The following is a 115,343-nucleotide window of genomic DNA, read 5'->3' on the forward strand; positions in this document are numbered from 1 at the left end:
TTCGAGGTTCGAGGTTCGAGGTTCGAGGTTCGAGGTTCGAGGTTCGAGGTTCGAGAAAGTAGTAAAAATCACATGCGCGGATTACGCAACACAATTTACCGACCCCCACGAAAAGTTCCGAGGCGGCTCAAAAGTGCCCAGATGCAAGGCGCCTCGCGCCTGGAGGAGTGAGGCGTAGCGGCAGCTACGTCGCAGCGACGAAAGGAGCGAGCAACGCAGCAGATGCGTGCTTTTCAGCCGCCCCCCACGAAAAGTTCCGAGGCGGTCGAGACGTGCGTAGATGCAAGGCGTCTCACACCTGAAGGAGTGAGGCGTAGCGGCAGCTACGTCGCAGCGACGAAAGGGGCGAGCAACGCAGCAGATGCGTGCGTATCGGCCGCCCTCGCAGTACACCGTCAGGGTTTGTAGCCGAGCTCCCGCAAAAACTCCAGCACCTGCTGCAGGGCCCGGCCCTCCTGGTCTTCAATGCGGCTGACTTCGTCAGCAGCCCGTATCGCCTGTTTGCGGGCCTCGTCGGCCGCGGCCCTGGCCTCGGCGTTGATTGTCCGGCTCTTCTTCTCCAATTTCGCAACGGCCTTTTCCGCCCGGTCGGCAGCGGCTTCGGCACGGTCGGTCGCCTGTTTCATCCGCTGCGACATTTTTTCCATCCGCCGCTCCAACTCCTCCATACGCAGCACCAGGGCCCAGGCCTTCTCCTCGGAGCGCTCCGCCTGTTCCCCGGCCTTGATCGCCTCCCGCATCTGTTTCTGGGATGCCGGCAGAAACTGTTCACATCCGCTCAGCAGCAACAACAGGCAGAGCAGCAACCCGGCCCGCAAAAGGGGGTATCGCATTCGTTTGTCTTCCATCCTGCCAACTGGTTTCAGAGGCTGTCGATCAGGGCTCGTAATGCCTGTCCCCGGTGACTGATACGATTTTTGATGTCGAGGGGCAGTTCAGCCAGTGTCGCTTCCTGCTCATCGACCCAGAACAGGGGGTCATAACCGAATCCGCCATGGCCTCGCGGTTCTTCAAGAATCCTTCCTTCGAGTCTACCATCAAAACAGCGACAGTCACCCGTCGGCGAACAAAGGACCATGGCGCAGACAAAGGCAGCCTGACGCCGGTCGCCCGCAACACCCTGTAATTCATTCAGCAGCTTCCGGTTATTGTCGACGTCACCGGCATTATCTCCGGCGAAACGCGCCGAACGCACTCCGGGAGCCCCGTTCAGGGCAGCCACGGTCAACCCGGAATCATCCGCCAGGGTCAGCAGACCGGTGGCCTCGGCGATGACACGGGCTTTTTTCTCGGCATTCGCGGCGAAGGTTTCACCGTCTTCAACAATCTCGGGCAGATTGTCGAAATCGGCCAGGCTCAAAACCTCGATCGCCCGATCGGCGAGCAACCGGCGGATTTCCTTCAGCTTACCGGCATTCCCGGTCGCGACCACCAATTTCACAATCGATCCCCCAGGGCCTCGGCCTGCAATTCACCCAGGCGGCGGCAACCGGCTAGGGCCAATTCCTGCAGCTGCCGCAACTGGTCGACACTGAAAGGCTCCGTCTCGGCAGTCCCCTGAACTTCGACAAACTTCCCGTTGCCGGTCACAACGAAGTTCATGTCAACATCGGCCCGGGCATCTTCCTCATAGCAGAGATCAAGCATCGGCACACCGGCAACGATGCCGACACTGACCGCGGCAACACTGTCACGCAGGGGATCTTCGCTGAGCAACCCTTCACGCTGCAGCTTGCGCAGCGCGGTCACCAGCGCGACATAGGCCCCGGTAATCGAGGCGGTGCGGGTACCTCCATCCGCCTGCAGGACATCGCAGTCGATCTGGATGGTCCTCTCCCCGAGCAGGTTGAGGTCAACCACGGCCCGCAGTGAACGACCGATAAGACGTTGAATTTCATGGGTCCGTCCGCCGATTCTACCGCGCACCGATTCACGCGCCGAGCGGCTGTGGGTGGCACGCGGCAACATGGCATATTCCGCCGTCACCCAACCACGTCCCTCACCGCGCATGAACGGTGGAACTTTTTCTTCGACAGTGGCATTGCACAGCACCTGGGTGGCACCGAAACTGACCAGCACCGAACCTTCGGCATAACGATTGAAACCAAGCTCGAAATCGACCTCGCGAAGCTGGTCAACGTCACGTTTATCACAGCGCGTTATTCCATCCGTCACTTCTTACTCCTCGTATCATCATCGTATTTTTTCAACCCGTCGAAGATGGCCTCCGCCAGCATCTGCCGCGCTTCGCCATCCCTGAGAAGGGCCAGGTCATCGGTATTGGTCAGGTATCCGAGTTCAATCATTACGGTCGGCAGATCTCCCCGGCCGAGGGGCAGCAGGTTGGCCGAATGAACCTCCGCCACGGTAAAACCTTCATCGAGCAGCGCCTGGCGGGCATCGAGCGCCAGACGGGTGCTGTCATCCACATCCCCGGCCCGCAACCTGTCGTCAGCCGTCGCCGCGACCGGACGCACATAAAGCTCAACACCGTGGGCGGCGGGAGTGAAATGCCCCTGGGCATGAAGAATCAGGTAGGCATCGACATCTGGCTTGGAAACCGCCTGCAACCGATGTTTCCGGTCCAGGGTATAATCACCATCCCGGCTCAGGTAAACCGGAATGCCGAGACGCATCTTGATCAGCCTCTCAAGCTGCCCGGCGAACTCAAGGACCACATCCTTTTCCTTGACGCCGGTAAGCCCGATCACGCCGCTATCGCTTCCACCGTGCCCGACATCGATGGCGATTGCACGCAGATGACTGACTTCCTGCCGGTTTTTCTTGCGCAGCAAAAAAGCGAACAACTGGTCAAGGGCACTTTCGTCACCTGGCGACTTGACTTCACCGACCGGATTGAGATTGCGATAATAAACAGAATTTCCGGTCAGGGCGGGAAGCTGGACAAGGACAAAATCTTCGGGAACACGCAACCGGCCGTCGATGAAACGAGGCGGATGATCCAGCGGAATAAACTGGTCACCGACCCGCAGATAGGTTCCCCCCGGAAAAAGAGAGGCCCTGCCCATCGGTGTCCGGAAACGGTAGCGGTGATCGACAGAATACCAGCGACCCTTCAGCCGCAGCGCCCGCATGACATCGTCGATGGCCAGATAGGCGACACCGTCACGATTGTAGACCTCGCTGATCAGTTTCGGCTTTTGCCCGCTCCAGGCAATCTCAACCGCGGCATAGCCGGGACTGGACAGACAGAGGAACAGGATTGAAAGGATAAGGAGCTGAATCCGGCTTGACATGCTTTGCCCACAACTGGAAGGGTGTATTTACGGGTCTGAATCCTGGAGCTGGACCGGTTGGTTATACCTTGGCCCGCACGGGACTGTCAACGCCGCTGCCGCCCGACGTTCCTACGACTGGATCAGAGGCCTGCCCCTGCCCGGCTTCCGTCCCAGGTACTCAAGCAGCCTCCGGGTCAGGCTGTTTTCCAGCTCCCGCTGCACCGCCTGTTTGCCGACCATCGGCTTGATCTGACCGCCGGCTGTGGTGTGGTGTCCGCCGGCGGTTCCAAGCCCGTTCAAAACCACCCGAATCGCCTCACCGGCAATGATCTCCGGCTGACTGGTACGCAGGGAAACGACTTCCTCCCCCTGGTACTGCCCCATGCCGAGAACCACCTCGACGCCTTCCATGCGCAACAGAAAGTCGGCCATTTCGGCGACAATATCCGGGTTGTCAATGGCATAAAGGTTGAAAACCAGCACATCGTCGAAAAGGCGTGAGTTTTCAATCGCCCGGTTGTAGGAAAAAAAATACTGACGAGGCACCTTGGGATGGGTGATGTGGTAGAGGATGCGGTTATTGGCCAGGGGAAGCAGGTAGAGATAGGCCTCCCGGTCAGCCTTGACCCAGTCACGACCGAGGTCCTGGGTCTCGGACTTGATGGCATAGAAAAGAATGGTCGCCAGCTTGGTGCCGAAACTGATGTCGTTGGCCAGCAGGTATTCAAGCAGGATAGTCGCGGAGGCTCCGAAGTTTTCACGGATATCGACCCAGCGGCAGGTTGAGCAGACATCACGGATCGGATGATGATCGATCACCAGGTGAACGGTGCGGTCTTCCGGGAAGGAATTGTTGCCGGTACCCGGCTGGGTATCGACCAGACAGATGACCTGGAAGGAATCAAGGTCGATATGGTCGAAATGAACCGTGTCGATTTCCAGCAGTTCGGCCATGGTGCGGTTCTCACCCCGGCCGATGATACCGCCGTAGGTGATGGTGGCATCCTGACCGGTGGTCTTGAGCAGCAGGTGCTTCAGGGCCATGGCCCCTGCCAGGGAATCGGGATCGGGATTGTCATGGGCGACAATCAGCACATTCCCCTTGCCCCGCACCCAGTCAAGAAACTGGCCGGAAAATTCTTTCGAACGTGTCAGATCCAGCGTTCTTCCCTTCAACCTGATGCTTCAGGTTCATCCACATCATGAACCTGATCAGGACAGGTTCAAATCAGCCGGCCGCGATTCAACGGCCAGACGCAGAGCCAGCTCGACAGCTTCAGCGGCGGTCTCGACCCGGTGGACCCCCGTCAGGTCGGCCCAACGGCCGAAGACGACAACCGGTTTTCCCAACTTCAGCCCGATGGCTATCTCGGAAAGGGTACCATACTCCCCTTCAACGGCAATCAGAACCCGACTCACCTGGGCGATCATCACGTTGCGCGCGTGTCCCAGTCCGGTCGGCAGGGCGATTGAAACGTCGTTGTTGGCACTGTCGGCATCACTGCCGGGCAGCAACCCGATGGTCTCCCCACCGGCCCCGGCGGCGCCGCGACAGGCGGCGGCCATGACTCCGCCGAGCCCGCCACAGACCAGCACCGCCCCGGATTCAGCCAGACGACGGCCGATCTCCTCGGCCAGTGCCGCGCCGGCGACATCGATGCTGCCGGCGCCGATGACTCCGACCAGCAGGCGGCGACTCAAGAGTCATTCTCCAGGCGGCGGGCATAACGTTTCAGCAACAGGCTGTTGCTGACCACCGAAACACTGGAAAAGGCCATCGCCAGGCCGGCGAACTCCGGACGCAGCAGCCAGCCGAAGAGTGGATAGAAGACCCCGGCCGCAAGGGGGATGCCGACCAGGTTGTAGAAAAAGGCCCAGAACAGGTTCTGGCGGATTTTGTTCAGCGTCTTCCGCCCCAGACGGATGGCGCGTTCGACATCCCGGACCGCGCCGCGCACCAGCACCAGGTCGCCGGTTTCCTTGGCGACGTCGGTGCCGCCGCCGACGGCGATGCCAACATCGGCCGCCGCCAGCGCCGGAGCGTCGTTGATGCCATCCCCGACCATACCGACCTGCGCGCCCTGCTGCTGGTAACGACGAACGACATCCAGTTTCTGATCAGGGCGAACCTCAGCCTCGACAGCGTCGACCCCGACCTGTTCGGCAACCGTTTCGGCCACCTCGCGACGGTCGCCGGTCAGCAGGACAGTCTTCAGCCCGAGGCGGCGAAGCGCGCTGACAGCGGCCACCGAATCAGTCTTGAGACTGTCGGCCAACCCCAGCAGCCCGAGCAGACGGCCGTCACGGGCAACGTAGATCAGTGACCTGCCGGCAGAGGACCACTCTTCCCCCAGGGTTGACCAAGTTTCGACCGCGACCTCCTGCTGCCGCATCAGTTGCGCGTTTCCGGCGGCGACCGATCGTCCCTCAATCCGCCCAACCAGGCCGTGCCCGCCGCGTTCCATGACCTCGGTCACCGCGGAGAGGGACAGACCCGCCTCTTCGGCCCGCCGCACCACCGCTGCGGCCAGGGGATGATTGCTGGCGGACTCAAGACTGGCAGCAATCCGCAGCAGTTCGTTTTCATCACTTTCCGCCGCGGCACGAACCTCGGCGACAGCGAAATCCCCGCTGGTGAGAGTGCCGGTCTTGTCAAGCAGAATGACCTCCAGCCGGGAGATATTTTCCAGCACCGAAGCCTTTTTGAACAGGATCCCGGCCTTCAGACCGACCGCGCTGCCAACCATGATAGCCGTCGGGGTCGCCAGGCCGAGGGCACAGGGACAGGCAATGACCAGCACCGCGACGGAAGTCTGGAAGGCGAACAGAAAACCGGCGTCGAAAACAAAATACCAGCCCAGAAAAGTCAGCACCGACAGAGCGACCACCGTCGGTACGAAGATATTGGAGACCCGGTCAGCCAGCCGCTGAATCGGCGCCTTGTCCGCCTGGGCGGCGGACACCAGGGCGACAATCTGGGCCAGAGCGGTCTCAGCACCGACCCGTTTCGCTTCCACCAGCAGCCTGCCGTTGCGACTGATCGTGCCGCCGGTCACGACATCACCCGGCCCCTTGGCGGCCGGCACCGATTCACCGGTCAGCAACGACTCGTCAACCGCCGCCTCCCCTTCCACCACGACGCCATCAACCGGGATCTTTTCCCCGGCCTTGACCACCAGCAGGTCCCCGACTTCAACCAGCGCCGCCGGGATTTCCTTCTCACGTTCCTTGACCAGCAGGCGCGCCTGCTGCGGCTGAAGGTCGAGCAGCTCGCGCAGAGCCCTGCCGGCCTTGCCCTTGGCCCGGGATTCGAGCCATTTGCCGAAACGGATAAAAGTGATCAGCATGGCGCTGGTTTCGAAAAAGACCGGGCTGTCCGCTCCCAGCAGGCCGAACAGGGAAAGCAGTGAATAACCGTAGGCGGCACTGATGCCGAGAGCAACCAGGACATCCATGTTGCTTGACCGATTGCGCAACGAATGCCAGGCACCGCGATAAAAGGTCAGGCCGGCACTGAACTGCACCAGGCTGGAAAGCAGGGCGATCAGGTAAAGGGTACCGGCCCCGAACGGCGGGAACCACATCAGCGGCATGATCGGCAGCGACAGGGCGGCGGAAAACAGCAGCCACTGCAACTGACGGCGATCCTCCCCAGCCTGACGTTCGTCGCTGTCATCAACGACCGGTGTATAACCGGCCTGGCGTACCGCTTCGAGAATCTCCTCTGCGGACAGCTGCCGCGGATCAAAATCGACACGGGCCGAATCATCCGCCAGGTTGACCCGGACCCGGCGCATGCCGGAAAGCGTGGAGAGTTTATCCTCAATGGTACGGGCGCAACTGGCACAGTGCATGCCGCTGACAGCGAAGCTGAGCTCACCGGGACGGGTCATGGTGGCCGGCTGTCCGGCCCGGAATCCCAGCTCACGAATGACCGCGCGGATATCGGCGACATCAACCTCCGCCGGATTCCACTCTACGGACAGGCTTTCAAGAGCAAAATTGACCTCGGCTGAAAGGACCCCGGCAATCCGACTGACCCCTTTTTCGATTGAGCCGGCGCAGTTGCTGCAGCTCATACCGTAGAGGGGCAACTGAATCGATTCGGTCGCGGGCCCGTCCGGGGGCCCGCTTTCCCGGTCGGGCTCAGCCGCCGGAGATTCTTCGGATGGCGCCTCTTCAACCCGGAAACCGGCCTCCACAACCACCGCCGCCAGGCGTTCCGGATCGGTCTGCCGCGGGTCGTACTGGAGGCGGGCGCAGGCGGCGGCGAGATCAACATCGACCTGTTCAACTCCCGGCTGCTGCTGAAGGATATCGGTCAGACGGGCAACGCACTTACCGCAACGCATACCCTGCACCGGCAATCTCACGGATGAATTCACGGGGCCTCGTATCTCCTGATCAGGCGGGCAAAGGAAGGCACCTGACGGATACCGTCGAAATCGGGATCGTCCAGGGCATCTTCGAGGAAATGGGCATCCTGCTCCACGGCCTGGCCGAGCATCTTTACCGCCTCGCGGACCTTGCCCTTCAGAGCCATGACGCAGGCACGGTTGTAGAGAGCGAGCGGGTAACGATCGGTGCGTTCCAGGATTGAATCAAAGCACTCCAGGGCTTCATCCAGGCGTCCCATATCCATCAACAGGTTCCCCTTGTTGTTGAGGATGAAGAGAGATTCAGGATCAAGCCGCAAACTTTCTTCGAGTGCCGCCAGGGCGCCGGACACATCTCCCCGGCGTTCCAAAACCATCGCCCGGTAAAAACTCGGGTCGGGGCTGTCAGGGTCGATGCGTTCCGCCGCCGCCAGATCCTCCAGGGCCTTCGTCAACTCTCCCCTGGCAGCCAGCAGATGAGCTCGTTCGACATAGGCCTCGAAGAATCCGCCATCCAGCTCCAGTACCCGGGAAAAGGCCTGCAGCGCCTCATCCTGACGCTGCAACCGCACCAGGGAAAGCCCACGATTGTAATGATAGGAAGCGATTTCCGGATCACGGGCGATCGCCTCGTCATAGCAGACAAGAGCCTCCTCATCCCGCCCCAGTCCGGCCAGGGCATAACCGCGACCATTGTGGCAGGCGTGATCGTCAGGAGCCAACCGCAGGGCCCGGTCGAAATAGTCACCGGCTTCCCCATGCCGTTGCAGGCGGTTCAGGGCATAACCGATGTTGTAGAGGATATCGGGTGATTCGGGCAGGCGGTGCAAGGCCCGCAGATACATCTGCAGGGCCTCCTCGGTACGATCCAGTTCATCCAGCACATTGCCGAGATTGATATAGGCTTCGGGAAAATCGGGCTGCAGCTCCAGAGACCGCCACAGGTGTTCATAGGCCTCACGGTAACGACCCAGCTGTTCGGCCAGGACACCATAGTTGTGATGAATGGCCCCGTTGCGCGGATCAAGCTGGAGGGCCTTGCGGTAGAGCGCCAGGGCTTTGCGATGATCTCCGAGGTTGGCGGCGGCAACAGCGCAATGATTCATCGCCTCGACACAGAGGGGCTGATCTTCCAGGTACGCCTCGGCCAGGTCAAGGGCTACGGCATTGTCGCCGCGATCAAGAGCCTCCTGAACCAGGTAGAGGGTTTCCTCCGGTTCCTCAGCAAAAAAATCTTCGAAATGCTCACTCATGAGAAACGTTTTCCTGCACATGCTGACGGTCGACTGCAATCAGTTCCCTGAGGCGACGTGGCCATCACCGGTTCGGGAACCAGTTCCAATCTAGCAGAATTCTGCACTCTATGCACCTTCCCATGTCCGCCTCATATCCGCCACCGGGGTTGCAGACCGTGAGGACCCTGTGAGTTGAAGCTGCTGGAACCGGACCGCCCTGTCGGCACCGATCCGGGTAAAGAAAATCACTCCGCCGGTCGAAATGTTGATCAGAGTCATATGAATTCCAGGAGATCCATCACTCATGAATCAGGCCCCTGTTCTTTCCACCCATGAAGCGATCGTCGACCCGCAACCGGGCGACCTGTTGCCCGGTGTGGACCTGTCCGGCAGGGACTTTTCCGGTCGCAACCTGGCCGGCATCGACCTCAGCGGGGCCAACCTCGCCGGAACACGTTTCTTCAGGACCAACCTCAGCGGCGCCAACCTTGCCGAAGCGAACCTGGAAGGGGCCGAATTTGCCGGGGCCGACCTGAGCGGAGCCAATCTCGAAGGTTGCCGGGCGAGACGAGCCGGGTTCGGACTGGCCCGGCTCGAAAAAGCCAGCCTGTTCCGCGCCGACCTGCACGAAGCAAGTTTCAGCCGCGCCAATCTTAGCGGCGCCAACCTGCATTGCGTTGATCTGCGCCAGGCCCGTATCCGCGAAGCGACCCTGACCCACTGCGACCTGAGCGAAGCCGACATGCAGCAGGCGGATCTTTCACTGACCTGCGTCCGCGGCGCAAACTTCAGCAATGCCGACCTGCGGGGGGCCCGGCTGCGGCGGTTGCAGGGATTCAAACGCGCCAACTGGGTCGGCGTCGATATCCGCGACATCAACTTCGCCGGAGCCTACCTGATGCGGCGCGAAATCATCGACCAGAACTATATCCGTGAATTCCGCAGCTACAACCGGCTGACAGCCCTGCTCTACTATCCCTGGTGGCTGACCTGCGACTGCGGACGCAGCATGCTCCGCTGGTGTTTCTGGATCGGCGTGCAGGCCTTCTTCTTCGCCTGGCTGTTCACCCTGACCGATGTCAACTACGGCGATCACGCCACCTGGCTGTCCCCCCTCTATTTCAGCGTTGTCACCCTGACCACCCTCGGCTACGGAGATGTCACCCCGGCGGGACTCTCGGCGCAGATCGTCGCCATGGCCGAAGTGACCATCGGTTACATCATGCTCGGGGGACTGCTCTCCATTTTCAGCAACAAACTGGCACGACGAGGAGACTGACCGGATGTTGAAACTGCTGCGCCGCCGCAAAAACAATCGTGATATTGACCGGATCCTCGACGGCTATGAACTGCCGAGTTTTCCGGGACCGGTGATCACCGTATTGTCCAAACTGCGCAATCCGGAAGCACCGATCCAGGATATTGCCGACGACCTGGAGGTCGATCCCGGACTGCACGTCAAGGTGCTGCGCACCGTCAACTCGGTCGCCTTCGGCCTCTCCCACAAGATCAGCAGCCTGCGACACGCGGTCTCACTGCTCGGGCGCTCACGGCTCGAGTCACTGGTTCTCAGCGTCGGCGTCAAGGAAAGTCTCGACCGGGGGCTGGTTCCCGGCTGGTTCGACATGCAGAGTTTCTGGCTTTCCGCCGCCAGAAGAGCCGCCCTGGCGCGCGGTCTCGCCCAGATCCTGCATCCCCAGACCCAGGCTGAAGCCTTTACCGCCGGGCTACTGCAGGATATGGGCGTCCCGGTCATGGCCAGCCTCAAGGGAGACCCCTACCGCAAACTTTACCAATTGTGGCAGCAGTCGAATGAAACCGACCTGGCCGGGCTGGAAAAGGATCATTTCGATCTCGCCCATCCGCAACTCGGCGCCGGCATCGCCGAACGCTGGGATTTCCCCGACATGCTGATCGAAAATGTCGGTCGTCATCACCTCGCGCTGGAAAACGGCCTGGACCTCGCTATCCATATCGCCTCGCTGATCACGGACGCACCCGGCCCGATCGACAAGTCCGCCCTGGCCACCCGCATCAATCAGACAACGGGACTGGACCGGGCAATGCTGGAGAAGCTGTTGTGCCGGATCGACGATGAAGCGGTGGAACTGGCCGGAGCGCTGGCCTGAATCAGCTGCCGGAAACGCCAGGTTCCTTTCGCTGCCGCAACCGGGCGACACTCTCACCACGTATCCCCCAGTTTTCCGGGTCGATCTCCTCGATGACAACATGTGTCGAGGCGGGATTCTTGTTCAGCACCCGCACCAGCAGATCGGTAACGCCGGCGATCAATTCCTGCTTCTGTTCCGTACTGACCCCCGTGGTCAGCTTGATATTGACAAAGGGCATTTTTCTATTCCTCCCATCAGGGATTCAGGGGCCCACCCGCCAGGGCCTGGTCGAGATCGGCAATAATATCATCAGGGTGCTCACCACCGACATTGAGACGGACCAGATTGGGGACAATCCCGGCCAGATCACGTCCCTGCTCACCCTGCTGCTGGTGGGTGGAGATCGCCGGAATGGTGGCAATGCTCTTGATGCGTCCAAGGTCGGTTGCCCTCCAGATCAGACGCAGGCGATCGAACATGTTTCTTGCGCTGCCAACACCACCGCGCACGGTGAAAGCCAGCAGGTGGCCGTAACGGTTGACGGGTTCACCGTAATCATCTTCACCATCGGCCAGCCACATATAGCGTGAGGCCAGGGCGTGTCCCGGATCCCCGGCCAGGCCCGGATAGCTGACCCGTTCTACCTGCGGGTGATCCTGCAGGAAACACGCGACCCGCAAGGCGTTGCGGCTCAGGCGATCCATCTTGGCACGCAGGGTACGCAGATCATTGAGAATCATCAGGGCGTTGAAGGGGCTGAGCGCCGGACCGAAATCCCGTCCCGGCAGCAGTTTCAGGTAACCGGCATAGTTGGCCCGCAATTCAGGCGGCCCGACCTTGGCGGGGATCTGATGGCGGGCGATAACGGCGCCGGCGATGGCCAGTCCTCCGGTGTTGAGGCTCTTGCTGACCGACTGCACGACGATATCCGCCCCCAGGCAGAGAGGCCTGAGAAGCGCCGGCGTGGCAACCGTCGAATCGACGATCAACGGTGCGTCCACGGCATGGGCCAGTTCGGCCAACGCCTCGATATCACAGACCGCCAGCCCGGGGTTGCTGGGCATCTCGGCAAAAACGAAGCGGGTCCGATCATCGATCAGGGAACGCCATTCGTCCAGATCAAGGGGGTTTCTGACCCAGCGGACATCGATGCCGCGCTCGGCGGCATAACGCTCACTGAAGAGCATGAAGGTGCCACCGTAGCATTTGCTGCCGGCAACCAGGTTGATTTTTTCTCCCCGCCGCCGGTCGGCAAGCAGGGGATTGGTGGCGAGAAAAATCGCGGCCATGCCCGAAGCGACGGCACAGGCGGAAACGTCTCCGGGAAACCCGTAGCCTTCAAGCAGGGCAAGGGTCTCTTCCAGGTATCCCAGGGTCGGGTTGGCAATACGGGAATAGGTCCAGGACGGCATCAGGTAGGCCAGAGCCGCTTCCATGTGGTCACTGTTTTCAAAATGCTGCGCGGAACTGAGATAGAGCGGTTCGTTGATGCTCCCCCGGTTTTCCCGGGCGGCATCCATGCCGTAGCAGCCGTGAACCGCCAGGGTGTCGAACTTCATTCCCCGCAGCCTCCGCCGTCCGGCGGCCGCGGCCGCAAGCTGCTGCCGCCCTTGTTCAACATACCGACGGACACCCGGCGAATAATCGTTGTCAGCCATGCTGCCTCCGCAGGTCTCTGTTTCACAACCCGCCCGGCACCAGAGACGGCACCCGGGGTCTTTTGCCAGGGAGCCGGATGTGTTATCGTTCCGACCCACGGAATCATTACGCCTGATTCAGACAAAGAGGTTGCGACGTGCTGTTCTTCCTGTTTTTTTCCATTCCCATCGCCGCCGTCTCGGGGGTTGTCGCCTGGATGAGCTGGCGTGCCCGCCACAAGGGAGTGGCCTTCACCATGGCCGGAATCTGCGCGGTATTTTCCGGCATTTCCCTGACCATTATCGTTGTCAGCCTGTTCTTCTACCAGGCCTGGCAGACAGGCTGACCCAAAACGCCCATCTGCGGTGTTGCCCTTCCCCCCGCGTCAACGACGTACCTTCCGGTACGCCTTATGCCGCGGGGTTGCGGGCGCCTTGCATCTGGACATTTTGGGTCAGCCTGTCCCTCTGTCAGAGCCGGCCGCGGGGCGGCGGCGGATCAGAAAGACTTGCGGAATACCGTCTTGTGACACTTGGGACAGGGCGGAATCCGTCCCGTGGCCTTGAGATTCATCTCGGCGCCGCAATCCTTGCAGACCAGCTTCCCGGCACTGGTCACCTCGCCGGTCTTGAACTCAAGATTCTTCTCGGCCTTCTCCGCCAGATCAGAAAGAGCGTCGGCGGCACTGGTCAGGATCCGGGCGAAAACACTCTGCACCCCGACCGTGACCCGCTGGGGATCAACCGCTTTTCTGACCGCTTCGGTCGCTTTGGCGGCATTGTCATTGATGTCTCGACGCACGAACTCGGCTATCTTTTCCAGCTTGTCGGCGGAAAATTCTCCGGCCTTGTTCAACTCGTCCTTGGCTTTTTTCAACGCCTCATCGAGACTTCTCCTGCCCTCTTCCAGCAACTCTGCGGTGCGGGCTGCCAGCTTCTCGTACAATCCAACATCCTGCTCATCATGCTGCTTCTTGTCATTCATGCCAGGTGTTCCTTTCGTCGATGGTGTCGTTTGTGATTCATGTCACAGAAATCTTACCATGGTTACCATGGATGTAACTGATTCAGCATAATCTGCTCTGTGGGTAAAAAGTCTGTCATTCCTCAGCGGGGCAACACCCCCCTGCTGCGCTACGCTTGCTTCCCCCCTATTTCATAGGGGGGATTCCGATCAAGGTGGAAAACGACCGCTCCCCACCCCAACCGTTCCAGGAGCGAGGAGTTTTTCGTCAGATCAAGGCGGAGGGTCAATGCCCGCGGAGGCGTAGCGGCAGCTACGTCGCACAAGGGGATTGATCCTCCAACGCCGAGCTGGCGGAAAAGAACCGCTCCCCTACCCCAAAGCAACGTCGAGGACCATCATCACCGTAAACCCCAACATCGCCCCCAGCGTGGCGATATCGGTATTGTCCCCCTGCTGCGATTCGGGGATGACCTCCTCGACGACAACAAAAATCATCGCTCCGGCCGCGAAAGCCAGGGCAAACGGCAGCAAGGGTTCGGCATAAACAACCGTCGCCGCCCCGATAACACCGGCAACAATTTCAACCATGCCGGAAAGCTGCCCGGCCATGAAACTGCGATGAACCGAAATCCCCTCCCGGCGCAGGGGCACGGCAACCGCCAGCCCTTCAGGAAAATTCTGGATGCCGATGCCCAGTGCCAGGGCGATCGCCGAAGGCAGGCTGGCCGAATCGAACCCGGCTCCCACGGCACCGAAGGCCACCCCGACCGCCAGCCCTTCGGGAATATTATGCAGGGTGATGGCCAAGACCAGCAGAGTCACCCGGTGCAGCCGGGTGGGAACCCCCTCGGCCCGGCTGAGCGGGAAATTCATATGCAGGTGCGGCATGAAACGATCAACCAGGCGCAGGAACCCGCCTCCGGCCAGAAACCCGACCGCCGGCGGCAACCAGGGCGGCCATCCCTGTTGCTCAGACATCTCGATGGCCGGCGCCAGCAGCGACCAGTAGCTGGCGGCGATCATCACCCCGGCGGCAAAACCGAGCATGCTGTCAAGCATTTTGCGTGTGGGCGCCCGATGAACATAGACCACCCCGGCGCCGAGGGCCGTCATCGCCCAGGTAAACAGGGTGGCCAGAAAGGCCTGGGTGACGGGATGAAATCCGGCAATAAATTCAAGCATCGGCAGCTATGGTTCTTTCCGTGTTATTTTGGGTGTTTACTTGACTTAATTGAGTCCAGTTTCTATAGTCCCCGGCATGAAAGACCTGTTTCTCGCCGATGCCCACCTGCTCGAACCGAGCGACGCCAACTACCAGCGGTTGCTGAGTTTTCTCCAGACGCAACTGGGACAGGTGCGGACCTTGGTCCTGCTCGGCGATATCTTCGAATTCTGGGTCGGCTACCGACACGTGGTCTTTTCCCGCTACCTGCCGCTGCTGGAACTGCTGCACCGCTTTCATCAGTCCGGCACCGACATTATCTTTGTCGAGGGAAACCACGACTTCCATCTCGGCGCCTTTTTCCGCGACACCCTCGGTTGCCGAATTCTCCCCGATGGAGGGGACATCGAACTGGACGGCGTGCGCTTCCACCTCGCCCACGGGGACCTGATCAACCCGGAGGATAAAGGCTATCGCCGGCTGCGGGCCTTCTTCCGCAGCGGGCTGGTGCAGTTCCTGATCAGGGTGATACCGCCGGATCTGACCTGGGCCATCGGCCGCGCCCTGGGACGCCAGAGTGAAAAGAGCCACGACCGCAAACGCGCCTTTGATCCGACCGCGCTGCTCACGGCCTATGCCGAAAAGCAGCTGACCGGGCCGACCCGCTATGTTGTCACCGGCCATTTTCATGTCCCGTTCCAGAAAGAGCTTGAACAAGGGACACTGGTCGCCCTCGGCGACTGGATCAGCCAGAACTCCTACGCCGTCTGGGAAAACGGCTCCTTAAGCCTTCATCAGGTTGACTCAGACACCGTTTCCTGCTGATAACGTCCAACCAGGTCGGCCAGGGTCAGACCGTCCAGCGCCTCGCTGCCGACCCGATAGAGGCGGTCGGCGATCTCGCCGACGATCCGCTCGTCATGACTCTCACGTGCCTGCTTGACCGGTGCGCCATTTCCTTCGATGGTTTTAAGCAGTTCGAAAACCGGCAGCGCACTGAGCGCGCGGGCCGGCTGATACCCGCTCACATCCTCGCCGATACTCACCTCAGAGAGCAGTCGCAGACGGACCAGGTCATTGACGATGCTGCGGGTCAGACGCGGCGCCAGCGACAGTTGCCCCGCGATCTCACCCAGGTCCGGGGGCGCTTCCCCCTTCTGGAAACGGTCACCGACAATCAGCATGATCCGCAGGGCAAGCAACTCGCGGTTGGCGAAACTTTCCTCTCCTCCGGCCTGCTCCTGGCGCAGATAACGCAGGTTCTGCCAGGCATAGCTGACCTCAAGTCCAAGCAACACGATCAGCCAGGAAATATAGAGCCAGACCATGAAGATCGGCAGGGCCGCCATGGTGCCGTAGATGGCATTGTAACGCGCCACACCGACCTGGAAATTGACATACCCCCACTGGGTCAATTGCCACAGGGTGCCGCCGACCAGTCCGCCGACCATGGCCGCCCGCAGCGAAACCTTGATATTCGGCATGAAAATGTAGAGGAAGGCGAAGGCGGCCCACATGGCAAAATAGGGAAGCACGTTGAAGAGAAAGATCACCAGGGTGCCGACATAGGCCATCTGCTTGAGCTGCAGAACAAACCCCTGGGCTTCGAGGGTGGCGGTCATGGTGATCGCCAGCACCAGAAAGATCGGGCCGAGAATAACAACCGAGAAATAATCGGAAAAACGGCGCATCAGCGAACGGGTCTCGCGCACGTACCAGATCGAGTTGAAACTGTCCTCGATATTCGACAGCAGGGTCAGCACGGTCAACACCAGGAAAACCAGGCCGAAGGTGCCGAGTCGACCGACATTGGTATTGTTGATGTACTCGATGATCTTGGAAAGAGCCTGTTCCGAACCGACCGCAATATGTTCAAGCAGAACCGGCTCCAGCCGATTCTGCACCCCCAGGCCCTTGAGAACGGCAAACATCAGCGCCAGCATGGGAATGAAAGAAAGCAGGCTGGTATAGGTCAGCGCCGAGGCACGCAGCAGGCAGCGGTCGGCGATGAAATCATGGCCGACCCGCGCCGCGACCTGGCCGAGACGAAGCAGAAACCGTTGCCCGAAACTCAATTCTTCAGGCTTGATCCGCCAGATCCCGGTTTTGAAAAAATCCCGGATGGTTTCAATCAAGAAAGGAACCCTCCCCTGTCAACAACGATAGCCTCTGCATCATTAGAACATATCCAACGAAAAATGCAATGTAAGGTCGGGGGGTTAGGACAGAGGATCGGGAAAAGTCAACTCCCCGGGCTGAGCAAAAATGTCCAGATGCTAGGCGTCCGCGCCCTCGCGGAATAAGGCGTACCGGAAGGTACGTCGTTGACGCGGGGGAAGGACAACAACGCAGATGGGCGTTTTGGCTCGGCCGTGTCCCTAGAAGATGGCGGCCAGGCGGCCGGCCATATGCCGCATCCGGGTTGACATGATGAGCATCATGCTCTTGAGCAGTTTCATGCCGAGGATCGGTTGTTCTTCAAGCAGGCGGTCGAAATCATCGGCCGCGATGCAGAGCAGAGCGGAATCCTGCATCGCCAGGACAGTGGCTCCGACCGGGCGACGATCCAGGATGGCGGCATCACCGACGATGGAACCATCACTGATCACGCCGATAATGACCTGTTTGCCCTTGAACTCGGTTTCCTTGCGCGCTTCGAGTTTTCCGGAAACGACAAAAGCAATAAACTCACTCGGCTCTCCTTCCCGCCACAAGATCTCTCCTTTGGGCAGATGCCGAAACCGGAAATAACTCATCAGCTGCGCCATGTCATCTTCGGCGAGATAGTAGAAGAGATCAGAAATGCGGTCAGCGGGTGAGGTCATCATCCCTCCGGGAGATTGTCCTGCAAGTTGCCGGATTGTTCCACGACCGAGCTCGACAACTCGCCGTCGGCAGGGGCCTCCTCAGGGTGGGCTTTTTCAAGATATCGGAGGAGCGGACGCATAAAGACCATCAGCAGAACAAACAGCAGAACTGAAAACAAGGCATCGAAACCGGTGGACATGAACCCCTCCTTTCAACAATCTGACGAACCCGGGCGTCACGGGTGAAAAACATTCATCTCCTTGTTACGCTTATCGGTTCAAAGTGCTGAATTCTTAAGCTGAAAACCTGAATCCGTTTCAACTGAGCTTATGCGCCAACGTGACCATCAGCTGGTCGATCGGCCGAATCCCGGCCTGCAGGACCTGTTCGAAGTCGGTCAGAGCAATGTCAGAGCAGCTCAGACCGACCATTTTCCCGGATTCACCGGCCAACAGCGATTCCACCGCGGCAAGTCCGAAACGGGCCGCCAGCAGGCGGTCGAAAGCCGACGGCGATCCACCGCGCTGGTAATGCCCGAGCACCATGACCCGGGTTTCAAAACCTATCCGTCCCCGGATCTGCGCGGCAATATCGTGGGCGGTGCCGGCTCCTTCAGCGACCATGATGATGGCATTGATGCGTCCCTCCTGATAGCGTTGCCGCAAATTGCCGCAGATCGCTTCAAGGTCATAGGGCCGCTCCGGAATAATGGCGAATTCGGCACCGACCGCCACCGCCGAAACCAGGGCCAGGTAGCCGCTGTCGCGCCCCATGCACTCGACCACAAAGGTCCGATCATGACTTGAGGCGGTATCCTTCAGACAGTCGACGGCGTAGAGGATATTGTTCAGCGCGGTATCGACACCGAGGGACATATCGGTGAACGACAGGTCGTTGTCGATGGAAGCCGGGATACCGATCACCTGCGTTCCCCGCTCCGCCAGGGCCTGCGCCCCGCGCAACGATCCGCCGCCACCGATCACCACCAGCCCCTCAACACCGAGCCCGGTCAGGGTGTCGGCCGCCAGAGTCTGTCCGGCCGCGGTCAGCATCTCCTTGCAGCGGGCACTCTGCAGGATGGTCCCACCCCGCTGCAGGATGTTGCTGACCGAACGATTCTGCATGATCTCGTACTGACGATCGATCAGTCCCCTGAACCCGCGATGAATGCCGACCACCTCGATCCCCTCGTTCATGGCGGTGCGTACCACGGCCCGCAGAGCCGCGTTCATTCCGGAGCAATCTCCGCCGCTGGTCAATACCGCAATTCGTTTCATGGCCAAGTCTCTTCCCCGGAAATGACATCCATCAGGCTAACCGCTTGAACAAATTGAGTTAACCACACTCCGGACAATTGTCAAAAGAACGCCTTGACCGCGTTCCGGTCACTGTTATCCTTTTCCTGTTGGAACAACTCCTTTAACCGGGAACTGCCCACCGGGGCGGTTAACCGAAGGGACGACCCATGACCGACCTGCAACCTCTGCCGACAGTGCTGGCGGTTTTCCCGATGCGCGATCAGGTCATGTTCCCACACATGGTCATGCCCCTCTACATCGATGCCGCCAGGATCGGTGTGATCGAAACCGCGTTGCGGGATAACAATCTGCTGGTGCTGGCCACCAGTTTCAGCCAAACCGAGCCGCCCGCCTTTGATGATCTGGCAAAAATCGCCACCATCTGCCGCATCAGCCAGGTGATTCGCAGTCCCGAAGGCGGATGCAAGGTGACCGCCGAAGGCCTGCGGCGTGTCTATCTCTCCTCCTGTGTCGCCCAGCAACCACAGATGCTGGCCCGCATCCGCCTGGTCGAAGAGGAAGAAACCGGCGGCCTGGTCACCGAGACACTGGTGCAGAGTGTCAACGCATTGCTGAAAATCGCCCTTGCCGCCGGACGTCCGCTGCCCGGCGACGTGATGAAAATGATCGACCAGATCGGTGACGCCGGGCGTCTGGCCGACCTGGTGACGGTCTATCTCAACCTCGACATCGCTTCCCAACAGCGACTGCTGGAGATTCTCGACCCCCTCGACCGCCTCAAGGAAGTCTACCTGCGGCTGACCACCGAAGTCCAACGGCTCCAGGTCAGGGGCGATATCCAGACCGAGGTGACCCGCAACCTGAGTAAAACCCAGAAGGAATATTTTCTGCGTGAACAGATGAAGCAGATCCGCAAGGAACTCGGCGACCAGGATCCGAGGCAGGACGATCTCGACAACCTGCGGCAGAAAATTGATCCGCGGAAGATGCCGCCCGAGGTCCACGCCACAGCCCGTAGAGAATTCAAGCGCCTTGAAAACATCAACCCCTCGTCACCGGAATACACCGTCGCCCGCACCTACCTCGAATTCCTCTGCGACATGCCCTGGAAACACGCGTCACACGACAACCTCGACCTCGACCACGCCGAGACGGTTCTCAACCGGGACCATCACGACCTGAAGGATGTCAAGGAGAGGATTCTTGAATATCTCGCCGTGCGTTCGCTGAAGAGCGACAGTCGCGGGGCAATTCTCTGTTTCGTCGGACCACCCGGCGTCGGCAAAACCTCCCTCGGACGTTCCATTGCCCGGGCGATGGAACGCAAATTCATCCGCCTGTCCCTCGGCGGATTGAAGGATGAAGCGGAAATCCGCGGCCATCGCCGTACCTATATCGGCGCCCTTCCCGGCCGGATCATCCAGGAAATCCGCCGGGCCGGAGTCAACAACCCGGTCTTTATGCTCGACGAAATCGACAAGATCGGCCAGGATTTCCGCGGTGATCCCGCCTCAGCCCTGCTCGAAGTGCTCGACCCGGAGCAGAACAACAGCTTCAATGACCATTATCTCGATGTCCCCTTCGACCTGTCGCGGGTGATGTTCATCACCACCGCCAATATCATGGACCCGGTGCCGAGCCCCCTGAGGGACCGGATGGAGGTCATCAACCTGGCCGGCTACAGTTACGAGGAAAAACTGCAGATTGCCGTTGACTACCTGGTACCCAAACAGAAAGAGGAGAATGGCCTGGCCGAACAACCACTGACCTTCACCCGCCAGGCGCTGCTGCAGATTATCAAGGATTATACCCGCGAAGCCGGCGTGCGCGGACTGGAACGAAAGATTGCCGCGATCTGCCGCAAGCTGGCGCACGATCTGGCCCGGAAGAAAAAAACCATGGACCGGATCGATTCCGAACAGGTCCGCCGACTGCTGGGGGCCCGCAGCTATTTTACCGACGTCGCTGGCGAAGAGGACCGGGTCGGCGTCGTCACCGGCCTTGCCTGGACCGAACATGGCGGCGACATCATCTTCGTCGAAGCGGCGATCATGAAGGGTGAAAAGGGTTTTACCCTGACCGGAAATCTCGGTGAAGTGATGCAGGAATCGGCGCAGACCGCCCTCTCCTTTGTGCGTGAACATGCCGCCCGTTTCAGCATCGAAGAGGATTTTTTCAGCTGTCATGATCTGCATATCCATGTTCCGGCCGGCGCCATCCCCAAGGACGGTCCCTCCGCCGGAGTGACCATGGCCGCGGCACTGATTTCACTGCTCACCGGCCGAGCGGCCCGCCGCGACGTCGCCATGACCGGTGAACTGACCCTCTCCGGCCGCATCCTGCCGGTCGGCGGGGTCAAGGAAAAACTGCTGGCCGCGCGGCGGGCCGGGGTTCGAACAGTGCTGTTTCCCGCCCGCAATGCCGAGCAATTGGCCGAACTCGAACCGGGCGATACCGAAGGCGTCCGTGTTTCCCTGATCGAATCAATGTTCGATGTCACCCGCGAAGCCCTCTGCGGCACCGGCCGACCCTGCTCCGGCGACCAGCCTCCCACCGCGACACCTCCGCCGGGATAGTCGACGACAAGCCGGCAATCCTATATACTGGCCCGAAATCCCACCCACACCAACATACTGGAGAACAGACCCATGCTGCGTTCAACCCTGTTGCGGCTCTCCACCGCCTTTTTCATCCTGTTTCTCTGCAGCCCGAGCCGGGCTGCCACCCTTGAAGACAAGGTTCGTGAACATCAATTTGCCAACGGTCTGCGACTGCTGGTTGTCGAACGTCACGCATCACCAACCTTTGCCGCCTACCTGACCATCGGTGTCGGGGCGGTGGATGAAAACAGCGAAACCCGCGGAGTGGCTCACCTGCTTGAACACATGCTCTTCAAAGGCACCAAGACCCTGGGCACCACCGACTATGCCGCCGAGAAACCGCTGCTGGACAAGATCACCGAGGTTGGGGGGGAAATTGACCGAATGAAAAATGATCCCGGCGCTGACCGGAAACGGTTGAAGGCCCTGCGCGAACAACTCGCCGAGTTGCAGAAACAACACCGCCGGTTCGTGGTCAAGGACGAGTTCTCACGTATCTACGCTGAAAATGGCGGCACCGGCTACAACGCCTTCACCACCAAGGATTCCACCACCTACCTCATCTCCCTGCCGAGCAACAAGCTTGAACTCTGGGCACTGATTGAATCGGACCGGATGAAAAATGCCGTGCTGCGGGAATTCTATACCGAACGGGATGTCATCCAGGAAGAACGGCGGCGTTCCTATGAAAGCAATCCCGGCGGCATGCTTTACGAAACCCTGATCGCCAACGCCTACACCGTACACCCCTACCGCAACCCGATCATCGGCTGGCACACGGATATCGCCAACCTGACGCTGGCCGAGACCAGGGAGTTTCATCGTCGCTACTATGCGCCGATCAATACCGTTATCGCCCTGGTCGGGGATATTGACTTTGACCGGGCCGTGGCCATGGTTGAACGTTATTTCGGCGACATCCCGCCGGGAACACCGGTCCCCCCCCTGGCGGTGGTGGAACCACCGCAAAAAGGGGAGAAGCGGATCCATATCGACTTTGACGCCCAACCGCAGATGGCCATCGCCTACCATAAACCGACCATGCCGGCGCGCGAAGACTATGTCTTCGACCTGATCGACCTGATCCTCAGCGGCGGCCCCACCTCGCGCCTCTACAAGTCGCTGGTCCAGAAGCAGCAGCTGGCAACCAGTATTTCGACCTACGGCGCCCCCGGAGCGCGCTATGCCAACCTGTTCGTCATCAGCGCCGCACCGCGCTATCCCCACACCCTGAAGGAGGTTGAACAGGCCATCTACACGGAACTGGAACGTCTCGCCCGGGAACCGGTCAGTGAAACCGAGTTGGCCAAGGCACGCAATCGACTGAAAGTCGACCACCTGCAGGGGATGCAGTCCAACAACGGCCTGGCCCGGTCTCTGACCTATTTCCAGACCGTCGCCCACGACTGGCGCTACCTGGCCCGTTATCAGCAGGTTATTTCCAGCATCACCGCCAGTGAAATCATGCAGGTCGCAAAAACTTATCTGACGGCGGATAATCGCACTGTCGTCACCCTCAGCAAGGAGGAAACGCAACCATGAACCGGCTTCGTTATCTGCTTCCCATCGCCTGCCTGTTGCTGGTTGCCTGCCAACCCCCGGCCCCTCGCAACCCGCGTCCCGAACAGCTCCATTACCCGCCGCTCACTTTCCGGGTGCCCGCGGTCGAACGACTCGATCTGCCCAATGGCATACGACTCTACCTGCAGGAAGATCACGAGCTGCCGCTGGTCGAAGTCAGCGCCATGCTGCCGGCCGGATCGATTGCCGACCCGGAAGGCAAAACCGGTCTGGCAGACCTCTATGCCACCGTGTTGCGCAGCGGTGGCGCCGGCGATTATTCCCCCGATGCTTTTGATGAACTGCTGGCCGAACGGGCCATCGACCTCTCCACCTCCTCGGGAAGCTACACGCTCAACCTCGGCCTGTCGCTGCAGAGCAAGGACCTGATGGTCGGATTGCAGGCGCTGAGCGACATGCTGCGCCATCCCCGGTTCGACCCGCAACGGCTCGAACTGGCCCGCCGCCAGGCCCTGGAAGCTATCCGGCGGCGCAATGACAACCCCGGCTCGATCGCCCGTCGGACCCTGAGACAGGCGCTCTATCCGGGACACCCCCTCGGCCGGGTCGAAACCAGGGCCAGCCTGTCGGCCATCAGCCGGGAGGACCTGCTCGCCTTCCATCGCCGTTTCGCCCATCCGCAGGGTCTCTGGCTGGGGATCACCGGGGATTTCGATCGCGAGCAACTGCTGGCGGATCTGCGACAACTGTTCGGCGACTGGAACGGTGACGCCGCCCGGCGTCCCGTTCCCCCGGTCACTGCAAAACCGGAAGCGGCACTCTGGCTGGCGGACAAACCGATTCCGCAGACCACCATCCTGTTCGGTGAACTCGGCATCGACAAGGACAACCCGGATCTCTATGCGGTGCGGGTCATGAACTATATTCTCGGCGGCGGCGGCTTCAACAGCCGGTTGATGCGCGAGGTACGCTCCAACCGCGGGCTGGCCTACTCGGTCTATTCCTATTTCCAGATCGGCAGGCTGCTACCCGGCCAGTTCATTGCCGGCTGCGAAACCAAGAGCGGCACCACCATGCAGGTGATCAGACTGATGCGGGAGCAGATGCGGCTGATGCGGGAAAAAGAGGTCAGCGCCGAGGAATTGCGACTGGCCAAGGAGAGCCTGATCAATTCTTTCGTCTTCGCCTTTGAAGACATTCATGACGTGGTGGCACAACAGATGCGGCTTGACTTCTACGGTTACCCGTCCGACTACCTGGCCGGCTACCGGGATCGAATCGCCGCCGTCACTGTCAAGGATGTCAAACGCGTAGCCCGCCGTTACCTGCATCCCGACAAACAGCAACTGGTGCTGGTGGGCAATGTGAAAGACTTCGACGGCAAACCGGGAAGTCTCGGGCTGCCGGTACGGGAGATTCCGGAGGACTAGTTTTACAGTTACATAGCTACGGCTATGCAACTGAAAGTACGCCTTGCCGGCTCGCCAAATCCCGGCGCAATCTTACGAAGTTTTATGGGGTACAGGGTACCAGGAGACTGAACGCTTGAACTTTCGGAAAAAACTTACCCGGCCACTTCGCCGATGGTTTCCTCGGCCCAGGCAATCGCCCTCAGGTAGGCCTGGGACACCGTGTCACCCGGATAAGGGGCATCGTCGACCGCATCCCACTCACCCCGTTCATAGGCCAGCACGCAGGCCAGCGCCTCGCCCGGGCTGCCGGCGTAACCGAGCAGCGCCAGCTTGATCCCCTCGGCCAGGGGAAGATCCTGCAGGATGTCACCAATCGGCAGATCAAGCAGCGCCTCCAGAGTTGAGAACAGTCCGACCATGAAAAACATGCCGTGATCCGACTCTCCACTCTCACGTCCCAGCAGCTCACACATCTTGCCGCGCACCAGCGACGTTTTCAGCAGTTCGACCGGTTTTTCATCGATGCGCGCCAGCAGGATCACGCTTGCCCAGACCCGCAGGTTGTCCAGGCCGAGATAACTGACGGCATGACGGATCGAATCAATTTTACTGACCAGTCCGAACTGAACCGAATTGAGATAACGCAACAGCCGATAGCTCAGAGATACATCCTGGGCAATGATTTTTTCCAGTTCTTCGATGGTGACATCCGGAGACTGCAGTTGCGACAGCAGGCGGATGGTCGAGAGCCTGCTGGCCGGCAGCCTGCGCCCCTTGACGATTTCCGGCCGACAGAAGAAGAATCCCTGGAAATGATCGATGCCGAGCTCCCGGCAGGCAACATACTCCTGCTGGGATTCAACGCAGTGGGCCAACAGCTTCGCCTCACACCCGCCGAGATGGCCCATCAACTCAGGGATCTTCTCCAGTCCCAGTTCCTGCAGATTCAACTTGATGTAGTCGACCAGGTCGACAAGCGGTACACGCGGATCAGAGAAACCGAAGTTGTCGAGGGCAAAACGGCAGCCGCGTCTGCGCAGATCGGCGACAGCGGCGACAACTTCTGCATCAGGTTCAAGATAGGCGGGAAGCTCAAGAACAACCTTCTCGTAAGGATAGGGAAAGGATTCCCGATCAAGCAGCAGGTTGCGGGTGAAGTTGATAAAAGCCGGTTTTTCCCCGACCAGGTGACCGAGACCGATTTCCATGAAGGCGTTGCGCAGCACCGTCGATGTCGCCCGGTCACGATCATGAACATCGGCACGGTTTTCCTCACCGGAACGAAACAGCAGCTCGTAGCCTTCAACCTGAAGACGACGGTTGTAAATCGGCTGACGGGCGATATAGACGTTGGTCATGATAGTCCTCGGCATAAATACAACATTCAGCACCAAGACATGCGCAGTACGTACAGGCTTCTCTTCGACCGGAGATATTGAATTCTTAACAGGAATACCTGGATTGATCAAAGCCCGGCCGCGGCGATAACCGCCTGGCCGAGAGCGAGACCGCCGTCATTGGGGGGAACCAGGGAATGGCGGTGGAGGTTGAAGCCCTCGGCGACCAGCAGATCAGAGACCGCCTCGGTCAGGTAGCGATTCTGAAAAACCCCGCCGGAAAGAACCACGAGGTCCAGCCCGGTCCGCTTCCGCAGCAACCGGCAGACCTCGAGAACCCCATGGGCCAGGCCGTCATGGAAACGACGACTGATGACGCCGACCGGCACCTGGTCTGCCAGATCCTCCAGGATGGCGACCAGCATCGGCTGCCAATCGAGCAGCAGCGTCTCCTCATCGGCAACCACCGGGCAGGGGTAAGGCTCCGCGGCTCCCGGCGTAATCGCCATCTCCAGTTCCAGGGCCGCCTGCCCCTCGTAACTGACGTTGAGACGCAGCCCGCAGAGGGCGGCGACAGCATCGAACAGCCGACCGCAGCTGCTGGTGACCGGCGCGTTGATGCCCCGCTGCCACATCTGCCGCAGCAGTTTGACATCCGCTGCGGGCAGGTGTCCAAGCCAATTAATCCCGGCAACATCGATCCCGGCGTCCCAGAGACAGGACAGGGCCATGCGCCAGGGTTCCCGGGTGGCGGCATCACCACCCGGCATCCGCATGGTCCGCAGATGCCCTGAGCGCTCGAAGCCGTTGGCGTCGCCGACCAGGAACTCCCCCCCCCAGACGGTCCCGTCGCTGCCGAGACCGATACCGTCGAAAATCACCCCGATAGCCGGTCCGGAAAGATGATTTTCAGCCAGGCAGCTGGCCAGATGGGCATGGTGGTGCTGAACTGCGACCCGCGGCAGGTCCGGGAAGCTCTCGGCGAAGCGGGTCGAGACATAATCGGGATGCAGGTCATGGGCGATGACCGCGGGTTCGACCTCCAGCAGCCGCTGAAAATGAGCCACGCCATCCCGCAGCGCATCAGCAACCGCAAGTTTTTTTAAATCACCGATGTGCGGACCGAGGTAGGCGCGGTCAGCGCGAGTCAGGCAGAAGGTATTTTTCAGCTCCGCCCCGACCGCCAGAATCGGCACGGTTGCGCGTCCAAGCGGCAGCGAACGCGGCACATAACCACGTGCCCGACGAATCAGCAGGGCTTCATCAGCCATCACCCGGGCGATGGAATCATCGCAGCGGTTCTGTATGCGCCGATTATGCAGCAGGAAAACATCGGCGATCTCAGCCAGCTGTCCGCAGATATCCTCGTTGCGATAACAGATCGGCTCATCGGAGAGATTGGCGCTGGTCATCACCAGGGACTCGAAAGCTTCAAGCAACAGATAATGAAGCGGCGTGTAAGCGAGCATCACTCCGAAATAACGATTCCGTGGTGCGACCTCTTCCGCGATGCCGTTCGGCAGCCTTTTTTCCAGCAATACGATCGGCCGCTCCGGACCTTCCAGCAGGCGCCGTTCTTTTTCGCCGACACGGGCGATGCCGCGAACCCGGTCCAGGTCGGCGCACATCAGGGCAAAGGGTTTCTCATCGCGGATCTTGCGTCGTCTCAGTTCGGCAACCGCCTCCCCGTTGCCGGCATCAACCGCCAGGTGGCAGCCGCCGAGCCCCTTGACGGCGACAATCCTGCCCTCTTTGAGCAGGGAAACGGCCCGCGCCAGCGGCTCACCGTCAACAGACTCTCCCGCGGCATCGACCAGACTGAGACGCGGACCACACTCGGGGCAGGCGTTCGGCTGAGCGTGAAAGCGGCGCGAAGATGGATCCTCGTATTCGGCCCGACAGGCCGGACACATGGGAAAATCGACCATGGTGGTCAGCGGCCGGTCATAAGGAATACCGGTGACGATGGAATAACGCGGTCCGCAGTTGGTGCAGTTGATGAAGGGATAGCGGTAGCGTCGGTCGTCGGGATTACGCATCTCCGCCAGACAGTCGGCACAGACGAAGGTGTCGGGCGAGATCTGCGCCCGGGACTCCGCCGCATCCGCAGACGCCCGGATAACGAACTCCGTCTCACCACCGGGGTCGATATCCCGCTGCGCAAACCGGCTGATGGTCGCCAGCGGCGGATAGTTGCCGCGCACCTCGGCACAGAAAGCCTCGACCCGCTCCCGCTCGCCCTCGGCCTCGATGGTCACCCCCCGCGAGTCGTTCAGCACCCACCCGGCGATCCCATGACGCATCGCGCACTGGTAGACAAAGGGCCGGAAACCGACCCCCTGGACAATTCCTTCGATCTCGATACGACGGCGGATGAAGTCGGGCATGCGAACTCCGGAAGCAGGAACGGGGTGCCCTTTAATTAACATCTCAAGGTGGATGGAAACAAGATTGTAGACGCAAAGAGATATTCAAATTCTTCGAAATTTAGGTTTTCACACACTATCACACAAAAAAAGGGCTTTGGGTGCGGAGGAGGATTGCACCCAAAGCCCGAAATGCCCACGGGGAATATGGGCAAAAAGCTTTAAAGACCCTATTTACCTGACCACCGCCTGCGCCCAGGCCGGCAACTGGTCGATCACCACGTCGAAACCGGGAATCACCAGCACGTAGGTCACCACCACGGTAACAATGATGCCGATAATGTTGAGGCCGAAGCCGCTGCGGGCCATCTTCGGGATGCTCACGTAGCCCGAACCGAAAACGATAGCGTTGGGAGGCGTGGCAACCGGCAGCATGAAGGCACAGGACGCGGCGATGGCCGCCGGAACCACCAGCAGCAGCGGATTCTGACCGAGGCCGACGGCCACAGCCGAGAGGATCGGCAGAACCATGGCGGTGGTCGCGGTGTTCGAGGTCAGTTCGGTGAGAAAGATGATCAGGGTCGCAGTAGCAACCACCAGCACCAATACCGGGGCTCCCTCAAGAAGACCGACCTGGCTGCCGATCCAATCGGCCAGTTTGGTCGCCTTGAATCCGGAAGCCATCGCGAGTCCGCCACCGAACAGCAGCAGTACGCCCCAGGGCATCTTGGTCGCCCAGTGCCAGTTCATAACGAACTCGTTGCGCTTGAAGTTGATCGGAATCAGAAACAGAGAGATGGCGCCAATCATGGCGATGGCGGCATCCGTAATCAATTTCGGCTCGGGAAATAGGAAACCGAGCTGCTTGCGGAAGATCCAGCCAAGGGCGGTAAGCAGGAAGACCAGCGCGGTCTAGCGCTCGCCGGCCGACATGGTGCCCATTTCCTGAAGTTCGGCGTCAATCAGGTCACGGCCGCCGGGAACCCGTTTCAGCTTCATCGGGTTGGCGATCCTGGTAAGCCAGAACCAGCAGGCAGGCAGCATCACGACAACCAGCGGAATACCGATCTTCATCCAACCGGCAAAGGTGATCTCGTAACCGTAGGCCTTCTGCAGGTAGCCGGCCAGCACGGTGTTCGGCGGGGTTCCGATCAGGGTGGCGATACCACCGATGGAAGCGGCATAGGCAATGCCGAGCATCAGATTGAGGCCGAAGGCGAACTGCTCCGGAGAGAAGTTGATTTCACGGTCAAGGCCTTCTTTCTTCCCCTCGGTGACAACGTGCTGGATGATCGCCAGACCGATCGGCATCATCATGACCGTGGTCGCGGTGTTGGAAACGAAGGCTGAGAGGACGGCGGTCGACGCCATGAAACCGAAGATCAACCGACCGGGAGAGAAACCCACCGCCTTGACGATGTTCATGGCGATGCGCCGATGCAGGTTCCAGCGTTGCATTGCCAGGGCAATGATGAAACCGCCCATGAAGAGGAAAATCAGGTGGCTGGCGTAGGGCGCGGTCGCTTTCTTGGTGTGCATGATACCGAGCAGCGGAAAGAGTGCGATCGGCAACAGGCTGGTCGCCGGGATCGGGATCGACTCGCACATCCACCAGGTAGCCATCAGCAGTGCCACCGCAGCCATCTTCTGGGCGGCGGGCTCCATGCCGGGCGGGGTCGGCACCAGCAGCATCAGCACGAACAGGAGCGGCCCCAGCAACAGGCCGATTTTTTGCCGGGTCGAGAACGCGGGCGGCTCCTCTTCGTGGACTCCGCCCGGATCGGTCCTGAGCCGGCGATGCTCAGCCGGGGCTTCTTCAAGCTCGTCGGCGAGATCGATCTCATCCTCCCGCGAGACCATACTGGACTGGTCCGGCCGCTCCCTCTGCAGTTTCTCCAATAACCCCATGGGCCTGAACAGGACCAGAGCCTTGGTCTCAGCATGCCAATCCCATAGTCGATTCCATACTGTCGTGATCATGGTTGAACTCTCCTTCCTTGAACATCGCGCAAAATAAAAATGGACAAACAGCTGCCCCCTGTGAGCAAAGCTGGTGCCAAAATCGTGAAGATCATTTCAGAGAAATTAAGGAACAGAGAATTCACCCTTAAAATTCACACAGTTAAAGAGATGTTGCGGAACCGGCAGGGAAGCAGACAGAAATTCACAGGATGAAAAGAGACAAAAAAAGCGGCCGAAATCGGCCGCTTTTTCATAATTTTACTCGTCCGGCCAGAGAGTCACTGGCCATTTTCCACCATTTTTCAGTCGTCCTCCCCGGTCAGACCATATTTTTCCAGTTTGTAGCGCAGAGTGCCGCGCGGCACATTGAGCAGGCGCGCGGTCTTGGCGACGTTGCCGCCGGTGATGCCGATGGCATTGCCGATCAACTCTTTCTCGATCTGGCAGATCATCTCTTCCAGCATGATCCCTTCCGGCGGGATTTCAAAAGAGAACGGCGATTCGGCGCGCGGAGCGTCCCCCCAGATTTCCGACGGCAGATGGTCGGGCTTGATGACCTCGACGTTATGCATGATACAGATCCGCTCGACCACGTTCTTCAACTCGCGCACATTGCCCGGCCAATGATAACGCATCAGCAGGTCAAGGGCCTCGCGGGAAACCTCGCGCATCCGCTTGTTGAAGGCGCGGGCGAACCGCTTGAGAAAGTAGTCGAGCAGTTGCGGGATATCTTCCCGACGCTCGCGCAACGGCGGAATGGTGATGGGAAAGACATTGAGCCGGTAATAGAGATCCTCGCGGAAGGCCTTATCGTCGATCGCCTGCTTGAGATTGCGGTTGGTCGCCGCCACCACCCGTACATCGATATCGATATTGCGGTTGCCGCCGAGGCGGCGGATCTTGCGGTCCTCAAGCACCCGCAGCAGCTTGACCTGCAGGTTCATATCCATCTCACCGATTTCATCAAGGAAGATGGTGCCGCCGTTGGCCTCTTCGAAGAGGCCGAGCTTACGGGTCTTGGCATCGGTAAAGGCGCCCCGTTCGTGGCCGAAAAGTTCCGTTTCAAGGAGGTTGAAGGGCAGCGAACCGCAGTTGATTTCCACAAAGGGGCGATCACGCCGCGGGGAGAGGTTGTGAATCGCCCGCGCCACCAGCTCTTTGCCGACCCCGCTCTCACCGGTGATCAGCACCATCGCCGTTTCATGCTTGGCGACTTCCCGCACCTGGCGGTAGACCTGCAGCAGCTGTTCGCTGGAACCGACCATGTCGGCACTGTCGAGCATATCCTTGCCGCCGCCGCGACGCAGCTGACGAACCTCGCGCCGCAGGTTCTGGGTTTCCAGGGCGAGACGGACGATGAGATGGATGGCGTCAGCCTTGAAAGGCTTCTTGATGTAGTCGTAGGCGCCGAGTTTCAGGGCTTCATCAGCACTCTCAACCGTGCCGTAACCGGTGATGATGATCACCAGCAGCTGCGGGTCAATCTGGTGCAGCTCACGCAGCACGTCAAGCCCGCTGCGGTTGCCGAGATTGAGATCGAGCAACACCAGGTCAACCTCTTCGGCCGAAACCATGCTGATGGCATCATCACCATTGGCGGCGGAAAAAGTACGATATCCGTCTTCAGCCAGAATTCGTTCCAGGTTTTCCCGAATAAAGGCTTCATCATCGACAATCAGGATTTTTTCCATCAGAACCACCATGAGGGAGAGGCCTGAATCAGCAGGTTCATGCCGGCAGAAATGGCACTGATTCAGGATCGTCGATTGAAATCCGGCGGGATCATTCTAGATTGACGAAGGGAAAGAAGGCAATGATAAAAGGTGGATTTTCGCCACGCAGGAGAAATAAAGCTCGGCCTAACCGAGAAATATGGTGGTTATTGGCCACCTGCCGGCAACCAGATACGGAAACAGCTCCCTGCTCCCGGGGTACTGTCGGCATCGATCCGACCGCCATGCTCGGAAATGATGTTGTGGGTGATGGCCAGGCCGAGCCCGGTCCCCTCCCCTTTGCTGGTATAGAAGGGTTCAAAAATCAGTTCCAGCTGCTCGGCCGACATGCCGGTACCGGTATCCTGAATAACGATCGCCACCCCGTCCCCCTCGGGCTCGACGGACACGTCCAGCCGGCCCCCTTCGGGCATGGCATCCATGGCGTTGGCCAGCAGATTGAGCAGGGCCTGCTTCAGCTTGTTGCTGTCAAAGGCGATACGGGGCAGATCATCAGAAAATTTCTGTTCAAGCCTGATCCGCTGCTGCTGCAACGGCTTGCTGACCAGAAACAGGGTATCACGAACGGTATCGACAACATCACCGACAACCTTCTCTGTTTTCGGTACCGAGGCGAAATTCAGCAATTCGCCGACCAGGGCTTCAAGTCGCTCGATTTCTTCCAGCGCCCGTCGGATCAGCTGCTGGTCGTCCGGCTGATCAAGCATCCGGTCATGCAGTTCGTCAAGCAGCAGACTGATTCCGGTCAGCGGGTTGCGCACCTCATGGGCAATCCCGGCCGAAAGACGGCCAAGAGAGGCCAGGCGCCCCATCCGCTCCATCCGCTGGCGCATCTGGACCCGTTCGGTCAGATCCTCGATGGTGAGAATCTGGCCGGAAAGATTGCGGGCGCCAAGCGGCAGCAGCGCCAGGCGAAAGGTCAGCGGACGCCCCTCACGTTCGATCGTCAGGTACTTGTTCCAGCGCCCGGACACACCGACACTCAATCCTTCCTCCAGGGCGTCAACCATCTCCGGCCAGTCGGTCAGAAGCTTGCGCCAGGGGGCCGGTTTCTGCCAGGGGGGCAGCTGCAGGCTGCGCTGTGCCGGGCCATTGACCGATGTCACCAGTCCTTCCGGGTTGAGAGTGAGGATGCCGGTTTCGATATTTTCAAAAACCGTCTCCTTGAAATTTCTCTCCCGCAGGATTTCCTTTCGCGACCGCCGCAGATCTTCCAGGGAACGCATCAGCCGTTCGCGACGCAGGCGCAGTTCGTGAGCCATGGTATTGAAGGAACGGGCCAGCTGGCCGACCTCGTCGCTGGATGAGACGTCGACATTGGTCGCCAGGTTGCCGCGCGCCATTTCCCGGGTCCCGACAATAAGCTCCTGCAGCGGCCCGGCAATCCCTCGCGAAAGACGGTAGGAAGCAAAAAAGACCAGCATCCCGGTCAGGCTGATGAGAAACCAGCTCTGGGTGATGAAGGTGGTGAACTGACGCTTGATCAGGGCGGCGGTTTCCAGTGCCGGGCGGTGGAAGTTCTTCAACTCGGCACCGATGGTCACGCCACCGAAAATGCCCCGTTCGGCATATCCCCCGCCACGATAAAAGATCGGTGCGTAGGCCATGATCTTGCGGGCTCCGCCAACATTGGTGACATCGACCACGCCCGAACGGCCGGCCAGCACATCCTGGGCCACAACCGGGTAATTCTTGTGAATAAAGGCCGCGTTGAGCAGGTTATAGGGGATCACTCCCCGGCGCACCGCCTCGGGAGACGACTGTTCGGTATAGGGTGGAACCAGCCGTCCCTCGGCATCGAGTCCACGGATATCCCAGTATTTCGGGTGAGTGATAATCCAGCCTTCATCATCGAACATGAAAGCGTAGTTGCCGCTCTTGTAGGAGGGATAGACCACATACCGCTCACGGGTCGGGGTGATATGCTGGGTGAACTCCATCAGGTGACGATGATCGAGGGAAAGAACAACCACCCCCTTAAGAGTCCCGTCCTCGGTGTAGACCGGAGTCGCAAACCGCACCAGCCCGCGATATGTCCTGCCGCCGACAGCCTCCTCCAGAGAAGACGCACCCGCCAGCTGTTCGTCCTTGCTGACATGCCAGCCGGTCACATGGGAAACATAGATCTCCCCGGGGGGGAGATTGCGGGCGACGAGGAAATAGGTTTCGCTCTTGTAGGTCGTTTCCGCCGGGTCGGCCACATTGCGATAATCGTGAGAAATTCTGCCGTCGACGACACGCACCGTCTCCCGGCCGGACGGAGCGATGAAGGCCAGCTCGCTGTAGAGGGGAATATCGCGGCGGATTTCACGCGGTTTCCCGTCTTCAAGCTGCCGGTACCAGACCTGTTTCCGATGCGTCGCGGCGAATTCAAGGTAGCCCTGCGAATCGGGCGGCAACAGGGCCAGGGCGTGCAGGTCCTCCTCGACCGAACGGAGAAAATCTCCCACCTCCCGTGCCACCAGTTCGGCCCGCACCTCCAGGGCCTCGGACGCCTGCTCGTCAAGGGCGCGAGTGGCGCTGTCGAGCAGCAGTTTTTCCACCGAACGCAGATTTTGACTGGAATTGATCGCCAGCAGAACCAGGGGAATGATCGAGAGCGCCCAGAAGGCATAGAGAACTTTGCGGTGAAGATTGAGACGCAGCATGCGGCCGATTATAGCGCAAATGCCCGGCCGGCGGGAACTGAAAGCTGAAAAGCAAGAATTGTCAGTTGTCAGCTATCAGCTATCAGCTATCAGCTATCGGTTGCCAACTGCCAACTGATTACCGATTCTTTGCTTGCCTTTCCCAATCGCTACATGCTGCGGCCGACCACGTAATCGGCCAGGCTGCAGAGCGCATCACGATCCGGGCTGGGGGGGAAAATATCCAGGCGCTTTTTGGCCGACGCGACCAGTTCGGCGGCTCGCGAACGGGTATAGGTGATACCGTCGTAACGGTCGATCAGGTCAATGACATACCCCAGGTCAGCTTCTTCCAGCTCATCCTGCTCGATGATCGCGGCGACCCGCTCCCGCTCTTCGGAACGGCAGTTGCGCAGCGTCTCGATCAACGGCAGGGTCATCTTTCCTTCGGCCAGATCCTGACCGCGGGCCTTGCCGAACTCTTCCTGATCAGCAATATAATCGAGGGCATCATCCATGAACTGAAAGGCGATGCCGAGTTCCATGCCGACCTCGCGCAAAGCCAACTCGCGCTCCTCGTCAACCTCGGCCAGCAGACCACCACACTGGCAGGCGGCCGCCATCAGAACCGCCGTCTTGCTGCGCACGACCTTGATATAGCGCTCTTCGTCCATGTCAAGATCACAGGTCGAGACGAGCTGCAGAACTTCGCCCTCGGCCATCAGGGTGGTCGCGTCGGAAAGAGCCTTGAGGATCTTCAGGTTGCCGTCCCGCACCATGATGGAAAAGGACTTGGCAAACAGGAAGTCACCGACCAGGACCGAGGCCTCGTTTCCCCATATCGAGTTGGCCGAGGCATTGCCGCGACGCAGGCTGGCACCGTCAACGACATCATCGTGCAGCAGAGTGGCGGTATGAATGAATTCCACGACACTGGCCAGACCGACATGACTCTGCCCCCGGTAGCCGGCAAGGCGGGCGGCCAGCAGCAGCATCATCGGTCGCACCCGCTTGCCGCCGCTGGCAAGGACATACTCACCGACCTTGCTGATCAGGGGGACATCCGAAGCCAGGTCCTCGCGGAACTGTCGTTCAACTCCCCGCAAGTCATCTTCTAATAAATTCAATACGTTTTGCATATCATTCCACCACGTGAAAAATCCATCTCATCCTAAAGAATCGGCCGAAGCCTTGTCAAAGTTTTTTTCCTCACCGGGGCGGTCTCCGGATGACGATTGCCGGTCCCGGCCATATAACGGAAAAATCAGCTTGAAACAGGCTCCCGCATCCGCCGCCGCCAGTTCAAGTCGTCCCCCCTGATCTTCGATCAGCTTGCGACAGAGAGAGAGCCCGAGCCCGGTCCCCTCTTCGCACCCCTTGGTGGTAACAAACGGCTGAAAAATACTCTCTTCCATCCCGGGCGGCACTCCGGGGCCATTGTCGTGAACACGAGCGACGAGGCTTTCCTCTTCGATTCCCAGCGTAACTACGACCCGACCGCAGCCCCCCATCGCCTGGGCGGCATTGAGCAGCAGGTTGACAAAGACCTGCCGCAACCGGTCCGGATCTCCCGAGATAGCGGGCAGTTGCGGAGCCGCCTGGAGTTCCAGATCAACCCGGCGGAAGAGTTTCTGTGGCTGCAGCGATTCCAGCACTGAAGAAACCAGGGCCGCCAGATCAACCGGCAAAACCTCATCCGGTGCCGTCCGGGCCAGACCGAGCAGACCGCCGGTAATGCGACGGCAGCGGCGGCACTCCTCGATGATCGCCAGGACATCTTCGCGACGAGGGTCGTCCGCCGGAAGATCCTCGCACAGCAGCTCCGCATAGCCGAGAATAATGCCGACCGGGTTGTCGATCTCGTGCGAAACACCCGCCGCGAGCTGGCCGATGGCTGCCAGGCGTTCAGAACGCAGCAACTGTTCCTGCATGTCGCGTAATTCATCGTTGGCTCGACGCAACTGACGATTGGTCTCGGTGAGGGCGCTGCGACTGGCGGCGAGGCCGGCCACCATCTGGTTGAACGCTGCCGCCAGGGCCCCGATCTCATCATTTCGCTCCATCGGAATCCGGGTCTGCAGGTCTCCTTCGCCGATCGCCCTGACCCCTTCGGTCAGAATCTTGAGCGGCCGGGTGAAACGTCTCGCCGCGACCGCCGCCAACAGCAGAGAGACTCCCAGCGCGCAGATGGCGATCAGCGCGAACCGCTGGCGGGCTTCGACCAGGCGACGATCGACCCGATCATAACTGACCAGGTAGCGCGCGGTCAGCATCCGCGCCCCGGTCGGGCCATGGGCCGGAACCAGCAAATCCAGAACCCGTCGGCCGTCGGGTAATCGTCGGGTCATGCTGCTGAGTTCTCCCTGCTGCAGCCGTTCAGGAGAGAGAGCCTGCCAGTCATCCGGGATATCAAGATCCCTAAACGCCGGAAACCTCTGCGACTGGAAGAGAATACGCCCCCCGGGCGCGTAGAGACTGAACCGGATCAGGTCCTGGTTGAAAGAAAGGAATTCGCCGATATGCTCAATTGTCTGCCGGTCACCATCCTGAAACTGGCCGCGAAACAGCTTGAGAACCTCGGGAGTGGCGAACCGGGCAAATGAAAAGCTCTGTTCCTGCAGGTATTCTTCCCATTGGCGCGACTGGTTGCGCTCCAGCAGCAGGAAGGTGGCCAGCAGCACCACGACCAGCAACGAGCTGGTGTAGAGAAACAGCTTTCGGCCGATTGTCATTTTCATCTAAATTCCTGATATCAAAAAAGAATACACCAGAAATTGCAGAATAGGACAGGGGCCGCCGGCTGTCAAGCGGAGGCAACATTCCTTCCTGAAGCCGGCAAACAAACAGCTTGACAAACCACTTTACCCTGCCTATATTGTGACCGTTTTGGTCATAAATTAGCGTTGCTTGACATTAAGTCCCCCTTTATTAGAATTGCAACGTTTTAATGCTGATCTATTTTCGACGCGCCGAGGGAGCTGCCATGGAAAAACCGAACTACAATACCGACATTGTCAGGAGCTTTATCAACTGGGGCATTATCTGGGGTCTGGTGGCCATCCTGGTCGGGGTCATTGTATCACTGCAGATGGTCGAACCGGCTCTGAACTTCCCCCCCTACCTGACTTTCGGTCGCCTGAGGCCGCTGCATACCAATGCCGGAATTTACGGCTGGGCGGTCGGAACCACATTCGCCCTGTTCCTCTACATGGTCCAGCGACTTTGCAAAACCCGACTCTGGAGTGACAAGCTGGCACGTTTTCAGCTGTGGTTTTTCAACGCCACCATCATCACCGCCGCCATTACCCTGCTGCTCGGGTACACAACGTCCAAGGAGTACCACGAACTCGAATGGCCGGTCGATATCATGGTTGTTATCCTCTGGGTGGCGTTCGCCATCAACATCATCATGACCATCATCAAGCGTCGAGAAGAACAGATGTACATTTCGCTCTGGTACATGATGGCCTCGATCGTCGGGGTGGCCATTCTTTATATCGTTGATGGCGCTGAGGTCCCGGTCTCACTGTTCAAATCCTATTCGGCCTATGCCGGCACCAACGACGCCAACGTCCACTGGTGGTTCGGCCACAACGCGGTCGCCATGGTGCTGACGGCGCCGCCACTGGCCATGTTCTACTATGTCCTGCCGAAAAGTACCGGTGTCCCCATCTACAGCCATCGAATGTCGATCATCGCCTTCTGGAGCCTGATCTTCATGTACCTCTGGACCGGCGCCCATCACCTGCTCTGGACACCCGTCCCCGACTGGATTCAAACCCTGGCGATGGCCTTTTCGGTGATGCTGATAGCTCCTTCCTGGGGCAGCGTCTTCAACGGTTACCTGTCCATGCGGGGCCAATGGCACCAGATGCGGGAGAACTACCTGGTCAAGTTCCTGATTATCGGCATCACCTTCTACGGGCTGCAGACCCTGCAGGGTCCGATGCAGGCGATCCGTTCCTTCTCCGCGTTCATCCACTACACCGACTGGGTGCCGGCCCACATCCACATGGGAACCATGGGCTGGGTATCGATGATCGCCTTTGCCAGCATCTACTACCTGGTGCCACGTGTTTACGGCCGTGAACTCTACAGCGTCCCGCTGGCCAACCTGCATTTCTGGCTGATCCTGATCGGCCAGCTGATCTGGACCATCAGCCTGTGGATTGCCGGGGTGCTGCAGGCCGGCATGTGGACGGCAACCAACAGCGACGGCAGCCTGGCTTACTCCTTCATGGAAACCATGGTCGAGATGTACCCCTACTGGTGGGCACGGGTATTCGGCGGCATCATTTTCCTGATCGGCGTGCTCGTCTTCATCTACAACCTGGTGATGACAACCCGCAGGGGGGAAATATCTCCCGCTTCGGAAAGAGCAGCCGTGGAAGGGAGGGCCTGATCATGTGGGAGAGAAAACCTGTTCTGCTGCTGGTCCTGGCAACCGCGGCCATCATGGTCGGCACCATCGTCACCATGATTCTGCCCTTCGCCTGGGTCAACACCGATGCCGACCGGATCGCCACCGTCACCCCCTACAATCCGCTCGAACAGGAAGGGCGGGACATCTACATCCGCGAAGGCTGCAACAACTGCCATACCCAGACCATCCGTCCCCTGGTGACCGAAGTGCTGCGCTACGGTGATTACTCCAAGTCGGGAGAATTCGTCTACGACCGTCCCTTCCTCTGGGGATCCAAGCGGACCGGTCCCGACCTGGCCAGAATCGGCGGAAAATACCCGGATGCCTGGCATTACAAGCACATGGAATCGCCACGGGCAATGGTGCCGCGCAGCAACATGCCCGACTATGGATGGCTGAAAAACAATCTTCTTGATCCACAGAGCATCCGCCACAAGATGGATGTTCTCGGCTTCCCCTATAAGCAGGCGGAGATCGACGCCCTCAAGGGTAAAAACGAGATGGATGCCATCGTCGCCTATCTGCAGAAACTCGGCACCGGCATTCCCTGGCGCAAGACCGCGGAAACTCTGGTGGTCGGAGAACTGCACAACCCCTACCAGGATGACCTGACCGTGCTTGACGCGGGCAAGGCACTCTACATGCAGCACTGCGCCGCCTGCCACGGCGAAAAACTGCAGGGAGAAATCGGCCCTGAACTGACCGACCTGGACATGCCCGATGCCGACCTTTACCAGATCCTCTTCAACGGTTTCCCCGAGGACGGCATGCCGCCTTTCTCGGCGATCGGGTCTGACCGGTTGTGGAAGATGGTCAATTTCCTGAAGAATGAGGCGAAACACTGATGGATTGGGGCTCGATACTTTACCTTGGCGTCACGTTCGGACTGTTCATCATCTTTGTTCTGATTGTCCGCTACACCTACAGCCGCAAGAACCGGGAACAGAACGAAGAGGCAAAATACCGGATGCTTGACGACGACTGACACCGATTCCTGAATCTGCGACCTGGAACCTTGACAAGGAAGATACCCATGAGTACTTCAGACCATCATCAGGATGAGCAGCACGCTGACGGCATTGTTGAAAACCGCGAACAGAGACCGCCGCTCTATTTCTATATTCTTTTTTACGGACTGATTATCTGGGGCGTGATTTTCGCCGCCTACTTCCTGCTCAGCGGCTGGAGCAGTGATGCCGAGTTCCAGGCCAAAATGGCCGAGCACCAGCAACTGGTGGCAAAGGCCGCGCCCGACACCTCAGCTTCGACCACCCGGCCGGGACAATTCAGCATCGAAGCCGGGCAGAAAATCTTCACCGGCAACTGCGCCATGTGCCACGGTCCGGAGGGTGAAGGCGGAATCGGACCCGACCTGACCGCCGCGACCTATCGCTACGGGCGCGATGCGGCGACTGTTCGCGAAACGATTTCCAAAGGACGTCCCAACGGCATGCCGGCTTTCGGCACGCAGCTCTCGGCGGAAGATGTGACCAACGTCGTCGGCTTTGTTCTCTCATTGAAGTGACCAGGAACAACAGGATCGCGGGGGTGACCGAGGTCACCCCCGCGTTCATTCCATGAGTTCTTCCCGCCCCCGCAGACTCGGCCGCTGGAGAAACAGCTTTCAGTGGCTGACCACGCTCTCCATTCTGCTGATCCCCTTCGGGAGCTGGAATGGCGACGGCCTGCTGCGCATTGACATCGGCCGGCGCAGCCTCCACCTCTGCGGGCAGATCCTGCGCATTCAGGAACTCTACCTGATGCTCTTTTTCACCCTTGCCTTCGGACTTGGTTTTCTCCTGATGACGCTGGTTTTCGGCCGCGTCTGGTGCGGCTGGGCCTGCCCGCAGACAACCCTGAGCGACACCGCCGAATGGATCGCCCGCCGCTTCGGGCTGAAAATCAAAAGGAACCGCCTGCAGGGCGACGGGTGGCGAAAAATTCTCACCCATTGCTGTTATCTGCTGCTGGCGTTGCTGGTCGCAGCCAATCTGATCTGGTACTTCATCGCCCCGGAGACCTTTTTCACCCTGGCTCTCAACCGGGAACTCCCAACCGCGGCATGGGGTACGCTGGTCGTGATTTCATCGCTTGTCTACATCGACCTGGCCCTTGTCAGGCGCCTGATGTGCCGCGAGTTCTGTCCTTATGGTCGATTCCAGACGGCCCTGGTCGATCCCGGCACGCTGACCCTGCAGCTGCCCGCCTCGGAGCAAAGCCGCTGCATCAAGTGCGGCTCCTGCGTGCGTGCCTGCCCGATGGAGATCGATATCCGTCGCGGCGACCAGATCGAGTGCATCAACTGCGGGCGCTGCCTTGATGCCTGCCGGGTGGTGATGGACAAACGGCAGCAGCCCGGGCTGATCCGGTACAGTTTCGGCCGACAGGGTCAGGGCATACGGGCACTGCTCAATCCCCGCACCCTGCTGCTCGGTCTGGTTTTCTGCCTGTTGCTGGTGGCCTTGACCACAGCCGTCATCCTGCGTGCCGAAGCAACGCTCAAGGTTGCCGTTTCCCATACCGCCCGCAGCAGGCTGCTTGCAGACGGATCGCTGGCAACCTTCTTCACCGCCTGGATCAGCAATCGCGGGGCAACCCGCACCAGCTATGATCTGGCGGCCCGAATCACGACCGACGGGACGAAACTGCCATTACGCGGCCAGACACGGAACATCGAACTGGCCCCGGGAGCCAACCGGAAAGTGAGCTTTGTCGTCGTCAGCCGCGTCCCGACGGGCAGACAGACCATCGAATTTCTTCTGCTTGACGATACCGGCCGCCTCCTGTCACAAGCGGCGGCGGAAATTTCGCCCCCGTAACGGGGCGTCTGTTAGGATAACGCCTATGATGAACACTTTCCGAAACCGCATTGCACCTTTGCTTATCTGCCTGCTGATTGCCGTTTTCGTCCTGTTTCTCATCTGGTCGTGGCAGCGTGCCGTCACCCTGGGGACCAGGGTCAGCGACCGTGACTACTACAGCAAGGGGCTCAAGTACAACCACACGCTGATTGAAAAACGGGCCGCGAAAACTCTCGGCTGGACCGTCTCGGCCAATCTGCAGTCGCGCCTTCTGCGGCTGGAACTGCGGGATGGGGACAACCGACCGGTCGCCGGCGCCAAAGGGTTGCTGCGGCTCTCCCGGCATGCCGAGCAGGCGGAGAACTTCAACCTCGATGAAACCTCCCCCGGCAGCTATCAACTTCAACTCCCTGCCGACCTGGCGGGAGAACTGCGCGCCCAGATCGAGTTCGAACATGACGGCGCGTTGCTGACCAGGCAGCTGCTGCTGAACCTCTGATATGGACCAGCCTCTCCCGCAATGCGATCATTGTCGACTGCCGATCCCCCCTGCGGACCTTGTTACGGGCGAACATGACGGCAAAACGCTGAATTTCTGCTGTCACGGCTGCCATGGCGCCTACCAGTTGATCCATGGTGCCGGTCTGGAAGATTTTTACCGCAGACGCGACTGGCGGGAAGCGGGCATCAATCCCGGTGTTTTCGAACGCGACTTCGACCCCGCCGAGATGGAACCGCATATCCGTCACCTCAACGAACAACAGGCCGAAATCACCCTGCTGCTTGACGGCATCCGTTGCGCCAGTTGTGTCTGGCTGATTGAAAAGGTGCTGTTGCGGACCCCGGGCGTTGTTGATGCAAGAATCAATTACGGCACTCACCGCCTGCGCCTGCGCTTCAACCCCCAACAAACCGATGCCGCCGGGCTCTGTCGCCGCATCGCCCGCATCGGCTACCTGCCCCGTCCGCACACGGCCGACGCGGTCCGGGATCGTGCCCGAAGGCAACAGCGCAGCACCCTGATCCGCTTCGGCACCGCCGCTTTTCTTTCCATGCAGCTGATGGGCTATTCCATCGCCCTTTATGCCGGTTTTTTCCAGGGAATGGACAGCGCCAGCAAGCAGATTATCCAGCTTCTCGCCGCCCTGGTGACCACCCCGGTGGTCTTTTACTGCGGCTGGCCGTTTCTTAACGGGGCCTGGCGCAGTTTGCGCAACCGGATGCCGAACATGGATCTGCTGATCGCCCTCGGCGTCCTGACAGCCTACGGCTACAGCCTCTTTGCCATGACTCATGGTGCCGAGGTCTATTTCGACACCGCTGCCATGATCGTCACCCTGATCCTGCTGGGCAGGATGCTGGAAGAATCCGCCCGTCACCGCGCCGCCTCCGGCATTGATCAACTCCTGAACCTGGCACCGCAAACCGCGACCCGAATCGACGGCAACAGCGAACAAGTGGTCCCGAGCAGCAGTCTCCACCCCGGCGACCTGGTCCTGGTGGCTCCCGGCGAACGTTTTCCGGTCGATGGAGCACTGGCCGACGGCAGTACCGAAATCGATGAATCGGCCCTGACCGGGGAGCCGCTGCCGGTCTGCAGGCGTCCCGGCGACAGAATTTCCGCAGGGACCCTGAACCTGACCACGGCCGTCACCCTGCGCGTGACCTGTGTCCGCGAGGACTCTTTCATTGCCCGAATCGCGCGCCTGGTAGAAGAGGCCCAGGCCCGCCGCGCGTCGATCCAGGTCCTGGCCGACCGGGTCGCGGCCCTGTTCGTCCCCCTGGTCGTTTCATTGTCGCTGGCGACCTTCATCGGCTGGTGGCTGATCGGCGGCAATCCGGTCGCCGGCATGCTCAACGCGGTGGCGGTACTGGTTATTGCCTGCCCCTGTGCCCTCGGCCTGGCGACACCGACAGCGGTCCTTGTCGCCACCGGACAGGCGGCACGCCGGGGAATCCTCTTCCGAGGCGGCGATATCCTCGAACGCACCGGCCGCCTGGTTACGGTGGCCTTCGACAAAACCGGCACCCTCACCCTCGGCGTACCGCAGGTTGTGGAACTTCTCCCCTGGCAATGCAGCAGCGAGGAGCTGCTGCAGACCGCAGCCACTGTCGAAGCCGGATCCAGTCACCCCATCGCCCGCGGCATCCTGACCGCTGCCCGGAACAGAAACCTGCCCATTCCCCTGCGGGGTGGTGCCAGGACTGTCCCCGGGCAGGGGGTGGCGGCAGACGGTCCCGACGGAGAAATCAGGGTTGGCAACCGGGCGTTCCAACCCCACCCGATTCCTGCTGAAATCAACAACCACGGCCGGGCGGCCAGTGAAGTCCATGTTTCCAAAGGCCCCCGCTACCTGGGCTGCATTCTGCTCACCGACTGTCTGCGTCCCGAAGCAGCCGAAGTCGTTGACCAGTTGCATGCCATGGGCCTGCGAACCGTGATGTTGACCGGTGACCACGAAACAAGCGCCCGGGCAATCGCCAAACAGGTGGGCATTGATGAAATCCATGCCGGACTGACTCCGCAGTTGAAGGCGGACTGGCTTCATCAGCAGAAAACGGCCGGACAGCAGCTGCTGATGGTCGGCGACGGCATCAATGACGCCCCGGCCCTGGCGGAGGCGGAGGTCGGCTGCGCCATGACCGGCAGTACCGATATCGCCCTGGAGAACTCCGACCTGGTGCTGACCCGTCCCGACCTGCGGCGCCTGGTGGAAGCGATCATGCTCTCCCGCCGGGGTCTCGCCATCATCCGCCAGAATCTCGGTTGGGCGTTTGCCTACAATCTGATTGCCCTGCCGCTGGCCGCAGCGGGACAACTGCTGCCGATCGTCGCCGCGGCGGCCATGGCTTTCAGTTCGGTCTGCGTGGTCGGCAATTCCCTGCGCCTTGCCCGACGAGGTCCCCTGCCGCCGCAAACACAACATTCCCCCGGCGAGGTCCCATGCTCAGTTCAACCCTGATCCTGATATTTCTCTCCCTCTGCATCGGTACCGGTGCCTGGCTGATCTTTCTCTGGGCCGTTAAAAAGGGAGAGTTCGACGATATGGAAGGACCGAAATACCGGATGCTGGATGATGATCCGGTGTCCCCAGCGGCGGAGGAGGAGGATGATCATGCCGACGATAACTGACCCCGTGGTTTCCATGGCCCTGGTGACCGGGCTGCTCGGTTCCGGACACTGCATCGGCATGTGCGGGGGACTGGTTGCCGGTCTCGGTATCTCCCGGCAGGGAGAGCGGGGGGGATTGCCCTTCCATCTGCTCTATCATACCGGCCGGGTGACGACCTATATACTGATCGGCATCATCGTCGGCTGGATCGGCTCAACCATGGAGTTGACCAGAACCATGCACGGCGCCAGCCGTATCCTGCTGGTCCTCTCCGATCTGTTTGTCATCCTGCTCGGACTCGGTACTGCCGGTCTGTTCAGTTACTGGAACCTCAACCGGCTGGAATTTCCCGGCCCGATGAAAATTATGGCAGGTCTGCTGTCGCGCTTCCGCAGTCTGCCGCCGACCCTGTCGGCCCTGCCGCTCGGACTGCTGATGGGCTGGCTCCCCTGCGGCTTCCTCTATGCCATGGTGATGACCGCGGCGCAAAGCGGTCATCCCTTGAGCGGAGGGGCCATCATGGCGGCCTTCGGTCTCGGCACCACGCCGGCCCTGCTCGGATTCGGCACCGCGGCCCACTGGCTGAGCAACAAGGCCCGTCTCTGGATGGTCCGTGGAGCCGGTCTCATGGTTGCCGCCATCGGTCTGCTGCACCTGATCAAGCACCTGCGGATGTTTTATGGAGCCTGAGCCGGGGTGAGAACGACAGGCCTGCCTGCCCCCTCTTCCGGCAGAAACTCACGGGTTCACCTGCCCGACCCCGCAGGGCTCAGGACACCGGTTCCGGTTTTTGATTAAGGATTTTCCCACCCCGACCGATAAATGCAGTGAAAGAAAGCGGATCATGAACCAGCCCGATGCCGATGAACCTGAATTTTCGCAACGTCATAGAATCGCTCGGCGATCTCCCGCCGACGCCGGTCATCGCCGTCAAGGCCCTGCAGATCATGCAGGACCCGAACGGTTCCGCCAACAAGCTCGCGGAGATTATCGCGCGCGACCCGGCGGTTTCCGCGCGGGTGCTGAAGACCGCCAACTCCCCCCTGTTCTATACCGGCAACCATGTTGCAACCCTGAACCACGCCATCGTTATTCTCGGTGAAAGCCGCCTGCGACACCTGGTACTCGAAGCCAGTCTGCGCGGCATCAACAAACATTTCGGCGTATACGAGCGCATGCTCTGGGAAAATTCCATCGGCTGCGCCATTGCCGCAAGAATCATCGCCAACGGCATTGCGGTCATCGATCCGGAAGAGGCATTTCTGGCGGGACTGTTCAGCAACATCGGACGAATCATCATGAACAATCACAGCCGGGAACAGTATCGCCGCATAGCGGACGCCGAAGTTCTCGGCGAATCCGCCAGTCATCAACTGGAAAAAGAACTCTACCAGTTCACCCATGCGGAAATAGGCGCCGCGGTGCTGGATCGCTGGAATTTCCCGGCGACTCTCGTGCAGTGCATTCTTCACCACCACGATTTCGCCCTGCCCGACGACTGTCCGGAAGAAGTCTGCACGCTGACGGCAACCGTCAACCTCGCAAGCGGCATCTGCCGGCACCTGAACGTGGGCTATCGCCTGCCCCACTCGGAGGGTGAATTGTGGACATTGCCCGGAGCCCGGGCACTGCGGCTTGAAGAGGCGAGATTGAACACCTTCTGCAAGGAATTCAGCGAATCGTTCAAAGACGAACGAGCGGTTTACCTGGCCTGAAGGGATTCAATCGGCCGGGTTGGCAGCAGCGGTTCCGTCGGCGGCAACGGCCCCAGAGGGATGTGGTCCGGGCGCTTTGCTTTTGACCGGCACAAAGCGATTCCTTTTCCGGTTCCAGCTGTAACGACCGGCATCCCAGACTTTTTCCAGGAAATTCCAGTCGAGATGCACACCGCTCATCTCATCATAGACGTCTGAAGCGGCAAGCATTTCCCCATCATCAATGACATGATCCCCGTTGGCATCGGGCCACAGGTAACCGGCGATCGTCATCTCCATGTGACCGCCGACCTGGGCCGGGGCTTCCTGGGTTCCCCCCTTGACAACAACTTCGCCCTGAAACGGCTGGCTTTCACCGAGGGTACTGGACCGGTCAACTTTGAGGAGATAGACGATTTTTTCCTTGTCCTCACCCGGCTTGACGATCCAGCGGGCGATTCCTTCGACATTGTCCAGGCTCGAGGCCGGCGGGTTCGCCTCAATCAACTTCCATCCACGCGGGAAATGTTCACGCAGAATGTATCCCTTGCGTCGCAGGGTCGGTTCAATCCTGATCCAGACCGGGATGACATTGCCCGGCGCCGCATAGCGGGGCAACACACGCTCTGCCAGCACCACGACAGGTTCGGGTTTGCGCTGGAAATAAAAAACCAGGACGCCAAGCAGCAGCACGCAGAGCAGCAACAACGGCAACAGCCTGAAACGTGAGATGAATGTTTCCTCGGCAACCTGATCGGCCGGATCCTCTTCCGTCCGCAACAGGTCCGCGACCTCAACCTCCAGGGCGTCGGCCAGGCGCAGGACGTTATCCCGCTTGATGGACGGATAACGGTTGTTTTCCCAGCGGCTAATGGTGTCAGTCGTCACCCCGACAACCTTGGCCACATAAAGCTGGGTCAGTTTTTTACTTTCCCGGATACGACGGATAGCTGCGCCGTCGATCAGGACAGTGGGGGGCAGATGCTGTTCCAAGGCAAGGACCTCCTGCAGTGCGGCGAGTCTAACAGACCCTCACCCGCTAAGTAAATCGAAAATGTCACCCGACACATGATCCTTGGCAAACCCGACATGAACAATCATATCCTACTGTTATTAATGGAATTTTTATCGACATGAAACAAAAAATGCGGTTTCTGAAACTTGAATTCCGGGCGTCTTCCCGCAGGGGAGCCGAAAACCGAAAAGAATCGGCGGAATCCCTCTCCGTCCCCTCGTTCAAACCGGACTGCACTGGATCCGCAGGAAACACGGTCCGAAAATTCCGTCGGTCCATGGATTTTCACGAGCCACATTCCCTTGGTCGAGCTACATGAAATTTTCTTTAATTTTCAATCGTTTACAGAACCACATTTTTTCCACGATAAGCAAATTTTTTGCTTGAATCTTTTCCGGAGAGTCCTTACTATAGTCCTGCCTGTGAGCATTTCGGTGCTCATCGGCATGACCCCGTGTACACCCCCCCTCCGTGCACGGGGTCTTTTTTTGTCCGCTCCATCCCGTCCGATGCTCAGCCAACCTCTCTATTGCGCAGTTGCGAAAGCATCATGTTTGATTCAGCGAACCGCATTCAGACAACAAAACAGGTTGCATCCACCCCAAGTTTCAGTTAATGTAGGCATCAATCGGACCTTCGGCCCCAAGCCGAAGGACATTTGCCCCGTGATACCCCTCCTTCACGGGGCTTTTTTTATACCCGTCTCCAGACACACGCCCCGATCGGCTGCTACAATGGCAGTCATGACTCCAACCGACCTCAAGCAGCTGTCCGCCCTTGACCGCGCCTCCCTGCCGGAGAACGGCGGACCGGATTTCAACCGCCTGATTTTCGAACAAAGTCCTTACCTGCTGCAGCATGCCGACAACCCTGTCGACTGGTATCCATGGGGTGACGCGGCCTTTGAACAAGCCCGACAACGCGACCGGCCGGTGCTGTTGTCGATCGGCTATTCCACCTGTCACTGGTGCCACGTCATGGCCCACGAATCCTTCGCCTCGGACCGGATAGCCGCGGTCCTCAATGCCCATTTCATCGCCGTCAAGGTTGACCGGGAAGAGCGTCCCGACATTGACGCCACCTACATGGCGGTCTGCCAACTGATGACCGGTGGTGGCGGCTGGCCACTGACCCTGCTGCTGACTCCGGACCGGAAACCTTTTTACGCCGCCACCTACCTGCCGCCGACAACCAGGGGTAACCAGCCGGGACTGCTCGATCTGCTCGACAAGGTCCGAGACATGTGGACCGCGGATCGCGACAGACTGCTGCAGAGCGCAACCCAGGTGGTCGCGGCCCTGCGGCATGTCGAAACCAGCCAGGTCAGCCCGGGCTCCCCGAAAGAACACCTGCTGCAGAAAGCCCTGGAGCAGTACCGCCGAGATTATGATCAGCGTTTCGCCGGATTCGGCTCCGCCCCCAAGTTCCCCGCCCCCCACAATCTTGAGCTGCTGCTGCGACTGGCCCGGCGCGACCCTTCCGGAGAGGCGCGGCAGATGGCCCTCAACACCCTGGCCGCGATCCGCCGCGGCGGTATTTACGATCAGCTCGGTTTCGGCCTGCATCGCTACTCGGTCGACAGCCGGTGGCTCGTCCCGCATTTCGAAAAGATGCTCTACGACCAGGCGTTGCTGATGCTGGCGACGACCCGGGCCGCACAGGACACCGGCGAACCTCTCTATTCCGCCATGGCCTGTGAAACAGGCTCCTACCTGTTGCACGACCTGCAGCATCCCGAAGGCGGCTTCTACGCCGGAGAGGATGCCGACTCGGAAGGCGCCGAGGGAACATTCTACCTGTGGGATGATGAAGAGATTCAGCGGCTGTTCCCCGAAGGGGACGCGGAACTGGCCCGCCGCGCCTTCGGCGTGACGCCGGCCGGCAACTTCGAGGGACGGACAATTCTCACCTTCCGTACCGAGCTGCGGCAGTCGAACACCGACAGGCGAGACGTCGAAACGGTTCTCGACACGAAGCTGGACCGCATTCGGGAAACGCTGTTGGCGGCAAGAAACCGGCGGCCCCGCCCCCATCGCGACGAGAAGCTGCTGACCGGCTGGAACGGTCTGGCCCTGGGCGCCCTGGCCCGGACCGGGAGCCTTTTCGACCGACAGGAACTGTTGCAGGCCGCCGTCCGGGCGGCCGGCTTCATCCTCACCCGGTTGCGGCGAGAGGATGGCCGTCTGCTGCGACGTTATTGTCATAATGAGGCAGCCATCCCCGGTTTTCTCGAAGACTATGCCGGGCTCGGGTTCGGCCTGCTGGAACTTTTCCTGGCCGATTTCAACCCGCGCTGGCTGGAAGAATCCAGCAGGCTGGCGGAGCAGATGCTGGATTTGTTCGGTGATGGCCGGGGAGGCCTGTATGATACCGGGAAGGATGCCGAGACGGTTCTGATCCGGGGACGCAACCTGCAGGACGGCGCCCTGCCCTCGGGCATTTCAGTGGCGACGGACCTGCTGCTGCAACTGGGACGTCTGACCGGGTTGAAACATTTCACCCGGACCGGAGAAACCCTGCTGGCAAACCATCTCGGCCAGGTGGAACGCTACCCGCGCGCCTACGCCTGGCTGCTCGGCGCGCTCGACAGCCACCTCGACCCCGGACCGACTCTGGTCATCGTCCCCGGCTGCAACGAAAAGGCTGAAGACTGGCTCGCGATTGCCCGCGAAATGGGCCCGTCCGACCTGCTCCTGCTCGTGGGGACCCCTGACCTGCAACCCTTCGACCTGCCGCTGCTGCGGGACCGCCCGGCCTGCAACGGGCAGACCACAGCCTATCTCTGCACCCGAACGGCCTGCCTGCCGCCGATCACCGACAGCCTGATCTTGCAGGAAAGGCTGCAGGAAATCAGAGACCTGGCTGAATAAACAGGTCACCGCAGTCTCCCAAGACCGACAAAACTGCCGTTGTTTTCTTCCGCCAGGCGACGCATCAGGGCGGCAAAACGGGCGGCACCGCGACCGGCCCGGGGCTCAATCAGCTGCACCGGGAAGCCGACAGTATGAATTCTGACCCGGCTGCCGCGACCGGCCACGGCGTTTCGACGTCGCACCTCCTCGATCACCGCCTGCATGTCCCCGGCAGCAAAATCATCGCCGAATACATAGAGGCTGATACGCCTGTCCGGCGCGTAAAAACGCTGAATCGCCCGCACCACCCCCTCCACCGGGCTGGAGTTGGAGAACGGCGCCCAGCCCGCCAGGCGATTGAGTATCGCCCGCCGACGCGCCTTCGAATCAGGGATCCAGCGCCCGGCATACTGGGAAAACATGTAATCGCCCATATCATTGAGTACCTGGATACCCTTGACATGGGGATAGATGTCGAGAACCTCCTTCATCTTCCTGCGCACCAGCGGCCAGGCGAACTGCTGCATGCTGCCCGAGGTATCGATAATGAAAATAATGTACTCACTGTCGACCGGAATCCCTCCGATCACGGCATTCTCAGCAGGCCGTCGGTAGCCGGCAGTGAGCCGCTGCATCTCCTCGTCAAGCTTCTGTCGGGCGCTCTCCAGTTTACCCGCAACCAGGCTCTGCGCCTCGCTGTCGGTACCGGCACGTCGATAGCGGCCTTCGATATCGTTCAATTCCCCCTGCAGGCGCGCCAGCTTGTTCTTCATGTCCGACAACTGTTCCTGACGGGCAGTCAGTTCACGGTTGAGAATCCGGGTTTCGCCGCGAATTTCCTCCAGTTGGTTTTTCAACGCGATCACCTGGCCGGACAGCTCGGTACTGGTCTGCTCGATCACCTGGGGTTCGAAGATGCGGGCGATGACCAGCAGCAGGATGATGGCCCCGAAGCCGCAGGAGATCACGTCCAGGAAGGAGAGATTGAAAATTTCCAGCTGGCGTCGATGTTTTCTCATGGCCAGTCCCTGGTCGGAGTCAGAAAGGAGCCGCCGGTCGTCAATCCCAGCTGCCAGAAGGAAATCGCGGCCAGCGGATCTCCTTCCATGGGAAAAAGAATAATGTTGACCGGCACCCCCGCGGGCAGCTTGCGAACCGCCTGTTTGAACAGCCGCAGCCGTTCCTCGCCGGAGACCCTGCTCCCCCGGGGCCTGCTGCTGCCCTGGGTCGGCAAGCCGTCGGTCAGCAGCAGGATATTGTCGGGCCGCGGCCGCAGCCGGGCCGCGGCGGCAAAGGCCTGGTAAAGGCTGGTCCCGTCGGCGGGAACGACCTGCCGCAGAGCGGCCAGCAGCCGATCGACGTTCGGCCGGTCGCCAACCGCCACCCAGGTTCCCTGCAGTTCCTCGACAACGGGTTTGACCGCGGTATTGAAAAGCAGGATCTGCAGTCTGCTGTCCACCGGCAGGTTGGCCGTCAGCCATTCAACGGTCTTCACCGTCCGCCGCCACTTGGGGGCGCTGCGCTTTTCGTCGGCGCCGAGATTGCGGCGGACAATGACATTGAGGATGGTCTCGTCGAGCATACTGGCCGAGGCGTCGACCAGCAGCAGCACCCGCTTGCCGCCCAGCCGCAGACCGGTGAGATATTGCCGGTCACCCTGCCCGATGAAGCTGCGCGCCTGCCGACCGCGATCCGCATCCCGCTGTTGGACGGCAAGCCGGCGCTGCTGCTGATCCAGTTTCAGCAGGTCCGCCTGCAGGGCCTTGACATGTCGTCGCTCGGCACGACTTTTCCGTTTCAGTTCGGCCAGTTCACGGCGGGTCCGTTCAATCTGTTCAAGTACCCGCCGCGACGCACCTTCCGTGCGGACAATCTCCTGGTCTGACTGTTCCAGGCTGTTGCGCAGCTCGACCAGGTACCGCTGCCCGGCCTGGACCTCGCGATCAAGACGAGTCGCCTCGCTCTGCAGGTCGGCGACAATCTCCTTGCGATGGGTCAGCATCTTGCCGTTGAGCAGCATCACCAGCAGCACCACCGCCCCGAAACCACAGCACATGACATCGAGGAAAGCGAGATTGAACTGGGGGGATTTGCGTTCTTTACGGGCCAAGAATGAGTCTCCGATCGGCGCCGTTTCAGGGAATCGGCCGGGTACGCAACCGGTTGACCAGGTTCTGCTGGCACCAGGATTCGGTATCGAGAGTCAGGCGTTCCTGCCGCAACTGCAGCTGGTGGATGAAGAACATCAGGATAATGCTCAACACCAGGGCAACGAAGGTTGAATTGAAAGCCACGCCCAGGTTCCGGGTTACCCCGCTGATATCTCCTTCAACAGCGCGATGCGCCTGGCCGAGGGCGGCGCCGATACCGCGAACTGTACCGATAAAACCGACCGAGGGAATGGCCCAGGCGACATAGCGGATGATCGACAGTTCCGAATCGAGGCGGTCGTCATGGGCTCCGCAGCTGTCCCGTACCGCGGTCGCGGTGTCCTGGATATTGCCGGTGGCGGCGAACCGCCGAATCGCCGTCAGCAGGGTCGTCGGCAGCAGCAGGCGACGGTTCTCTTCCGGCAAGGCCTGCAGCCGCAGGATCAGTCCCCGGGTATCTTCCGGGCCGATCGGCATATCCACCGGCAGCTGCAGCAGATCCTCCTCCAGCTGGATCCGCTGACGTCTGACCGCCACTCCCTTGTAGGCGAGGATCGCCGCCGCCCAGAAGAACAGCACCAGGCAGGCTTCCTGCTCGTAATCGCGCAGCACCACGTAGAAACTCTGCTCCTGTACCGCGTCCGGCTGACGCGCCAGCCGCTGCTGCTGCGCGGCCAGAAAAGCCTCGGCCCGCGGCCGGATCAGGGCGACATAGAAGCCATGCACCAGGATGAAGACGATCAGCAGACTGAAAACCTGGTAGACCATCTCGGTGGGAAAATTTCTGCCAGCAATCATGGTTGTCATCCTCGAAAAAGTGAAAGTTGTCTCAAGCAGAGTGTTGAAACGTCAGGGTCCCCGGGCTGAGAAAAAATGTCCAGATGCAAGGCGTCCGCATCCCCGCGGAATAAGGCGTACCGGAAGGTACGTCGTTGACGCGGGGGAAGGAGAACGCGGCAGATGGGCGTTTTTGCCCGGCCTAGGAGGCTGTTGACTATACAGGCTGAAGCGAAAATTCGAGCGTTTGAGACCAGATTTCGGCTCGATTGCAGCCTCATAGCAGTGGCTATGGGGCAAAATAGAGCTGGGATATGGGCCGAACGCGCGGATTTGCAGCCAGTCCATGGATACTCAACAGCCTCCTAGATGTCCACAGGGAAAGGCACCACGCTGTCCACCCGTATCTCCTCGCTGGGCTTGTACGGTCGCGGCCAGGAGGGAGCCTTCTTCTGTCGCTGTTTCGTTTCCGGGTGCTGCCCGTTTTCCGGACGCGGCAACGGTTTTTCGCTTACGGCTCCGGTCCGGGTCCCGGGTTTCGATCCTTTTTCTTCGGCCGAAGCAGAGAAGGGGGGCAGCAGGCACAGCAGCAACAATAGAGTGATAACGAATTTCATCGGGCGTACCTCACGAAACGGAAACCGATATCGTCCTCCGGCTTACGACTGTAGCGCCGATAACTGAAACGCAGCTCGGTAATGCCGGCATCACGCCAGCTCGACCCCCGAACCACGTGATGGGCTCCCGCCGCAGGACCCAGCGGGTCGACATCCCCCTTGGAAGGAGCGGTCGGCTGGACAGCATAATAGTCGTGGCACCATTCAGCGACATTGCCGCCAAGGTCCCGGAGTCCTGCCGGGTTGGCCGGAAAACTGCCGACCGGCGCGGTCAGGGGAAAATTGTCACGATAGTGATCCAGGACCACCGGCAGCAGCGACCGGGCCGACGCATCGGCAAAATTCCCGGCAGGCGTGGTCGGCGGGTAACGTCCGCTCCAGGGGTAGCGGGCCGATTGCCGCCGACCGGCCATCCTCGCCGCGTAGGCCCATTCCGCCTCACTGGGCAGCCGGTAGCCGATTCCCCGGGGTTGCACTGCACTCAGCCTGCCGTTTTCTTCCCGGTAATACGGCGGGAGTCCGTCCTTTTTGCTGAGCCAGTTGAGAAAACGGGCGGCATCCTCCCAGCTGAGATTGACCACCGGATGGTCATCACCATCCAGGGAACGGCCGCGGAACATCCCCGATTTATGATTGGCCATGAACCGGCGGAACTCCTGGTTGGTGACTTCCCGTACAGCAATGTAGAAGGGCCGTTTGAGCGTCACCTGATGTTGTCGTTCGTTGGCGCGACGGCCGGCTTCACGGCGGGACGCACCCATCTGAAAGGGAGCGGGGCGAACCAGAACCAGCTCCTGTCCAAGGGCGGTTTTGATCCGGGACGACAGGGACGCGCCCGCGGTTCCGGAGGATGGCCCTTTTCTGCTGAGGGTGAGATCAAGCCGGCGGCTGTAGGCGGAGTTCGGGGTCACCTCGCGGGTGAGACTCCGGCAACCGGCGGCCCGCAGTTCCAGTTTGTGCGACCGGGTGGTCAGGCGGAAACGACCGACTGAGCGCTGCTGTTTTCGTCCGTCGATGAAGAGTTCGGCATCCGGCGGATCGGCGTTGATGAAGACAACACCGTATTCCGGTTCAAGCCGAATATCCAGAACCCGTTTCTCTGCCGCTTCGAACTGCATCCTGACGACGCGGCTCCGATAGCCGGCGGCTGTCAACCGCAGTTCGTGTTTCCGCCCGCTTTCCAGGGACAAAGTCAGCGGCGTCCGACCGGCAAACCGGCCGTCAACCGCGACCGTCACGCTGTTCGGCACCGAGTTCAGGGACACGCTTGCGGGGGCGGGCTGCAGTCGATAAACGGGGGGAGCGAGATCCCGCCCGGCTTCAACAACAAGCGTGGCTTCAAGGGGGATGAACTGCTCCTCGGCGAACTCCAATTTCCGCTGTCCCTCGATCAATTCCAGTTCCAGCGGCGTCCGACCCCGTGGCCGACCGTCAACACGCACCATCGCCCCGGCGGGCTCGGTCCTGAGGCGGACCCTGGCCCAGGCCGGTTGCAGATCAACGCGCAGGTCCTGCCGCTTGCCGCCACCGGCGACCAGCAGCTTCTCCTCACGCAATCGGTAACGGGGATGTTCGAAACGCAGCAGGTGCTCACCCGGCGGAATCTCTATCCCCGGCAGAGGCGTCGTCCCGATCGGGGTTCCATCAACCCGCACCGTCACTCCGGGAGGATGGCTGACAACCCTCACCACCCCCGGCAGACGCTCCAGGGTGAACCGGTAACGACGGTCACGGCGGATCTCTATCGATTCATCCAGCGGCCGGTAGCCCTGTTTTTCAGCATGCAACCGATAACTGCCGGGGATCCCGAGATAGCCGACGCCAAACCGGACCACCGGCGGGAACCCGGAGATATCCAGGGACTCCGGCGTCGGGGTCACCTCGACCTGAAACGGCACCGCGGCCAGAACGAACAGGGCGACGGCCAGCAGTACCCCGAACAGGCCGGCCAGAACCGCCCGCAGTCGTCGCGGTGAGCGTCGGGCCGGTGTCGGTGGCGGGAGTGGAATTTCGACGGCCGTCCCCGCCCCGACCGACAGCGGCGGTGAAACCACGGGAGGATCCGTCGCGGACGCGTCGATTCGCGAAATCATAACCTGCAGTCGTTGCCCTGAGATCCGCCAATGAATCAACGACTCTCCGCAACGGCTGATATCGCCCGACTTCAGCCATACCGAAGCACGCAGCGGCTCATCATTATGAAAGAGTCCCGCCGCGGTTTTGACCGGCTGCAGGTAAAGATGGCCGTCGGACTCTCCCACCTGGGCGAGGACACCGGTGTCGCCCGGCAAGCGGATATCGGCATCCGGGCCGCTACCGACAACCAGCGGCAGCTCGGTCTCCGCCAGTTTCGGTTCCTGGTTCGGGGCATGAATTTCAATCAGACGGCTCAAATCGGTTCCTCGCAGCGCAAGGTAAAATGTATCGGGCCGGAACCGGGGCGCACCTTCAGCACCCGGCGGACATCGCGATAACCGTCACGACTGCCGACCACCGTATAATCGCCGGTCCGCAACACCAGCCGCTGCCGTTGGAACCGCCCGAGACGACCGACATGATAGATAACGACCTCGGTCTTCCCGTCGGAGGTGAAGAGCACCTCGACCTCGGCCTCGGCCTCGTGGATCAGTTTTTTCAGCCCGGCCAGCTGTGTTTCCAGACGAGGCCCGGCAGGCGTGATTCGGGATGCCCTGTCCAGCAGTCGCCGGGCCGCCGCCAGGGGGCCTTCTTCAAACAGACGATCAGGAACGGCCAGTGTCTGTGCCAGCTGCCGGTCCAGTTCAACCCGCCTGCCGGTCCTCTCCCGGCAGGCATTGGCAAAGGCGGCGGCCGGGTCGAGTTGCAGAGCCCGGTCGCAGGTTTTCAGGGCTGCTTCCCATTCTTCCTTCTCTTCATGGGCGGCCGCCTCCCGCCGCAACTGCTGCAACCGCGCCCCCAGCCGCGCCTGCGTCAGCTGCCGCCGAAGATCAGTGACGGTCGCGTCATGCGGCTTCAGCCTCTCAGCCCGCGCCAGGGCCTTGCCGGCTGCGGCAAAACGGTCTTCGGCCAGGGCCTTGAGAGCCCGGCTCACAAGCTGCTGAAACTGCTCTTCAACCAGGGCCGCCTCGACCCGCGACAATCCTTCCCGGGCCGGAACAAAGCGGGCATCAAGGGCCAGTGCCGCAGTGTACGCATCACGGGCCTCCCGGAGACTGCCGGCGGTCTCCTGTCTCCGGGCGGCAGCGGTCAGCTTCAACACTTCCGGCAACTGTCGTGCCCGCTGCAACCCGTCCCGGGCCACGGCATTCTCCGGATCGAGGCTCAGCACCCGACGGAAAGCGTTGTCGGCCGTTTCAGCATCCCCTCCCTCCAGGGCCCGCGTTCCACGTTCGAGAGCTGCTGTCAGAAGCTGTGGTTTATCTTTCAGCAGGGCATCCAGCCGGGCTGTCGCCGCGCGGCATTGCTTCCGGGCGCCCACCCACTGCCGGTCACCGGCCAGACGTTCACATTCGGCGGCCGCTGCGACCGCCGCGCGATAGGTTGCCCCGCCCCAGGAGGAGACATCCTCGGCTTCGGCGGCCGCCTGTCTGGCCAGCCACGACTGCAGCAGCCGCTCCGTCTCAGGATCCTTTCCTACGGCATCTTCCTGCCCCGCAGGTGTCCCGGGAGCAACAACCGGCGTCTCGGAAACAGAACCGGACACTGGCGGTTCAGGCGCTTCTGGCGACTCTTGCAGCCGCGGCCAGAACAGAACCAGCAGGACACCGAGCAGCAGCACCACACCCAGCCCCAGGACCAGCCGTCCCCCCGACCCGGCGGAACGCCCCCCTCCCTGCTCCGCTCCCGCAGGCGGAGCAGGTTCGACGGGCGGTGTCGGGCGCGCCCGCTCTCTGTCAGGGTTTGAATTCTCCATCACCATTCCGGACAGCTTTCTCCGTTGCTTGAGGACCTGGTTTTTCCCTGTCGGCATCGCTGGTTACCGGCAGGCCGGTTTCCGATCCATAGATCGTCCGCAGCAGGGAGCGCCATTGGGCGTACTGCTCTTCCGCGGAACCGGTCAACCGAACGGTTTCACCTTCCACCTCCACCACCAGCGGTTCCGCCTCGGCGGAAAAAGACGTACTTAATTCCGCGATGGCGTCACGGTGAATAATCGTATCCTTGCTGCGTTGAAAACCGCTGTAAACAGCGGCCGCGCCGCCCATGATCATGACATCCGGCAGCGATGAATTCCCCAGGCTGTTGTCCCTGGTGCTGAGCAGCACCCCACCGGCGATGGCGGCAATGCCGAGCAGTTTTCGGGTCAGGGCTTCCTTTTCCACCTCGCGCATGGCCGCAACCTCCTTGCCGTGTTCCAGGCGCCAATCGGCATAGGGCTGCCAGAGATCGCGGTAATAGGCATCATAATAGTCGTTGATGGTATCGACCAGCATGGCGTCCCGCCCCAGAACGGCCCGAATCCGACGCAACATGGGGTCGTCCGCGGCCGGCAGGCGGCGAATCCGGTAGAGTCCTTCGCCATCTTGTTCAAGATCGCCGGCAAAGGCATCGGGAGCCATTTCAGCGGCAAAACGAAGTTCGGCAACCCGGCGGATATTCTGCAATTCTTCAGCTGTCAGATGATTGCGGTAGACCACCAGGTCATTGGCGATGGTCGTGTAGGTATCCTGGAAAGCGTCCTTCTTTTCCGGCACAATACCGGCATAATCCGCCGGTCTGACATTTTCCGAATAGGTCTTTTCAAACCACTGCACACCGCGGGCATCCGTGGCCCGAATCTTGAGCGCCAGGTGCTCACCGTCGGAGTAGCGGATGGTTCCCTCCACCCGGACATCAGCGTTTCCCTCACCGGGGACAACCCTGACCGCACCCCAATAACCGCTGCGCTGCATGGTGTACTTGAGATGGACCGGCATGAACCGCTCTTCCGCCCGACGGATCTCCTCGGACAGGCCGAGCCGGGTTTTCTCCTTTTCACTCAGTTCGGCGGAATCGAATACCGAGATCGTCACGTCAAGCAGTTCGCTGTCGGCCAATTCGGCGGCCGCCATCATCGGCCGGGCCCGGTCCGGTACATTCCCCATGCCGGACGCGCAGCCACCCAGCAGCAGCACGGCAATCCCCAGGATCAGCCAGATGGAGAGCCGGGGGCTAGTCACTTTTCACCCCGCCTTTGTATTTCCAGTACTCTTCCCAGAGTTTCCGCTGCAATTCCGGGTCAGGCTCCTTCTGCGCCGCTTCGCGCAGCTGGCGGGCGACAATGTCGTCATCCTCCGGCGGGGGCAGTTTTCTTCCACCGCCGAAACCGGGTTGACCGGGACTCGCAACGGGGCCCTGACGCTCAGCGGATGCGTTTTCCGCGGCTTTTGCCGTCCGTCTCCCGCTGGCAGAGGTGACATCAGCTCCACCGGCACCCTCCTGCCGTTCACTCACAGAAGCTGTCGTCTGTCCCTCTCCGGCAGCTTGCTGACCGGTCGAATCGGCAGCGGACCGACTCCCACCGGCCCCACCACTCTCCCTCCGTTTCGGCGTTCGGGTGGCGATTTTCGCCTCTTCCTTCGCCAGCATCTCATCGAACTCTCCCAACGCCTCAAGCAGTTTGTCATCGAGTCGCGCGGTGCGCTCGGCACGGGTCAACGCCGGAGCTGAAGCGGAGGGCGTGTCCGTTCCGACAGGTCGTCCCCCGTAACGAGTCGCGGCCGGGCATGGCAATCGTTCCAGTTCCGTCAATGCCCCCGCCAGATAAAGCTGCCTGCAGTAACTGCTGATCCGGGTATTCAGGTAGGCGGTAAAATCAAGAGAATCCATCCGTTCGGAGCTGGTGGGAGGGAGTGTGGCAAGCGCCTCAACGACCGTTTTCCGGGCACTGTCAAGGGCCAGAACACTGCTCACGATCGACGCGACCCGGTCCTCCGCGGCAGCCTGGCCGACAGGCTGCAACCAGGGGACCGGCAACAGCAACAGGGCGAAACCGCAGAACAGCAACCGGGCCCTGTTCAGGATGACAGCATTTCGTTTCATCTCCGCTCCACTCTCCCGTTCAGGTCACAGTATACCCGAAGCGGCGATGAAATGAGGATAAAAATGAGTGCAAGTTACCGAACTGAAAAGGTTTCGGTGAAAACCAGGTGGTCAGTAAAAAAGCCGGATTCAGGGTGCCGGAAGGTACGTCGCTGACGCGGGAGAAGGACAACGCCGCAGATGGACGTTTTTCATCAGCCTGTCAGATGCTTGATGATGACATTCAGGCATTGATTCACCTTTTCGCCCTCGGCGCTGAGGCCATAATATTTCTGTCCGTCCTGATCGACAAGACCGTTTTCCTTGAGAACCTTCAGGTGAAAATTGACCTTGGTATGATCGTCGATGCCCAGCTCACGGGTCAGATCCATGAACCGGCGGTGGCCGCCTTTTTCTCCCAGCAGCATCAGGATCTTCCGGCGCAGGGGATTGGCCAGGGCGTTGAAGGTGCTGTCGGTATCGAGAACCGTCTTGCAGGCCTTGAACCTGGCTTCTTCCAGAACTCTTCTGATCGTCGACACCAGCACCGTGGTCCGAAACGGCTTGGTCAGGTAGTCGGCAGCACCACGACGCATCGCCTGAACGGCATTTTCCACCGTGGAAAACGCCGTAATCATCACCACCCGGATATGCGGCTTCTGCTGCTGGATCAAAAGCAGCGCTTCCAGACCGCTGAGGCCGGGCATGACCATATCCAGCAGGACCAGGTCAAAATCCCTGCTCTTTACAAGCTCAACTGCCGCACGACCGTCCGCAGCGGCAGTTACGGCGAATCCCTCATCGTTAAGAACCTCGCTGAGATTTTCGCGCAACTCCCGGTCATCATCGACGATAAGGATACTTTGCATAGCGTCAATTATCCTGATTTCGCAAGAAAGCAAAAGAGTGGTCGGCTAAGCAAAAAACATCAGCAGCAACGCTGCTGCAGGTGAGTTTGGACAACGCTATCATTCTTCCCCACAGGGGAACTGCAGGCGAACCGTCGTCCCCTCGCCTTCCCTGCTGCTGATGAGGACTTCGCCGCCATGCAGTTCCATGATGCCGAAACAGATGGCGAGGCCAAGTCCGGTTCCCTTGCCGATCTCCTTGGTGGTGAAAAAGGGATCCATAACGAAATTGAGATCTTTTTCACTGATACCTGAACCCTGATCTTCAATGGTGCAGACGACCATGCCCTGTTCAACCCGGGTTCTTACCTTTATCCCGCCACCCGGTTCAGAAGCCTCCATGGCATTCATCAGCAGGTTTAGCAGGACCTCTTCTATCTTCCAGGGGACGCCCTGAATTTTCGGGATCTCCCCCGGTTCAAATTCAAAATCGTACAGATCCTGGCGGCTGCCGATCAATTGAAAGGTTTTGTGGACAACTTCATTCAAGGAAAAGGCGACAAATTCCGTTTCCCGGTTGTGGGAAAAGAACAGCAGTTCACCGGCAATTTTCGCCGCCCTTTCAAGGTTACGCTTAATCGCGTCAATCCTGGTTTGACGGGTCGTATCGAACCGGCCCTCCCGGTTCAGGTCTTTCTCCAGCATCTCGACATTCAACAGAACCTTAGCCAGCGGATTGTTGATTTCGTGGGCAATGCCGGCGGAGAGCTTCCCCAATGCCACCAGTTTTTCGCTCTGGGTGAAGCGCTTCAACTGAGCCTGAATCTTGGCTCTTCGTTCAACATCGAAAATCTGCAGGGCACGGGTGATACCGAATAAAATCAGCAATGCCGCGCAGGCACGAAAAAATTCTATCGGAACCCCGCCAAGATTCCACCCGGACGGGAAGATTCCGGTAAAGAAGCCATACAGCAGAATCGCGTATCCAGCGTAGGCCAGGTTCTTCGCCCCCCGACGGCTCAGAGATTCAACCGAAGAACTGTATTTAATCAGACCGACCCCGGAAAGAACGGCACCGGGAAAACCGATGAAGTTGCGCAGGTAGAGATCAAAATGAGCGTAACCGCGTTGGAAATACCCGATCACGATGGGGCCGAGACCGACCATGGCCACCAGAAAAACGATGAGCATCCAAAGCTTCCTGCTGCGGGAGTTCCACAGCAGCAGTTCCAGACCGAACCAGAACAGCAGTCCGAAGGAGCCGCCCAGCAGCAGAATGCGGCCGGACAGCAGGTAGGCGGACATGGGGCCCTGAATGAAATCAGGATTTTCCCTTATGAACAGCTCGAACCATTCATTCAGACCGTGCAGATAGGCAAACAGGGCGAAGACCCAGAAGAATTCGGCCACCTTGAGGTCGCTGGCGCGCAGATTTCTTGACGTGATGCTGGCACCGATCATGAAGAAGACCAGTCCATAAAACAGGTAGAGAATAAAATAACCTGCCTCGGCATTCATGAGCCGGATACTCCCGTTGGTTGAGCATAAACATGTTCCGAACTTGTAAACCTTTCAAATTCTTATAACAATGCCTACACCGAATGTCACGCCTTGCCGGCAAACCTCGCCAACAACATCTTAGGTGTCGACATGGACCGGGATCATCAGCGATTCATCTGTAAACACCTGAATCATTGAGCCCCTTGTCGACGGATAGCACAAGTCATTGTCCTGCCTGAGCTTTCCAAAAATCACCAGCGAACCTATGGGTGCGCTACAGATTTTTGAAAAACCTGTTCAGAACACGCACTTGCACTCTCCATCCAACAGTAACTCACGGATTCAGGTAAACAGAAAAATAGCGTTCCCGGAAATTCCGGGAACGCTACTCGTTTTCATTGAAGGTTCAGAACTCCGTCAACCACATTACAGCGGGGCACTCAAGCTGTGGCAACTGCCACAGGTGTTGGTGTAAGGAACCGGCATCGCGTTGGTTGTGGATGTGTCAGCCTTGGTCGGCACATCCAGCAGGTGCGAACTGATATCGTTGTGGCGATAGGTGGTTCCGGAAGCCCCGACCTTACCGACGGGATCACCGGCGCCGGACTTGGCGTTCTTGGTGAAATGACACTGGATGCACATGGTCGTTGCGGGCATCGCTGTTGTTCCGGTTTTGGCTTCCATGTGAGCCTGGATATCCGCGCCCTGGGTCGGATGGCAGCCGGCGCACAGGGTGTTGTCGGAGGTGCCGCTGAGCTGGTGCCGGTCGGTTCCCGGAGCATGAATTTCATGGCAGTCGACGCAGGTCTTGAGGGCGCTGCCATTGCGGTATTTCACCGTCTTGATGAAGTCGGTGTACTGCTGGTGATGCGACTTGGAATGCAGTCCGTCACCCCACATCGAGCCGGAGTTGGCATCATCGCGGAAGGTGTAGTTGGCCAGGTAATCGGCCCTGCTGCCACCCGGACGCAGCATCTCGTTAGAGGTGTTGAGCGGCTGGTCGGTATGGGTGCCGAAACTGTTATTCCCTTCCGGACGGCTGTGGCAGCGGCCGCAGATCATCGTCACCCGCGAAACGGAGAGATTGTTCGGGTTGACGATGGCAACCCCGTTGCCGCCGGCGGCCTGATGCTCGGAACCCGGGCCATGGCAGGTTTCGCAACCAACGTTCATTTCCTCAGCCTGCCCATTCAGCGGATTGATGGTCCCGTTCGGATCCGCCACCGCCGTGGCCGTGAATGTGCCGTTGGTATTCTGAACAACCTGGTAGCCGTTGTAATGGCAGGCGGCACAGTTGATGTCGAAGCTCTTGTCATCATTGGGGAGCGTGAGAGTATCGGTGGCCACATCGTACCAGCGGTCCATGTGATAGTCGCGGTACTGCTTGCGGGTCCGGTCGCCCGAAGAGTCATCGCCGCTGGCCTGATACTGCAGCGGCAGCATATGCAGGCTGTCAGAGCCGTCAGCTGCCAGGTAGCGCTGCTTGTAGACGCCGCCGCCATAAGTCATGACAGCCTCGATCGTTGTCGGGCTGGCCGGGTCGGTGGCATTCAGGACATTGGTGATCTGCATCATGTACTTGTTCGTGGTCGAATCCTTGTACAAGCGCACGGTCGCGTAAACGGTATGCCCCACTCCCGGATCGGTCATCTGGGTCTGGAACTTGTCAAATCCGCGGGTGGCATCGTAGTCATAAAAATAAACCGTCGTGCCGCCGCTGGTGATATCACCGGCGGTGAACATGTCAACACCGGCCATGTAATTGTAGATGCCGTCATTGGCGTCGAACCGGGTCAGGTCCTGCAGGCCGCTCGGCGAGCCGATATTCATGATGCCGTGCTTGTGCGCCGTCTGCATGACACCACTCTTGTCCGGAGCATCGGTCCCGTCGTGACAACTCAGGCAGGCGCTGGAACCGATATAAGTGGCCGTGGCCGACGGTGTCGTCGACAGCTCAACGGCCGTCACCTTGTTGTTCAGGGACGCACCGGTCACAGCGTTACGGCAGAGACTGCCGCCCGGGAGATGACTGCTGTCGGCCGTGTCGGGAGCCACATAGATGAAAAACTTGTCACTGGCGGCGGTCGACAACCCTTTCAAAACAGCCTTGCCGCTGGCATCGGTCACCGCGGTTACATAGTTGGCAACACCACCGCTGGTGGGAGTGAAGTTGCCGTTGACCAGATCTTCCAGGGGTTCATCAACGTTCATCGAAGCGGGAGCGTAGTCGCCGTCCGCCTGCAGGGTAATCGGCTGGGCCGAGATTTCGGTCACATCAGCCGCAGGGATGGCGAAAACCGTCGCGCCTTCCACGACGTTCCCGGCCGTATCCGTCACCTTGACCGTTGGCTGAATGGCCGGAGCGTTATCACTGTCGCTGCAGCCGAAAAGCAGAAATACACTCGTCGCCGCCAGAGCGACATAAACCCAGGACCTCCACATCCTTCCCTGTCTTGTCATAACGCCTCCTGTCATACGGTTAGGTGTGCGCGTTATCTTGCCGACGGACCTGCGGTCTTCAGGCAGGATGACACAATGATGAGCCTAATCTTAACAGGGGCGAATTATTGGTCCAGATAAATTAAAAATATTTTTACTCTTTTTTTGTGGACTTTATTTCACATCAGGACGATTCCGGTAAGGATTAGGAGACGCGGTCCGGCTAGTCCTGGAGAACCTTCAACAGATGCGGGACCAGCTGTTTCTTGCGGGAAAGGACGTTTTTCAGTTCGTAGAGATTCTCTTCAAGGCGGGGATAGCCGATGACGTAGGGTAATTGCGGATCCCCGAGAGCCAGCAGCAGACTGGTGCCGCGGACAATATCACTGACCAGCAGGCCGATGGTTCCAAGGTCGCGTTGCCGACGGATTTCAGCAAGGGCCTGCTCGATCTCATCCTTGAGGTCGTAAAACTCGGCGAAATTGACCACTTCGACCTGGCCGATACCGAAGCGTCGATCACCGGCGGAAAATTCCTTGAAGTCGGACAACACCAGTTCCCGGCGGCTGGAGAAACCGGCCAGGGAGCTGCCGGCCTGAAAAATTCGTTGCCCGAATTCGACCGGATCGAACCCCGCCAGCGATCCGAGCCAGTCGGCCAGTTCCCGATCGAGGTCGGTGGTGGTCGGCGACTTGAAGATCACCGTATCGGTCAGCAGCCCGGCCAGCATCAACCCGGCAAAAGCCGGTTCCGGATCAATCCCGGCCTGGCGGTAGAGAGTAGCGACAACGGTACAGGTACTGCCGAGAGGCTGGTTGACAAAACGGATCGGCTGATCGGTATGGAAGTTGCCCAGCCGATGATGATCAATCACCTCGAGGATCTCAACCTTGTCGGCCCCGGGAACCGCCTGGGACAGCTCATTGTGGTCGACCAGGATCAGTTTCAGCGGCGAAGGGGCCAGCAGGTTGCTCTTGGTGGCGATGCCGCGGACCCGGCCGTCACCATCAAGAACCAGGGCGCCGGGCTGGTCACTGTGCACCAGCTTGAGACGCAGATCCTCGACCTTGTCCCCCAGTTCGACACTGAGAAATTGGCCGTCAACAAGTTCTCCGACCGGCGTAGCCAGTCGGCTCAGCCAGGTGCCGGTCGCGGTGTCGAACCCGGTCGACAGCACCGTCACCTGCCGCTGCCGGGCCCGCTCGACAATCTCCTCGGGGACCGGACAGCCGCCGGTGACCACCAGGACCCGCACCCCGACCTCGACCGCCTCCCGCTGCACGCTCTCGCGGTCACCGGTGACCAGGATCATCTTGCGCGGGTCGCGGCCATGGATTTTCTGATGCAGGGTGTCGGTCGCCATGGCACCGACGTAGAGATTCAGTTCTTCCACCCGGGATGGGTCAAAAGAGGTCAGATCCCGGGCCTGCAGACAGGCTTTCAGTACCGCGGGAGAGGTCAGCACCCTTCTGATATCAGCCTCGCGGCGCGGCACCAGGAAACATTCGGTGACCCGTTTCAGCACCAGCAGCCCGAGCGGCGCCCCGTCCTCGTCAACGACCGGCAATTGACGGATGCCATGCAGGTGGAACAACTCCATCGCCCGTGACAACGGAGCGTCGGCGCCGATGGTGACAACATGATCGCCGATCACGTCCGCCACCCGCGGATAGACATCGTTCAACAGCCTGGGCAACGGCAATGACAGCTGTTCGAGGATAAACTCGGTCTGCCGGTTCAGATGACCGGCCCGGGCCGGTTCAACACCGGACATCCCCTGGCGCTGCCGCAGCCGCGCATACGCCATGGCACTGCAGATCGAATCGGTATCCGGATTGCGATGACCGATAACGTAAATACGTTCATTGGACATTGTTTGATCCTTTGATCCGGGTTCCCCTGACATCTCCCATGCCGAGCACCTTTTCCACCACGCCGCCATCGGGAACCCGGTCGGCATTGAACCAGACATAGACCTTGCCGCCGCCGGTCTTGAAAACCTCGGGATCAAGAGTCACCCGGCAGAGAACATCCCCCTCGGGAATCTTCAACTTTTTCGGCCATTCACTTCGGGTCAGCACATCAATGAGGATTTCGGAGGGCCCCTTGCGGGTGAACGTCGGGATTCTCACATTGCGCCCCGGACGCAGGGGGCCGTAATAACCGGCGCGGAAGTTGTAAAACGCGGCCAGGATATCCTGCGGCTGCTCACCTTCAGCCATCGGCAGCGACTCCCCGCTGCTGATCTCGCCATTGCGCTCAACGCTGACCTCCACCAGGCGATCAACGTAGTTGAAAGTATAGATTTTGGTGCGGCCGCGACGTTTCCTGCCCTTCCCTTTGAAGATCGTTGACGAATGACTGATGGTCAACAGCCGACCGTCCTCACCACGGCGCAACAGGGACTCATAACGCTGCAGCCGATCCCGGGTCAGCCAGGCCGCCAGACCGAGTGTCTTCGCTTCGAGTACGGCGCGATAACGTCCCGTCTCTTCGGTGGTGACGAGACTGAGTTCTCCACTGGCCAGACGATCGAACCAGAGAAAGGCGATATCGAATGACTGGCGTTCCCCCAGCATCCGGTCTAGAGGATCCGGATCAGCGGCAACGACCGGCGCCGGTGATCCGAACCCGGTTTGCGTCGTCATGACATCGGCCGACCGAACCGGGGCGGCCATGACCAGGAAGATCCCCAGCAACAACAGGATTCGCGACATGCCCTACCTCCAGAAAACCATCCCGATGAAGAGAACATAACAGACCAGCAGCAGCAGACCATGCAGCCGGTTGAGCCGGCGCCCCAGGCAGATCAGCAGCAATCCGGCACTGAAAGCGATCATCACCGGCAATTCAACCCACAGCAGCGTGGGCTGAACCGCCAGCGGACTGAACAGCGGACAGAGGCCGAGAACAAAGAGGATATTGAAAATATTGCTGCCGATGACATTGCCGATCGACAATTCCATCTCACCCTTCCAGGCGCTCATCAGCGAGGCGGCCAGCTCCGGCAGGCTGGTTCCCAGGGCGACCACGCTGATACCGATGACCAATTCCGAAATACCGAAATGACGGGCAATGGTCATTGCCGACCGAACCATCATCTCGGCACCGATACCGAGCCCGATGATACCGGCGACAATCAGCAGCAGGTCGCGCCCCCGACGCGCCTGTTCCTCGCGCACCCGGTCCGTATCCACCCGTTCCACCTGACCGCTGCGGGCACTGCGCAGGCAATAGCCGAGAAAACAGCACAGCAGTACCAGCAGCACCAGACCGTTGCCCGCGGAAATCATGCCGTCAAAACAGAAGGCATACAGCAGCAGCGAAGAACCGATCATGAACGGCAGTTCCCGCCTGATGACGCTGGGAGCGACGGTCATCGGACAGAGCAGTGCGGCCGCGCCGAGAATCAGACCGATATTGGCGACATTTGAGCCGACAATGTTGCCGACCGCCAGATCGGCCGAACCGCGCATGGCGGCGACCAGCGAGACCAGCATCTCCGGCATGCTGGTGGCAAAAGCAACCACCGTCATGCCGATGATAAGCGGACGTATCCCGTAGGAGAGAGCCAGCCTGGAGCTGCCGTTAACCAGAAAATCGGCACCGAAGTAAAGCATCAGCAGTCCGGCCAGAAACAGCACTGAAGCGAGCAGCATAAAAAAAATCTGTCCTTGGTCAATAGCGACGTTGTGCTCCGGTCAACCATCCCGGAAATGGCGCAAGTTTACTGTCTGCAGGCACCCAAGTCGAGAGCTTATTTGTCCTCACCAGCATCCATTCCTTCCTCTCGCCGGAATCATGACGGCAACACATTTGAATTCGGGTTGACGCGATGCCGCCACAGGGCATAATATTCATATATGATGTTTTTCATTCGACCTGAATCCCCCGGCCTGCACCGGCCTGAAAGATGAAGGTCTCATTTCAAGGTGGGTGCGCAGATGATGAACAAGATGCCGTTTGACAAGGGACTCAGTTACGATCGCCAGGCAGAGATACTCAAGGTTCTCGGCCACCCGGTGAGGTTGAAAATCGTTGCCGGACTGGCAACCGAAACCTGCAACGTGAAGAAGATATGGGAATGTCTTGAACTGCCGCAGGCCACGGTCTCACAGCATCTTGCACTGCTCAAGAACAAGGGAATCATCCAGGGGCGCCGCGAGGGGGTCGAAGTTTACTATCATGTCGTTTCCGACGAGGCCCGCCAGATTGTCGATGCCCTGTTCGAGCCGATGGCCTGCGCATGAAAACCCTGATCCTGCACCGGGGTCACGATCGCCGGTCCCGCAGCGGTCACCCCTGGATTTTCAGCAACGAAATCGCCCGGCTCGAGGGGGCTCCGGAACCCGGAGAGGCCGTCGAAGTCCTGTCTGCGCGTGGTGAATTCATCGGCGTCGCCTACTACAACCCGCGACCGCTGATCGCCGCCCGTCTGGTCACCCGTCAACGCGAATCGATCGACGAAACCGATTTTTTCCGCCGCAAATTTCTGGCCGCAACCGATTACCGGCAGAAGATCTACGGCGATCTTCCGGCCCTGCGCCTGGTGCATGGAGAGGGCGACGGTCTGCCCGGCCTGGTCGTTGACCGTTACGGAGATGTGCTGGCAATCCAGCTGCTGACCCTGGGCATGGAACGGCGCAAAAGCCTGATCCTGGAGGCCCTGCTTGACATTTTCTCTCCCCGGGCAATCGTCGCCCGCAACGATGTCGCGGTACGAGAACTGGAAGGACTGGATCGCGCGGTCGAACTGCTGCACGGGGAACTGCCGCAGGAGTTGATCATCAATGAGCATGGCCTGCGCTTCAAAATCGACCTGATGGAAGGTCAGAAAACCGGTCATTTCTTCGACCAGAAAGAAAATCACCAGGCCTTGAGAGGCCGGGTTGAAGGCCGACAGGTCCTTGATCTGTTCTGTTACTCGGGCGGCTGGTCGGTGCATGCCGCCCGCTTCGGTGCCCGTGAAGTCCTCGGCGTCGACATTTCAGCGGGGGCCATCGCCCTGTCGGAAGCCAACGCGCGGCTCAATTATCAGGATAATGTCTGCCGTTTTGAACGGGCCGATGTCTTTGAGCTGCTGCGTGAGATGGGACGCGAAGGCCGGCAGTTCGGCACCATCGTGCTCGACCCGCCGGCTTTCGTCAAAAGCAAAAAGCGCCTGCCGGAAGCGATTCGCGGCTATTTGACCATCAACCGCCGTTCGCTGGAACTGATCGAGCCGGGCGGCTACCTCTTCACCTGCAGCTGTTCCTACCACCTGAAACGGGATATTTTTCTCGACACCCTGCGCAAAGCGGCCACCCAGGCGGGACGGACGGTACGCCTGCTGGAAATGCGCGGCCAGGCCTACGATCACCCGGTACTGCTCTCCTGCCCGGAGACCGAGTATCTCAAGTGCGCGGTCCTGCAGGTCCTTTAGCAAGGGCTGATGAAAAACGTCCATCTGCGACGTTGGACATTTTTGCCCCCCCGGGGGGAGATTATGGCCTTCCCCGGCCCGGCTTGCGGGCGAGGCCGTAGATGACTTCATAGCTTGCCGGAATACCCTCGGCAGCTCCGTAATCACGACGGTAAATGTCCATCATCCGCTCCATCACCCGCCGCGAAGCCAGGCCCGGTGGACGCTGCCGGGAGGCATTGCCGGCGCCGATCTTCTTCAATGCCCGCAACAGTTGCGGGACATCCCCATAGCAGTCGACTTCCTCTTCAACGAACACGTCATGGACTTCGAAGGCAGCCGCCTCAAGGGCGGCAAGAGTCTGCTCACGCCCCGGGAACTCCTGAAGGTGCGAACGGCGCTCCGACCCGCAGTCGCGCAGGGCCCGGCGATAAGAGTCCTTCAGCTCATGCAGGGAGTTCTCGCCAAACAGGGCAAAGGCGAACCAGCCGCCGGGGAGCAGCACCCTGGCCACCTCGGTGAATGCCAGGTCAAGATCTTCGACCCATTGGTAGACAGAACTGGAAGCGACCAGCCCGAAACTGGCGCCGGCAAAGGGCAGCGCGACCGCGTCGGCATCGACCGCTGCGGAGGCACTGAGACCGGTGCGGGCGTGACGGGTCATGCCGTGCGCCAGATCCGAAACCACCAGTGGTCGCCGGGGCGCCAGGCGATGCAGCCGTCGGGCCAGCAGACCGGTCCCGGTTCCGACATCGAGAATGGCGCCGCCCCCCCGCAACGGCACAGCGCAGGTCGCCGCCAGCCGTTCCACCACCCGGCACTGAACCAGGGCGTAACGGTCGTAATCTTCGGCGTGAGCATCGAAATGACGGCGGACCAGCCGGCTATCAATGGCCACCGGCGTCATCGACAGAAATCTCCGACCAGGCGCAGGAAAATTCCCGGGGAACTGAAAAACGGAGCGTGGCCGACCCGCGGAAACCGTTCGAGACGGGCAGCGGGCAGATTGGCGGCCAGCCACTCGCCCGCCGCAACCGGGATAACCTCATCGCAGTCACCGTGCAGCACCAGGGTCGGCACCGGGATGGCTTCAACCAGGGGGCGCAAGTCTTCCCGCTGCAGGATGCGCAGGCCATCGGCGGCGCTCCCTTCATCGGGCAGCAAGTCCGGACCGACGGCGAAACGGGCGATCTGCCGGTAACGTTCGCGATTGATCTCATCGGCGGCGAACAGCAGTTGGAAAAACCCCTCCAGGGTCGGCCGAAAAGCCCTCTTCAGATCACGCTGCATGGCCCGCAGCTGCGGCAGCGGCAGGCCGGCGGACCAATCCTCGGCGACGGTGAAACGCGGCGTGGTCGAGACCAGCAGCAACCGCTCCGGGTTGACATTGCCCCGCCCGGCCAGTTGCAGCGCCAGCATCCCGCCGAGCGACCAGCCTAACAGCGACCAGGACGGCAGTTCGAGTTCCCTGATCGTTGTTTCGATTCTTTCGGTCCACACGGAAAGGCTGTCCTCTGCCGACGCCGTGCTGCCGCCGTGCCCCGGTAAATCGATGGCGATCAGCTCCAGCCCCGACGGCGGGTTCGACAGCAGTTCACCGAAAACGGCACCGCTCATGGCCCAGCCATGCAGCAACAGCAGCGGATGCCCCTGTCCAGCGCGCCGGACCCGCAGCCCGGCAACCGTCGATGTCAGGACCTCGGTCATCATGCTGAAGGACGAACAATCCGCACAATCTCGGCGGCCGCCGCTTCCAGATCGGCGTCATCATGGTCGGCCATGACCGTGGCCCGCAACCGGCACCGACCATCGGGAACCGTCGGCGGTCGGATCCCTTGGATAAAGAAACCGGCGTCCAGCAGTTGCCGGCTGGCCGTCATGGTCGGCTCCGGTTCTCCGGTCAGAATCGGAACGATCTGCGTCCGGCTGCCGAGCAGATCGCAACCGGCGTCGCGCAGACGGCCGGCGAAGAGAGCCGTTTTGCGCCGCAGTTCATTCCTCAACCGCAACCCCTCGGGACTGTCCACCAGGTCGATGGCGGCACGGGCCGCGGCGGCCACTCCCGGCGGCAGGCTGGTGGAAAAAATAAACGGCCGGCAGCGATTGATCAGGGTGTCGATCACCACCCTGTCCGCCGCCAGGTAGGCACCGCAGCAACCGAGAGCCTTGCCGAGAGTTCCCATCTGCAGATCAACCTGTCCAAGACAACCCCACATCTCGGCCGTCCCCCGCCCGCCGTCACCAAGGACACCGGTACCGTGAGCGTCATCTATCATCAACAGGGCGGCATATTTCTGTTTGAGGTGGACCAGCTCCGGCAATGGCGCGATATCACCGTCCATACTGAAAACGCCGTCGCTGACGATCAGCCAGCGCCCGCGGCGATTCTTCCGCTCCCGCTCCAGCAGGGCTTCGAGAGCGTTGCTGTCGGCATGCGGATAGACCACCACCCGCGCCCCGGAAAGACGACAGCCGTCGATGATCGAAGCATGGTTCAGGGCGTCGGAGAAGATGGTGTCCGCGGGGCCGAACAGGGACGAGATGATCCCGGTATTGGCGGCGAAACCGCTATTGAACAGCAACGCCGCTTCGGTCTGTTTGAATGCCGCCAGCCGCTCCTCCAGCAGATGATGTTCGCGCATACTGCCGGAAACCAGTCGCGAGGCTCCCGATCCGGCCCCGAAGTCCCGGGTGGCGCGCACCATCGCCTCGACAACCCGGGGATGGTCGGCCAGGCCGAGATAATTGTTGGAACAGAGCAGCAGCACCTGACGGCCATCCAGTTCAACCTTGGGACGCTGAGGACCGTCGACGGTGCGCAGGCCGCGCAACATCCCCTCCTCGGCCAGCTTCCCCAGTTCCTTTTTCCACCCTTCAGGCATTTTTCCTCCAGGGCACGGGCGCGGCGCATTCGGCAATCCGGGTCACCAGCACCGGCTGCCTTTCAAGATAGGAAACCAGCTCAGCGACAGGGGTGTCGCCGCGAACGAAAAAGACCCGGCCGCCCCGCTCATCACCAACGTTCTTCAGATGCGGAAAACGCCGGTACCCGAAAGACGGAGCCGCCACGTAGCCGGCGGTATAGTCCGGGTCGTCCGACCAGCAGAGTTCGGCGACCAGGCCCGGCGCCGACAGAACCTTCGCCGCCAGCACCAGCGCCTCGCGGACGTGGTCATTGTCGAGTCCGAGCGGGCCCAGCCGGCGACGCAACCGGGCCAGAGCTCCGGGGCTGATATCCATGCGGCTGACACGCACTCCCCGCGCGGAATCGTTATCAAGCCGCCGGCCATCGGCAACATCGATCAGCATCGCGCCGCGCAGGCTGCTTCCCGCCGGGCCGGGCCCGGCTGCGAGCCGGGCAAGTGCGTCGGCGGCAACCGTCTCCGGCACCCCGGCGGCCACCAGTGACTCAACGGCCGCCTGACGCCCCTGGCGCCAATCCGCAACCATAAAGGTTTCAAGCGGCGGCAGGCAGATTTCGCGAATCTGCCCCGCGGGAACCAGGTCGATGCTGAGATGCACCTGTTCGGACACGCCACGACTGTGGTTCATGGCCCGCCGCAGCAGTTCCCGCCCGGTCTCGACCACCCGGTCAGGCGGCACCAGCCGCTCGGCACCGGAGATGTGCCGCTGCTGACGGCTGGAACGCATTCTGACGCTGTAATAGTGATCCGTCATGGCAAGCGGAAACTAGCATCTGACAAACATCCTGTCAACCCGATGCCAATCCGTGGTTGACAAAACTTTTCCGGCCGGATCATGCCGGATGAAGAGCGCAACGACTTGACCTGAATGCGGTTTCCAGAAATCACCGGTGAACCGGCGGGTGCGTCACAGAGGTCTTGAAACCGCCGGAGGGATAAAGGCTTGTGCCGCTCACCGGCAATGAGTTCACTGATTCGGGAATTTGTGTTAGGCTCCTCCGAATCGGAGTTGCAGTGCTTCCGAATGATCCGGAAGCCAATCGTCACAGGGAACGGACCCGGACCCCTATGCTTCAATACCAGATCCCCCTGCTCTACCTTGCCGGCGGCTGTTACCTGGCCGCGGTTCTCGGCTACCTCGGCAACCTGCGTCTCGCGTCCCGGCGGCTGGCCGGAATTGCGCTGGCCCTGGTCGCCTGCGGCTGGCTGGCCCAGAGCGGCAGCCTGCTGCTGCGCTGGCAGGCGGCCGGGTTTCTCCCGGTCACCAATCTCTTCTCGACCCAGTTCTTCTTCAGCTGGTCGCTGGCCCTGACCTATCTCTACTTCGATCTGCGTTACCGCATCGGTGCCGCCGGACTGTTTGTGATGTTTGTCAACCTGCTGCTGATCGCCAGCATCCTGCCGCGCGATCCGGCCATCCCGGCGTTGATTCCAAGTCTCGATACACCCCTGTTCACCCTGCATATCATCTTCTCGTTTACCGGCTATGCCATGTTTACCATGGCCTTTTCCATCGGGGTTCTCTACCTCTGGCAACAGGCGCGACCAACCCGTCAGTTACCGGACCTGGCCCTGCTGCGGAAGCTCAATGAAGAGGCCGTGTTTCTCGGTTTCTGTCTCTTCTCCGCCTGCATGCTGTTCGGCGCCATCTGGGCCTACATCGCCTGGGGTTATTATTTCTCCTGGAATATCAAGGGCGTCTGGTCCTTCATCGTCTGGCTTTTCTACGCCGGCATGTGCCACGCCAAATTTGTCCGCCGCTGGCAGGGCAGGGGCTACGCGATCCTGTCGATTCTCGGCTTTGCCGTGGTACTCTTCACCTATCTCGGGATCGGACTGTTGCTGGAAAGCAACCATCCGCTGGATTGACCGCCATGACGCCGCGACCTTCTTTCAGCAAACGTCTCTGGGGCCTCTGCTGCTCGCTGAAACTGGCCATCGTGCTGGCTTCCGGGGCGACATTCCTGGCCATGGCGGGTTCCCTGGTGATGCACTTCAACCCGAATGTCTTCGGCGGCATCGACCAGCAGACCCTGATCGACTGGTGGCAAACCCGAGGCACGGCTCATCTCCGACTGAGCTGGTGGTTGACTCTCTTCGCCACCCTGGTGCTGCTGCTGGGCATCAACACCCTCTGCTGCTTCATTGACTGGTTGGGAAAAATCCGCGCCCGCTGGCGTAAACTCGGCGAATACCTGATTCACCTCGGCTGCGTACTGGTTCTCGGCGCCTACGTCTGGGGCAGTTTTTCCGGATTCCGCCACGACAGCGTTCCGCTCTATCTCAACCAGCCTTACCCGATCAGCGGCCTGCCCGGACATTATCTGCGGCTGGACCATTTCGAACCCCGACTCAGCGAAACCGGCCGTCCCCTCGATATGCGCAGCCGGGTTACCCTGCTCAGGGGTGATCAACAGCTGGCAGCGGCCGAGGTCAGCATCAATCACCCGCTGCTCTGGCGCGGTCTGGTGGTGGTACCGGTCTCCTTTGGCCGGGATGTCCGGGGTTTCAGGTTTTTCCAGCCACAGCGGGGAACTCTTGATCTGGAGCCCGGCAGTCGCGTCAATTTCGATTCCGGCAGCCGCCTGACTGTCGAAACCTTCTATCCCGACGCCGCGATCCGCGGCGGCCGGGTGCTGAAACGCGGCAACCGCCTGGGGGACCCCGCCATGCTGCTGCGCCTGGAACAGCCGGGACAAGCGGAGTGGCGCGGCTGGTACTTCCTGCGCGGACCATTGCCCTACCCGCTGGTGTCGGCGGGAATTCGCATCCGACCGACACAGCCTTTGCTCAGGGTCTACAGCGTCCTGACCATAAATTATGACCCCGGGTCCCGCCTGGCCCTGGCGGGAGGCGTCCTTATCATCTCCGGAATCATCATCGCAATGGCGTCTTTCTATCGTAAAAGACGTTGCGGCGACCATCCCGATATCAGATAAAAAGTCGTTCACAAAGACAACTGAAAGCGCTGGTCAAACGTGGACCGGTTCTGTTATATTGCTGCTGGATAAGTGATTGTCGATACTGGCGCGACTGCCACCGCCAGGTTTCGATCGTATGTACAATCGCTTTCCAATCGCCTTCAGGCGAACCTGCGGGGCCGCGGCCTTGACATGGAGGGGTTCAATTCTGTTTGACTTTTTCACCACCTCAGCAGAGGTGCGCACCTGTCCCTTCCTTTCAAAGTTCCCCGGCACAGTTCCAAAACCCGACTGCAGTACGCCAGATTCGCGCTCGGTGATTCAAGATTCAGACAACCTTGCCTCCGGCTCATGACGGTATCTCATTCAATGACACGCATCTCCCTACTCCTGGTCATATTCTTTTGCCTCTCCGGTCCGGCCTGGGGCGACCTGACTTTCGGCGTCGTTCCCGGCAAAACCTCCCTGGTGCAGAATAAAGCCCAGGCCGCCAGACTGGCGAATTATCTGCGCGCCAACCTGCACGAAACCGTCAAACTGCGTATTTTCAACAGTGAGCAACGGCTCAGGGAATGGATGAACCGCTACCGCGAGGTCGATATCGCCATCCTGTCACAGGATTTCCTCGCCGCTATGCGCCAGGGTGAGTTTTTTCGTCTGGTCGACTATCTCCCCGAAACCGGTTCGGGGATCCGCCCCGGTTCCATGGTCGCCAGACGAGGGCTGGGGCGCAACCGGCGGCAACAGTTGCAGGACCTGCTGCTGGTCATGGACACCGACCGGACAGCCCTGCCGATCCTGCGGGCCATGCACGTTGCCGACTTCGGCACCCCCGGCGCCATGGTTGAACTGGAACGCCCGACCCGGCCGGCAAAAAGAAAATCCGCCGCCGTCCATCCCGCATCAACCCGACCGGCCCCGGACGTCCAACGCGGCAAAGCTGCCGCCACAACCTCTCCGGCCCGGAAAACGGGAGGCCTCCTCCCGGCTGTCCCTGCCCCGGACAAACCCGCGGCAGGCACCCTCTCAAGCAAAGAGAAGACCGGGAAAATATCTGAACCGCCCTCCCCCGTCACCATGACGGCCCGGCAGCAGCCGATCACCAGGCCGGCCCAAAGACCGCAACCGGACAGGCACCTCTCCACGACGCCTCCCACCGTCGAGGTTTCCGCGGAGACCAGCCGAACTCCGGGGCCGGTGCTGGGCAAGATCCCGACGCCCTACACACGCCAGGCCCGGCATGTCTCCGCCGACAACCTTCGAGGCACCAGCAACAACCGTCATTACCTGCTGCTGATCGTCGCTGTCGTTCTCAGCGGCCTGCTGGTCAAGTTTCTCCTCATCTACCAGCGCCGTCCGCGACGGCGTCCGCCCGCGCACGCACCGCAATTGCTGATCCAGCACGACTGGTCGGAGCTGCACAACCGGCAGACCGCCGAGGTTGCCTCGGAGCCATCCACGCCGACGCAACCTCCGTTTTTCCAACCACCGAAAGACCTGCCCGGTGACGGGGAGACCGGAAAACAGGATCCTGCGGCCGAAACGGTCAAGCTGCCTTCCGGGCAACTGCAGCTCGACGGGAAACTCGGACCGCGGCAGATCCCGGCACTGTTGCAGCTGATTTCCGCCTCGAAACAATCCGGCATGCTGCAGGTCTCGTCGAAACACAACCGAAAAGAGATTCTTTTCCGCCAGGGGAAGATCACCAGCGTCAGTTCTCTCAACCTCGGCAATCACAACCAGACCGGGTTTCTGATGAACAAGCTCGGCTATCTGCTGGTCCGCGAGGGAAAGATCAGTGAAGATCAGCGCGATCAGGCGCTGGTCATGTGCGAAGGGGACAACAGCCTGCGCCTCGGGGAGGCCCTGATCAGAATGGGCGCGTTGAAAAACAGGGATCTGCTTGAATCCCTCCGTTACCAGGCCAAGATGGTTCTCCACTCGCTGATTGTTTTCCCCGAGGGTGTTTTCGAGTTCATCCCCGGCAATGGCGCCCCCAAGTCGAATGACAACCTGAATTTAAGTGTTGATGATTTTCTCAAGGAAGCCGCCGCTCACCAGAACGAATGGCGTAATATCCGGGAAATGATTCCCACGCTTGACACCGTTCTCGAATTTGCCCCCGGGGGACGGGACAAGGCCAACAGCGGACGCATGACGGTCCACCAGAAATTCGTTCTTTCGCTGATCGACGGGAAACGACCAATCCGGGATGTCTGCGTGGCGACAACCATGCTCGACTACGAACTTTACCGGTTTCTCTACCTGATGACCAAGGCCGATATCCTCCGCATCACCAGACCCGATTAACCCGCGTTGGCGAAGCCGATTTTCATCTTTCTCCGTCCTGTGATATAAGTGGGCGTAATTATTTAATCAGTCTGTTCCAAACCCGATATGACGCATAACTCCATGGGGCAACCATGCAACAGACCATTCTGGTTGTGGAAGATGAACCGGCGGTGCGGGAACTTGAAGCCAACGCCCTGACACGCCTGGGATATCAGGTTCTGCAGGCCGCCAGTGCTGAAGAGGGCTATGGTCTGGCCAAACAGCGGCAACCCGACCTGATTATTCTTGACGTCATGTTTCAGGGCAAAGACGGGTTCGCTCTTGCGCGCAAACTGCACAGCCTGGACGAAACCCGACACATTCCGATCATCTTCGTGACCGCCAGGGACCAGCCGGACGATATGGCACGGGGATTCGCCGCCGGCGGAAAAATCTACCTGACCAAACCCTTTACCGAAAAGAATCTCGAAACCGCCGTCCGCAGCCTGTTGCCAAGCGGAGAATAGACCCCATGGCCCGTACGCTCCTCATTGTCGATCATGTCGCCACCCGCCGTACCAGCCTCAAGCTGCTCCTTGTCCAGGAACAGTACCAGGTTCTTGAAGCCGCCTCCTGCGAAGCCGCCCTGGCACTGATCGAACGGCGCCGCATTGACGTGGTGCTGACCGAAACCGAGCTGCCGAGCCGTAGCGGGCTTTTTCTGCTCAAGGAACTGAAACGCAAGCGTCCCGATATCGAGGTTATCCTGTTGACCCATAACGCCTCCTCCTACAACCTGCTGCAGGCGTTGCGCAACGGTGCTCACGATTTCATTGTTCGACCGATTGATTCGGGGGAATTTCTTTTCCAGGCCCTGGAAAGGGCCTACCGGGCGATCCAGTTGCGGCAGGAAGAACGACAACTGGTTATAGAACTTGAAGTGCGAAACCGGCAGATGAGCAGCACCCTGAACCGCATGTCGGAACTGCAGCACGCCCTTGAACGTCTGGCAATGCTCGAAGATCCGGGGGAACTGCTGCAGGGGCTGCTTGACGCAGCGGTCGGGCTGGTTCATGCCGAACGCGGGCTGCTGGCCCTTATCGGCAGAGATGGAGACCTTGCCGTCAAGCTCAGCCGGGGACTGGACCAGGAATTTTGCCGGGCCTGCGCCGAAAAAATCCCGGACGGTCTGCTCAGTGCGATCTTCGACCATGGGCGGCCCATTCTGATCGCCGGCAAGCTGCCACCCAAGCTGGAACAGAAAACAGCCGCGGAGGAACGCCAAGCACTCTTCATCACCCCGGGCGTACTGGCCATCCCGGTACGAAGCGGGACACGTCCGATCGGCCTGCTGGTCATGGCCGGGCATCCCCGCCAGTTGCCTTTCAACGAAGCCGACCTGCAGCGCCTCACCCAGCTGGCCGCTCACGCCGCCCTGTTGCTGGAGAAAGCCGGCCGCATCCGCCAGTTGAACAAACAGGCTCAACAACGTCAATATGCCTGAACAGTGGCTGCTGCAGCACGGCCTGCCGGCCCTGTTCCTGCTCAGCTTTGCCGCCTCGACCCTGCTCCCGCTCGGGTCCGAATGGTTGCTGGTCGCCCTGTTGGCTGTCGGCAAGGATCCCCTTGCCTGCGTTCTGACAGCCACCGTCGGCAATACTCTCGGCGCCCTGACCAGCTATCTCATCGGTTTCTACGGTGCGGATTGGCTCAATAAACGCGTGTTGCGTATCTCACCCGACCGTCAACGCCGCGCGGCCCGCTGGTACCAGCAATTCGGCAGCTGGTCCCTGCTCTTCAGCTGGCTGCCGATCATCGGTGACCCCCTCTGCCTGCTGGCCGGCTACTGCCGGGTCCCGGTTCCCTGGTTTCTGTTGCTGACCGGCACCGGCAAAGGAGCCCGGTATCTGTCGGTGGCCGGGCTCGCGGGCCTGTTCATTTCGCCCTGAAAACCTCCGAGCGGAAGAGAATCCCCGCGTCAGGAACCCGCCGCCGCCGCTCCCGTAACGTCCCCGGTTTTCAGCTCGTCCCGAATCCGCCCGACCAGGCCATCCGCATCAAGGCCATATCGCGCGCGCAGCTGATCCTGGCTTCCCTGTTCGATAAAACGATCAGGAAGGCCGATCAAAACCAGTCGCGGCGCCACACCGGCAGCAGCGTAAAGTTCGCTGACGGCACTGCCGAACCCCCCCTGAAGCGTATTCTCCTCGACCGTGACAACAAGTCCGGTCGCGGCCGCCTGCAGCAGCAAACGTTCATCCAGCGGCTTGATAAAACGGGGATCAATCACCCGAAGCTGCACCCCTTCGGCCGCCAGGGTCTCGGCAGCCTCAAGCGCCGCCTGCACAGCCGAACCGACCGCCAGGACAGCCCCGTCGTCACCCTCCCGCAGCACTTCCCCGCTGCCGATTTCAACCGCCTGCGGCTGGTCAGCCAGAGCAAGCCCCAGGGCCTTGCCGCGCGGATAGCGATAGGCGAAAGGACCGTCATGCAGTCGGGCGGTTTCCATGGCACGCTGCAACTGCTGTTCGTCCCGCGGCACCATAAAGGTCAGGTTGGGAATGTGACGCATGAAAGACAGATCGAAAGCTCCATGGTGAGTCGGGCCGTCGGCCCCGACCAGCCCGCCACGATCCATGGCAAAGGTCACCGGCAGATTCTGCAGGCAGACATCATGGACCACCTGGTCATAGGCGCGCTGCATGAAAGTCGAATAGATGGCGACCACCGGCCGCAGGCCACGACAGGCGAGTCCGGCGGCAAAGGTCACGGCATGCTGTTCGGCAATCCCGACATCATAAAACCGCTCCGGGAAGGTGGTGGAAAATTCCTTCAGCCCGGTCCCTTCCAGCATGGCGGCAGTGATAGCGACGATGCGCTCGTCCCGCGCGGCCATCTGCACCAGCGTCGAACCGAAAACCCCGGTAAAGCTTCCGCCGCCCCCCTTGGCAGCGATGACCTCGCCGGTCTCGGCATCAAATGGTCCGACGCCGTGAAATTTCGACGGCTCCCGCTCGGCCGGAGCAAAACCATGGCCTTTGCGGGTAACGACATGCACCAGCACCGGCCCCTCCAGGCGCGTGACATTCGTCAGGGTTTCAATCAACTCATCGAGATTATGACCGTCAATGGGACCGAAGTAATCGAAGCCGAAAGCCTCGAACAGCATGCCCGGCGTCAGGAACCCTTTCAGAGAATGCTCGGCACGACTCGCCAGAGAGAGCAGGTCCTTGCCGATTTTCGGCATCGAACCGATAATCTGGGTCGCCTCTTTCTTCATGCGGACGAAGAAATCGGACGTCATCTTCCGGCTCAGGAATGAGGAAATCGCCCCGACGTTGGGAGAAATCGACATTTCGTTGTCGTTGAGAATGACGACCAGATTCTTCTTCAGATGCCCGGCCTGATTGAAGGCCTCGTAGGCAAGCCCAGCGGTCAGGGAACCGTCACCGATGACGGCAACGATCTTTTCTTCTCCGCCGCAGGCGTCACGAGCCGCCGCCATGCCGAGAGCGGCGGAAACCGAGGTGCTGGAATGCCCGACATCGAAAGAATCGTGCGGGCTCTCGGATCGTTTCGGAAACCCGCTCAAACCGTCGAGCTGACGCAGGGTGGAAAAAGCTTTCCGCCGGCCGGTGAGCATTTTGTGGGCGTAGGCCTGGTGGCCGACATCCCAGACAATCTTGTCATGGGGACTGTCAAGAACCCGGTGCAGGGCCAGGGTCAGCTCGACAACCCCCAGGGAACTGGCCAGATGCCCGCCGGTTCTGGACACGGACTGGATGATCTCACTGCGCAATTCATCGGCCAGTTGCCTGAGCTGTTCGCGGCTCAGATCTTTAATCCGGGCCGGTGATTCTATGGTTTCCAACAACATTGTCTTTATCCTCTCCCCTGAGGACTGTCGCCGGGCTGTCAACCGGATACCGGCTCTTTCGGATCGGATGACCGGTCTGCCCCGGGTCGAAAGATCCCGCAGTCCACTTTAAACACTTCGATCGACAATATAACGGGCGATCTGCCGCAGCGGCTCGGCCTCCTCACCGAACGGCTGCAGGGCCGCAAGGGCCAGGTCCCGCAATTCAACGGCTTTCTGGCGCGCCTCTTCAAGCCCGAGCAGAGCCGGGTAAGTCGCCTTGCCGCGCTGCTGGTCACTGCCGACATCCTTGCCGAGCTGCGCCTGGTCGCCGACAATATCGAGGATATCATCCGCGACCTGGAAAGCGAGCCCGGCGGCTTCTCCGTAACGACTCAAAGAGGCGAAGGTCTCTTCATCCGCTCCGGCAACCAGGGCGCCGGTCTGAATGGCTGCCAGGATCAGGGCACCGGTCTTGCGGGTATGGATGAATTCCAGGGTCGGGAAGTCGATGGCCCTGCCCTCTGATTCCATGTCCACCACCTGCCCGGCGACCATGCCGAACGAGCCGGCACTGCGGGCCATCAACTCAAGGATCCGCAACCGCGTCACCGGAGCAAGTCGGGCACCGGCATCCGGGTCGGCCAACAACCGGAAAGCCTCGGTCAGCAGCCCGTCTCCGGCCAGAATCGCCAGGGCCTCACCGAACACCCGGTGATTGGTCGGTTTGCCACGCCGGAAATCATCATCATCCATCGCCGGCAGATCATCATGAATGAGTGAGTAGGTATGAATCATCTCCATCGCGCAGGCCGCCGGGAGGACAGTCTCGCGCTCACCGCCGGCAGCTTCGCAGGCGGCGATCATCAACACCGGCCTGATGCGCTTGCCGCCGGCGAAGACCGAATAGCGCATCGCCTTGTGGAGGTTGACCGGCAGGACATCCTCGCCCGGAAGGAAATGATCAAGGGCCCGGTCAACCGCTTCAAGGCACTCACGCTGATACTGTTTCAAATCCACTTCAGGTGTCCTCTTCAGCTGTAAAGGGTTTCATCTCCAGGTTGCCGTCGGCACTGCGGGTCAATTGCTGCACCCGCGTTTCGGCCGCCGCAAGCAACTCCTGGCAACGGCTGACCCGCTTGACGCCCGATTCAAAACAGCGCAATGACTCTTCCAGGGTCAGATCGCCATTTTCCAGCCGGGAAACCAGTTCTTCGAGCTTTTTCAATGATGTCTCAAATGTTTCTTTAGCCACGGTTCCTCACACCTGAAAGTTGACGGCATTTCTTTCTCGGCCAACACATTTTTACTTTCTTGCGAAAGCATTAAAGTTGGATTATCCCGGTTGGACGAAACCGAGTCAAGATCTTTGCGTGCCCGCCGGAAACCGGAAGAACCAGCTTGTCATCAGTCCTTTCCGACGGGATGGACCATGGTTTCCCGCGTCCTCAACAGTGTCGTCAGAGTCAGAGGGTCGGTGGGAATCCCTCCCAGGCGCACGGTCCAATGCAGATGGGGCCCGGTGGAGCGCCCGGTGCTGCCGACCTCACCGACGATTGTGCCGGGACGCACGTCCCGGCCGGGCTTCACCCCAAGTGACTGCAAGTGCGCCAGAACCGAAACCAGTCCGCCGCCATGGTCGATAACCACCGTTTTCCCGGTATAGAAAAGCGTATCCGCCAGGCGGACAGTCCCGGCCCCAGGAGCTCGAACCGGGGTTCCACGGGGACTGCGAAAATCAACCCCGGAATGGGGCGATTTCGGATGTCCGTTGAGAATCCGCCGCAGGCCAAAAGGGCTGCCGACCGGATTATCGACCGGGCGGCGGAAACCACTCCAGAACCGGGAGGGAGTATCAACGGCATAGATTTCCTGCAACATTCGTCGTTCCCGACCGATGCGCTCCAAGACAGCCGGCTTTCGGGGGGTGACCTGCGCCGACGGCAATGTCAAACGCTCGACCGGGCGACGGGCGGCCACAACGTTCAGCTCATTCCGATAGCGCCTGGTCCTGCCGGCCCGGTCGACAGCGTAGACCTGCAGCGGATAACGTCCGGGAGCCTGACCTGGCTTGACCGCCAGCAACAGCCTGCCCCGGTCGTGCTGCAGATCGAAAATAGCGGGGGCATCATTCCAGCGAACAGCGGCAAAAATGACATCCGGCGCTTCAAGTCGCAACAGAAAAGCTTCTCCGTCCTGCACCTGCCGGGGATAAACCTTCAGTCCGGCGGCGAAAACCGGAGAAGCAACCAGTAACAGCAGCAGCAACCAACCTTTCAAGGCTCGGATTCTTCCACCGCCACCGTCAGCACCCCTTCAGCCAGCCTGACCCGCAGCTTGTCACCGGGACCGACATCGGCAGCATGACGAACCACCGTCTGTCCCGGGTGTTTAAAAACAATGCTGTACCCCCGGGCAAGAGTGTGCAGCGGCGACAGGGCATCGAGTCGCGCCGACGACAGCTCCAGGCGCTGCCGCGCCATCTGCAGGCCACTGGCGACAGAACGGTACAGGCGCTGCTGCAGATGATCGAACCGGCTGCGCTGCAGCTGCAGCTGCTGTTGCGGCGGAATCAGTCGCCGGCTGAGACCGGTCACCCGCTCCCGCAGCAGCTGAATGCGGCCGCGCATCTGCCCTGCCAGGCGCAGCGCCAGTTGATCGAGATGAGACTCCAGCTCCCGGCGGTTGCGAACCACCAGTTCCGCCGCGGCACTCGGCGTCGGCGCCCGCAGGTCAGCGACAAAATCACAGATTGTCCAGTCGGTCTCATGACCGACCGCGGAAATCACCGGGCAGGCCGAAGCATGCACCGCGCGGGCAACCACCTCCTCGTTGAAAGCCCAGAGGTCTTCGAGGGAACCACCGCCACGACCGACAATCATGACGTCGACGCCGCAACGATTGAGATCAGCGATTCCCGCGGCGATTTCCTCTTCCGCCCCCTCCCCCTGGACCCGAACCGGCCGCACCAGGACCTCGACTCCGACCGAGCGCCGCCCGAGGATGTTGAGAATATCGCGAATGGCGGCCCCGGTCGCGGACGTCACCACCCCGATGCGACGGGGAAACGCCGGCAGGGAACGTTTGCGCGCCTCGGCAAACAGGCCCTCCTGCGCCAATCGCCGCTTGAGTTGCTCGAAGGCCAGCTGCAGCCCGCCGACCCCGCTCGGCTCGATACTTTCAATGATCAGCTGCAGTTCACCACGCGAACGATAAACCGAAATCCGCCCCCGGCAGATCACCTGCATGCCGTTGTCCGGCTGAAATTTCAGTCTCCGCGCCTGACTGCGGAACATCACGCCGCGCAGTTGGGCTTCGGCATCCTTGAGGGTCAGGTAGAGATGACCCGAGGCCGGGCGGGAAAAATTGGAAAGTTCGCCTTCGACCAGCACCTCGACGAAATTATCCTCGACCAGCTCCTGCAGCAGGCTGACCAGTCGAGAAACACTGAGTGGTCCCTGCGCCGCCAATCCGTGCATTGGAACGTTCATCCTGCGTTGACTTCCACGGTTAAATCTCCTATGAATACCTTGCGCCGCCACACGATGACGGCCGTCATCTTTTCGGAGTACGTGCATGCAACCTTATGTCGTGACCATTGCCAGTGAAAAAGGTGGAGTCGGAAAAACCACCCTGGCAACCAATCTGGCCATCTATCTCAAAGCCCTGCGCGAAGACCTGCCGGTAACGCTGTTCAGTTTCGACAACCATTTCTCCGTCGATCAGATGTTCCGCATCGGCAACCGGCAGCCGACCGGAGACGTTTATTCCCTGTTGACCGGAACGCCGCTCCAGGAGCTGCTTGAGACCGGGGAATTCGGCGTCCAGTTCATCCCCTCCAGCCTGCGACTGGGGGAGTTGCGCGAACGGATGAGCGACCCGGCCCTGCTCGGCAACCTGCTCTGCCAGGCCGACCTGCAGGGGGTGGTACTGATCGACACCCGTCCAGACCTGGACGAATTCACCGCCAATGCCCTCTACTGCGCCGACCGGGTCATTGTCCCGGTCAAAGACGCTCCTTCACTGGAAAACAGCCGCCGGCTCTACCGCTTTTTCGAGCACCATGAACTGTCCCGGCAGGCGTTGCGCATCCTGCCCTGCCTGGTTGATTCCCGCATCCGCTACCAGGAAGGCCCCTTCACCAACCCTTACCAATTGCTCAAGGCCTATGCCCTCAACCGCGGTTATCGCTGCATGGAGGGTTTTATCGCCAAGAGCCCGAAGGTGGAATCCCTCAACACCAATCCGGAGGGAAAAGTCTACCCGATCCTGACTCACGGACGCGGCACCGAGGTTCATCTGCAGCTTGCCAGCCAGGCCCGCCAGTTGCTGCTGGATGTCGACGCCGCCGACCAGCGCCGCCTGGCGGAGATGGCAGCCGCCCTGTCGACTCTCCTGCAACGCCGGCAACAAGGCCATCGGCAGCGGCTGGAGCGGCTCTCCGGCCGGTGCCTGGCCTGCGGAGAACAGTTGCCGGCTGCGGGTATCGAGGGATTTTACCTGGAAACCGGCGACAGCAACCAGGCCGGCTTCATTGAATCGGACTGTTTCACCGACATGGTTTTCGGCTCCGTCTACCAGGGCGGCAGGGGCAAGCCATCCCAGAACGGCATGCAGGAACTTTTTCTCGAATCGGCAACGCGCAGCTACTTTGCTCTTGCCGTCCCCTCCGGGGCGGACGGCCCCGTCTTCTTCCGATTCGACGAAGAAGGTCGGGAGCTCTCCAGCCGACCGGTGGCGACAAATACCCGCGACGGTCTCTTCAACCGCGGCCCATCGAGCCTGTTGAAATTCTGGAACCGCCTGGAGAAACAGATTCCCGGCGAATTCGCACTGCTGCGCAAGGGGCCTGACGGCCAGGCAGAGGAAATCCTCGCCGGCAGCAACTATCGAGCCTTCAGCCAGGTCAAGCAGTTGGTCGGCATGCGCCTGCAGGGGGTATAACGCCTCGAGCGTCCTTTCAACCCGTCCCGGGTCGCTGCACCAGCGCCGAGGCGGGCACCACCCGGACGCCCCGGTCACGCAAAAAACCCTGCTCGCGCCGCAGGGCCTCAAGCGTCTGTGGATAAGGGTGGCAGATGCCGATGGCGCTGCCCCTGCGCGCCGCAAGCAGGGCGAGCTTGCGAATCTGCAGAGATATGCGATCGACATCGCGGTCATTGTCGAGAAACATGTCCCGCGAGGCGACCGGAACACCGATATCCCTGGCCTCGGCCGCGGCCACCGACAATCCGGTGGTGCGGCTGTCGATGAAAAACAGTCCCTCGCCGCGCATCACCTCCAGCACCGGCCGCATCTTCCCCGCGTTGGCGGTAAAACGTGACCCCATGTGATTATTACCGCCGACGGCGTAGGGTATTTTTTCCAGATAGCTGTAGAATCTCTTGCGGATCTCCCCGTTCGACAATTTAACCAGCAACGCGTTGTCCCCCGGACTGGTAGCGGGATAGGCGAGCGGCTCCATGGGAATATGGATCATGACCTCGCGCTTGTGCCGATGAGCCAGGGTCGCCACCTCGGCGGCATGCCGGGTGTTGGGCAGGATCGACAAGGTCACCGGAAGGTCAATATCAAGCAGTTGACGCACCCTCTGCAGGTCGCGGCCGAGATCGTCCATGATAATGACGACCCGCGCCCCGGCAGGGACGGGAGGTGCCTCGGTCTGGAGGAAGAAAAGGCGATAACGGACTCTGCCGTCAAGCAGTACCGCCAGCGCACGCCCGGACGTATCGACCTGCAGTTCAATCGTACCGGCCAGGCGGCCCAGGCGCCGACGCAGTTCGTCGAGAACCTCCCGGGAGGGGAAAGACGCTGACAGGGTCAGTTCGGTCACCTCTCCCCGCTGCCGCGCGACAAGGTGCTGCAGAGAAGCGCCGCTGCGCAACATGGCGCTTTCCAGTTCAACCCTGACGTCCTCCAGCAGCAGCCGGGTGTCGGGCGATTTGACCGGGACCTGGTAGTGCTCGCGCATCCGGGCGAGAAAAAGCAGGCTGCCGAGCAGGAATCCCCCCAGGAACAGGACCGCCAGGGCAACCCGAAGGCCGTTGCCCTGGCCGCCGGCTCTGGATCGTCGGGCCTTAGCCGGTTGTTTTTTCTTTTGTGTTCTACGGGATGCCATTCTTGCCGCCAAACTGTCAGGGCCGGATTCCGGCTTTCAATCTCCTGAATCGGGAACCCTTTCAGGCCGCCTGTTTCTCCGCTTGAAAGATCTTCATCCCCTTGAGCAGATCCAGGGCCCGCATCAATTGGTAATCACTGCGGTCTTCCTTGCTCAGGCGTGATTTTGCAGGAACCTTTTCACTGTCCCCGGCAGCGGGTGGCGTAGCGAAATGATGGGCGAGATCTTTTTCACTGAAATGCTGCTCTTCCTCACTTTCTTTTGCCTGCAGCGGGTGAACTTCGATATCAGGGGTAATCCCCCGAGCCTGAATGGAGGTTCCGCTGGGGGTAAAGTAACGCGCGGTGGTCAGGCGCAACCCCGCACCGTCGGCAAGCGGGATAATGGTCTGCACCGAGCCCTTGCCGAAGCTGCGGGTTCCGAGGACCAGGGCCCGATGATGATCCTGCAGCGCCCCGGCCACGATTTCCGAAGCACTGGCACTGCCGCCGTCGATGAGAACCACCATGGGATAGTTCGGCTCGGTCCCCGCGGCATGTGCCGAGAAGGTCATCTGGCTCTCCGGTTCACGCCCCTCGGTATAGACGATCAGACCGGAGGAAAGGAACGTATCGGAAACGGCAACGGCCTGATCAAGTAATCCCCCCGGGTTGTTGCGCAAATCGAGAATCAACCCGCCAAGACCGGCGCCGCCGCTCTCTTTGTTCAGGGCGGCCAGGGCCTGGTGCAGTTCGTCGCCGGTCTTTTCCTGAAACTGGGTCAACCTGGCATAGCCGATCTGTCCATCCAGCATTCTGGACTTGACGGAATGGATGCGGATAACTTCCCGGATCAGGGTGAATTTCTTCGGCACATCGAAACTGTCACGCATGACGGTGATATTGATTTCGCTGCCGGCCGGACCACGCATCATCTTGACCGCTTCCATCAGGCTCAGGCTCTTGGTGTAACGGTCCTCGATCTTGACAATCTGGTCACCGGGCTGCAATCCGGCCCGGAAAGCCGGGGTATCCTCGATCGGTGAAACAATGATCAGTTGACCGTCACGCATGGTGATTTCGATGCCCAGCCCACCGAATTCACCCTTGGTGTCAATACGCATCTCCCGGTAAACCTCCGGCGGCATGAACCCGGAATGGGGATCAAGGGACTCAAGCATGCCGTTGATGGCACCGTAGATCAATTGTTTCAGATCGACCTCTTCAACATAGCTTTTGCGGACAATGCTCAGAACATCGGTAAAGAGTTGCAATTGACGATAGGGGTTCTCCTCACCATCGTCCTCGGCACCCGAATTCGGCGTCAACCAGAGGCCGCAGAGCAACACTCCGGTCAACAAGATGGCCAGCAAGCGGATTTTTCTAAAGCGACGCATAACGCCCTCCTGAGTTCCCCGGATTTTCAACGATGCCGGCGCGTCAGCCAGCGCAGCGGGTCCTGGGGGGTTCCACCTTTGCGAATTTCAAAATAGACCACATCCGACCCCTCAAAACCCGAAACAGCTATTGCTTCCCCTCTTTCGACCCGGTCTCCCGCCTTGCGAAGCAGTCGGCTGGCCTGCGCATAAAGGGAATAATAGCCGTCACCGTGATCAATGATGAGCAGATTACCATAGCCGCGAAACGGTTTGGCAAAAATGACGGAACCGTCCCACACCGCCTTGATCGGTGTCTCTCCGTTGATCCCGATCTCGATTCCATGGCTGTCATAGCGGGTGCCGAGTTCGGGATGGCGACCGGTACCGAAACCTATCCTCACGGGCCCCCGAACCGGCCAGGGAAGACGTCCCCGCTGACCGGCAAAGCCGGTTTTCTTACCAGCAGACGTAACAACGGTGTCCTGTTCCAGTTTTTTGACCAGAGCGGAGAGCCGCGCGGCTTTCTCTTCCAGCTCATGCAGCAGCACCGCCAGGGCCTCTTCATCGTGTCGCACTCTCGCCAGCAACTGCTGTCGATTACGCTGGGCCTGCCGAAGTTTCTTTTCCCGCTCACGCCGTGCGGCAAGAGCGCGCTGCTGATCCCGCTGCAGTTCGGCCAGACGCTTCAGTTCGGTTTCTGTCAGTCGCACCTGGCGACGGTAATCCTCGAGCAGCTGCCGGTCATGCCGCACCATGCGCTGCAGAAAATGGTATTCCTCGGCCATGGCGGCCGGAGAGCGGGCGGAAAAGAGGACCTTGACCAGGCGGATATCGCCACCCTTGTAGAGGACCCTGAGCCGTTCCCTGACCTGACCTTCAAGGGCACGCTGATTTTTCCGCGCCTTGTTGACGGCGGTCTGCTGATCAGCAACCTTTTCAGTCAACAGGGCAAGTTGCCGTCGAGCCTGCTGTAAATGCTGCCGGGCGGCGCGCAACTGCGCATCACCCCGATGGAGCCGGCTGACCAGTTTACGGGCCGCTGCCTGCTTGGCCGCCAGCTGCCGGTTGGTGGTCTTGATCCGCTGCTGCAGCTGCTGCAGGTCGCGACGGGTATCATCCAGTTTTTCTCCCCCCGAGACGGAAGCTGAGAAAAACAGCAGCAGAAGCAGTCCGGTCAGTAGGAAACGCAATGCCACCATCAGATACGTACGAACTTGCGCAGGGAAAAAAGACTGCCGAACAGGCCGAGCAGGCAACCGAGAAGAACGATCAATATTTGCCAGTGCGGCGGCAGGAAGCTGATTTTTCCCAGGCCGCTGGCCAGCAGCAGCCGGCCGAGATCCTCCTTGAGAACCATCGAGAAAAAGAGAAAGCTGGTCAACAGGGCAAGAAGGCCGCCAAGGGCGCCCTGCAGGGCGCCTTCAAGCAGAAAGGGAGCCTTGATAAATGCCGGCGTCCCACCGACCAGGGCCATAACCTCGAGTTCTTCACGACGGGCGTAGAGAGTCAGCTTGATCGTGTTGGAGACAATGAAGAGCGCGGCAAACAACAGAAATCCGCCCAGCACCAGGCCGGCTGTTCGCAACAGCCCGAGAAAGGCCTCGAATCGCTCCAGCCATTCCTGACCGTAACGCAGGTCAGAAAAGGATTTATTGCGACGCAGGCGCTCCACCACCCGCTGAACCCCGGCACTGTTGCGATATTTTTCTTTCAACCGGACTTCAAGTGCCGCCGGGAGAAAGTCGTTCGCCATCCCCTGAAGTAGATCAGCATCATCTCCCAGGCGGACCTGAAACCGTTTGAACGCCTGCCGAGGACTGATATAGGCCACGCTTTCAACCTCGGGATACTGACGGATCCCGCTCAGCTGACGGTCGAGAACAGGACTGGCCGGGGGGTGATCGAAGTAGGCCACCACCTGCACGTCGCGGCTCCAATGGCGGGTCAGTTGCTGCACGTTGATGACAATCAGGGCAAAAAAAGCCAGGATCACCAGCGCAACCGTCACCGTGCTGATGGCGGCGCTGCAGAGAAAAGGGCTCTGTCGCATATTGCGCAGCGCCCGGAGAAGAAAATAGATGATTTTTCGCATGGCAACTGAAATCGCTGGCAGGGTGTTAAAAAAAAGTTCTGTTCTTCAGGCTGAGCAAAAATGTCCGGATGCGAAGCGCCCGCAGCTCCGCGGCATAAGGCGTACCGGAAGGTACGTCGTTGACGCGGGGGAAGGGCAACGAAGCAGATGGGCGTTTTTCATCAGCCTGCCTGGCCTGGTTGAAAAAATCACGTTCCCCAGGCTGAGCAAAAATGTCCAGATGCGAGGCGCCCGCAGCTCCGCGGCATAAGGCGTACCGGAAGGTACGTCGTTGACGCGGGGGAAGGGCAACGAAGCAGATGGGCGTTTTTCATCAGCCTGCCTGGCCTGGTTGAAAAAATCACGTTCCCCAGGCTGAGCAAAAATGTCCAGATGCGAGGCGCCCGCAGCTCCGCGGCATAAGGCGTACCGGAAGGTACGTCGTTGACGCGGGGAAAGGGCAACGAAGCAGATGGGCGTTTTTCATCAGCCTGCCTATGGCGTCAGGTCACGGACCAGACGCCCCTGATCAAGAGTCAGAACCCGGCGCGGAAACCGGCGGATGATGTCCCGGTCATGAGTCGCCAGCAGAACCGTTGTTCCACGGGCGTTGGCGCCTTTGAACAGTTCCATAACCTCACGGGTATTGTCCGGATCAAGATTGCCGGTCGGTTCATCGGCAATCAGCACCAGGGGATCAATAACCAGCGCCCTGGCAATGGCGATCCGTTGCTGTTCTCCACCTGAGAGTTCCAGCGGATAACGCTTGATCTTGTGCTCAAGACCGACGAGCTTCAACACCTGGTAGACCTTGTTGCTGACCTCGTAACGTTTTTTCCCCTGGATTTCAAGAGGAAAGGCGACATTCTCGAACACACTGCGACTGTTGATCAGCTTGAAATCCTGGAACACAACACCCAGTCGCCGTCGCATCAGGGCAATTTTCTTGCCGTTCATGCGGGTCAGATTCTGACCGTTGATGAGGATCTGTCCCCGGGAAGGCTTTTCGGCCGCGAACAAAAGTTTGAGAAGCGTTGATTTACCGGCCCCAGAAGGACCGGTGATATAGACAAACTCACCCTTGGCGACCTTCAGGGTCAGATCTCTGACAGCCGAGGAGTCCTTCTGGTAACTCTTGTTGAGATTATAGACCTGAATCATCCCGCCCCCTACCAGTCACTGTAGGGGATACCGTTAAGGCCCACCTTGTCGGAACCGCTCTTGACATCGTAGACCCCTCCTTCCGCCAATTCCCCGTCATCCGTCGGTTCGGGCGGCAAAACCTCCCAGCTGTCGCTGGCACCGGTGAAGGGATCACGCGGCACCCCGCGCAGGTACTTTGATGTCACCAGCTCGTCGAGAGATTCGGGATAGCGGTTGTGGTCGGCAAAGAAGGCGTCAATGGCGTGCCGCATCTGGTAGAGATCCTCCATCAGAACCGTTTCCCGCGCTTTAACCGTACTCTGCTTGTAACTCGGCACCGAGATCGCTGCAAGAATACCGATGATCGACATGACGATCAAAAGTTCGATCAGGGTGAAACCGCGCTGTCGTTTCAATCGCTGCATGTTTCTTTACCAGGTGTTGTAGGGGGTGCCGTCCAGCCCGATGGCATCACTCTGCGAATAGATATCATACACATTGTCACCGCCCCAGACCGTCGAATCGGGATCATCTTCCAGCGAACGCAGACCCCATCCTTCATTGTAACGGTCGAAAGGATCCTTGGGGATACGACGCAGGTAACGTTTCTTGAAGGGGTAGAGCCCGCCCCAATCCTTTCCTTCGAGCAGAACCTCAAGACTTTCCGGGTACCCGGTGTCGTTGATCGAAACAATAATTTTCTTCTCGGCCACCGCCCTGTCGAAATCGGCCTTGTAGGCATCGATGGCGTTGCGCACTATTCTCAGGCTGCGCTGCAACTCGATTTCCCGGGTCCGCTTCACCGTAACTTCGGCCATAGGCAATACCGCCGAAGCCAGAACGGCCAGAATCGCCATGGTGACGATCAGCTCGATCAGGGAAAGTCCCTTATGTCCAACCCGGTACCGACAACCCAATTAACGAACCTCCACCAGGGTTCCTTCGGCAGTGACCTTCAGACGATTGCCGGCCGGATCACGAAAATTGATCCGCTGCAGGTTGACCTTGGCCGTGCCGGGCTTGAGAGCGCGGAAAACCAGCTGATAGAGGACACCGTCACCGGAAACACCCTGGCCTCCGGCACCCTGTTTGTAGCCGACGATGATCTGTCCCCGGGCCTGGTTGGGGCTGGTGGTGAAAACCGTGGCGGTGCCGCCGGAACGCAGGAAGCTTCCTTCCGTAGCACGCACGAACTGCAGCAATTGATGATCGAAAGAAACGAACATCGGTGCGCTGTACAAGTCTTCAACCCCGTCGACACGCACCGTGAGGGTGAACTCCTGACCGGCATCGATCAGCTTCGGTCCCTGGAAATAGGCCCGACTGACAACGTCCGGGATGGGGATACTCAATTGCGGCACACTGTCAACCGGACCCTTTTCATCGGTCGGAACAGCCTGAGGAACAGCCTGGGGAACAGCAGCGCCGGCCTCTCCGGGAGCCTCATCCGCAGGTGTTGACGGTGCAGAGGGAACCTCGTTCCGGGCAGGGGTGCCCGCGGGGACGGACTTGTCCGTTTCCGGCGCCTTGTCTTCGAGCAACTCGCGGGCCTGGGGAGAAATCCCCTGATCCCCCAGCTTCAGTTCCATCGCTGGCATCGCCTCATGCGGGATCACGGCCGGAACATTCTGTGGTCGGGGAAGTTTCTGCTGAGCATCGAAATCCTTGGCGAAGGCCTGGAAGCTCGGTCCGACCTGGAAGGTATCTTCAGACCCCGACCAGATACTCGACACGTCCGCTTTCGGCAGGTCGAGATTCTTGACGATGTGAGGGGTAATCGAAAGCAGGATCTCCCGTTTCTGCACGCTGTTGTCGTGTCCTGACACGAGGGAACCGAGAAACGGGATATCACCCAACCAGGGGATGGTGTCCTTCTGTTTGGACGAACGATCTTCCAACAGCCCCCCCAAAATCGTTCTTTCTCCATCTTTCAGGGTGATGGCCGTCTGCGCGGTCGTGGTCTGGATGGTCAGCGCCCTGGTACCGCTCTCCGTGGTGAATTCCCCGATGACGCTTGACACTTCCAGGTCGAGCTTTGTCACCACGGTGTTATCCAGCTGGATATCCGGTTCGACATTGAGCTTCACCCCGACATCAACGTACTGAATGTTGTCCGAACGGGTATTGTTGTCGGAGGTTGTCACGGTGATGATCGGTTCGCGCGTCCCGACATGAATCTTGGCCTTTTCCTTATTTTTAACGCGCAACTTCGGGTTGGCCAGGACCTCGGCCGACGTCAGGCTCTTGGCAAAATCGAAAGTAGCACTCGGCAATGTATAAAAGGTCTCAAGATTGCTCAGGCCGCTGACCAGGTTGTCCGTCGAACTTCCCAGGGTACTGTCGACAATTTTCCCGGAATCCTTTTTGGAAAAACCCAGCCCCGCGGAATAGGCGGACAGACTGACGCCGATTTTTTCCAGATCGGTCTTGCTCACTCCGACCAGTTCAAGGTCAAAAACCACCTCGGCCTCGGCCCGGTCGGCCGCCTTGAGAATCTGTTCCGCCAGCTTGATAACCTGCGGTTTGTCCCTTATCACCAGAGCGTTGAGCTGTTCATTAACATAGATCTTGCGCAACTGCAGCATGGTGCGCAACATGTTGACCGCTTTTTTGGCGTCGATATTCGACAGGTAAAAGGTCTGGATAATCAGATCCTGGTACTGCTTTTCCTTCTCCTTGGTCTTGGGGTAGAGAATCACGGTTTTCGGATTGAGCACCCGTTTCTCCAGTTTGTTCATTTTCAACAGCAGTTCCAACGCCTGAGCGAAGGTCGCATCTTCGAGAAAAACCGTGACCTGCTGCCGTTCGACATCTTCATCAAAAATAAAATTGATTCCCGACAGTTTGGAGAGGATTTTAAAAACGTCCTTGACCTTGGCATTCTTGAACTTCAGGGTGATCGGCTGGGTCGATGTGACATCAAGTTCAACCCCGTCGATCAGAGTCAGGCCGACCCGGCGAATCTTGGCCTGCAGCTGCATGGCACGTGCATGGTCGGGAACCAGCAACAGGGCCTGGTCGATGCTGTTGGCCGCCTGGTTGAAGCGTCGCTGTTTGTAGAACTCTTCGGCCTCACTGACCAATTCATCGGCATGGAGGATTTCCTGAACCCGGCGCATCTCCTGGTCCGCGGTTTCCAGGCTCGGATCGAGAGAGCTGGCCTGCAGGTATTCACTGACCGCCTGCTGGTATTGCTGCTCATTGCGGTATTTTCGCGCCTTGTTGAGATGATCGAGAGCCGCCCGGGAACGCGCGTCGAACAGTTTCATCCGGTATTCCTGGCTGTCCGGGTTCTCACGCAACGCCTCACTGTACTTGAGCACCGCCTCATCGTAGCGTGCCTGACGCACCAATTCCTCACCCGATTCAAATGCCTTCTGCGCGGCACACCCGGTGAGCAACAGCAACAGGCTCCCCCATAGTGCAAGCTGCTTCCATGTCTGCTTCATGCAAAACCTCATAGGTCAATGTTTCTCCGGTCCAGCCGGAGATACAATCCTGCGAATCTTTCCGGCACCCTCGCGATCAAGGCTGGTAGCGCTTGAACGACTTAAGTTGGGGACGCCGAATGGGTGGAACCGGATGCTGGGGCATCGGTTCATCCGAGGTCGTTCCCGGTTGCGCTGCCATTCCTGGAAGCGGGGACGGGCTGTCCTCGGCATCCTTCAGATCCACCCGGATCAAGGCTGACCGACCCTGCTGGCGAATGATGATTTCATCCGCGTTCATCTCCTCCACCTGGAACTGGTTTTCCTTGCCGAAACGCGTCCCCTCGCTGACAATAAACAATTCATCACCGGCAGCGAGAAAAACAGACTGCCGGTTATCCTTGACAAACAATCCCAGAAACGTGAACCGGGTTGCGGGCGGCATCGGTGGCGGCGGCGCAGCCCCTGCCTCTGGCGGCGGAGGAGGAGGCAGGGGCTGTTTAACCACCGGCGCAGGTGGCGGTGGTGGTGGCGGCGCCGGCGGTGGCGGAACATAGAAATGGAAAATATCCCGTTTTACGCCGCTGAAGTCATTCTCCTGCCGTTCCAGCAGTTCCAGCCGCAGGGCCACTTCGTGAGGGCCGGGCTTACGGACTGTCGTCGGTTGGCTCTTTCCGCGGGAGCGGATCGCGACCCGTTCGCCGGCGACCTGATCATAGGGGTCGTACCAGATCCCATAGCCGATGGCAGCCACCAGCCCGACAGCCAGCACGATGAGCAGATGCTGACGCTTCATGCCGGCTCCAGACGAAAATAGGTGGTCATACGAATACTGAGCTTCACGCCGCCATCATCCTTGCCGCCGCTGTCAAGACTGAGGTTGTCAATGGCGATCAACCGCGGAGACTGCTCGATGAGGGAAATAAACTCTTTCACCTGCCGGTATTCCCCGCTGATGGAAAAGGTCAGGGGATATTCCAGCAGATCATGCCCCTTGCTCTTTTTCGGCTGGTAGTTGATCGCCTTGATATCCAGGCCGGTATCGCGGGCAAAACCATAGATCTCACCAACCAGCGCGCTGAGTCCGTCCCGACCGGGAATCCGTTGCTGGAATTTTTCCAGATCACGCCGGGCCTTGAGAAAGGCCTGTCGGGGGGACTGGTTGGCCACACTTAATTTCTGCGCCCGGCGCGCCCTGGCCTGCAGCTCGATGAAGGTGCGTTCCTTCCGCTTCAGGTCGGGGGAAACCCGAAGATTGATGAAACCATACAGCAGCAGGTCGAGAACCAGCAGAGCCAGCACCAGAAGCGGCCAGAGACGATTGAAACTCCAGATCGCCCGCAGACGGGCCAGTATCTGCTTCATATCTCCCCCCTGCGAACCTTGACCCCAAAGGTAATCACACCCCGGCTGCCAGGCGTCGCCCGGTCTGCATCTCTGCGGGCCTGATCAAGAAGAAGCACATCCGTAAACGCCTCCGAGGCCTGCAGGCGATCAAGCAATTCCTGCAAATCCTTCACCTTCCGGGCCTCTCCCCGAAGCAAAATGGTTCCATCCTTGAACTGCGGGCGAATCGAGGTAACGCGAACATCCGGCGGTAAAACCTCTTCCAGTCGGGAAAGAAGCAGGCTCCAGCGGTAGCTGTCGCGGGCAATAATCTGGTTGGAAAAGCGAATTTCCTTCAATTGGGCAGAGAATTCAGCGTCATTGATCGGGGTCGAATCAGCCTTGACGCCGAGCTGGCTCTCCAACTCACCAATCCGTTGCTGCAGCAGACGCGACTGACGGGTACTGGCCCGCCAGTCGGCCAGGTGAACGCCAAGACTCAGCAGCAGTACGGCACAGATACAAACATAACCGGCATACAGTGCCCGCCGATTCACATGGCTATGAGTAGCAAGGTTGATGGTCGGTCTCATAGACGGCTCACATCATCCGTTCAGCGGCACCTGCCGCTCCGGCAAGTCCGCGGGCGCGCCACTCGGGGACTCCGAGGTCAACTGCGCCGAAATGATCGAAGCGGGGGCTGACGGAAACAACTTCCTTTTCAAAAACCGTCTCCAGCGCCGCGACCAGAGAACCGGCCTCTTGCCAGTCGTTGTGCAGATAAACCCGGGCGCGATTGATTTCCGGATGCATCTCCCGGGCGCCCGCGAGAGAGCGGTTGACCTCCTGAAAGATTTTCTCGGCTGACATTCCGGCAACCCGGCTGCGCTGAAAAACCACGCGGCCATCGGCCTGGTAACGGAAACTGAGGGCGTCACCATCGCAACCGACCAGGACAAATTCATCGCCCATATCAACGACCTGCCGATACCAGTTGTACAGGTTGGCACTGTGAAAATCCAACCAGGCGGCCTGATATCCCGCCCTGTCAAACGCCTCTTCGTACTGCTCGACAACGGCACGGGCGATGACCGCCACCAGCAGACGATGACGGCCCGACTCCTGCTGCTCGAGAAGCTGATAATCCAGATGGACATCCTGAGGTTCGGCCGGAAGACTCGCCTTGAGCTGCCAGCGCAGGATTTCGCAACCTTCCTGCCGTGACTTGAAAACCGTTTCCACCTCAGTAACCAACTGTCTCCCGGCGCCGTCGGGAAGCCCGACAGAAACCCGCTCCTCCTTACCGGAGACGGGATCGAGAATCTCCCGCAAGCGCTCCACGAACAGATCGAGATTGGCGATATTCGGCTCCCGGGTTCCCACGGACAACAATCCATCATCCAGACCGAGCAGACGACCGGTGACCAGATGCCGCTGTTTTCCCCGACGCTGCATCGACACCAGGCGCAATTCGTCGGGACGGATATCGAGCCCCAGATAAGTACGTTGAAACAGGCTCATCTAACTATCTCTCCACGAAGGTCACGCGATTGATCTCAGCCAAACTGGTTGAACCGGAAACCAGTTTCTCCAGGGCGGCCTGGCGCAGAAACTGGGTTCCGGCAGCACGAGCCGCCTGTTTGAGTTTGCTGACCGGTGTTTTATTGACGATCATTTCCCGTAGATCGTCATTGAGATCAAGCAGTTCAACGATGGCGTTGCGACCATGATATCCGGTGCCATTGCACTCGTTGCAACCCTCGGGCTCATAGAACGTGTGTCCAGCATATTTATCCGGGTCGAGACCGGCCTCGCGCAGGGTAACGCGATCATAGGTCACCGGACGCCGGCAGTGAATGCAGAGTTTTCTCACCAGGCGCTGTGCTGCCACGCAATTTAAACAGGAAACAAAGTTGTAAGCGTCGATGCCCATGTGCAGAAACCGGCCGAGGACATCGAAAACATTGTTGGCATGCACCGTGGTAAAGACGAGGTGTCCGGTCAGGGCCGACTGTACGGCAATCTGGGCGGTTTCAGGATCACGGATCTCACCGACCATGATCTTGTCCGGATCGTGACGCAGGATCGAGCGCAATCCGCGGGCGAAAGTCAGCCCCTTCTTTTCATTGACCGGGATCTGGACAATCCCCTTGAGTTGATACTCAACCGGGTCCTCAATCGTGATAATCTTTTCTTCTTCGTTGAAAATCTCACTCAGGGCGGCATAAAGAGAGGTGGTTTTCCCGGAACCGGTCGGCCCGGTAACCAGCACCATGCCGTAAGGTTCGCGAATCATCCTGCGCAATCGTTTCAATTCCCGCTCGGAAAACCCGAGAACGTCCAGGGTCAGTCCCTTGAGGTCCTTGGCGATACTCTCCTTGTCGAGAATACGGATAACCGCGTCCTCACCGAAAACACTCGGCATGATCGAAACCCGGAAGTCAATCGATTTTCCCGCCATCCGCACCTTGAAACGGCCGTCCTGAGGGATGCGCCGTTCAGAGATGTCAAGCTCGCTCATGACTTTGATACGGGAGATAATCGGCCCCTGGAAGCGGGTATCGAGCGGCTCGGTAGCCCGGAACAGGACACCGTCAACACGATACTTGATGACCACCCCATCCATATTGGTTTCGATATGGATATCCGAGGCGCGCTTCTGCAGGGCGTCGTAAAGCGTTGAATCAATCAACCGGATAATCGGGCTGGTATCTTCGGTCAGCTTTTCGATAGAGAGAATCTCTTCTCCCTTTTCGGTCTCCTTGACCAGGTGCAGCTTGAAATCCTCGGAGACATCCTGCAGCATCTGCTGCGATCCACCTCCCTGCTCCAGCAGCAGGTCAATGCGGCTGGCCGCCGCAACCATCAGCGTCAACGGGGTATTGAGCAGCAGTTCCAGATCATCAAAAGTCGTGACATCCGAAGGATCGGCCATCGCCACCACCAGGCCATGGTCATCCCGTTTAACCGGCAGGAAATGATAACGCAGAGGCAATCCCGCCGGCATTTCCGCCAGCAGTTCGGGATCAGGCTGAAACTCCCTCAAATCAAGGTACTCGAGCTTGAACTGCAGGGCGAGAGCCTGAGCCAGTTCATCCTCGTTAAAGAACCCTTCGTTGACCCCGGTCTGGCCGAAACGTCCACCGACGGCTGCCATCTTCTCCAGGATCAGCTTCACCTGGGCCGGGGCGATGGACCCCATTTCAACCAGAATGTCACCCAGCTTCTTGCGCTCGAATTTCATCACCGTCCCGCTCATCCGCCGACTGTCCCCGCAAGTTGAAAGATCGGGAAATACATTGAAACGACAATGCCGCCAATAACCAGCCCCATGCCCGCCATCATCAGCGGTTCAATCAGGGTCGTCAATCGATCCAGGCGTCGCTCGACCTCACTTTCATAGTATTCGGCAACATCGGCCAGCATTTCGGGCAGGGATCCCCCGGCTTCACCGACGGAGATCATCCGCAGGGCAATGTTGGGGAAAAAGCCGGCCCGCTCAAAGCTTTCCGAGAGACCCATTCCCTCTTCAACGCGTCGCGTCGCCAGAACAATTTCCTGCTCCAGCGCCCGGTTGTTAAGGGTCCCGCGCGCCATCTGCAGCGACTGGATGACAGGAATCCCGCTGAGCAGGGTGGTTCCGAGGGTACGACAAAAACTGAGCAGAGCATATTCACCCAGCAAGGGGCCGAAAAAAGGCAGTTTCAACTTGAAGCCGTCAAACCAGAACGCTCCCTTGTCCGAAGCCAGGAAGGTTCGCATCAGGATCCCCAGCACAACCACGGCGGCAATCAGCAACGGCAGGAATTCTGTCATCCCGTTGGCGATGCCGATCACGATGCGCGTCATCAACGGCAATTGAACGTTAGCATCAGCATAAATCTGGCTGAAACGCGGGACAACAAAAAGCATCAGAAAAAAGACCACCAGCACCACGGCGATAACCAGCAACATGGGATAGAAGGAGGCATTTTTAACCTTGGCTTTCATCATTTCAAGGCGTTTCTGATATTCGATATAGCGGCCGATGGTCACCGGCAACTCACCGGTCCGCTCCCCCGCCTTGACCGAGGCGATGTAAAGATGGGGAAACGCGCGGGGGAATTTCCCCAGCGCCTCAGAAAGAGATGAGCCTCCCCGGATGTCCTCGCGTATCGCGTTGAGCACCTCATGCATCCCCCCGCTCTCCTGACGGTCGAGCAGGGTGTCAAGGACCTGCAGAATCGGCAATCCGGCCTTGAGCAGAACCATCAGCTCCTGGTTGAAGGAGAGAAAACGTCGGCTGTTCCAGCCACCGCGGGTACCGACAGACTGCGCAAGCCCCTGAAAATACCGGCGACGGATCTCGAAAACGTAAAACCCCTGCTCACGCAGGTGCTCACGCAACAACTCACGACTGCCGGACTCGAACTCCTGCTCAACCACCCGTCCGTCTGAGGTGCCTATTTTACAGACAAAGGAAGGCATAATCGTCCTAAGATATCATAAAAATCGGGCTGTTTTCACGAAAAAGCTCAACACATGGATCGGTGAGTTTATGCCGGATGGAGAATGCAAACGCCTGTCCGTCAATCATGAACTCATTGATACTTGGTTGCACTTCAAACAGGACCGAAGAAATAGACCGAAGCGGAAATGCCCAGGCAAAAAGGCCGACAGAAGACTGTCGGCCTTAATACGTTTCAGTTCATCCGGTCCTGATCTTGCCATCCTCGTGGGACTGTCACCGATCCGGACGTCAGTAGCTCAAGGCATCGTGCTCGACACCATGGCAACTCAGGGTACAGCTGCCATGACGGGACGCGACTCCCTGGGCCTTGTATTCGAGCCTGCCGTTTGCGGCCGGCCGTACCACGTCCTCGTTGAAACGGATCAGGTACTGATTCTGCTGGCTGCCGTGGGCATCGTGGCAGGTAAAACAGGACGTGCCCGCTTCACCACGAGAGCGGTCACCCAGGATATGCAGACTGTGCAGGGAGAAACTCTCATCACCAAGGATACTGTTGCGGTCATGACAAGTATAGCAGAGCTGATAAGCGTAATAACTCTCATTGCGCCCGTCATCCATCTCGTAATTGTATTTCAACAGCCCACGGAAACGTGACCCGTGCGGGCCCCGGGGCCCATCGATCTCATCACTGCCATGACAGGAGCTGCAGCTTATAATCGAAACGTCACCCTGCCGTTCCTGCGTTTCGTTATAAGGCTCAAGCAGGCTGATCACATACTTGTTCCGGCCCTCACCCTCAACCGGATGAAAGGACCGATTGGTCACCTTGAACTCGAGATGTTTATCCGTTGAGTCCACGGGAAGATTGGCACTGCTGGAATGGCACCGGTAGCAGAGTTCATATTCATCCTTGATGTCAGCAATGAAATTCCCCACCCGGCGCCCCTTCAACCCCCTGAATGGAGCTTCGGAACTGACCAGATGGGGATCATGACAATCGACACACTCAGAATGCCGGGTGGCATTGACAATTTCTTCGGGCAGAGCCTCACCCTGGCGGTGGACCCCTTTTACATCGAGGACCGGGTGACGATAGGGCTTGACAAGCTCGGCCTCGATGTTCTTCAGCACCCCCGGTTGCTTGCCGAGATACCCGCGCTCCTGCATGGCCGTCCGGTTGACAGTCGATCCATGACAGGAAAGGCAACTGCCCTCCTCCCCGGAAATCGACATATTCATACCCCGATGACAGGCACGACATGTTTTCGGCAAGGCCTGCCTGTCTCCGTGCGCGCCCTGAAGCTTGCCGCCACGAGACAAAGCCCCCCAGGAGGTGGATACGGAAATCAGAAAAACGAAGCAGAGAAGCAGGTATCTCATGACATTCACATCGTTTTTAAAGGTTATGCTGCGTGCCGGTGTTGTTCGGCGGCGCAACATGGCAGGCATCACAGGTCGTTGAATAGTCAGTGGCCTCAACTCCGGTATAATTGCGCCAGAAAGGCAACGAATAGCCGACACCGCGCGTATTGACGTGAGGATCGTGACAGGTTGTGCATTGCATCCGTTCGAGACTGTCCCGCGGCGCCTGACTGTTGATCGGCGGCATCTGGTACTCGGTGCTCGTTTTGCGACCGTTGATAAGCCCCATAACGGTCGAATTGTAAACAAAGGAGATCGGATGGGATTTCGCCAGATCAATCGTTCCCGCAGCCGACATGGTCATGGAAGAATCAATGATTTCACCACTGATCACCTCTCCGATGGCGGTCACGCCATCGTGGCAGGAAAGACACATCCGGGACGCTCCGTTCGGATACTGAATACTGGCATCCGTATTGGTATATTTCGCGGCGCCGATGGTTTTGATTTCAACAACGCCGCCATAAAGCGGGTATGAAGAATCGGGCAGCGCCAGGTCGGGACGATTCCACAGAGGCGTCTGGGGGTCACCACCATGCGGGGTATGGCAGAAAACACAGATACGATCTTCTCCGCCGGCGGCCGCGTGAATGTTACTGCTGCTGAGGGAAGAAAGGTTATGGGGATTGGAATTGTTACCGTTATTGAAGCCCAGATCCTTGGGCCCCGGACCGGCGGCAAAAATCTGCCCGCCCGAAAAGAGCAATGAGGCTAAAATGAACAGGGTAAAATATTTTGACATACGACTCGTCTCCAACCAGAACAGATTCTAACCACGGAGCCCGACAGTCGCAATATATGCAACATTAGGACCAAAAACCACAACCCCGGCTGCGCGGTCCCGAAGAGGCCTCAATCCCCCAGATATTGAAACATCTGCACCCGGTGATTAAAGCTGTCCACCACATACAACCGGTCACTGTCGTCGAAAACCATGCCGGCGGGCATATTGAATTTCCCGGGGACATTGCCGGGACCGCCCCACCCCAAAAGCAGTCTTCCGGCCAAATCAAACACCTGGACATTGTCAAATGCCGCATCAGTCACGTAAACATGCTGGGCGGAATCGACCGCGACACCGCGCGGCCGGGCAAAACTCCCCGGCACATCTCCCAATTGACCGATACTGCCGAGAGATGTCCCGTCAGGAGAAAAATATTCGATCCTGAAGTTCATGGTATCAACGACGAAGAGGCGCCCCGAACGATCAACCGCAAGGCTTCCCGGCAGGCTGAACAGGCCATCCGCCGTCAATCCGCTTTTCTGTTCGCCGAGGTAACGACCGTCAGCGGCAAAAATCTTGATGATGTGGGCCAGGGTATCGGCAACATACACACGCCCGTCCGGCGCGACAGCAAGCCCCGTCGGGCGGCGGAACCCCCCGGGCGGATCGAGCAACCTGACAAACTTCAGATCTTTATCCGTAACAAAGACCCTACGCAGACCGGAATCGGAAACATACAACTTGCCGTCCCGCGGATCCCGGGCGATACCAACCGGGGAAAGCAGGGTCCATTCACCAAGGCGCCGCCAACTTTCCACCCGTTTCCGCGCAAGGTCGATCATCTGCACGGCTCGACCCTCGGTATCGGCCACCCACATCCGCCCGTCACCATCCACGGCGATTCCATAGGGAGTGAGCATCCGGATATCGGCGTTTTTTTCTCCGGTCAACCAACTGAATACTTTCCCGCCCTGCTCTTTTCCGGCCAGATCGTCGGCCGCCTGGATACTGCGCAGAAACTGAATGCGCGGAGGCGCGGGTGGTTCCGGCCAGAGCAGTTGTTGGCGCGCACGCGCCCAATCAGGATCATGGCCGCCGGCACCGACGCATCCATAAATAAAAACCAGCAGTAAAACGGGAAAAAGCCTCATCTCTGCAACCCGCTACTTGAGGAATCGTTCAACCTTGTATTTCTTTTTCAATGAACTTATCCACTTTTCATAAAGCTGATCGCGATCCTCCTTTTCCAGCTTCATGCGGATCGTTTTCGCCATATCGTCATAACTGAGCTGGGTTGGCGGATTAATCTTGTGCAGCTTGATAATGTGATACCCGTAAAGGGATTTGACGGGACCGACAATCTCTCCGGGCTTCATTTTTTTAAGCGCGGCCTCGAATTCGGGAAGACTTTGTCCCTCATGGAACAGACCGAGGTCACCTCCGACCCATTTGCTGCGATCATCGGAGTTGTAATAAGCAAGGTTGAAAAAGTCTTCACCCGCCTTGGCCCTGGCAGCGAGATCCTCAGCTTTCTTCTTCAGCTTGGCCCGTTCCTCTTTGCTGCTGCTCGGATCAACCTTAACCAGAATATGGCTGGCATGGAACTGCCGCGGACGCATGAAGCGGGACTTGTTTTCCTGATAATACTTCTTGACGCGCTCTTCGCTGACCGAAACCTTGTCCGTAACAGCCTGTTTCTCAGCCGCGGCGGCCAGCAACCCCCGATACAGGGCAGCCCGAAACTCATCAATCGTTTCACCGCCAAGCGCCCTGGACAATTCCTCATCGGTCTTGAACCGTTTCCGGTAGGGCTTCATTTTCTCTTTGAGGGACCCGGGAGGAACGGATATTTCTTCATCCAACGCATACTGAACCTTGAGCGCCCGCTCGATAAGTTCCTCATAAGCCTGCGATTTGATTTTCGCCATTTTCTCGGCGGAAACACCGCTATGGAAACTGCCCTGCAGGGGGATAATCTTGTTAATCCGCCGCTGCAGATCGTATACGGTCACCGGGATACTGCCGACTTTCGCAACAATCCTCGGGGTCTCGGCGGCCCAACAGAGAGAAGAAATCGCCAGAACAAACAGACTTGCAAGAATCAGCCGACAGCACCGTTGCCAAATCATAGAGACTCCAGAGTTTCTGAACCCGGACGGGTTCAAGCGGGTTAAAAAGTTTTCTGACAGGTTGCTGATATTAAGGGCAGGGGGCGGGCAAGTCAAGTAAGGCCCGCATAACGGACAGAGGCGAGCCCACTGGGACTCGCCTCTGAAAAATGGCGGGGCTGACGGGACTCGAACCCGCGACCTCCGGCGTGACAGGCCGGCGTTGTAACCGACTCTACTACAGCCCCTGAAAGTCTTATTTGTTTTGGTGGGCGAAGAGGGGCTCGAACCCCCGACATCCTGCTTGTAAGGCAGGCGCTCTCCCAGCTGAGCTATTCGCCCGAAAATGATGGCGGGGCTGACGGGACTCGAACCCGCGACCTCCGGCGTGACAGGCCGGCGTTGTAACCGACTCTACTACAGCCCCGCAACTGAACAAGACAGAAATAGGAAACAGAAAATAGTGGAAGCCTTGAGAAAACTATTCTCTGTTTCCTATTTCCACGTGGCCGCCGAAAACGACGGCCACGCATGAAACATCAGGTTTGTTCGCCTAGTTGACCGCGTCCTTCAGAGCCTTGCCGGCTTTGAACTTGGGGGTCTTGGCAGCCGGAATGTTGATCGGCTCACCGGTCTGGGGATTCTTGCCGGTACGGGCGGCCCGGTCACCAACACTGAAGGTGCCAAAGCCGACGAGAGCAACCTTGTCGCCAGCCTTGAGGGCGTCAGTGATAACACCGGTGAAAGCTGCCAGAGCCTTTTCGGCATCGGCCTTGCTCAGCCCTGCCTTTTCCGCCATCGCATTTACAAGATCAGCCTTGGTCACAACAAACCTCCATTTATAAATGATTGATAAAGCCCTGCTGAAAACGGGACATATATAGCAGACTCCAAAAAATGAAGTCAAGCACTAAATACGGCAAAAACCCTAGTGTCGCACCGCCTCTTCGACACTCTCGGAGTAGACGCTCTGCCCGAGCACGGCATCTTCCTTCCCGACCCGCAGGGCCGCGGAAATCACGTCATCCATGTGAGCAACGGGTACGACTTCCAGATCTTTGCGAACCTGGCCGGGCACCTCTTCAAGATCCTTCTCATTCTCCTGCGGGATCAGGACACGACCGATACCGCCACGCCGCGCCGCCAGCAGCTTCTCCTTCAGACCGCCGATCGGGAGCACCCGGCCCTGCAGGGTGATTTCGCCGGTCATGGCCACATCACGATCAACAGGCCGTCCGGTCAGAGCTGAAGCCAGGGCCGTTGCCATGGTAATACCCGCGGAAGGTCCATCCTTGGGAATCGCTCCCTCGGGAACGTGAATATGGATATCCAGCTTGTGATAAAAATCCTTGTCAAGCCCCAGTTCCCGCCAACGGGAGCGGACGTAACTCATGGCCGCCTGGGCCGACTCACGCATGACCTCGCCAAGCTTGCCGGTCACCGTCAATTTCCCCTGTCCCGGCAGGACCACAACCTCGATGGTGAGCAACTCACCGCCAACCTCGGTCCAGGCCAGGCCGGTGACCAGACCAACCCGGTTCTGCTCTTCCTTGACACCGAAATTGAACCGCGGCACCCCAAGATATTTTTTAACCTGTCCGCCACCGACCACGAAACGCCTGTCCTTCCGCCTGGACTTGACCACCTCCCGGGCAATCTTTCGACAAATGGTGGCAAATTCCCGCTCAAGACTGCGCACCCCGGCCTCACGGGTATAGTGACGAACGATTTCATAAATGGCCGCATCCGAAAAACGTACCTGATCCGGGCTGAGGCCATGAGCCTCAAGCTGCTTGCCGGCCAGGTAGCGGCGGGCAATATGCAGCTTTTCCTCTTCGGTGTAACCTTCGATGCGGATAATTTCCATGCGATCCTGCAGGGGACGCGGAATATTGTGCAGCGTATTGGCGGTCGTCACGAACATGACGCCCGACAGGTCATACTCGACATCGAGAAAATGGTCCCCGAACGAAGCGTTCTGCTCCGGATCAAGCACTTCCAGCAACGCCGAAGAAGGGTCCCCACGAAAATCGGTACTCATCTTGTCAATTTCATCGAGCAGGAAAACCGGATTTTTGACCCCAGCCTTACGCAACCCCTGAATGATCTTGCCCGGCATGGCGCCGATGTAGGTCCGCCTGTGTCCCCTGATCTCCGCCTCATCACGAACGCCGCCGAGAGAAATCCGGACGAACTTTCGTCCCATGGCACGGGCGATGGATCGGCCCAGAGAGGTTTTTCCCACTCCCGGAGGACCGACCAGGCAAAGAATGGGGCCCTTGATCTTTTTCGCCAGCGACTGCACGGCAAGATACTCGAGAATTCGTTCCTTGACCTTCTTCAGACCATAGTGATCAGCCTCAAGAACCTGTTCGGCATGAACGATATCGAGTTGATCCTTGGTGCCTTTTTTCCACGGCAGCGCAATCAGCCAGTCGAGATAATTGCGGACCACGGTCGCCTCGGCCGACATCGGCGACATCATTTTCAGCTTGCGCAGTTCGGCGAGGGCCTTTTCGGTCCCCTCCTTCGACATCTTCTTCTGCTGGATACTTTCCTCGAGTTCGCGCAACTCCTGCTTGAACTCATCCTTCTCTCCCAGCTCTTTCTGGATGGCGCGCATCTGCTCGTTGAGATAATACTCCTTCTGGCTGCGCTCCATCTGGTTCTTGACCCGGCTGCGGATTTTCTTCTCAATCTGCAGGATCTCGACCTCACGCTCCAGCAGCCCCAGCAGATTCTCCAGCCGCTCCACCGAATCCATGGTCGCCAGGATCTCCTGTTTTTCAGCGATTCGCACGTTCAGGTGGGCGATAATGGTGTCGGCCAGACGACCGGCCTCACTGATTCCCTTGACCGAGGAAACCATCTCCGCCGGCACTTTTTTGCTCAGATTGATGTAATTTTCGAACGCATCATTGACACTACGGATCAGTGCTTCGATTTCGGCTGATCCGGAATCCCGATCCTCAAGAGCCTCGATGGAGACAAAATAACAGTCATCCCGCTCCATCATCGCCTGGATATGACCGCGCATCTTGCCCTCGACCAGCACCTTGACAGTCCCATCTGGCAGCTTGAGCATCTGGATGACCTGGCCGACCGTACCTATCTCGTAGATATCTTCGGCCTGGGGTTCATCGTTTTTGGGGTCTTTCTGTGTCGCCAGAAACACCAGCTTGTCTTTTTCCATCGCCCCTTCAAGGGCATTGATGGAACGCGGCCGGCCGACGAACAACGGGGTGACCATGTGCGGGAAAATGACAATGTCGCGCAGAGGGAGAAGCGGCAGAAGCTCGGCAGAAGGCTCCTGTCCGGAGTAATCCTCAAGAATTTCAGTCATAATAGTGAGCGGCTCCGATGGCCGGGGGCAAACCCCCCTCAGGCCGATTCAGCACATTCGTAAAGTACAATCGGACGGGATCGTTTGAGAATGGTCTCTTCGTTGATGACCACCTCCTTGACCCGGTCCTGAGACGGAATGTCGTACATCACCTCAAGCATGGCTGTTTCCAGGATCGAACGCAGACCGCGGGCCCCAGTCTTGCGGGTCAGGGTCTCCCTGGCGATGGCCACCAGGGCGCCGTCAGTAAATTTGAGGGTGACATTCTCCATCTCGAAGAGTTTCTGGTATTGCTTGATCAGAGCGTTTTTCGGCTCTTTGAGGATCTCGATCAGGGCCGTCTCGTCGAGTTCCTCGAGGGTGGCGATCACCGGCAGACGTCCGACAAACTCGGGGATCAACCCGTACTTGAGCAGGTCGACCGGCTCGATGCGGGACAGGATTTCCCCCAGGTTCTTCTCTTCCCGCGACTTGATTTCGGCCCCGAAGCCCATGCTTTTGGCGCCGCAGCGACGGGTAATAACGTCCTCGATCCCGGCAAAAGCACCACCACAGATAAAGAGAATGTTTGTGGTATCGACCTTGAGGAATTCCTGTTGCGGATGCTTGCGACCACCCTTGGGAGGCACGCTGGCGGTGGTCCCCTCGATGATTTTCAACAAGGCCTGCTGGACTCCCTCACCGGAGACATCCCGGGTGATCGAAGGCGAGTCGGACTTGCGGGCAATCTTGTCGACCTCATCGATATAGATAATACCCCGCTGCGCCTTCTCCAGGTCGTAATCGGCCGCCTGCAACAGGCTGAGGATGATATTCTCAACATCCTCGCCCACGTAACCGGCCTCGGTCAGGTTGGTGGCATCGGCAATCGCAAAGGGAACGTTCAAAACCCGGGCCAGGGTCTGGGCCAGCAGGGTCTTGCCGCTGCCGGTGGGACCAAGCAGCAGGATGTTGCTTTTCTGGATTTCGACATCCTCGTTGCGGGCGGCATACTCCACCCGCTTGTAGTGATTGTAGACCGCAACCGCGAGGATTTTTTTCGCCAGCTCCTGGCCGATAACGAAATCATCAAGAATATCCTTGATCTCGGAAGGCCGGGGCAATTTAGCGTCGCCGTCTCCCGCGCCTTCGTCAAGCTTGGCCTCTTCCGCGATGATATCCTTGCAGAGGTCGATACATTCATCGCAGATATAGACCGCGGGACCGGCAATCAGTTTCTTTACTTCGTCCTGAGCTTTTCCACAGAAGGAACAGCTCAACTCGCTGGACTGATCATCTCTTTGGCTCACACATCACCTTCCCGGGATGAAAAGGGGTCACCCCTTCCTGGTAACTATATCGTCCAGAATACCATACTCTTTAGCCATGACACCACTCATGAAAAAATCGCGCTCGGTGTCAACGGCGATCTGCTCCAAGTTCTGACCGGTATGGTCGGCCAGGATCTGGTTGAGCTGGTCACGCATCTTCAGAATTTCCTCGGCGTGGATCTTGATATCCGATGCCTGCCCCTGGAACCCACCGAGGGGCTGATGAATCATGATCCTGGCGTTGGGCAGAGCATAGCGCTTGCCCTTCTCACCGGCCGCCAGCAGGACAGCTCCCATGCTGGCCGCCTGGCCGACACAGATGGTCGATACCGGGGCCTTGACATGTTGCATGGTGTCGTAGATGGCCAGACCACCGGTCACGACACCGCCCGGCGAATTGATATACAGATGGATATCCTTGTCCGGGTCTTCCGATTCGAGGAAGAGCAACTGGGCAATCACCAAGTTGGCGACATTGTCGTCAATCGGACCACCGAGAAAGATAATGCGGTCCTTCAGCAACCGGGAATAAATATCATAAGCCCGCTCGCCACGACCGGTCTGCTCAACCACCATCGGTATCAGGGTCATGATCTACACCTCCGCCGGGGATTCGGATTCTTCAGCCGGCTGGTTTTCCGCCAACTGATCCTTGCTCACTTCGGTCACGGTCGCCTTTTCCAGAAGAAAGGCAATGGTCTTTTCTTCAACGATCTGGGACTTCAGTGAACTCCGGGCCTCATCGTTGTCGTAATACTTCTTGACCGCATCCAGGGAAGCGTTGGCCATGGCGGCAATCTCTTCGAGCTTACCGTCAATTTCTCCATCCTCAACCGCAATCTCTTCCTGGCGGGCAATCGCTTCAAGAATCAGGCTGCCCTGAACCTGCCCGACAGCTGTCTCGCGGTACATGGCGGCGAAAGATTCTTCGTTCATGCCGAGCATTTCCAGGGACATGCCCTGCTGCTGCATACGATTGCGGATATTGTCGAGCATGTATTCCAGCTGCTGCTGAACCATGGCCTCCGGCACGTCAACCGGGTTACGCTCCACCAGGGCCTTGACCAGACGCTCGCGCAGTTCACTGTCGATCCGGCCGGTTTCCTGCTCACGATAGTTTTCAGCCAGCTTCTCCTTCAGCTCGGCGAGGCTGTCAACACCGTAGCCCTTGGCAAACTCGTCGTCGAGTTCAGGGACTTTCTTCTCCTTGATTTCGTGCAGCTTGACCTTGAAGACCGCCGGCCTTCCGGCCAGATCCTTGTTGCCGTACTCTTCCGGAAAACTGACCTCGATCTCTTTTTCCTCGTCCCGCTTCATGCCGACCACCTGCTCCTCGAACCCGGGAATGAACGATCCCGATCCGAGTTCCAGAACATGCCCCTCGGCCGTGCCGCCCTCGAAAGCCTCACCGTCGACAAAGCCTTGAAAATCGATGGTCACGAAGTCACCCTCGCGGGCTTTTTTACGCTTGCTGACCTCCATCGACGAACGGGATTTCTGCATCTCTTCGAGACGATGGTCCAGCAGCTCCTGGTCGAGAGCAAAGATCTCCTTCTCCAGTTGCAGGCCGGTATAGTCACAGGCGGTTACCTCTGGCTTGACCTCTACCTCGGCAACGTAAGTGAAGGGGGTTCCCTTGGCAATCTCACCCGACTCGATGATCTCCGGGTTGCCAACCGCCGGTAACTGATGATCGACCAGGGCCTTGAAATAACTGTCGTTGATCAGCCGGGTCAGCACCTTCTCGCGCATCTGCGGCGCGTAGTACTGCTCCAGCACCTTAGGCGGCACCTTGCCCTTGCGAAATCCCTTGACCTTGGCGGTCCTGGCAATCTCTCCGTACGCACGGCGGATTTCCTCACCGACCTGGTCGGCATTCAATTCAAAGGACAGTTTCTTGCGGATACTGCTGACTTCTTCGACCTTGACATTCATCTGATCACCTCTATTGAAATAGACTGACTCGGCTCCAGAACAAAAAGTCCGCAACCCGGCAAACGGGCTGCGGAAGCGCCCGCCGACACGCGGCTGCTCACAGGCGACAGGGGGGATGGTGCGAGAGGGGGGACTCGAACCCCCACGGTTGCCCGCTGGATCCTAAATCCAGTGCGTCTGCCAATTCCGCCACTCTCGCGAAACCGACCTTGTTCCTGACCTCTTAAAATAAGAAAGCCCACCCCTCTCCGCAGTCCCCCGCGGACTGTGCCGCGTATGTTCGTTACGGTTTCCGGGCGGGCTATCGATGTTGAAATGGGGTGAGTGAAGGGATTTGAACCCTCGACAACTGGAGCCACAATCCAGCGCTCTACCAACTGAGCTACACCCACCACAAGCGAGGGGGAATACTACCCAAAAGCAGATTGGCTGTCAAACCTAAAAAAACGTCTTCCAGCACGAATAAAAGTGGCACGCCAGGAAGGACTCGAACCCTCGACCCACGGCTTAGAAGGCCGTTGCTCTATCCAGCTGAGCTACTGGCGCTGACAACTATGGTCGGGGAGACAGGATTCGAACCTGCGACATCGAGTTCCCAAAACTCGCGCGCTACCAGACTGCGCCACTCCCCGATATGTATCCCTGACCTGTCGGCAATGCCGCTTCAGAAGAAGCCCTGCTTTTCCTCAACAGTCGACAGTATATTCCAACGGAGGCGGTTTTTACCATGCCCGGGCAAGCATTGCAAGACCCTGATCACCAGAACCGGAAAATCAGTTAACCGGCAGGATCGTCACGACCCTGGTAAATTCCCCGTTCCTGCTTTCGATACGGATATCACCACCATGGTCCTGCATGATCCGGCAACTGATGGAAAGCCCCAACCCGGCTCCCTCTTTTCCCGGTTTTGTCGTGAAAAAGGGGGCTAACACCCGCTCCAGATCCTGATCCGCAATCCCGATCCCCTGATCATAAAAAATCGTCGCAAGGCACGAATCATCCTGAAGTTGACAACTTATCTGCAGCCGCTTCTCCGCGCAGGGGTGAAGATATTTCTGATTCAGGGCATAACGTGCATTATTGATCAGATTGAGATAAACCTGCTGAATCTGTTGCGGAACAACCCGCACCAGCGGCAATGTCTCAGGTATGTCCAGGTCCAGACAAATACCGTCTTTCTGCAATTGGGTCCGAACCAGGACCAGTGTGTCTTCGAGAATATCATGAATCCGGATCGTTTTCCTCTCCGCGGCTCCGCTCCGTGAAAAAGAGAGCAGACCGGCAACAATGGTTGCCACCCGGTCGCTTTCCTTCAATATCCTTCCCGCGATATCACACCATTTTTCCTCATGAACCAGGGCGTTCTTCAGGATCTGGGCATAGTTGATGATCCCGTTGATCGGGTTGTTGATCTCATGGGCAACACTGGCCGCCAATTCTCCGAGAGAGGCCAACTGAGCGGCCCGAATGGACTCTTCACGCAACCGGACCCGTTCGGTCACATCGGTCATGGAGACCAGGACCGCCGGGCGGCCCTGCCATTCGATCCGGACAGCCCGGTTTTCAACCCAGCCACGACTGCCGTCACGACGGACACCCTCAAAAACATAACTCTCCGGCAGGTTTTTCCCGGACAACCGGTCCTGGAGATAAGCATGCAAACGGGTGTGTTCGTGGGGGGCGATAAAATTATCAATCCACCCCATAGCAAGCAACTCCTCAGCCGTATCGCACCCGACAATTTCGGCCGCGGCCCGATTGGCAAACAGAATCCTGTCCTCCGCAACAATCAACAATCCCTGCAGAACACTTTCCACAATGGTCCGCAGCTGCTGCTCCTTGACAACCAGATCCTGCTCGGCCTTCTCCTTCAGCGCCAACATCTGCTGAAGGTTTCTGTTGACCCGGTCCAGGGCAACCGTTCTATGAGTAACCGCGTGCCGCAACCGCCAGTTGAACAGCAACAACAGCAGAAGAATGGCAAAAAAAACTCCGGAAACCGGAGCCAGCCAACCGGGAAACCCGCCGCCGGGACGATCAGGATGATACAGAAACATCCCCAGGTCCAGCCTCCCGGGTAGCATGCCGGCGTCGGAAAAAACCTGGGCGATATGTTGCCATCGACTCGGGTTCATGTGCCCGATTTCAACCAGGTCCGGCAGAATCAGCCGTCGCATCTGTTCTGCTTCATTCAGCAGTTGCCCGCGATTCAGCCGTCCGGGATAGCGCCGCAGGATCAGTTCGACAATCTCCCCGGGATGTTGCATGGCATAGTCCCAACCCTTGAGGCTGGCACGGCGGAAAGCAGCCACCTGCTGCGGATGGTCTTCAAGCTCATGACGGCTGGTAAACAGGGTATCACCGTAGAAATTGATCCCGTAATGGCTGGGACGGATCACCACCGGCCGAACATTCCGTTGTTCAAGATAGAACGGCAGGTCGGTGAGATAGCCGGCCATCGCCGCAACCCGACCGCTGACCAGGTCCTCCGGATTTCCGGAGTGCGGCAGCAACTGGAACTGGAACTGGTTGAGATTGAACCCTTCGGCGCGCAGCATGGCGACAAGTTCCGGCTCGGTGGTAGGGGAAAGCATCACCGGCTTCCCGGCCAGGTCGGCCAGTGAATTGATGCCGGAATCCTCACGGGCGATCAGAGCCAGCGGTGACTGCTGGAA

Annotated in this window: 97 protein-coding genes, 7 tRNA genes and 1 pseudogene (1 of these 105 running past the window's edge); 27 read left to right on the top strand and 78 right to left on the bottom strand. The window is 59.4% G+C overall.

Going from position 1 to position 115,343, the window contains the following annotated elements; genetic code table 11:
- Window positions 1-395: 395 nt before the first annotated feature.
- The 8 genes from B5V00_RS01875 to B5V00_RS01910 all read right to left on the bottom strand — a co-directional run bounded on the left by B5V00_RS01875 (window position 396) and on the right by B5V00_RS01910 (window position 8,868).
- A complete protein-coding gene (locus tag B5V00_RS01875) occupies window positions 396-833 on the bottom strand; it encodes a hypothetical protein (RefSeq protein ID WP_085008966.1) in 438 nt (145 codons plus the stop codon).
- A 29-nt stretch (window positions 834-862) separates the two neighbouring features.
- Window positions 863-1,444, bottom strand: coding sequence for an XTP/dITP diphosphatase (locus B5V00_RS01880; RefSeq protein ID WP_085008968.1), 582 nt, complete (start codon window positions 1,442-1,444; stop codon window positions 863-865).
- Complete coding sequence (gene rph / locus B5V00_RS01885) at window positions 1,438-2,175, bottom strand: ribonuclease PH (RefSeq protein ID WP_281249622.1); 738 nt, start codon at window positions 2,173-2,175, stop codon at window positions 1,438-1,440. Before rph ends, B5V00_RS01880 begins: the two co-directional genes overlap by 7 nt.
- Entirely contained in the window at window positions 2,172-3,257 is a 1,086-nt protein-coding gene (locus B5V00_RS01890; RefSeq protein WP_085008971.1) for an N-acetylmuramoyl-L-alanine amidase, read from the bottom strand. The genes rph and B5V00_RS01890 overlap by 4 nt, the downstream gene beginning before the upstream one ends.
- Window positions 3,258-3,368: 111 nt before the next feature.
- Window positions 3,369-4,415, bottom strand: coding sequence for a DHH family phosphoesterase (locus tag B5V00_RS01895; RefSeq protein WP_139800618.1), 1,047 nt, complete (start codon window positions 4,413-4,415; stop codon window positions 3,369-3,371).
- Between the two features lie 36 nt (window positions 4,416-4,451).
- Complete coding sequence (locus tag B5V00_RS01900) at window positions 4,452-4,940, bottom strand: TIGR00725 family protein (protein ID WP_085008973.1); 489 nt, start codon at window positions 4,938-4,940, stop codon at window positions 4,452-4,454.
- Window positions 4,937-7,624, bottom strand: coding sequence for a heavy metal translocating P-type ATPase (locus B5V00_RS01905; RefSeq protein ID WP_216355446.1), 2,688 nt, complete (start codon window positions 7,622-7,624; stop codon window positions 4,937-4,939). The genes B5V00_RS01900 and B5V00_RS01905 overlap by 4 nt, the downstream gene beginning before the upstream one ends.
- The gene (locus B5V00_RS01910) at window positions 7,621-8,868 is read right to left on the bottom strand and encodes a tetratricopeptide repeat protein (RefSeq protein ID WP_172399579.1); all 1,248 of its coding nucleotides are present in this window, start codon (window positions 8,866-8,868) and stop codon (window positions 7,621-7,623) included. The genes B5V00_RS01905 and B5V00_RS01910 overlap by 4 nt, the downstream gene beginning before the upstream one ends.
- 286 nt (window positions 8,869-9,154) lie before the next feature.
- On the opposite strand from B5V00_RS01910, the gene B5V00_RS01915 reads away from it, so the two are divergent.
- A complete protein-coding gene (locus B5V00_RS01915; protein WP_085008977.1) occupies window positions 9,155-10,129 on the top strand; it encodes a pentapeptide repeat-containing protein in 975 nt (324 codons plus the stop codon).
- Between the two features lie 4 nt (window positions 10,130-10,133).
- Window positions 10,134-10,979 (top strand): HDOD domain-containing protein, encoded by an 846-nt coding sequence (locus B5V00_RS01920; protein WP_085008979.1) that lies wholly within the window; start codon window positions 10,134-10,136, stop codon window positions 10,977-10,979.
- 1 nt (window position 10,980) lies between these two features.
- On the opposite strand, the gene B5V00_RS01925 is transcribed toward B5V00_RS01920, so the two are convergent.
- Both B5V00_RS01925 and B5V00_RS01930 read right to left on the bottom strand, forming a co-directional pair.
- The gene (locus B5V00_RS01925) at window positions 10,981-11,199 is read right to left on the bottom strand and encodes a tautomerase family protein (RefSeq protein WP_085008981.1); all 219 of its coding nucleotides are present in this window, start codon (window positions 11,197-11,199) and stop codon (window positions 10,981-10,983) included.
- Between the two features lie 16 nt (window positions 11,200-11,215).
- Window positions 11,216-12,619 (bottom strand): PLP-dependent transferase, encoded by a 1,404-nt coding sequence (locus tag B5V00_RS01930; protein ID WP_085008983.1) that lies wholly within the window; start codon window positions 12,617-12,619, stop codon window positions 11,216-11,218.
- A 137-nt stretch (window positions 12,620-12,756) separates the two neighbouring features.
- Between B5V00_RS01930 and B5V00_RS01935 the strand changes: the two genes are divergently transcribed.
- On the top strand, window positions 12,757-12,945 hold the full coding sequence (locus B5V00_RS01935; RefSeq protein ID WP_085008985.1) for a hypothetical protein: 189 nt from the start codon (window positions 12,757-12,759) through the stop codon (window positions 12,943-12,945).
- A gap of 152 nt (window positions 12,946-13,097) precedes the next feature.
- On the opposite strand, the gene B5V00_RS01940 is transcribed toward B5V00_RS01935, so the two are convergent.
- Complete coding sequence (locus B5V00_RS01940; RefSeq protein ID WP_085008987.1) at window positions 13,098-13,583, bottom strand: zinc ribbon-containing protein; 486 nt, start codon at window positions 13,581-13,583, stop codon at window positions 13,098-13,100.
- A 351-nt stretch (window positions 13,584-13,934) separates the two neighbouring features.
- On the bottom strand, window positions 13,935-14,747 hold the full coding sequence (locus tag B5V00_RS01945; RefSeq protein ID WP_085008989.1) for a ZIP family metal transporter: 813 nt from the start codon (window positions 14,745-14,747) through the stop codon (window positions 13,935-13,937).
- 76 nt (window positions 14,748-14,823) lie between these two features.
- Between B5V00_RS01945 and B5V00_RS01950 the strand changes: the two genes are divergently transcribed.
- The gene (locus tag B5V00_RS01950) at window positions 14,824-15,552 is read left to right on the top strand and encodes a UDP-2,3-diacylglucosamine diphosphatase (protein ID WP_085008991.1); all 729 of its coding nucleotides are present in this window, start codon (window positions 14,824-14,826) and stop codon (window positions 15,550-15,552) included.
- Here B5V00_RS01950 and B5V00_RS01955 read toward each other — a convergent pair.
- From B5V00_RS01955 to pfkA, 4 genes are all read right to left on the bottom strand, one after another.
- Window positions 15,522-16,862, bottom strand: coding sequence for a YhjD/YihY/BrkB family envelope integrity protein (locus tag B5V00_RS01955; RefSeq protein WP_085008993.1), 1,341 nt, complete (start codon window positions 16,860-16,862; stop codon window positions 15,522-15,524). The genes B5V00_RS01950 and B5V00_RS01955 overlap by 31 nt on opposite strands.
- A 243-nt stretch (window positions 16,863-17,105) precedes the next feature.
- On the bottom strand, window positions 17,106-17,552 hold the full coding sequence (locus tag B5V00_RS01960; RefSeq protein ID WP_172399580.1) for a Crp/Fnr family transcriptional regulator: 447 nt from the start codon (window positions 17,550-17,552) through the stop codon (window positions 17,106-17,108).
- Window positions 17,552-17,734 carry a hypothetical protein gene (locus tag B5V00_RS01965; protein ID WP_085008997.1) on the bottom strand — a complete coding sequence of 61 codons (183 nt, stop codon included), beginning with the start codon at window positions 17,732-17,734 and terminating at the stop codon, window positions 17,552-17,554. The genes B5V00_RS01960 and B5V00_RS01965 overlap by 1 nt, the downstream gene beginning before the upstream one ends.
- Before the next feature lie 118 nt (window positions 17,735-17,852).
- Entirely contained in the window at window positions 17,853-18,812 is a 960-nt protein-coding gene (gene pfkA, locus B5V00_RS01970) for a 6-phosphofructokinase (protein WP_085008999.1), read from the bottom strand.
- A 188-nt stretch (window positions 18,813-19,000) separates the two neighbouring features.
- Between pfkA and lon (B5V00_RS01975) the strand changes: the two genes are divergently transcribed.
- The 3 genes from lon (B5V00_RS01975) to B5V00_RS01985 all read left to right on the top strand — a co-directional run bounded on the left by lon (B5V00_RS01975) (window position 19,001) and on the right by B5V00_RS01985 (window position 24,345).
- Entirely contained in the window at window positions 19,001-21,370 is a 2,370-nt protein-coding gene (gene lon / locus B5V00_RS01975) for an endopeptidase La (RefSeq protein WP_085009001.1), read from the top strand.
- A 72-nt stretch (window positions 21,371-21,442) separates the two neighbouring features.
- A complete protein-coding gene (locus B5V00_RS01980; protein WP_085009003.1) occupies window positions 21,443-22,936 on the top strand; it encodes a M16 family metallopeptidase in 1,494 nt (497 codons plus the stop codon).
- A complete protein-coding gene (locus tag B5V00_RS01985; protein ID WP_085009005.1) occupies window positions 22,933-24,345 on the top strand; it encodes a M16 family metallopeptidase in 1,413 nt (470 codons plus the stop codon). Before B5V00_RS01980 ends, B5V00_RS01985 begins: the two co-directional genes overlap by 4 nt.
- A gap of 134 nt (window positions 24,346-24,479) precedes the next feature.
- Here B5V00_RS01985 and B5V00_RS01990 read toward each other — a convergent pair whose 3' ends face one another.
- The 7 genes and pseudogenes from B5V00_RS01990 to B5V00_RS02020 form a co-directional block, all read right to left on the bottom strand.
- Window positions 24,480-25,685, bottom strand: a complete 1,206-nt coding sequence (locus tag B5V00_RS01990) for an EAL and HDOD domain-containing protein (RefSeq protein WP_172399581.1) — start codon at window positions 25,683-25,685, stop codon at window positions 24,480-24,482.
- Window positions 25,686-25,792: 107 nt separating this feature from the next.
- Window positions 25,793-28,051, bottom strand: coding sequence for a carbamoyltransferase HypF (gene hypF, locus B5V00_RS01995; RefSeq protein ID WP_085009009.1), 2,259 nt, complete (start codon window positions 28,049-28,051; stop codon window positions 25,793-25,795).
- Between the two features lie 213 nt (window positions 28,052-28,264).
- Window positions 28,265-30,010 (bottom strand): annotated as a pseudogene (locus B5V00_RS02000) (SLC13 family permease).
- A 284-nt stretch (window positions 30,011-30,294) separates the two neighbouring features.
- Window positions 30,295-31,683, bottom strand: coding sequence for a sigma-54-dependent transcriptional regulator (locus tag B5V00_RS02005; RefSeq protein ID WP_085009360.1), 1,389 nt, complete (start codon window positions 31,681-31,683; stop codon window positions 30,295-30,297).
- 188 nt (window positions 31,684-31,871) lie between these two features.
- Entirely contained in the window at window positions 31,872-34,373 is a 2,502-nt protein-coding gene (locus B5V00_RS02010) for an ATP-binding protein (protein WP_085009011.1), read from the bottom strand.
- 149 nt (window positions 34,374-34,522) lie between these two features.
- Window positions 34,523-35,491, bottom strand: coding sequence for a polyprenyl synthetase family protein (locus B5V00_RS02015; RefSeq protein ID WP_085009013.1), 969 nt, complete (start codon window positions 35,489-35,491; stop codon window positions 34,523-34,525).
- Between the two features lie 27 nt (window positions 35,492-35,518).
- The gene (locus B5V00_RS02020) at window positions 35,519-37,090 is read right to left on the bottom strand and encodes a sensor histidine kinase (RefSeq protein ID WP_085009015.1); all 1,572 of its coding nucleotides are present in this window, start codon (window positions 37,088-37,090) and stop codon (window positions 35,519-35,521) included.
- Window positions 37,091-37,335: 245 nt separating this feature from the next.
- Between B5V00_RS02020 and B5V00_RS02025 the strand changes: the two genes are divergently transcribed.
- From B5V00_RS02025 to B5V00_RS02070, 10 genes are all read left to right on the top strand, one after another.
- On the top strand, window positions 37,336-38,754 hold the full coding sequence (locus tag B5V00_RS02025) for a cbb3-type cytochrome c oxidase subunit I (RefSeq protein WP_085009017.1): 1,419 nt from the start codon (window positions 37,336-37,338) through the stop codon (window positions 38,752-38,754).
- A 2-nt stretch (window positions 38,755-38,756) separates the two neighbouring features.
- A complete protein-coding gene (ccoO, locus tag B5V00_RS02030) occupies window positions 38,757-39,620 on the top strand; it encodes a cytochrome-c oxidase, cbb3-type subunit II (protein WP_085009019.1) in 864 nt (287 codons plus the stop codon).
- Entirely contained in the window at window positions 39,620-39,760 is a 141-nt protein-coding gene (locus B5V00_RS02035; RefSeq protein WP_085009021.1) for a cbb3-type cytochrome oxidase subunit 3, read from the top strand. Before ccoO ends, B5V00_RS02035 begins: the two co-directional genes overlap by 1 nt.
- Before the next feature lie 48 nt (window positions 39,761-39,808).
- Window positions 39,809-40,300, top strand: coding sequence for a c-type cytochrome (locus tag B5V00_RS17090; RefSeq protein WP_172399582.1), 492 nt, complete (start codon window positions 39,809-39,811; stop codon window positions 40,298-40,300).
- Between the two features lie 52 nt (window positions 40,301-40,352).
- A complete protein-coding gene (locus tag B5V00_RS02045; protein ID WP_085009023.1) occupies window positions 40,353-41,594 on the top strand; it encodes a 4Fe-4S dicluster domain-containing protein in 1,242 nt (413 codons plus the stop codon).
- A gap of 25 nt (window positions 41,595-41,619) precedes the next feature.
- Window positions 41,620-42,075: a FixH family protein gene (locus B5V00_RS02050; RefSeq protein ID WP_085009025.1), complete on the top strand. Its 456-nt coding sequence runs from the start codon at window positions 41,620-41,622 to the stop codon at window positions 42,073-42,075.
- Window position 42,076: 1 nt separating this feature from the next.
- Window positions 42,077-44,539, top strand: coding sequence for a heavy metal translocating P-type ATPase (locus B5V00_RS02055; protein WP_085009027.1), 2,463 nt, complete (start codon window positions 42,077-42,079; stop codon window positions 44,537-44,539).
- Window positions 44,521-44,709, top strand: a complete 189-nt coding sequence (gene ccoS / locus B5V00_RS02060; RefSeq protein WP_085009029.1) for a cbb3-type cytochrome oxidase assembly protein CcoS — start codon at window positions 44,521-44,523, stop codon at window positions 44,707-44,709. The genes B5V00_RS02055 and ccoS overlap by 19 nt, the downstream gene beginning before the upstream one ends.
- The gene (locus B5V00_RS02065) at window positions 44,693-45,379 is read left to right on the top strand and encodes a sulfite exporter TauE/SafE family protein (RefSeq protein WP_216355447.1); all 687 of its coding nucleotides are present in this window, start codon (window positions 44,693-44,695) and stop codon (window positions 45,377-45,379) included. Before ccoS ends, B5V00_RS02065 begins: the two co-directional genes overlap by 17 nt.
- Before the next feature lie 167 nt (window positions 45,380-45,546).
- Window positions 45,547-46,404, top strand: a complete 858-nt coding sequence (locus B5V00_RS02070) for an HDOD domain-containing protein (RefSeq protein WP_085009032.1) — start codon at window positions 45,547-45,549, stop codon at window positions 46,402-46,404.
- Window positions 46,405-46,410: 6 nt separating this feature from the next.
- Here the strand turns inward: B5V00_RS02070 and B5V00_RS02075 are convergent, their stop codons facing one another.
- Window positions 46,411-47,376 (bottom strand): helix-turn-helix domain-containing protein, encoded by a 966-nt coding sequence (locus tag B5V00_RS02075; RefSeq protein WP_172399583.1) that lies wholly within the window; start codon window positions 47,374-47,376, stop codon window positions 46,411-46,413.
- 765 nt (window positions 47,377-48,141) lie between these two features.
- On the opposite strand from B5V00_RS02075, the gene B5V00_RS02080 reads away from it, so the two are divergent.
- A complete protein-coding gene (locus B5V00_RS02080) occupies window positions 48,142-50,268 on the top strand; it encodes a thioredoxin domain-containing protein (RefSeq protein ID WP_172399584.1) in 2,127 nt (708 codons plus the stop codon).
- A gap of 5 nt (window positions 50,269-50,273) precedes the next feature.
- Here B5V00_RS02080 and B5V00_RS02085 read toward each other — a convergent pair whose 3' ends face one another.
- The 14 genes from B5V00_RS02085 to B5V00_RS02155 all read right to left on the bottom strand — a co-directional run bounded on the left by B5V00_RS02085 (window position 50,274) and on the right by B5V00_RS02155 (window position 68,219).
- Window positions 50,274-51,269 carry a vWA domain-containing protein gene (locus B5V00_RS02085; protein ID WP_085009038.1) on the bottom strand — a complete coding sequence of 332 codons (996 nt, stop codon included), beginning with the start codon at window positions 51,267-51,269 and terminating at the stop codon, window positions 50,274-50,276.
- On the bottom strand, window positions 51,266-52,360 hold the full coding sequence (locus B5V00_RS02090) for a vWA domain-containing protein (RefSeq protein ID WP_085009040.1): 1,095 nt from the start codon (window positions 52,358-52,360) through the stop codon (window positions 51,266-51,268). The genes B5V00_RS02085 and B5V00_RS02090 overlap by 4 nt, the downstream gene beginning before the upstream one ends.
- Window positions 52,361-52,385: 25 nt before the next feature.
- Window positions 52,386-53,198: a MotA/TolQ/ExbB proton channel family protein gene (locus tag B5V00_RS02095; RefSeq protein ID WP_085009043.1), complete on the bottom strand. Its 813-nt coding sequence runs from the start codon at window positions 53,196-53,198 to the stop codon at window positions 52,386-52,388.
- A gap of 344 nt (window positions 53,199-53,542) precedes the next feature.
- The gene (locus B5V00_RS02105) at window positions 53,543-53,794 is read right to left on the bottom strand and encodes a hypothetical protein (RefSeq protein WP_085009047.1); all 252 of its coding nucleotides are present in this window, start codon (window positions 53,792-53,794) and stop codon (window positions 53,543-53,545) included.
- Complete coding sequence (locus B5V00_RS02110) at window positions 53,791-56,187, bottom strand: SUMF1/EgtB/PvdO family nonheme iron enzyme (protein WP_085009049.1); 2,397 nt, start codon at window positions 56,185-56,187, stop codon at window positions 53,791-53,793. The genes B5V00_RS02105 and B5V00_RS02110 overlap by 4 nt, the downstream gene beginning before the upstream one ends.
- Window positions 56,184-57,686, bottom strand: a complete 1,503-nt coding sequence (locus B5V00_RS02115) for a tetratricopeptide repeat protein (protein WP_139800620.1) — start codon at window positions 57,684-57,686, stop codon at window positions 56,184-56,186. Before B5V00_RS02115 ends, B5V00_RS02110 begins: the two co-directional genes overlap by 4 nt.
- A complete protein-coding gene (locus B5V00_RS02120; RefSeq protein ID WP_085009053.1) occupies window positions 57,667-58,932 on the bottom strand; it encodes a YajG family lipoprotein in 1,266 nt (421 codons plus the stop codon). The genes B5V00_RS02115 and B5V00_RS02120 overlap by 20 nt, the downstream gene beginning before the upstream one ends.
- A complete protein-coding gene (locus B5V00_RS02125; protein WP_085009055.1) occupies window positions 58,925-59,794 on the bottom strand; it encodes a hypothetical protein in 870 nt (289 codons plus the stop codon). The genes B5V00_RS02120 and B5V00_RS02125 overlap by 8 nt, the downstream gene beginning before the upstream one ends.
- 194 nt (window positions 59,795-59,988) lie before the next feature.
- Entirely contained in the window at window positions 59,989-60,642 is a 654-nt protein-coding gene (locus tag B5V00_RS02130) for a response regulator (RefSeq protein WP_085009057.1), read from the bottom strand.
- 99 nt (window positions 60,643-60,741) lie between these two features.
- Window positions 60,742-62,139 carry a sensor histidine kinase gene (locus tag B5V00_RS02135; RefSeq protein WP_085009060.1) on the bottom strand — a complete coding sequence of 466 codons (1,398 nt, stop codon included), beginning with the start codon at window positions 62,137-62,139 and terminating at the stop codon, window positions 60,742-60,744.
- A 408-nt stretch (window positions 62,140-62,547) separates the two neighbouring features.
- Window positions 62,548-64,581, bottom strand: a complete 2,034-nt coding sequence (locus B5V00_RS02140) for a hypothetical protein (RefSeq protein ID WP_139800621.1) — start codon at window positions 64,579-64,581, stop codon at window positions 62,548-62,550.
- Between the two features lie 202 nt (window positions 64,582-64,783).
- A complete protein-coding gene (locus tag B5V00_RS02145) occupies window positions 64,784-66,433 on the bottom strand; it encodes a putative manganese-dependent inorganic diphosphatase (RefSeq protein ID WP_085009064.1) in 1,650 nt (549 codons plus the stop codon).
- Window positions 66,423-67,277: a DUF3108 domain-containing protein gene (locus B5V00_RS02150; RefSeq protein ID WP_085009066.1), complete on the bottom strand. Its 855-nt coding sequence runs from the start codon at window positions 67,275-67,277 to the stop codon at window positions 66,423-66,425. Before B5V00_RS02150 ends, B5V00_RS02145 begins: the two co-directional genes overlap by 11 nt.
- 3 nt (window positions 67,278-67,280) lie before the next feature.
- Window positions 67,281-68,219: a calcium/sodium antiporter gene (locus B5V00_RS02155; protein ID WP_085009068.1), complete on the bottom strand. Its 939-nt coding sequence runs from the start codon at window positions 68,217-68,219 to the stop codon at window positions 67,281-67,283.
- A 297-nt stretch (window positions 68,220-68,516) separates the two neighbouring features.
- Here B5V00_RS02155 and B5V00_RS02160 point away from each other — a divergent pair, with 297 nt between their 5' ends.
- Window positions 68,517-68,810 carry an ArsR/SmtB family transcription factor gene (locus B5V00_RS02160; RefSeq protein ID WP_085009362.1) on the top strand — a complete coding sequence of 98 codons (294 nt, stop codon included), beginning with the start codon at window positions 68,517-68,519 and terminating at the stop codon, window positions 68,808-68,810.
- Entirely contained in the window at window positions 68,807-69,982 is a 1,176-nt protein-coding gene (locus B5V00_RS02165; protein WP_085009070.1) for a class I SAM-dependent rRNA methyltransferase, read from the top strand. Before B5V00_RS02160 ends, B5V00_RS02165 begins: the two co-directional genes overlap by 4 nt.
- A 61-nt stretch (window positions 69,983-70,043) precedes the next feature.
- Here B5V00_RS02165 and B5V00_RS02170 read toward each other — a convergent pair whose 3' ends face one another.
- From B5V00_RS02170 to B5V00_RS02185, 4 genes are read right to left on the bottom strand one after another with little or no spacing between them, the layout of a single operon-like run.
- On the bottom strand, window positions 70,044-70,868 hold the full coding sequence (locus B5V00_RS02170) for a methyltransferase domain-containing protein (RefSeq protein WP_085009071.1): 825 nt from the start codon (window positions 70,866-70,868) through the stop codon (window positions 70,044-70,046).
- Entirely contained in the window at window positions 70,865-71,671 is an 807-nt protein-coding gene (locus B5V00_RS02175; protein WP_085009073.1) for an alpha/beta fold hydrolase, read from the bottom strand. The genes B5V00_RS02170 and B5V00_RS02175 overlap by 4 nt, the downstream gene beginning before the upstream one ends.
- Complete coding sequence (gene bioF / locus B5V00_RS02180; RefSeq protein WP_085009075.1) at window positions 71,668-72,843, bottom strand: 8-amino-7-oxononanoate synthase; 1,176 nt, start codon at window positions 72,841-72,843, stop codon at window positions 71,668-71,670. The genes B5V00_RS02175 and bioF overlap by 4 nt, the downstream gene beginning before the upstream one ends.
- Complete coding sequence (locus B5V00_RS02185; protein WP_085009077.1) at window positions 72,836-73,639, bottom strand: 6-carboxyhexanoate--CoA ligase; 804 nt, start codon at window positions 73,637-73,639, stop codon at window positions 72,836-72,838. Before B5V00_RS02185 ends, bioF begins: the two co-directional genes overlap by 8 nt.
- A gap of 314 nt (window positions 73,640-73,953) precedes the next feature.
- Here B5V00_RS02185 and ccsA point away from each other — a divergent pair, with 314 nt between their 5' ends.
- The 6 genes from ccsA (at window position 73,954) to B5V00_RS02215 (ending at window position 80,026) form a co-directional block, all read left to right on the top strand.
- Window positions 73,954-74,754: a cytochrome c biogenesis protein CcsA gene (gene ccsA / locus B5V00_RS02190; protein WP_085009079.1), complete on the top strand. Its 801-nt coding sequence runs from the start codon at window positions 73,954-73,956 to the stop codon at window positions 74,752-74,754.
- Window positions 74,755-74,759: 5 nt separating this feature from the next.
- Window positions 74,760-75,824: a cytochrome c biogenesis ResB family protein gene (locus B5V00_RS02195; protein WP_085009081.1), complete on the top strand. Its 1,065-nt coding sequence runs from the start codon at window positions 74,760-74,762 to the stop codon at window positions 75,822-75,824.
- Between the two features lie 351 nt (window positions 75,825-76,175).
- A complete protein-coding gene (locus B5V00_RS02200) occupies window positions 76,176-78,116 on the top strand; it encodes a DUF4388 domain-containing protein (protein WP_172399585.1) in 1,941 nt (646 codons plus the stop codon).
- A gap of 113 nt (window positions 78,117-78,229) precedes the next feature.
- Window positions 78,230-78,604, top strand: a complete 375-nt coding sequence (locus tag B5V00_RS02205; RefSeq protein WP_085009086.1) for a response regulator transcription factor — start codon at window positions 78,230-78,232, stop codon at window positions 78,602-78,604.
- Between the two features lie 5 nt (window positions 78,605-78,609).
- Window positions 78,610-79,581, top strand: a complete 972-nt coding sequence (locus B5V00_RS02210) for a response regulator (RefSeq protein WP_085009088.1) — start codon at window positions 78,610-78,612, stop codon at window positions 79,579-79,581.
- Entirely contained in the window at window positions 79,574-80,026 is a 453-nt protein-coding gene (locus B5V00_RS02215) for a YqaA family protein (RefSeq protein WP_085009090.1), read from the top strand. Before B5V00_RS02210 ends, B5V00_RS02215 begins: the two co-directional genes overlap by 8 nt.
- Before the next feature lie 29 nt (window positions 80,027-80,055).
- Here the strand turns inward: B5V00_RS02215 and dxs are convergent, their stop codons facing one another.
- From dxs to xseA, 5 genes are all read right to left on the bottom strand, one after another.
- Complete coding sequence (dxs, locus tag B5V00_RS02220; RefSeq protein ID WP_085009092.1) at window positions 80,056-81,954, bottom strand: 1-deoxy-D-xylulose-5-phosphate synthase; 1,899 nt, start codon at window positions 81,952-81,954, stop codon at window positions 80,056-80,058.
- 108 nt (window positions 81,955-82,062) lie between these two features.
- On the bottom strand, window positions 82,063-82,953 hold the full coding sequence (locus tag B5V00_RS02225) for a polyprenyl synthetase family protein (RefSeq protein WP_085009094.1): 891 nt from the start codon (window positions 82,951-82,953) through the stop codon (window positions 82,063-82,065).
- Between the two features lies 1 nt (window position 82,954).
- Complete coding sequence (locus tag B5V00_RS02230) at window positions 82,955-83,188, bottom strand: exodeoxyribonuclease VII small subunit (protein WP_085009096.1); 234 nt, start codon at window positions 83,186-83,188, stop codon at window positions 82,955-82,957.
- Between the two features lie 152 nt (window positions 83,189-83,340).
- Window positions 83,341-84,213 carry a M23 family metallopeptidase gene (locus tag B5V00_RS02235; RefSeq protein ID WP_085009098.1) on the bottom strand — a complete coding sequence of 291 codons (873 nt, stop codon included), beginning with the start codon at window positions 84,211-84,213 and terminating at the stop codon, window positions 83,341-83,343.
- Complete coding sequence (gene xseA, locus B5V00_RS02240) at window positions 84,210-85,412, bottom strand: exodeoxyribonuclease VII large subunit (protein ID WP_085009099.1); 1,203 nt, start codon at window positions 85,410-85,412, stop codon at window positions 84,210-84,212. Before xseA ends, B5V00_RS02235 begins: the two co-directional genes overlap by 4 nt.
- Before the next feature lie 97 nt (window positions 85,413-85,509).
- Here xseA and B5V00_RS02245 point away from each other — a divergent pair, with 97 nt between their 5' ends.
- Entirely contained in the window at window positions 85,510-86,877 is a 1,368-nt protein-coding gene (locus B5V00_RS02245) for a ParA family protein (RefSeq protein ID WP_085009101.1), read from the top strand.
- A 16-nt stretch (window positions 86,878-86,893) separates the two neighbouring features.
- On the opposite strand, the gene B5V00_RS02250 is transcribed toward B5V00_RS02245, so the two are convergent.
- The 31 genes from B5V00_RS02250 to B5V00_RS02410 all read right to left on the bottom strand — a co-directional run.
- Window positions 86,894-88,051: a divergent polysaccharide deacetylase family protein gene (locus tag B5V00_RS02250; RefSeq protein WP_085009103.1), complete on the bottom strand. Its 1,158-nt coding sequence runs from the start codon at window positions 88,049-88,051 to the stop codon at window positions 86,894-86,896.
- A 61-nt stretch (window positions 88,052-88,112) separates the two neighbouring features.
- A complete protein-coding gene (locus tag B5V00_RS02255) occupies window positions 88,113-89,426 on the bottom strand; it encodes a S41 family peptidase (protein ID WP_085009105.1) in 1,314 nt (437 codons plus the stop codon).
- A 26-nt stretch (window positions 89,427-89,452) separates the two neighbouring features.
- Window positions 89,453-90,598 (bottom strand): murein hydrolase activator EnvC family protein, encoded by a 1,146-nt coding sequence (locus B5V00_RS02260; protein ID WP_172399586.1) that lies wholly within the window; start codon window positions 90,596-90,598, stop codon window positions 89,453-89,455.
- 8 nt (window positions 90,599-90,606) lie between these two features.
- Window positions 90,607-91,500 (bottom strand): permease-like cell division protein FtsX, encoded by an 894-nt coding sequence (gene ftsX, locus B5V00_RS02265; RefSeq protein WP_085009109.1) that lies wholly within the window; start codon window positions 91,498-91,500, stop codon window positions 90,607-90,609.
- 474 nt (window positions 91,501-91,974) lie between these two features.
- Entirely contained in the window at window positions 91,975-92,640 is a 666-nt protein-coding gene (gene ftsE / locus B5V00_RS02275) for a cell division ATP-binding protein FtsE (RefSeq protein ID WP_085009113.1), read from the bottom strand.
- 8 nt (window positions 92,641-92,648) lie between these two features.
- Window positions 92,649-93,047, bottom strand: coding sequence for a type IV pilin protein (locus tag B5V00_RS02280; protein WP_085009115.1), 399 nt, complete (start codon window positions 93,045-93,047; stop codon window positions 92,649-92,651).
- A 6-nt stretch (window positions 93,048-93,053) separates the two neighbouring features.
- The gene (locus B5V00_RS02285; protein ID WP_245803893.1) at window positions 93,054-93,539 is read right to left on the bottom strand and encodes a type II secretion system protein; all 486 of its coding nucleotides are present in this window, start codon (window positions 93,537-93,539) and stop codon (window positions 93,054-93,056) included.
- Window positions 93,540-96,071 (bottom strand): secretin N-terminal domain-containing protein, encoded by a 2,532-nt coding sequence (locus B5V00_RS02290; RefSeq protein WP_172399587.1) that lies wholly within the window; start codon window positions 96,069-96,071, stop codon window positions 93,540-93,542.
- 76 nt (window positions 96,072-96,147) lie between these two features.
- Window positions 96,148-96,846, bottom strand: a complete 699-nt coding sequence (locus B5V00_RS17095) for a hypothetical protein (RefSeq protein ID WP_172399588.1) — start codon at window positions 96,844-96,846, stop codon at window positions 96,148-96,150.
- The gene (locus B5V00_RS02305; protein WP_085009123.1) at window positions 96,843-97,415 is read right to left on the bottom strand and encodes a type IV pilus inner membrane component PilO; all 573 of its coding nucleotides are present in this window, start codon (window positions 97,413-97,415) and stop codon (window positions 96,843-96,845) included. Before B5V00_RS02305 ends, B5V00_RS17095 begins: the two co-directional genes overlap by 4 nt.
- Entirely contained in the window at window positions 97,412-97,969 is a 558-nt protein-coding gene (locus tag B5V00_RS02310) for a PilN domain-containing protein (protein WP_085009125.1), read from the bottom strand. The genes B5V00_RS02305 and B5V00_RS02310 overlap by 4 nt, the downstream gene beginning before the upstream one ends.
- 7 nt (window positions 97,970-97,976) lie before the next feature.
- The gene (gene pilM / locus B5V00_RS02315) at window positions 97,977-98,897 is read right to left on the bottom strand and encodes a type IV pilus biogenesis protein PilM (protein WP_085009127.1); all 921 of its coding nucleotides are present in this window, start codon (window positions 98,895-98,897) and stop codon (window positions 97,977-97,979) included.
- A gap of 4 nt (window positions 98,898-98,901) precedes the next feature.
- Entirely contained in the window at window positions 98,902-100,635 is a 1,734-nt protein-coding gene (locus tag B5V00_RS02320; protein ID WP_245803894.1) for a GspE/PulE family protein, read from the bottom strand.
- Entirely contained in the window at window positions 100,632-101,843 is a 1,212-nt protein-coding gene (locus B5V00_RS02325) for a type II secretion system F family protein (protein WP_085009131.1), read from the bottom strand. Before B5V00_RS02325 ends, B5V00_RS02320 begins: the two co-directional genes overlap by 4 nt.
- Window positions 101,844-102,114: 271 nt before the next feature.
- Window positions 102,115-103,098 carry a cytochrome c3 family protein gene (locus tag B5V00_RS02330; RefSeq protein ID WP_245803895.1) on the bottom strand — a complete coding sequence of 328 codons (984 nt, stop codon included), beginning with the start codon at window positions 103,096-103,098 and terminating at the stop codon, window positions 102,115-102,117.
- Between the two features lie 124 nt (window positions 103,099-103,222).
- Window positions 103,223-103,990 carry a hypothetical protein gene (locus B5V00_RS02335; RefSeq protein WP_085009135.1) on the bottom strand — a complete coding sequence of 256 codons (768 nt, stop codon included), beginning with the start codon at window positions 103,988-103,990 and terminating at the stop codon, window positions 103,223-103,225.
- 110 nt (window positions 103,991-104,100) lie between these two features.
- Entirely contained in the window at window positions 104,101-105,123 is a 1,023-nt protein-coding gene (locus B5V00_RS02340; RefSeq protein WP_085009364.1) for an NHL repeat-containing protein, read from the bottom strand.
- Between the two features lie 12 nt (window positions 105,124-105,135).
- Complete coding sequence (locus B5V00_RS02345) at window positions 105,136-106,101, bottom strand: peptidylprolyl isomerase (RefSeq protein WP_085009136.1); 966 nt, start codon at window positions 106,099-106,101, stop codon at window positions 105,136-105,138.
- Between the two features lie 150 nt (window positions 106,102-106,251).
- Window positions 106,252-106,328, bottom strand: a tRNA-Asp gene (locus B5V00_RS02350).
- Between the two features lie 18 nt (window positions 106,329-106,346).
- A tRNA-Val gene (locus B5V00_RS02355) sits at window positions 106,347-106,422 on the bottom strand.
- A gap of 8 nt (window positions 106,423-106,430) precedes the next feature.
- A tRNA-Asp gene (locus B5V00_RS02360) sits at window positions 106,431-106,507 on the bottom strand.
- Window positions 106,508-106,633: 126 nt separating this feature from the next.
- Window positions 106,634-106,906 carry an HU family DNA-binding protein gene (locus B5V00_RS02365; protein ID WP_085009138.1) on the bottom strand — a complete coding sequence of 91 codons (273 nt, stop codon included), beginning with the start codon at window positions 106,904-106,906 and terminating at the stop codon, window positions 106,634-106,636.
- 102 nt (window positions 106,907-107,008) lie between these two features.
- Window positions 107,009-109,423, bottom strand: coding sequence for an endopeptidase La (gene lon / locus B5V00_RS02370; protein ID WP_085009140.1), 2,415 nt, complete (start codon window positions 109,421-109,423; stop codon window positions 107,009-107,011).
- Window positions 109,424-109,461: 38 nt separating this feature from the next.
- Window positions 109,462-110,712: an ATP-dependent Clp protease ATP-binding subunit ClpX gene (clpX, locus tag B5V00_RS02375; protein WP_085009142.1), complete on the bottom strand. Its 1,251-nt coding sequence runs from the start codon at window positions 110,710-110,712 to the stop codon at window positions 109,462-109,464.
- Between the two features lie 27 nt (window positions 110,713-110,739).
- Window positions 110,740-111,324: an ATP-dependent Clp endopeptidase proteolytic subunit ClpP gene (gene clpP / locus B5V00_RS02380; RefSeq protein ID WP_085009144.1), complete on the bottom strand. Its 585-nt coding sequence runs from the start codon at window positions 111,322-111,324 to the stop codon at window positions 110,740-110,742.
- Window positions 111,325-111,327: 3 nt separating this feature from the next.
- Window positions 111,328-112,668 carry a trigger factor gene (gene tig / locus B5V00_RS02385; protein WP_085009146.1) on the bottom strand — a complete coding sequence of 447 codons (1,341 nt, stop codon included), beginning with the start codon at window positions 112,666-112,668 and terminating at the stop codon, window positions 111,328-111,330.
- A gap of 116 nt (window positions 112,669-112,784) precedes the next feature.
- Window positions 112,785-112,867: transfer RNA gene (locus tag B5V00_RS02390), tRNA-Leu, on the bottom strand.
- Between the two features lie 117 nt (window positions 112,868-112,984).
- Window positions 112,985-113,060 (bottom strand) — tRNA-His (locus B5V00_RS02395).
- A 77-nt stretch (window positions 113,061-113,137) separates the two neighbouring features.
- Window positions 113,138-113,214, bottom strand: a tRNA-Arg gene (locus B5V00_RS02400).
- A gap of 9 nt (window positions 113,215-113,223) precedes the next feature.
- Window positions 113,224-113,300 (bottom strand) — tRNA-Pro (locus B5V00_RS02405).
- A 141-nt stretch (window positions 113,301-113,441) separates the two neighbouring features.
- On the bottom strand, window positions 113,442-115,343 hold the 3' portion of the coding sequence (locus tag B5V00_RS02410) for an ABC transporter substrate-binding protein (RefSeq protein WP_172399589.1). It continues 231 nt past the right edge of the window; only the last 1,902 of its 2,133 coding nucleotides appear in the window; its start codon lies beyond the right edge, outside the window — the gene reads right to left on this strand; its stop codon occupies window positions 113,442-113,444.

Origin of the sequence: Geothermobacter hydrogeniphilus, from assembly GCF_002093115.1 — a bacterium.
Lineage (GTDB): Bacteria > Desulfobacterota > Desulfuromonadia > Desulfuromonadales > Geothermobacteraceae > Geothermobacter_A > Geothermobacter_A hydrogeniphilus.

Excerpts from the sequence above, each read along its gene's own strand:
- B5V00_RS02080 (WP_172399584.1), top strand. The coding sequence starts at position 48,142 with ATGACTCCAACCGACCTCAAGCAGCTGTCCGCCCTTGACCGCGCCTCC.
- B5V00_RS01950 (WP_085008991.1), top strand. The coding sequence starts at position 14,824 with ATGAAAGACCTGTTTCTCGCCGATGCCCACCTGCTCGAACCGAGCGAC.
- B5V00_RS02140 (WP_139800621.1), bottom strand. The coding sequence starts at position 64,581 with ATGACAAGACAGGGAAGGATGTGGAGGTCCTGGGTTTATGTCGCTCTG.
- B5V00_RS02085 (WP_085009038.1), bottom strand. The coding sequence starts at position 51,269 with ATGAGAAAACATCGACGCCAGCTGGAAATTTTCAATCTCTCCTTCCTG.
- tig (WP_085009146.1), bottom strand. The coding sequence starts at position 112,668 with ATGAATGTCAAGGTCGAAGAAGTCAGCAGTATCCGCAAGAAACTGTCC.
- lon (WP_085009001.1), top strand. The coding sequence starts at position 19,001 with ATGACCGACCTGCAACCTCTGCCGACAGTGCTGGCGGTTTTCCCGATG.
- B5V00_RS02175 (WP_085009073.1), bottom strand. The coding sequence starts at position 71,671 with ATGATGACCGAGGTCCTGACATCGACGGTTGCCGGGCTGCGGGTCCGG.
- B5V00_RS02020 (WP_085009015.1), bottom strand. The coding sequence starts at position 37,090 with ATGAAAATGACAATCGGCCGAAAGCTGTTTCTCTACACCAGCTCGTTG.
- B5V00_RS02205 (WP_085009086.1), top strand. The coding sequence starts at position 78,230 with ATGCAACAGACCATTCTGGTTGTGGAAGATGAACCGGCGGTGCGGGAA.
- B5V00_RS02320 (WP_245803894.1), bottom strand. The coding sequence starts at position 100,635 with ATGAGCGGGACGGTGATGAAATTCGAGCGCAAGAAGCTGGGTGACATT.
- B5V00_RS02105 (WP_085009047.1), bottom strand. The coding sequence starts at position 53,794 with ATGAAATTCGTTATCACTCTATTGTTGCTGCTGTGCCTGCTGCCCCCC.
- B5V00_RS02305 (WP_085009123.1), bottom strand. The coding sequence starts at position 97,415 with ATGAAGCAGATACTGGCCCGTCTGCGGGCGATCTGGAGTTTCAATCGT.
- B5V00_RS02255 (WP_085009105.1), bottom strand. The coding sequence starts at position 89,426 with ATGCGTCGCTTTAGAAAAATCCGCTTGCTGGCCATCTTGTTGACCGGA.
- B5V00_RS02130 (WP_085009057.1), bottom strand. The coding sequence starts at position 60,642 with ATGCAAAGTATCCTTATCGTCGATGATGACCGGGAGTTGCGCGAAAAT.
- B5V00_RS02055 (WP_085009027.1), top strand. The coding sequence starts at position 42,077 with ATGGACCAGCCTCTCCCGCAATGCGATCATTGTCGACTGCCGATCCCC.
- B5V00_RS02280 (WP_085009115.1), bottom strand. The coding sequence starts at position 93,047 with ATGCAGCGATTGAAACGACAGCGCGGTTTCACCCTGATCGAACTTTTG.
- B5V00_RS02345 (WP_085009136.1), bottom strand. The coding sequence starts at position 106,101 with ATGATTTGGCAACGGTGCTGTCGGCTGATTCTTGCAAGTCTGTTTGTT.
- B5V00_RS02065 (WP_216355447.1), top strand. The coding sequence starts at position 44,693 with ATGCCGACGATAACTGACCCCGTGGTTTCCATGGCCCTGGTGACCGGG.
- dxs (WP_085009092.1), bottom strand. The coding sequence starts at position 81,954 with ATGTTGTTGGAAACCATAGAATCACCGGCCCGGATTAAAGATCTGAGC.
- B5V00_RS02015 (WP_085009013.1), bottom strand. The coding sequence starts at position 35,491 with ATGCAAAACGTATTGAATTTATTAGAAGATGACTTGCGGGGAGTTGAA.
- B5V00_RS17090 (WP_172399582.1), top strand. The coding sequence starts at position 39,809 with ATGAGTACTTCAGACCATCATCAGGATGAGCAGCACGCTGACGGCATT.
- B5V00_RS01960 (WP_172399580.1), bottom strand. The coding sequence starts at position 17,552 with ATGACCTCACCCGCTGACCGCATTTCTGATCTCTTCTACTATCTCGCC.
- ftsE (WP_085009113.1), bottom strand. The coding sequence starts at position 92,640 with ATGATTCAGGTCTATAATCTCAACAAGAGTTACCAGAAGGACTCCTCG.
- B5V00_RS02095 (WP_085009043.1), bottom strand. The coding sequence starts at position 53,198 with ATGATTGCTGGCAGAAATTTTCCCACCGAGATGGTCTACCAGGTTTTC.
- B5V00_RS02125 (WP_085009055.1), bottom strand. The coding sequence starts at position 59,794 with ATGAAACGAAATGCTGTCATCCTGAACAGGGCCCGGTTGCTGTTCTGC.
- ftsX (WP_085009109.1), bottom strand. The coding sequence starts at position 91,500 with ATGCGAAAAATCATCTATTTTCTTCTCCGGGCGCTGCGCAATATGCGA.
- B5V00_RS01965 (WP_085008997.1), bottom strand. The coding sequence starts at position 17,734 with ATGTCCACCGGTTTCGATGCCTTGTTTTCAGTTCTGCTGTTTGTTCTG.
- B5V00_RS02155 (WP_085009068.1), bottom strand. The coding sequence starts at position 68,219 with ATGCTGCTCGCTTCAGTGCTGTTTCTGGCCGGACTGCTGATGCTTTAC.
- B5V00_RS02135 (WP_085009060.1), bottom strand. The coding sequence starts at position 62,139 with ATGAATGCCGAGGCAGGTTATTTTATTCTCTACCTGTTTTATGGACTG.
- B5V00_RS01875 (WP_085008966.1), bottom strand. The coding sequence starts at position 833 with ATGCGATACCCCCTTTTGCGGGCCGGGTTGCTGCTCTGCCTGTTGTTG.
- B5V00_RS02165 (WP_085009070.1), top strand. The coding sequence starts at position 68,807 with ATGAAAACCCTGATCCTGCACCGGGGTCACGATCGCCGGTCCCGCAGC.
- ccoS (WP_085009029.1), top strand. The coding sequence starts at position 44,521 with ATGCTCAGTTCAACCCTGATCCTGATATTTCTCTCCCTCTGCATCGGT.
- B5V00_RS02070 (WP_085009032.1), top strand. The coding sequence starts at position 45,547 with ATGCCGATGAACCTGAATTTTCGCAACGTCATAGAATCGCTCGGCGAT.
- B5V00_RS01940 (WP_085008987.1), bottom strand. The coding sequence starts at position 13,583 with ATGAATGACAAGAAGCAGCATGATGAGCAGGATGTTGGATTGTACGAG.
- B5V00_RS01925 (WP_085008981.1), bottom strand. The coding sequence starts at position 11,199 with ATGCCCTTTGTCAATATCAAGCTGACCACGGGGGTCAGTACGGAACAG.
- B5V00_RS02195 (WP_085009081.1), top strand. The coding sequence starts at position 74,760 with ATGACGCCGCGACCTTCTTTCAGCAAACGTCTCTGGGGCCTCTGCTGC.
- B5V00_RS02250 (WP_085009103.1), bottom strand. The coding sequence starts at position 88,051 with ATGGCATCCCGTAGAACACAAAAGAAAAAACAACCGGCTAAGGCCCGA.
- B5V00_RS02025 (WP_085009017.1), top strand. The coding sequence starts at position 37,336 with ATGGAAAAACCGAACTACAATACCGACATTGTCAGGAGCTTTATCAAC.
- B5V00_RS01930 (WP_085008983.1), bottom strand. The coding sequence starts at position 12,619 with ATGGCTGACAACGATTATTCGCCGGGTGTCCGTCGGTATGTTGAACAA.
- B5V00_RS02045 (WP_085009023.1), top strand. The coding sequence starts at position 40,353 with ATGAGTTCTTCCCGCCCCCGCAGACTCGGCCGCTGGAGAAACAGCTTT.
- B5V00_RS01990 (WP_172399581.1), bottom strand. The coding sequence starts at position 25,685 with ATGACCAACGTCTATATCGCCCGTCAGCCGATTTACAACCGTCGTCTT.
- B5V00_RS02340 (WP_085009364.1), bottom strand. The coding sequence starts at position 105,123 with ATGAGGCTTTTTCCCGTTTTACTGCTGGTTTTTATTTATGGATGCGTC.
- ccsA (WP_085009079.1), top strand. The coding sequence starts at position 73,954 with ATGCTTCAATACCAGATCCCCCTGCTCTACCTTGCCGGCGGCTGTTAC.
- clpP (WP_085009144.1), bottom strand. The coding sequence starts at position 111,324 with ATGACCCTGATACCGATGGTGGTTGAGCAGACCGGTCGTGGCGAGCGG.
- bioF (WP_085009075.1), bottom strand. The coding sequence starts at position 72,843 with ATGCCTGAAGGGTGGAAAAAGGAACTGGGGAAGCTGGCCGAGGAGGGG.
- ccoO (WP_085009019.1), top strand. The coding sequence starts at position 38,757 with ATGTGGGAGAGAAAACCTGTTCTGCTGCTGGTCCTGGCAACCGCGGCC.
- pilM (WP_085009127.1), bottom strand. The coding sequence starts at position 98,897 with ATGAGCCTGTTTCAACGTACTTATCTGGGGCTCGATATCCGTCCCGAC.
- lon (WP_085009140.1), bottom strand. The coding sequence starts at position 109,423 with ATGACTGAAATTCTTGAGGATTACTCCGGACAGGAGCCTTCTGCCGAG.
- B5V00_RS02325 (WP_085009131.1), bottom strand. The coding sequence starts at position 101,843 with ATGCCTTCCTTTGTCTGTAAAATAGGCACCTCAGACGGACGGGTGGTT.
- B5V00_RS02050 (WP_085009025.1), top strand. The coding sequence starts at position 41,620 with ATGATGAACACTTTCCGAAACCGCATTGCACCTTTGCTTATCTGCCTG.
- B5V00_RS02290 (WP_172399587.1), bottom strand. The coding sequence starts at position 96,071 with ATGAAGCAGACATGGAAGCAGCTTGCACTATGGGGGAGCCTGTTGCTG.
- B5V00_RS02010 (WP_085009011.1), bottom strand. The coding sequence starts at position 34,373 with ATGCTGCGTCTCAATCTTCACCGCAAAGTTCTCTATGCCTTCTGGGCG.
- B5V00_RS01910 (WP_172399579.1), bottom strand. The coding sequence starts at position 8,868 with ATGAGTGAGCATTTCGAAGATTTTTTTGCTGAGGAACCGGAGGAAACC.
- B5V00_RS02160 (WP_085009362.1), top strand. The coding sequence starts at position 68,517 with ATGCCGTTTGACAAGGGACTCAGTTACGATCGCCAGGCAGAGATACTC.
- hypF (WP_085009009.1), bottom strand. The coding sequence starts at position 28,051 with ATGCCCGACTTCATCCGCCGTCGTATCGAGATCGAAGGAATTGTCCAG.
- B5V00_RS01920 (WP_085008979.1), top strand. The coding sequence starts at position 10,134 with ATGTTGAAACTGCTGCGCCGCCGCAAAAACAATCGTGATATTGACCGG.
- B5V00_RS02210 (WP_085009088.1), top strand. The coding sequence starts at position 78,610 with ATGGCCCGTACGCTCCTCATTGTCGATCATGTCGCCACCCGCCGTACC.
- B5V00_RS01915 (WP_085008977.1), top strand. The coding sequence starts at position 9,155 with ATGAATCAGGCCCCTGTTCTTTCCACCCATGAAGCGATCGTCGACCCG.
- xseA (WP_085009099.1), bottom strand. The coding sequence starts at position 85,412 with ATGCACGGATTGGCGGCGCAGGGACCACTCAGTGTTTCTCGACTGGTC.
- B5V00_RS02185 (WP_085009077.1), bottom strand. The coding sequence starts at position 73,639 with ATGACGGATCACTATTACAGCGTCAGAATGCGTTCCAGCCGTCAGCAG.
- B5V00_RS02170 (WP_085009071.1), bottom strand. The coding sequence starts at position 70,868 with ATGACGCCGGTGGCCATTGATAGCCGGCTGGTCCGCCGTCATTTCGAT.
- B5V00_RS02150 (WP_085009066.1), bottom strand. The coding sequence starts at position 67,277 with ATGTCGCGAATCCTGTTGTTGCTGGGGATCTTCCTGGTCATGGCCGCC.
- B5V00_RS02145 (WP_085009064.1), bottom strand. The coding sequence starts at position 66,433 with ATGTCCAATGAACGTATTTACGTTATCGGTCATCGCAATCCGGATACC.
- B5V00_RS02005 (WP_085009360.1), bottom strand. The coding sequence starts at position 31,683 with ATGGAAAAAATCCTGATTGTCGATGATGAAGCCTTTATTCGGGAAAAC.
- B5V00_RS01980 (WP_085009003.1), top strand. The coding sequence starts at position 21,443 with ATGCTGCGTTCAACCCTGTTGCGGCTCTCCACCGCCTTTTTCATCCTG.
- B5V00_RS02215 (WP_085009090.1), top strand. The coding sequence starts at position 79,574 with ATGCCTGAACAGTGGCTGCTGCAGCACGGCCTGCCGGCCCTGTTCCTG.
- B5V00_RS01945 (WP_085008989.1), bottom strand. The coding sequence starts at position 14,747 with ATGCTTGAATTTATTGCCGGATTTCATCCCGTCACCCAGGCCTTTCTG.
- B5V00_RS02310 (WP_085009125.1), bottom strand. The coding sequence starts at position 97,969 with ATGAGACCGACCATCAACCTTGCTACTCATAGCCATGTGAATCGGCGG.
- B5V00_RS01985 (WP_085009005.1), top strand. The coding sequence starts at position 22,933 with ATGAACCGGCTTCGTTATCTGCTTCCCATCGCCTGCCTGTTGCTGGTT.
- B5V00_RS17095 (WP_172399588.1), bottom strand. The coding sequence starts at position 96,846 with ATGAAGCGTCAGCATCTGCTCATCGTGCTGGCTGTCGGGCTGGTGGCT.
- pfkA (WP_085008999.1), bottom strand. The coding sequence starts at position 18,812 with ATGAAACGAATTGCGGTATTGACCAGCGGCGGAGATTGCTCCGGAATG.
- B5V00_RS02245 (WP_085009101.1), top strand. The coding sequence starts at position 85,510 with ATGCAACCTTATGTCGTGACCATTGCCAGTGAAAAAGGTGGAGTCGGA.
- B5V00_RS02115 (WP_139800620.1), bottom strand. The coding sequence starts at position 57,686 with ATGGAGAATTCAAACCCTGACAGAGAGCGGGCGCGCCCGACACCGCCC.
- B5V00_RS02035 (WP_085009021.1), top strand. The coding sequence starts at position 39,620 with ATGGATTGGGGCTCGATACTTTACCTTGGCGTCACGTTCGGACTGTTC.
- B5V00_RS02200 (WP_172399585.1), top strand. The coding sequence starts at position 76,176 with ATGACACGCATCTCCCTACTCCTGGTCATATTCTTTTGCCTCTCCGGT.
- B5V00_RS02335 (WP_085009135.1), bottom strand. The coding sequence starts at position 103,990 with ATGTCAAAATATTTTACCCTGTTCATTTTAGCCTCATTGCTCTTTTCG.
- B5V00_RS01890 (WP_085008971.1), bottom strand. The coding sequence starts at position 3,257 with ATGTCAAGCCGGATTCAGCTCCTTATCCTTTCAATCCTGTTCCTCTGT.